This window comes from Paenibacillus sinensis, from assembly GCF_019904155.1.
Taxonomy (GTDB): domain Bacteria; phylum Bacillota; class Bacilli; order Paenibacillales; family Paenibacillaceae; genus Paenibacillus_AQ; species Paenibacillus_AQ sinensis.
On sequence record NZ_JAHCMB010000159.1, the window covers coordinates 1 to 103,103 of the forward strand.

Sequence of the window (103,103 nt, forward strand, 5' to 3'; positions counted from 1 at the left end):
AAAAAAGAGCGAGCCATCTGTACGATGACCTGCTCTTTTTCTTCATTTTTGGGCCTGTGCCTTATCTTAATGACATTGGAGTACAAGGCTGTGCTCCTTTTTGCGCTTAACGGATGAAACCCTTCAGCTTATGAAATCAGTATGCGATATGCGCGCTTCGGGCGCTTCATAAATCGGCGCGCTTTCGCATAAGGTGTACAGTACAGGAAGGGGGAGCGTCTACATATGACCCGGATCGGCCGCAGTCTGAAGGGATGGACGGGCGGACTGCTGGATTTGCCGCAGGATCTGCTGAGCGACATGCCCCGGATCACCCTTATCGGGAATCGGGAAATGATCATTGAGAACCATCGAGGCGTGCTGCACTTTTCCCCCGGGCAGCTCAAGCTTGCGCTGGCGAAGGGCTCGCTTGAGATCGTCGGAGAAGATCTGGTGGTAACGTCCATTTTGGGAAAGGAACTGACGCTTACAGGCATAGTCAGCGAGATCAAATATAAGGAAAGCGGGGAGAGCAGATGAAGGAACCGCCGCTGTCATGGATGCGCGGAACGGTGCGGCTGCATATCCGGGGCGAGCGCCCCGAGCGGTTCATCAATGCCGTGAACGAAGCGGGTATCGCCATATGGAATGTTAAAGCATCCGGTAACGGAGCGGAGCTGCATGTGCTGCTGCATGACTTTTTCGCTCTCCGGCCGCTTCTGAAACAGACAGGCTGCCGGATGCATGTCAAGGGCAGGATTGGACTGCCTTTCGTAGCGTCGCGGCTGCTGAAGCGTAAATTTTTTGCCGGGGGACTGCTGCTGTTCGGCATTGCTCTCGTGCTTCTCTGTTCATTGGTATGGAGTGTAAGGGTGGAAGGGAACAGCCACTTGGCCTCGGAGGATGTGCTGGACGCCGCCCGCCAGGAAGGCATATATCCATTTCAGTGGATATGGCACTTGGATTCGCCGGACAAGCTCTCCAAGAAGCTGGCGGCCCGGCTTCCGGGGGTATCTTGGGTAGGGATTCAGAGAAGCGGGACGGCGATTACAATCCAGATTGTCGAAGCCGCGCTGCCGGAAGCGCAGAAGCTGAACAGCCCGCGTCATCTGATCAGCCGCACCGATGCGGTGATCACCGATATTTACGCAGAGCAGGGCAGGCCGGTCGTAGAGCGGAATGCGAGGGTGAAGAAGGGCGATGTCCTGATATCCGGCATTCTTGGCGATGAAGAGAATTCCCAGACGGTTGTGGCGAAGGGAGAGGTCAGGGGTCTCGTCTGGCATGAGTACAATATCGAGGCTCCGCTGGCACGGACCTATACCGCCTACACCGGGGAAAGGAAGGACCGCAGCTATTTGGTCATCGGAGACTGGGCGGTTCAGCTGTGGGGATACGGGAGAGGACATTTTACAGAATCCCGGACGCTGATCGAGCATGATCCTCTCACCTGGAGAGGATACAGCCTGCCGCTGGGATGGATGACGGAGAAGGAAATGGAGCTCCAAGAAACCGAAACCACCCTTACGCCAGAGGAGGCGAAGCAGGAAGGTCTTGCCCGGGCGGTGGCCGATATCAAGGCCCGTTATGGCAGCGACAGCGTCGTCAAAGCCCAAAAAATTTTGCATGAGAAGAAAGAGAATGGTAAAGTTTATATGAAAGTGTTGTTTGAAGTGGATGAAAGAATTGCGGAAGAGCTTCCGTTAGTATACAACCAAGGAGACTGAGGCTATTTGTCAGATAAGACTGCAAGCATACGCATATCTTTGCAAAACGCGGGAGAAGCGCTGGCGCTTTTCGGCCCGCAGGATGGATTCCTTAAGCTGATTGAGAGAGAAATCCCCGCCGTGATCGATTCGCGGGAAGCAGAGCTCAACGTGAGAGGCGGAGAGCGGGAAGTGGACATGCTGGCTCAGCTGTTCCAATCCCTGCTCTCCCTGGTGAGAAGCGGATATATCCTTAGCGAGCGGGATGTGCAGTATGCCGTCGAGCTGGCCAAGGATTTCCGGGCCGATCAGCTGCTGGACCTGTTCAAGGGCGAAATTACCACCACTTTCCGCGGCAAACCGATCCGAGTCAAGACGATTGGACAGAAGCATTATGTCACAACCATCAAGAAGAGGGATATCGTATTCGGCATCGGTCCTGCAGGGACCGGAAAAACGTATCTTGCCGTTGTGCTCGCCGTAGCTGCCTTGAAGGAAGGGGCGGTCAAACGGATTATCCTGACCCGGCCGGCCGTGGAAGCGGGAGAAAGCCTGGGCTTTCTCCCGGGAGATCTTCAGGAGAAGGTGGACCCCTATCTTCGCCCTCTGTATGACGCACTCTATGATGTCATGGGGCCCGATCAGGTAGCCAAAGCACTTGAGCGCGGCCTGATCGAAATTGCGCCCCTGGCGTATATGCGTGGACGCACGCTTGACGATTCCTTCATCATCCTGGACGAAGCGCAGAATACGACGCCAGAGCAAATGAAGATGTTCCTGACACGACTCGGATTCGGCTCCAAGATGGTTATCACGGGGGACGTTACCCAGATCGACCTGCCAAGGGGCAAAAAATCCGGATTGATCGAGGCCAACACGATCCTGTCCGGAATCGATGAGATCGGGTTCGTCTATTTCGGTGAACAGGATGTAGTGCGGCATTCCCTGGTGCAGAAGATCATTGTGGCCTATGAGCATTCAGCTGAAAACCTTGAATAAAGGGGACTGTCATCATGACTTCAAAGCAACCCTCCAAATTCAGCGGATTCACCTACAACAATTCCGGCTGGAAGTATAGCGCGGGGGCGCGCTATGCTTTGTTTTTGCTGCTGGGTGTTTTGTTTTATTTCAGCCTGTCTACGGATCTGCTGCCCAAAAGGTATGACATTCGCGAGAATACGCTCAGCGCCAAGGAGATTACGGCGCCTATGCAGATTCAGGACAAGAAGGCGACGCTCAAAGCTCAGGAGCAGGCGGCGGAAAATGTTCAGCCCAAGTACCAGATTATTCAGATACGTGCGGAGAATCTCGTGACTTCACTGCTGGACCGGATCGATCGGCTCAATCAGGATGATTCCATCTCTCAGAGCGACAAGACGGCGATCTACCGGGAGGAGATTCCTCAGCGTGCGAATGATTACGTGCTCAGTTTTGTGGCATCGGCCCGCAGCGCCGGGACATATTCGGATAATCTGCTGACCGAGATGCAGGACAAGATCAAGGAGCAGGCATATTCGATTCCCGAGGAGACGTTCATCAAGATTCCGCGCCTGACGTCGCAGGATGTTATTGATATGAAACCGGTGGCGCGCGACATCGTCAGCCGGCTGATGAACGACCAGATTACCGATGCCGACGCGGCCCGCGCCAAGGTGGCCGAGCAGGTCAGTATAAGTTCCCTGAACCAGCGGACGGCACGCGAGGTCGTTCAGGAGCTGGCCCGCCTCGCGATCACAGCCAATAAGTTCTACGATGAGGATGCGACCAAGGATGCGGAAGTGCAGGCGCGGGACAACACGCCGCCCGTATATATCGAACAAGGTGAGGTGCTGGTCAAAAAAGGGCAGCCCATTACGCCCGAGTTATACCAGCTGCTGGACGAGAACGGGCTGCTGCGGACCAACGTCGATTATTGGCCTCAGCTTGGTCTCTTGATCCTGTCTGTCCTGCTGGCGTTTGGTCTCCTGATGTTTATCCGGCAGTCGGGGAACACCGGGTCTTCCGGCTTCAAGTACAATAATTCGCAGCTGCTTATGCTGTTTCTCGTCTTTTTGATTACGGTCCTTTCCCTGCGAATCGCGGCGTTTCTTCAGAGCGATACCCGGCCTTACATGGGTTATCTGGCGCCCGTCGCCATCGGGGCGATGCTTGTGTCGCTGCTGCTAGATATAACGCTGGCCTATTTCTGTTCGATTTTGTTCTCTGCGCTTGCCAGCGTCATTCTGAACCTGCAGCCGAATACGATCTTCGATTTCAATTACGGCTTCTTTGCGCTTATTGTCTCGTTCACCGCCGTGTTCGCGACCTATCGTGCGGGCCAGCGGGCGACGCTGTTCAAGGGGGGCATACTTGTCTGTCTGCTCGGATCGCTCACCGTCTTCATGACCAAGCTGCTTGGCGGCGGCGACTGGCAGCAGGTTCAAACCGTATACGCCATCGGGTTCGCATTCGCCGGCGGCCTTGTTACCGTCGTTCTTGTCATCGGACTTATGCCTTTCTTCGAATCGGCCTTCGGTATTCTTTCCGCCTTGAAGCTTGTGGAGCTGTCCAATCCGAATCACCCGCTGCTGCGCAAGCTGCTGATCGAGACGCCGGGAACGTACCATCACAGCGTCATGGTCGGCAATTTATCGGAGGCCGCAGCCGAGGCAATCGGCGCGGACGGTCTGCTGTGCCGGGTCGGTTCGTATTACCACGATATCGGCAAGACGAAGAGACCGTTTTATTTTATCGAGAACCAGAACAATATGGAGAATCCGCATGATTCGATCGATCCCATGCTGAGCAAATCCATCATCGTTGCCCATGCCCGCGACGGGGTGGAAATGCTGAAGGAGTATAAGCTTCCGAAGCCGATACGGGATATCGCGGAGCAGCATCACGGAACGACGTTCTTGCATTATTTTTACCATAAAGCGCTTCGGCAGGCGGAGGAGAAAGGCGTGGAGCCCGACTTCACCGAGGATGATTTCCGTTATCCCGGCCCGAAGGCGCAGTCGAAGGAATCGGCGGTTATTGGCATTGCCGACAGCGTGGAAGCGGCCGTGCGATCGCTGCGGAGCCCAACTGTGGAACAGGTGGAGACGATGATCGAGAAGATTATCAAGAGCCGTCTGGATGACCATCAGTTCGACGAATGCGACCTGACGCTGAAGGAACTGGATATTATCGCGCGAACGCTGAAAGAGACGGTGATGGGCATTTTCCATTCGCGGATTGAATATCCGGAGGACGCCAAGAAACCGAAAAAAGAGGAAGGGGCCGTGCATGCATGAGCTTGCAGCTGGTATGGAACAATGAACAGCAGGAACTGGAAATCGGCGATTCGCTGATCTCGCTGCTGGAGCAAATTTTAGAAAAAGCGGGCAAGCTGGAAGGAGTCGACGGCGGCGAAGTTGATCTGACCTTTGTCGATAACGAACGGATTCATGAATTGAACCGGGAATACCGGGGCATCGACCGTCCCACCGACGTGCTCTCGTTCGCTCTGAACGAGTCCGGGGAGGACGAGCCTGAAATCGTCTATGAGGTCGAAGATTCGTCGGATGAAATTCCCGATATGCTGGGAGATATCATTATCTCCGTCACCCGGGCCAAGGAGCAGGCGGAAGAATACGGACATTCGCTGGAGCGCGAGCTGGGCTTTCTGTTCGTACACGGGTTTCTCCATCTGCTGGGCTACGACCATCAGGACGAAGCCTCCGAAGCGGAGATGATGGGCAAGCAGGAGCAGGTGCTCTCGCAGGTGGGGCTGACCCGCTGATGCCGAAAAATACGGCGGCGGGTCCCAAGCGTTTCTGGAAGTCGTTTAGGTATGCGGCCCAGGGCATCGCGCTTACCTTCCGGAACGAACTGAATATGCGGGTTCACTCCGGAGTCGCCGTCATCGTGCTGGTTATGGCCGCTTTATTCAAGGTATCTCCGGGTGATTGGATGCTCCTGCTGCTGGCGATTACGCTGGTTCTCAGCGCGGAGCTGATGAATACGGCGGTGGAATCGGTGGTCGATTTCGTGTCTCCGGACATTCATCCTTTGGCCAAGGCGGCCAAGGATGCCGCCGCAGGGGCGGTGTTGTTGACCGCGGTGTTCGCGGTGCTTGCGGGCCTTTATGTTTTTTATCATCCGGTGATGGACTGGATTACGGGGTTTATGTCATAATCTGAATACAGCATTATACCAATTACAGGCGGATAAGCTCCCAGGGCGGTTCCGCCGTCTTTGTCTTTATTTCTGTGAAAGCCCGCCGCAAGGAACGCAGTCCAATCGGGCAACAATAATGATATCAGGGAGAGGGATATAATATGGATTCCAAACTTCTGCTAGAGGAAGCTGTCAATGCACGCGCCAACGCCTATATTCCATACTCCCGTTTCGGTGTGGGAGCTGCGCTGCTCGATCAGGACGGAAAGGTGCACCAGGGCTTCAACATTGAGAACGCCGCATACGGCGCAACCAACTGCGCGGAGCGCACCGCTCTGTTCAGCGCGATGGCCCACGGTCAAAAGCCCGGTACATTCAAGGCGCTGGCCGTTGTCGGCGACACGGATCTGCCGATCACGCCCTGCGGCATCTGTCGCCAGGTGATCGCGGAGCTGTGCGATCCCGATATGAAGGTCATCCTTGGCAATATGAAGGGCGATATCCGTGAGACGACGGTGCGCGAGCTGCTTCCCGGCGCCTTCGGCTCCGAGGAATTGAGACAAGGACAGAAGCCGTAAGAAGCGTAAAGTAAAGGAGCTTTGTGCCCTGCGCAGACGTAAGCGATGCCCCGAAGGGGCCAGCGCGCACACGCACGAAGTAGCAGGCAAACGCAGCACATCGCTCCTCGTCTTTGTGCGCAGACGTAAGCGATGCCCGAAGGGCCAGCGTGCATACGCACAGAGCAGCAGGTAAACGCCGTACATCGCCTCTCGTCTTTGTGCGCAGACGTAAGCGATGCCCCGAAGGGGCCAGCGTGCACACGCACACAGCAGCAGGTAAACGCCACGCATCGCCCTCGTCTTTGTGCGTAGACGTAAGCGATGCTCCGAAGGGGCCAGCGTGCACACGCACGAAGTAGCAGGTAAACGCAGCACATCGCTCCTCGTCTTTGTGCGTAGACGTAAGCGATGCTCCGAAGGGGCCAGCGTGCACACGCACACAGCAGCAGGTAAACGCAGCACATCGCTCCTCGTCTTTGTGCACAGACGTAAGCGATGCTCCGAAGGAGCGAGCGTGCACACGCACACAGCAGCATATAACCCGCCACATTACGCGCACCACCTGCTTTCCAGGCGCCAAAGTGAGCGGGTGACCAAAGGGAACGTAAGCGAGTCCTTCGCCACCGTCCCATCAACGACGCAACCGCAGCAGGCACGCCAATTTCAGGGTGTCCAGAGGGCGGAGCCCTTGGAGTCCCCCTACCAGGGGGATTGAGGGGGTAGAACAGGAGGAACATATGTCATTCCATTCAGGCTTTGTCGCAATAATCGGCAGGCCAAACGTCGGCAAATCGACACTGATGAACCAGGTCATCGGCCAGAAGATCGCCATCATGTCGGACAAGCCGCAGACTACACGCAACAAAATTCACGGGGTATACACAACGAATAAGTCCCAGATCGTCTTTCTCGATACGCCGGGCATTCACAAGCGCCAGTCCAAGCTGGGCGATTACATGAACCAGACCGCCATAAGCACGCTGGGCGAGGTAGAGGCGGTGCTGTTCCTGATCGATGCATCCGAGGGACTCGGAGGCGGAGACCGCTTCATTGCCGAGCAGCTGAAGAACGTAAAGACGCCGGTCATTCTCGTCATGAACAAAATCGACAAGCTGGAGCCGGATGCGCTGCTGCCGATGATTACGGAGTACAGCAAGCTGCATGATTTTGCCGAGATCGTTCCGATTTCCGCCAAAGTGGGCAGCAATGTGAACACGCTTCTGGAACAGCTGGAGAAGTATTTGCCAGAGGGTCCGCAGTATTACCCGGAGGATCAAGTCACCGACCATCCGGAGCAGTTCGTCATCGCTGAGCTAATCCGTGAGAAGATCCTGCATCTGACACGCGAAGAGATCCCGCATTCCATTGCGGTAGCGATTGAGGACATGCGCGCCGAATCGAACGGAGTCGTGCATATTTCGGCCGTTATTTTTGTTGAGCGCGATTCGCAGAAAGGCATTGTCATCGGCAAGCAGGGCGCTATGCTGAAGGAAGTCGGCAGACGGGCCCGCACCGATATCGAGAACCTGCTGGGCTCGAAGACATTTCTTGAGCTGTGGGTCAAAGTGAAAAAAGACTGGCGGAACCAGGAGCGCGTTCTGCGCGATTTGGGCTTCCACAAGGATCAGTAATCTCTTCTACAGGCGTGCCGGACTGCCAGGAATTGCAAGGATAGAACCCATCGCAAAGGCCATCCTACTCTAGGAAGGCATCGTGATTTGCGAAGGGGGATATACGAATGCGAGATTTTTCGTGGAAGTATTTTGCAATGACTGGTGATGTCGACGCCTACTTGCTGTACCGCCAGGCAGCGGATATGCCTGAAAGGGAAGCTGGAGCCGTGGGGGAAGAAGAGCAGGTCTATGATGAAGAAGCGCAATAAGGACTGGTTGCTTGCCCAGTGGTTGGGGGAAGAGGCATGCTACACAGGGTGGAAGGGATCGTCCTCCGCAGTATGGACTACGGCGAAGGGAATGCAATCATTACACTTTGCACCGAAAATACGGGCAAGGTAGGCGTTCTCGTCAGGGGAGCCAAGAAGGTGAAGAGCCGCCATGCTGCTCTGGTCCAGCCTTTTACACAAGGTCTTTACGTATTTTTTCGAAATAACAGCGGCCTGGGCACGCTGAACTCCGGCGAAATTATCGATTCCCATCATGCGATCCGTGAGGATTTGGTCAAAGCGGCCTACGGGGCTTATGCATGCGAACTGCTGGACCGTGTGCTTCACGACGAAGAGACGGGCAGCTTCTGGTTCCGGCAGCTGTCGGCATGTCTGACCGCGCTGGAACAAGGCAAGGAACCGGGCGTCATCACCAACGTGTTCGAGATGAAAATTCTGCAGGCGGCCGGCTATGGGCCGCAGCTTGACGCCTGTGTCGTGTGCGGCGAGGAGAAGCCGGACGAGGAGCTGCGGATCAGTCCGAGGCTGGGCGGCACATTATGCCGCACCTGCCGGCACAATGATCCTCCCGCTCTTGAGGTCTCGCTACGGTCGTTGAAGCTGCTCCGGCTGTTCGCCGCCCTCGACCTGACCAGACTTGGAAATGTCGATGTCAAGGAGAGCACCCGAGAGGAGCTAAAAAAGATCATGCGCGGTTTCATGGACGCCCAACTTGGGCTGCATTTGAAATCGCAGAGCTTCCTGGACCAGCTCGATAAATACGGGATTTGACGAAAGCCCTCTTTTCCGTTAATATAGGAACAGTTTCTTCTTGAAGTCTGCCACTATGAGGCAGCATATCGGAAGGGCCGCCGCCGGGTAATTAACGGCAAGCATGTTGAACGGAAAAGTAGTGGCCGAGGTGCTGATTTTAGCGAGCCGGGGATGGTGAAAGCCCGGTGTAGGCAGCGGTTATGAAAGGGCGTCCGGGAGTGCGCAAAGCGGCAGTGAAAGTGGATTCCGAAATTCGCCGGATGATCCGGAAGATTTGTGGAATCAAGTAGGGTGGAACCGCGGGAGAATGCACAGCTCTCGTCCCTATGTCTGAATTTCAGGCATGGGGGCGGGAGCTTTTTGATATGTCAAAAGCACCGCCTCCATCGCAGATGGAAATTTAAAAGCGAAGGAGTCGGGTAACATGAATTTTCAGCAGATGATCTTGACGCTGAATGAGTTCTGGGCTAAACAGAACTGTATTATTGTTCAGCCATACGACACGGAAAAAGGCGCAGGCACAATGAATCCGATGACGTTCCTGCGTTCGCTCGGACCGGAGCCATGGAAGGTTGCTTATGTCGAGCCTTCCCGCCGTCCGTCCGACGGACGCTACGGGGAGAACCCCAACCGCCTGTACCAGCATCACCAGTACCAGGTCATTATCAAGCCGTCGCCTGACAATATTCAGGAAATTTACCTGGACAGCCTGAAGGCGCTCGGCGTTGATCCGCTTCAGCACGATATCCGGTTCGTCGAAGACAACTGGGAGAATCCGTCGCTGGGCTGTGCCGGTCTTGGCTGGGAAGTGTGGCTGGACGGAATGGAAATCACACAGTTTACGTATTTCCAGCAGGTGGGCGGCATCGAGACAAGCCCGGTATCGGTTGAGATTACGTACGGCATGGAGCGCCTCGCTTCCTACATTCAGGAGAAGGAAAATGTATTCGACCTGGAGTGGGTGGACGGCCTGACGTACGGTGATGTTTTTCACCAGCCGGAAGTGGAGCATTCCACTTATACGTTCGAGGTATCGGATGTAAGCATGCTGTTCGGCCTGTTCAATACGTATGAGGCGGAAGCCAGACGGGCCATGGACCGGCATCTCGTGTTCCCGGCTTACGATTATGTGCTGAAATGCTCGCACACCTTCAATCTGCTGGATGCGCGCGGCGCAATCAGCGTGACAGAACGTACGGGCTTTATTACAAGAGTGCGCAATCTGGCACGCCAGGTAGCGGCGACCTATGTGGAGGAACGCGAGAAACTCGGCTTCCCGCTGCTGAAGAAAGAAGGTGTTCACCTTGGCTAAGGATCTGCTGTTTGAAATCGGCCTGGAGGAAATCCCGGCACGCTTTATCCGTGCGGCGATGGAGCAGCTTAAAGAGAGAACGGAGAAATGGCTGGAGTCTTCCCGTATCGAGCATGGCGAGGTGCAGGCGTTCGCGACGCCGCGCCGTCTGGCGGTTCTCGTGAAGGATGCTTCCGAGCGTCAAGCGGATGTCAGCGAAGAAGTGAAGGGGCCTTCCCGCAAAATCGCACTCGGCGAAGACGGGGCATGGAGCAAGGCAGCGCTCGGATTTGCGCGAAGCCAGGGCGTAAGCCCGGACGATTTCATATTCAAGGAATTGGGCGGCGTTGAATACATCTACGCAACCAAGAACAGCAAGGGTGTCGAATCGGCGTCTTTGCTGGCTGAAGGACTGACGGGCATCGTGCATGCGATGACTTTCCCGAAGAATATGCGCTGGGGCGCCTATGACTTCAAATTTGTCCGTCCGATCCGCTGGCTGGTTGCTCTGTTCGGCAGCGCCGTCATTGATTTTGAAATCGCCGGCGTCAAGACCGGCAATGTCAGCCGCGGCCACCGGTTCCTCGGCCAGGAGACGGTTATTCAGCAGCCATCACAGTATGTGGAGGCGCTTCGGGGACAGTATGTGCTCGCCGACGTCAAGGAACGCGAAAGCCTGATCCTGGAGCAGATCAACCGTCTGGCCGGCGAGAAGGACTGGACGATTGCAATCAAGGAGGATCTCCTTGAAGAAGTACTCTTCCTGGTAGAGACGCCGACCGTGCTGTTCGGAACCTTCGATCCGTCGTTCCTGAATATTCCCCAGGAAGTGCTGATTACGTCCATGCGCGAGCATCAGCGTTACTTCCCGGTACTGGACAAGGACGGCAAGCTGCTGCCATACTTCGTAACGGTGCGCAACGGCAATGCCGAACATCTGGAGACGATCGCCAAAGGCAACGAGAAGGTGCTGCGTGCAAGACTGTCCGACGCCAAATTCTTCTATGAAGAAGATCAGAAGCTGAAGATCGAAGATGCGCTCGCAAAGCTGGAGAATATCGTGTATCATGAAGAGCTTGGCAGCGTCGCAGACAAGGTGCGCCGCATCCGGCAAATTGCCGATGCGCTGGCCGCCAAGCTTGGCGCAGCTGAGCGCGCGAAGGTCAGCCGCGCAGCTGACATCTGCAAGTTCGACCTCGTGACCCAGATGGTCTACGAATTTCCGGAGCTTCAGGGAACGATGGGCGAGGATTACGCCCGTCTCGCCGGTGAAGACGAGCAAGTAGCCAAAGCGGTGTTCGAGCACTATCAGCCGCGGTTTGCAGGCGATGTCATTCCGTCGACCGAAGCCGGGTCCATCGTCAGCATCGCCGATAAGATCGATACGATTGTCGGCTGCTTCTCGATCGGCATTATTCCTACAGGCTCCCAGGACCCCTATGCGCTGCGCCGCCAGACGGCGGGCATCGTGCAGATTGTACTGGAGCGCAAGCTGCCGATCGGATTGAACGATATTTTTGATATCGCCATCCAGGTGCATGAAATTAGCCGGAATTTGAAACTTTCCGAGGGTGATCTGCGTATAACCCTATATGAGTTCTTCGGCCTTCGCGTCAAGCGTCTGCTGGAAGGCAGCGTGAGGTATGACGTGATCGACGCGGTGATGGCTGCGGGCTATAACAATGTCGTGTCCGTTGTCTCGCGAAGCCAGGCGCTGGCGGATACAGTTGCGTCCCAGGAGAACTTCAAGAACACTGTTGATTCGTTCACCCGTGTCGGAAATCTGGCATCCAAAGCCGGAGAAGCCGCACTTGATCCTGCTCTCTTTAGCGAAGCGGCCGAGAGCGCATTGTACGATGCATGGCAGTCGATTCATCTGCCTTATGTCAAGGCGCTGGACAGCGGCGATATGACTCTCGCGCTTTCTCTTCTGTCAGGCATGAGCAACGCCATTACTGTATTCTTCGATTCCGTTATGGTTATGGCGGAAGACGAGGTGGTCCGCGGCAACCGGCTGGCTCTGCTCGCAGGCATCGACGGAGACATGAAGAGCTTTGCGGACTTTGGCAAGCTGGTCTGGTAGCTTCATTCTGGCCCCTGATCTGTCGATATATAGAGAAGAGGCCGCATTTGTTGTATAAATCACGGTTTTAGGGTATTAATATACGGAACGGCGCCGGGCAGCGCATGCTCTCGGCCTCAAAGCGGACAAACGGATAAGCCCCGAGCTTATCCTTTGTCTTCTTCTATGTCTCCGAAACAAGGCAGGCCTCCCGATCTTGCAAGTTATCAATCGCAAAAAAGAGACAAGGCATCTGCTTTAAGTGACTCCAAACGGAGTTTTTTCTTATTTTTTGGTTCGCGGGGATCATGCCGGAAGGATTTTTCCCACCCGGCGCGTATATATATTACACGGGAAACGGTGACAGCCCATGACAAGTCCTGGAGAAACAGTCGTAGTGGTGGACGCGGACGCCTGTCCGGTCAAGAAGGAGACGGCGGAAACCGCGCGCAGCTGCGGCATACCGGTGCTGATGGTTTCCTCCTATGCACATGAATTGCAGAGCGTGGAGGGAGTGGACATCGTCCATGTCGACAACAGCGATCAAAGCGCCGACCTTTATATTGTCAATCATGTCAAGCGCGGAGATGTTGTTCTGACAAGCGATTACGGGCTTGCCGCGATGGCGCTCGCCAAAGGCTGCCATGTCCTTTCGTTCCGGGGACAGACCTATGACGAGGGCAACATGGATATGATGCTGGAAGGGCGTCACGCCAGAGCGAAGGAACGCAGGCGGGGACACTATTCCAAAGGGCCGAAGCCGTTTACCGAAGAGGATCGTCGCTTTTTTCAACATAAACTGACAAAACTTTTGAGAAATTTGCAGGAGAATGTTCAGCCATAGCGAATACTATTTATTTGTCAAGAGATGAAGGTGGTTGTTAGTGGCAAGCGGACACGGCAATATTCCCGAGGAAGTTATCGAAAGCGTGCTGGCGCGTCATGATATTGTCGATACCGTAGGAAAGGTTGTCCATCTCACCAAGCGGGGTAAATATTTATGGGGCCTCTGCCCGTTCCACTCGGAATCCACCCCGTCCTTCACTGTAACTCCGGAACGAGGAGTGTTTCACTGCTTCGGCTGCGGCATGGGCGGAAATGCCATCAAATTCAGGATGGAAATCGAAGGGTTATCCTTCCCCGAAGCCGTAAGAACTATGGCCGAAGAGAGCGACATTCCGGTGCCGGATGGAGCGGGCATGCAGTCCGCGCACAGTCCCGAAGTGGACCGGCTGTATCAGGCGCATGAATGGTCTGCGAAATTGTATCACTATCTGCTGAAGAATACGGAACACGGCAAAGCCGCGATGGAGTATTTGAGATCCCGGAAATTCAGCGATCAGATGATTGACCAGTTCCAGATCGGATTCGCGCCGGACCGTTGGGATACGCTTCTACAGTTTCTGGAGAGAAGGGGATTCGATCTCGCCGAAATGGAAAAAGGCGGTCTGCTCTCATCCAGAAGCGAAGGCAAAGGCTATATCGACCGTTTCCGCGGACGGATTATTTTTCCGATCGCAAACCGTGCGGGCAAGGTGGTGGCATTCGCCGGGAGAATTCTCGGAGAAGGCCAGCCGAAGTATTTGAACTCGCCGGACAGCAAGCTGTTCAACAAAAGCCGAATTCTGTACAATCTGCACCAGTCCAAATCATCCATCCGCAAAACGCGGCAAATCGTCCTGTTCGAGGGATACGGTGATGTTATTTCGGCCTGGGATTCGGAAGTGCATAACGGCGTAGCGACCATGGGTACTTCTCTCACGGAGAACCATGTGTCGATGATGAAGGCTCTGGCTGACGAGATTATCATCTGCTATGACGGAGACCGGGCGGGACAAGCGGCGGCGATGAAGGCGATCCCGATGCTGGAAGGCGTCGGCCTGCGAGCTAAGGTTGCCGTACTGCCGAACGGACTCGACCCCGATGAATTTGTGTCCCGATACGGCGGAGAACGCTTCAGGGAACAGATCGTCGAGTCGGCGGTATCCACTGTAAAATTTAAGCTTATATATCTGAAAAAAAACCATATACTCCTAGAGGAAGACGGCAAGATCGCATATGTCAAGGAGGCGCTACAAATAATTGCTTCCCTCCATTCCTCGACGGAGAGAGAAGTGTACTTGAAGGAAATCGCCTCCGAGCTGGAACTGAGCTATGACAGTCTGAAGCAGGATTGCAATTTGCTGCGGGCTTCTATGCAAAAAAACATGCCCGAAGGGGATAATAACGATAAAAGGTGGAATAATGGTAGGCATAAAAAAGGGCAGGTGCAGGCACGTGCGCTGCTGCCGGCTTACCATGCCGCCGAGCGGAGCCTGCTGTCGCTGATGTTTCAGGACAGCGACGCCGCCGCCTATGTGAACGAACGGCTCGGCGAAGAATTCAACATCGATGATCATGCGGCAATTGCCGCTTATCTATACGCCTATTACGCTCAGGGCAAGCAGCCGGATATCAGCCGGTTTCTGTCCTCGCTGCAGGACGACCGGCTGGAGAAGATCGCGGCTTCCATATCCATGATGGAGACGCCGCCGGCATGGAGTCCTGAGCTTCTGGATGATTATATACGCGAAGTCCGGAAGTATCCCGTGCAGCGAATGATGGAGAAGAAACGGGAAGAGATGATTCAGGCTGAAAAAGCCGGTGATTATTTGCGTGCGGCACAAATAGCAAGTGAGATTATAGCCCTAGAGAGACAGTAACCGGTCTCGGAGGTAACACTAGGGAGGAGGGAGTCGAATAATGGCGAACGATCAGCATACCGAATTGGAGACGGAATTTACGCTCGACCAGGTCAAAGATCAGCTTATTGAGTATGGAAAGAAAAGATCTTCACTGAATATCAAAGACATCATGGAGAAATTGTCGCCATTTGATCAAGACCCCGAGCAGATGGATGAGTTCTATGAGCAACTCAGTGATCTGGGGATTGAAGTGGTTAACGAGAATGATGAAGAAGTGTCTCTCCGCCCGAATGACGAGAACGAGAACAGCGACGGAGACGACTTCGGCTTTGATGACGATCTTTCGCTGCCGCCTGGCATCAAGATCAACGACCCTGTGCGGATGTATCTGAAGGAAATCGGACGGGTGCCGCTGCTCTCCGCCGATGATGAAGTCGAGCTGGCCATGCGGATCAAGAACGGAGACGAAGAGGCGAAGCGCCGTCTGGCCGAGGCGAACCTGCGGCTTGTCGTCAGTATTGCGAAGAGATATGTGGGCCGGGGCATGCTGTTCCTGGATCTGATTCAGGAAGGCAATATGGGTCTTATCAAGGCCGTTGAGAAATTCGACCACAACAAAGGGTTCAAATTCAGTACCTATGCCACCTGGTGGATTCGTCAGGCCATTACCCGGGCCATTGCGGACCAGGCGCGGACGATCCGCATTCCGGTGCATATGGTGGAGACGATCAACAAGCTGATCCGCGTCTCCCGTCAGCTCCTGCAGGAGCTGGGGCGCGAACCCACGCCGGAAGAAATCGCGGCTGAAATGGAGCTGAGCGTCGAGAAGGTACGCGAGATCATGAAGATCGCGCAGGAGCCGGTGTCGCTGGAGACGCCTATCGGCGAAGAGGATGACTCACATCTGGGCGATTTCATCGAAGATCAGGAGGCGCTCGCGCCGGCGGACGCCGCCGCATACGAGCTGTTGAAGGAACAGCTGGAGGACGTGCTCGACACGCTGACCGAGCGTGAAGAGAATGTACTTCGTCTCCGCTTCGGGCTTGATGACGGACGCACTCGTACGCTGGAGGAAGTCGGCAAGGTGTTCGGCGTTACCCGCGAACGGATTCGCCAGATCGAAGCGAAGGCGCTGCGCAAGCTGCGTCATCCAAGCCGCAGCAAACGGCTTAAGGATTTTCTGGAATAAAGGCTCTTTATGGACCTTCTGCTGCATGCGGCAGGGGGTCCTTTTGTTTTACAATATAAGAAAGCTGAAGCTGAGCATACATCATTGGTCTTCTATTTCTCGGTAAACGGCCGGTGCCGTTTATCTTTGAGTTCACCCAGCTACCGTCTGAAATGAGGGATATGCCACTTGAACATGGAAAAAAGAGACATTATTTTAAGGGAAATCCAGTATTGGCGTCGGACCAAGCTGCTCTCGGAGCAGTACTGCGATTTTTTGACCAATCTATATGATGACGAAGGAATGGCCAAGAACCGGAATCCCATTACACTGAAGAATCTGCAGCAGGGAAGCATCAAAATATGGCTGTTTGCTTTTGGAATTATTTCCTTGATTTTGCTAATTGGTTTTTATTTTAGCGTTTTTCCATTGGGTTTGCAACTTGCTACCTCCTTTTCGATGCTGGTTGTGGCTTACGGTTATGCCGGTTTATTAAGGGACCGAATGCCTGCGTTCAGCTTCTCGCTGGCGGGAATCGGCGCATTTCTGACGCTCGGCTTCGGACTGTGGATTATTTCGCTGCACGAGCTTGATCAGGGAATTTGGATTCCCGTTCTTGTCGGACTATGCGGCTTGCTCTGGATTGCGATTGGCTTCTTCTTTCGGATCGGACTGCTTCATTTCAGCGGCTTCGGAGCGCTTTGTCTACTGTATGCAGGATTTGCGGACAGGCTTCGCCCGGATGCCGGCGTTTGGGAGCTGCAACTGCTCTGGCTGCCGCTGTGCGTGCTGATGATCTGGCTCAGCTGGCTGCTGCATCACCGGCTCAAGGGTGTATCCGGCGTTTATTTCGGAGTGGGCGCCCTTCTCTGGCTCATGCCGGAGATTGACATGGTGCTTCTGAGCAAGGATTATCCGGGCTGGATGTCGCTGCTCCTGATCGGTAAAATCGCAGTGGAGCTTGCCGCGCTGTTTCTTTTTAGAAAAAAATGGATCGAATGGGTGACTGCATGAACAACATCAAATTATCGCGAAGACTAACCCTTCTGCTGGAGCAGATTCCGGCCCGTTCCACCGTGGCCGATATTGGTTCCGACCATGCGCTGCTGCCTTTGGCTGCCGTTCAGACCGGACGTGCAGAGCGGGCTATCGCAGGCGAGGTGAATCCGGGGCCATTCCGCGCGGCTCAGAAGGCCGTGCAGGACGCCGGCCTCGGCGGCCTTATCTCCGTCCGCCAAGGAGACGGGCTTGCGGTTCTTCAGCCCGGCGAGGCGGACTGCATCACCATCGCCGGTATGGGTGGCTCGCTGATCGCCGCCATTCTGCAGAGGGGCGCCGAACACGGTAAACTGGCAGGTGTCCGGCGTCTTCTGCTTCAGCCGAACGTCGGCGAAGACATCCTGCGCCGTTGGCTGCTTGCGAACGGCTGGGTGCTGACGGCGGAAGGGCTGCTGGAAGAGGATGGCAAGCGGTACGAGGTGCTGACTGCCGAGCCGGAGGACCCGGCGGCGGGAAGAACCAATGACACGCTCTACTCGGCGGCAGCTGAAGCCAAGGGCAGAGAACCGTACAGCATGGAGACGCTGCTGCTTATGGGACCCTGGCTCATCAGGCAGCGAGGGCCTGTGTTCGCGGATAAGTGGGAGGATGAAATCCGGAAGCTGGAGCGGATTTTTCAATCGCTGACCAGATCGGAGCTGGAATCCGCAGATGAGAAGCGGACGGAAATCGAATCGAGGATACGGGAAATCAGGGAGGTGCTCTCATGACCGTCAAAGGTCAAACGGTAATTCAATATATGGAGCAGCTGGCTCCGAAATCGGTAGCCGAGGAAGGCGACAAAATCGGACTTCAGCTAGGCAGCCTGAACAAGGATATTACCGGTGTGCTGGTAGCGCTTGATGTAACCGACGATGTGGTGGACGAGGCGATCGCGAAGGGCTGCAATCTCATTATCGCCCATCATGCGATTATTTTCCGCCCTATACAACAGCTGCAGACAGACACTCCGATGGGACGTCTTTACGAGAAGCTGATCAAGAACGATATCGCCGTATACATCAGCCATACGAACCTGGATGTGACGGAGGGCGGGATGAATGACTGGATGGCCGAAGCCCTCGGGATCGAGAACACCGCTTCGCTCAAGGATATCCATACCGAGCAGTTGTCCAAGCTGGTCGTCTTCGTGCCTAAGGACCATCACCAGAAGGTGCTGGACGCCATTCTGAATGCGGGAGCGGGATGGATCGGCAATTACAGCCATTGCAGCTTCAACATAGAGGGCGTCGGTACCTTTGTTCCGCGTGAAGGCTCCGATCCTTTCATGGGCAAGCAGGGCGAAATGGAACGGGCCGAGGAGATCCGTATCGAGACGATCGTTCCGCTCGGCATCCGCGGTAAGGTGGTGCAGGCAATGCTGAAGGCCCATCCTTATGAAGAGGTCGCATACGACCTCTATTCGATGGATCTTAAGGGCCGGAGCTTCGGGCTCGGCCGTGTCGGGCGGTTGAAGGAGCCAGTGACCCTGGAGCAGTTCATCGAGACCGTTAAGACAGGACTTAAAGTGGATAAGGTTAGGGTTGTCGGAGACCTGGATAAAAAGATTCAAAAAGCCGCGGTTCTCGGCGGCTCGGGCGGCAAGTTCCTCTCCAGCGCCATTTTCCGGGGGGCTGACGTGCTTGTTACGGGAGACATCGACTACCATACGGCGCAGGATGCCCTGATGGCGGGCGTGGCATTGATCGATCCCGGCCATAATGCGGAGAAGATCATGAAGGAGAAGGTTGCTGAATGGCTCAAGGACAAGCTGAGCCATAGCAAGAGCGATACGCCTGTATACGCTTCGGTCATTGATACGGAGCCTTTTCAATTTCGATAACAGGACTGGAAGCATGCCAGGGATTTCTCACTAAAGGGGAAAGTTAACACTTGTTATAGGTCGTAACAATCTGTATAATATACAATGTTGTTCGGAAAGTTTGACAGACAATCGCCGGCGGCCGCAGGGCCGCGGGAGGAAAGTCCGGGCTCCATAAGGCAGGGTGCTGGATAACGTCCAGTCGGCGCGAGCCGAAGGATAGTGCCACAGAAACGGACCGCCGATGGCCGCAGGTCGTCAAGACTTACGGCACAGGCAAGGGTGGAACCGAGGTGTAAGAGACCCCGAGGAGCGATGGTGACATCGTTCCTGGTAAACCCCACCTGGAGCAAGACCTAATGGAACGCAGCCGATTCCATCACGGAAGAAGCAGCCTTCGCCTGAGGCGCGTTTAGGTTGGTCGCTGGAGCTGTGCAGCAATGTACGGCCTAGATAGATGATTGTCGCTCACAGTGGGAGGGTAGTTCCCGACAGAACCACAACGAGCACAGAACCCGGCTTACGGCAAACTTTCCTAAACTGGCAACACTTGATATGACCTATAACGTCATAAAGCGGCGGCGCATCCGTTAATTCGGAAGCGCCGCCGCTTTTTAGATTGCGTGATTTTGTTTGCATGTTTTAGTCTGCAAGCGGCAAGTGGTTAGAGAGCCGGGGCTTCGGCCAGGCTGTTCCACTCTGCAATCGCCTCACCCAGCCGTTCTATGGCGAGCGGCAGCTGCGCCGGCGGCGTGTGGGTGAAGTTCAGCCGCATTGCATTGAGCTTCGGCTGGCCAGGGAAGAAGACCTCGCCTGGCACAAAGGCAACGCCTCTCTCCAGCGCCAGCGGCAGAAGCCGGGTGGTGTTGACGGACGGGTCCAGCGTCAGCCACAGGAACATACCGCCCTGCGGTTCCTCAAAGGAAGCTCCTGCCCATCCGGCCGAGCGAAGAGAGGCGGACAAGGCCTTCATGCGCGAGGCATATTCGCGTGAGATTACGGCAATGTGGCCTTCCAGATCGAAGAATGACAGCAGCTCGTCCAAAGCCCTCTGATCGATTGTGCTTGAATGCAGATCGGCGGCCTGCTTCGCCCGGGCAATCGTCGCGATGAGCTCGCGGCTCCCTGCGATCCAGCCTGTGCGAAGGGCGGGCGCGACGATTTTGGAGAAGGTGCCGGTATAGACAACCGTGTCCCCGCCGGAGGCGTCGTCAAGCGCCTTCAGAGAGGAGAGCTTGCTCCGATCTCCGCCGGGAAAGGCGATCTCCCCATAAGGGTTGTCTTCCAGAATGAGCGTATCATAGCGGCGGCACAGCTCAAGCACTGCTCTCCGGCGTTCTTCGCTCCAGGTGGCTCCGGTCGGATTTCCGAATGTGGGGACAGCATACAGCAGCTTGGGGCGGTGGGCCGCCAGCTTCTGCTCCAGATCGTCCGGGAGCATGCCGTCATTGTCGCTCTCGACCGCTACGATGTTTGCGCGGTAGGAGCCCAGCACCTGGAGAGCCGCCAGGTACGTGGGGGACTCGACCAGAACGGTGTCGCCGGGATCGATCAGCATGCGGCACAGCAGATCGATCGACTGCTGCGAGCCGGTCGTCAGCAGGAGGTTGTCGGGAGAAGCCAGAATTCCCTGCCGGGCGAGCCGGGAAGAGAGGCTTTCGCGAAGCGGAAGATACCCTTCCGTCAAGCCGTACTGCAGAACCGAAGAGCTTCCCGACAGGACACGGGAATACGCCTCGCGCACCGCTTCGACCGGGAACAGATCTTCGCCGGGCAGCCCGCCTGCCAGCGAGATCACATCGCTGCCCTGGGTCAGCTTCAGAATATCGCGAACTGCGGACGAACCAAGATGATTCGCCATAACGGAATAGGAAGGTTTCATAAATTTTTTGCTCCTCGCCTTTGATTTTGATGGTATCATAGCGGCAGAGCTGTATAACAGTAAAGGATCGAGTATAACAGTCGGAGGCGATGGTCATGCATATCGAGATACACCGAGACAGCGGCAGGCCGCTGCCGCTTCAGATCAGCGACACGCTGAGCCAGCGCATATCGTCGGGACTTCTCCAGCCCGGTGAACGGCTGCCTTCCGTGCGTAAAATGGCGGAGATGCTTGACGTGTGCCAGGTCACCGTCAGCAAGGCTTATGCCGATCTCGAAAGGCGGGGATGGCTGATCCGGCGTCACGGGCTTGGCTGTTTCGCGGCGGCGCCGGGGGGCGGAACCGGTCACAAGCCGCTGGGAGACGGACAGGCTGCCGCCGACAGATCTGGAGCCGGTAAGCGGAGAGCTGACGAGAAGTCGTCATCAGGGCATGCAGGCCATCCGCTATCCCGCTCCGCTTCAGGCCGGACAGAGCCGGAGTGGCAGAAGGAGTATGAGGACTATTTGCCTCGTGCCCAACTGTGGCGCAATTTCAATTTCTCCGAGGCGGAGTATTCATTTCATCTCGCAGCTATTGATTCCGGCATGCTTCCGCTCAAGGAAATCGGCGCCGCCATGACTTCGCTGGTCGCGAAGCGCCCGGAGCTGATGTCGGCCTACGGCAATTTCCAGGGAGATCCGTCGCTCCGGGAGGCGGTGCGCAAGCATCTTCGGACACGGGGGATTGCTCTACCGCCGGAAGGACTGCTGATTACGAGCGGGACTCAGCAGGGCATTGATCTGGTGGCCCGGACATTCGTCGGTCCGGGCGATACGGTCTATTTGGAGGCTCCGAGCTATACCGGAGCGATCGACGTATTCGCCGGCAGGGGAGCGGAAATGATCGGCGTCCCCGTTGATAAGCACGGGATGCGCGTTGACATACTGACCAAGATGTGCGACCGGCGGCCGCCCAAGCTGATCTATACGGTTCCGACGTTTCAGAACCCGAGCGGCGTCACGATGAGCCTGGAGCGGAGACAGCGGCTGCTGGAGCTGGCCCGCAGCTACAGCTGCCTGATTGTGGAGGACGACCCGTTCTCCGACCTGTATTTTGAGTCGCCGCCCCCGCCGCCGATCAAGAGTCTGGACGCGGAAGGTCATGTGGTCTATATGAAGAGCTTCAGCAAGGTGCTGGCTCCCGGAAGCCGGGTAGCCGGGGTCGCCGCGGAAGGCGACATCCTGGAGCGGCTCACCGCTGCCAAGGCCGCAAGCGATCTCGGCAGCCCGCTGCTTATCCAGCTGGCGGTGCTTCCTTTTATCACCGACCGTTATGAGGCATACATGAAGGGACTAAGATCTGCTCTGAAATCGCGAATGGCGCGGGCGGAGGCGATGCTGAAGCGTCATGCGCCGAAGGGAGTCCGCTGGAATACACCGGAAGGCGGACTTAATTTCTGGCTGGAGCTGCCGGATTCCATCGATACCGGGGAGCTCTACGACCGGGCAATCCGGCAGGGCATTTCTTTTCTGCCGGGCAATGTCTGCTATTCGGGCGAGCCGTCGGCCCGTTATATTCGAATCTGCTACGCCCAGATGGAAGAAACGAAGATGGAGCGGGGGCTGCTGCAGCTGTTGGAGCTGCTTGGAGAAGCGGCAGGAGGCGGGGCGGCGCCAGGAGCTAAATCAAACAGGCCAGCCCGGCAGGGCTGACCTGATGTTGCGGGAGGGAACGGCGGCGCCGTTCCCAAATATCCAGCATCACCGGCCAATGGAAGCTGCTCGACCGGCCCGACCGACCCAACGGAAGCTGCTCGACCGACCCGACCGACCCAACGGAAGCTGCTCGACCGACCCAACGAAAGCTGATCGCCTAGCGGCTGCTGCGGCTGTCCGGCTCGGTCCGGCTCGGTCCGGCTCGGTCCGGCTCAGTTGTCTACATCATCCCTTTCAGCCGCTGCTGGAGCTGCTGCAGCCGGTCCTTGACATGCAGCGGCCACTGCTCGACAGGAACTCCTTCCCCGGCTGCGGCCTGAAGGGTCCGGTACACGTCAAGCCGGCCCCAGCCGAAATATTTGTCATGTCCCTTCGCGCCCAGATCCACCGCGTTCTTGGTCATCAGATCCATGACCTCCTTGTTGGTCAGATCGGGATTCAGCGAGCGGACCAGACCCGCAAGGGCGGCTGCATGGGGGCTGGCCATCGAGGTTCCGGACAGCGCGGCGTACTGGCTGCCGATATATGTGCTGGCAATGCTCTCGCCCGGGGCGGAGACATCGACATAATCCCCGTAGTTGGAGAAGTCTGCTCTCTCATCGGAGGCGGTGGTCGCGGCTACAGCCAGAACCTCGGGATAGGCGGCGGGATATCCCGGCCGTTCCGTATTGTCGTTGCCCGAAGCCGACACCAGTACGACATCCTTGTTATAGGCGTATTTAATGGCGTCATGCAGGAACTGGGAATCCGCATAGTTGCCCAGACTGAGGTTGATGACCTTGGCGCCGTGGTCAGCCGCCCAAATAATGCCCTCCGCGACTGAATACGTCGTTCCAGCGCCGGTGTTGTCCAGCACTTTGACCGGCAAAATCTTATTGTACCAGCTTATTCCCGCCACGCCCTCGCCATTGTTGACCAGAGCGCCGATAATGCCTGTCACATGTGTGCCGTGGCCCACATCGTCGTCGGGAAGTCCTGAACCGGATATGGCGTTGTATCCCGTCAGCAGCTGTCCCTTCAGGTCAGGATGGTCAGCCTGCACGCCCGTATCCACCACAGCCACCGGAACGGTGTCGCTTCCGCGCGACAGGTTCCATCCCTTGCCGGTCTCAATTGCAGGGAGATTCCATTGATAGGCGGAGAAGAGCATATCGTTCGGAGCTACATCAAATGTCATATTTTCGCCGACAGTATCGTTGGTTAAATACATATAGTGAGGCTCGGTGTACTGTGGACGCCATCTGCTTTCGAAATAAGCTTTAAGCTCCGGGTACGTCATGTCCGACGAGCGGAAAATATAGGCATACCCCAGCTTGCGGGGCGTACTGCCGTGGATTTCCCGGGCGATGGCCTCGAGCTGCCGGTTATCCGGAGGCCCGTTCCGAAACCGGACAACAACTTCATTCTCGTAGTAATGGCTGGCGTTCTCGTTGTCATGCCCGGTCTTGACGGTAATGTCCCGCAGTGTATCGGTATGGACGGATTCCACCCTGAAACGCCCTTCCTTCGGATAAGGAATAAGCCGGAGATTCTTCTGCTGATGGCTCGTGACCTGCTTAAGAACCGTCCGGTCAATCAGTCCGATGACGCCGTACCGTCCGTCCGAACTGCGCTGTCCCATCAGAAAATAGCTTCGGGACCCGACAGTGAATGCTGGAGATTCGTAAGTGCCCTGCCGTTTAATCGTCGTCTTGGCCGCACTGAGGTACTCCTTCATCACCCGCTCCTGCTCCGGCGTACCCTTGGGATGCACCGATTTGAAGGTGCTGGCCTTCCCTGTGGAGAAGTCGATCCACATCAGCATGGCGATATGCCCGTGGCTGCGCTGCAGCTTCCTGGCGTAGGCAGCGACCTTATCGGCGGACTGTCCTGCGGCTCCCGAGAGCATGGCTTTCAGATCGCGGCCCGCATCGGCATGGGTTAAAGATTCCGTCGTCTTCACGTCCTGCGAAATGTACGTTTTCTTAACCTTATGCTCCTGTAAGGCCTGGCTGCGCCCGCTCTGGGAAACACCGGTCTGAGAAACACCGGTCTGGGGAACACCGGCTTGGCGGACAGTTCCGTGATTCGTAGAACGCACGCCGAGTATGAGCGCTGAAGCGCAGACGGCCGTCAGCAGGCCGGCGATCGCGATGTTTTTTCGGGACATTTTTCCCGCTCCTTCCTGTCTCATCTGCTACCGTTAGCATGGAAGAGGCCCGCCAGATTTATACATGCGTAAAAGGGATACCGCCGAGCCAAAATTTGTGATAGGATAGACATGAAAACGATTAATTTGCAAGTAATTTTGTAACACGACGCCAAGGAATTCTAAGGGGGATGGGCCGCCATGTCAGCCAATGTTCAGAAACTGTGCGAATCCACGAGAGAAAAGTTGAAAATTGCCATTGAAAAACTGGAATTGTTCCTTAACCATAACGCATTGCCGCAGCTTGCCGACGGGCAGGATGAAGAGACGACCCGATACTATGAGGGTTTTCTGTCCGATCTGCGTCATCTGCTGGTCTTCTCCGAAATGTCGTACGAGAAGCTGGGTGTTGCGCTTCGCCGTGCCAATTTTGACGAGGATTTTGCACAAAAAGCGTTATACAACGTTTATCACTATGGCGTGAACAACTTCTTCTATCCGAAGAACGAAAGCTATTCCGAAGACGGCCGCTATGCATACACTGGTCAAGACGCGATCCGCTTCCGCAAAAAGCCCGTTCAATCGGCGCGCAGCATTGTGCTGGATATTACGAAGGTGTATGAAGAACTTCGCGACGAGCTCACCTATTACGAAAATGATTATTTAACGGAAAAACGAATGCAGAATCAAGTGTAGACGACAGGGCTTCCAGCGCACGGATGTGCGCCGGAAGCCCTTTTTTATACCAGATCGCATAAAGGATTCGCAAAATCAGGTTCTATTCCGGTTACCGTTCCGTGGCTTCTTTTGGCTGTCCGGATACCGCATACCAACGCCTCGGCAAGGACATAATGATTCCGAGGTGATCATTAATGAACAATACCGCGAAAACGGTAGTCAACTGCAGCGTAAGCAACTGTAATTATTGGGGAGAAAGCAATATTTGCCGCGCCGAGTCCATCATCATCGAAATCGACAAGCATTCCGGAGGCCGCATCAAGGAAGAGTATGCCGAAGAGATGACCTTCAAGGATCATCATGATATTGCCAAGAGTTCCTCCGCAACCTGTTGCCTGACCTTTAAGCCGAAAGCTTAGGAGGCCGCCATGGACAATGAACAGAGGGGTCCTGAGCCTGTCCGGTCCAGACGCAAAAAAATTATGATCCGGCCCCGGACCGATTATCCCCGCAGATCGCCAGATCATCGCGAGGAATACGCCGCTGAGGTTAGTCCGCTGCCTGTGCGCGACCGTTCGCCGGAAGTGAAGGAGTCGGCAGAAGCCGACGATGCGTACAAGCCGGTTGGCTATGCCTCGGTAGGCCTTGGAATCGCATCTCTCATCATCTGGCCCATTATTCTCGGTCCGCTTGCAGCCGTGCTCGGGTATTATGCCTACAGCAACGGACGCAAGACGGCCGGAGCCTGGGGTCTTGGAATGGGCATTGTGGCCGTACTCAGCTATTTCGTGATGATTCCTTTTGCCCGCTGACTCCGGCGAAGCATGAGAAGACCTTCAGATTCAGCAGCATGAATCTGAAGGTTTTTTAATGGACATCAATCCCGGGGAATCGCTCGCTGCCAAAAGAATGCCGCCAGGCATTTACTCCTGATCCTGATCTTGAAATTAGATCTTGAATGCCTGGCTAGAATTACGAGAACACTCCGTGCAAATGCCGCCGCTTCCTGGTAAAATAACGAAATCCTTAACAATTCCGGCTCTTCTGCCGATAGATTAAGTAACAGAATGAAACCAGGAAAGAGGGTATGCGGCAGCATGAATACCAACCCAGCCGTAACCGGCCGGATCGAACAGCTGAAATGGATCAATTTGAAGAGTTCCTCTAATGCTTCGGGGGCAGCGTCGGTTGACGATAAACAATCAACAGGAGATACGAGGTTCCAGACCATACTTGAAGATGCATCGGCCAGAAGAGCCACGGAGAACGTATCCTCCCAGAGCACGGCATCCTATACCGAAGACGGCCTTCTGTGGCAAAGTCTTGGTGCGGCAGCCGGCGCTATTTCCGGGGAAATAGCAGGGCTTGGTGCAGAGAGCAAGCCGACCGATTACGAGGATCTCATTCAGGCTGCGAGCGCCAAGTACGGTGTGCCGGCAGATTTGATCAAAGCGGTTATCGATACGGAATCATCGTTTAATCCGAATGTTGTTTCTTCGGCCGGAGCAAAGGGACTTATGCAGCTCATGGACGGGACGGCTCAGGGACTTGGAGTTTCAGACCCTTTTGATCCCGCACAGAGCATTGACGGAGGCACCCGTTATTTGTCCTATCAGCTGAAGCGGTTTGACGGACAGGTGAACATGGCGCTTGCCGCCTATAACGCCGGACCGGGCCGCGTGCTGAAGCTCGGTGTTAACTCGGATGCGGAGCTCTTGCAGAGGTTGGACGAGCTTCCGAAAGAGACGCAGGACTATATCGCCAAAATTGAACGCGCGAGAAGCAAATACGCGCTATAATATAAAGGGTCAAACGGTCCGTAACTCTGCCGCATGGGCGGCAGTAGGCATCGTTTGATCCTTTCACTTTATGGTCAGAGAAGGAGTTAGCCCATATGATTTACTGGGATTATGCCGCTGCTGCGCCTCCGTATGAAGAGGTCGTGCGGACGGTGGAGCAGCTGATGCAGCTGCACTACGCCAATCCCTCCTCGCTTCACCGGGCCGGAGCCGATGCCGCGGCGCTGATCAGACGCGCACGAGAAGTATGCGCTTCCGCGCTGGGTGTCCGAGCGGAGGAAATAACATTCACTTCGGGCGCGACGGAGAGCAACAATCTGGCGATCAAAGGTGCCGCGCTTCAGTATACAGGCCGGGGCAGGCATATCGTAACGACGGAGCTGGAGCATCCCTCCGTCTATGAGAGCTGCCTTCAGCTGCGGGACATGGGCTGGGAGATTGACTTCGTGAAGCCGAAGCCGGACGGTGGCATCGATCCTCGTGATATCGCAGCCGCCGTACGTAAAGATACGGTGCTTGTCAGCGTTATGCACGTCAATAACGAAACCGGGTCGGTGCAGCCGCTGCGCGAAATCGCCCATGCCATTAAGGAGGCGAATTCGCGGACGCTCTTCCATGTGGATGGCGTTCAGGGCTTCGGCAAGCTCCCCGGAGGCCCCCGCGACTTTGGAGCGGATCTGTACAGTCTCTCCCCGCATAAAATCCGGGGGCCGCGCGGTGTCGGCCTTCTGTATGCCAGGGAGGGCGTCCGGCTGTTCCCGCTCATCAGCGGAGGCTCACATGAGAATGGCATGCGCGCCGGAACCGAGAATTTGCCTGCCATTATCGCAGGCGCCAAAGCGGTGCGGATCGCTTCGGAGCGGCAGAGAGAGCTGGCGGGCCGGCTGCTGCCGCTGCGGGACCGCCTGCTGTTATTTCTGCGCCGGATTCCGGAGCTTGTGGTGAACAGCAATGAAGCGGGAGCGCCCCATATCGTGCATTTCTCCTACCCGGGCATGAAGGGGGAGGTGCTGGCGCGCCAGCTGGAGCAGCTTGGCATGCTGGTATCCACCCGTTCAGCATGCTCCTCCCGTACGGCGGAGCCAAGCCGCGTGCTGCTTGCCATGGGAAGAGATGAAGCCGCCGCGCTTGGCGGCATCCGGATCAGTCTCGGCGACGGACATACGGAGAGCGATGTCGCCGCTCTGGAGACCGCCATTGTTGAAGCGGTGCAGGCATTGAAGATAGCTGAAGGAGGCATGCGGTAACATGAGACAGACAGATTCCGCCAAAGGCTTGAAGGGCGGTACAGAATATGCGGACATGCTGCTGCTGCGTTTCGGCGAATTCACACTGAAAGGCAAGAACCGCAGCCGCTTCGAGAAGACGATGCTGCGGCAGGTAAGGGAGCGGGTCAAGCTGTATCCGGGCGCGAAGCTTATCACGGAATACGGCCGGATCTATGTCGAACTGGGAGGCGAACCGGCGGTGCCGCTCATCGCGGCGCTGGCGAAGGTGTTCGGCATTGCGTCGATCAGCCCGGTGAAGGTTGCACGGTCCGAGCTTGAAGATATCGTGACGAATAGTCTCCGCTTCATGGAAGCCGTTGCTCCGGCTCCCGGCACCACGTTCAAGGTCAATGCCAGGCGGGTGTGGAAGGACTTCCCTTACGGCTCCCAGGAGATGAATCGTCTCGTGTCGGGGCCGCTGCTGAAAGCCTTTCCCGCGCTGACGGTCGATGTCCGGGAGCCCGAGCTGGAGCTGCGGGTTGAGGTCCGCGAGAACGGTACTTACTTATTCTGTGAGAACATCCAGGCTGCAGGCGGCTTCCCGCTGGGTACGAACGGCAAGGCGATGCTGCTGCTGTCCGGGGGCATCGACAGTCCGGTGGCCGCATGGTCCTCCATGCGGCGGGGACTTGAAGTGGAATGCGTCCACTTCTTCAGTTATCCTTATACGAGCCGGGAAGCGCGGCAGAAGGTTGTCAATCTTGCCAGAGTGCTGTCGGGATACAGCGGCCGGATACGGCTGCATCTCGTTCCCTTTACGGAGGTTCAGACCTCCTTTGCCGGGATCGGACAGGACAACCTGATGATCACGCTGATGCGCAGAGCGATGCTGCGCATTGCGACGATGTTGGCCGAGCGCGAAGGAGCGCTGGCGCTGGTTACGGGCGATAGTCTCGGCCAGGTCGCGAGCCAGACGCTATCCAGCATGAACGTGATCGGCCGGGCGACCGATCTGCCGATTCTTCGTCCGCTTGTCATGATGGACAAGGGAGAAATAACGGAGCTGGCACAGACCATCGGCACATACGAGCTGTCAATTCTTCCGTACGAAGACTGCTGCACGCTGTTCGTGCCGCGGTCGCCTACGACGAATCCGAATTTGCGGATCGTCGAGCGGATTGAAGCGACCCTTCCGGGCTATGCCGAGCGGATTGACGAGGCAGTTGCTGAAACCGTGACAGTTGACCTGACTCCGCACGGTAACGAACGCCCGGCGGATGAAATGGAAGCTGCTGTCCAGCTGGATGACTGGTTTTAAGACAACTGTAAGGACAAGAAGCATAGCTTGCCCGAACTTCGCATACAAGTGGATATATGCAGGTTCGGGAGGGGTGTCAAATGGAATCGATTTGGCTGCTCGGCGAGATTTTGATGGTCAACCTCGTACTGAGCGGAGATAACGCGATGGTCATTGCGATGGCCAGCAAAAATCTGCCGGATCATCATCGCCGGAAGGCAGTCTGGTGGGGCTCGGCCGGAGCCGTCCTTCTGCGTATTATACTGACGCTGGTTGCCGTGCTGCTGCTCAAAATCCCCTATATCCAGGCTGGGGGAGGGCTGCTGCTGCTGTGGATTTCCTTCAAGCTGCTTCTTGAGGAAGAGGATGTGCACAAGGTCAACGAAGCCGCGACGTTGTGGAAGGCCATCTGGACGATTCTGACCGCCGATTTCATCATGAGCCTGGACAATGTGCTCGCAATCGCCGGACTGGCGAAGGGGGATCTGGCGCTTGTGATTATCGGCATCGGGCTCAGCATTCCCATAGTCGTCTGGGGCAGCGGCCTGATCGTCGGCTGGCTGCACCGTTTTCCGGTGCTGATCTATATCGGCTCCTATATTCTGGCTTACACGGCGGGAGACATGCTTCTGCATGATGCCAAGCTCGGCTCCATGCTCACGCTGATTTTGCCGCGGCTTCACACCATGCTTCCGGTTGCACTCGGCATCGCCGTCGTGGCGGCCGGGGGAATCAAGCGTCATACCCCGAAAGCGGAATAGACGAATCGGATATAAGGGCAGATCACCGGCTCAGAGACAGGCTGTATCACTAAGCTTGTCTCTGAGCCGGTTTTGCCTATGCCATGATCTGTGCAGTTATCTTGCAGCTATCTTGCAGCTATCCTGCGGCAAGCATGTCCGGATGACAGCAGAAGGGGCGGAAGATGGCGTTTTTCGTCTTTTTCGGATAGAATAAAGAATATGCTGGCAGAGCTGCAAGCAAGCGAGCCCCAAAGCAAGCTGCCAATCGATATAGTTGAAGGGATGATACTGATGTCTTCCAAAAACGACATGAAGCTGGGTCTGTTCATCATCTGCGCCGGTTTATTTATTTTGCTGGGCAAGCTGGGCGTCTTCGGATTCCTCGGACGCGCGCTCTGGCCGCTGCTCCTCCTGATACCGGGACTGATTCTGCATGTCTTTGTCTTTGGCAGACGACTCTCGCCGGCAGCGCTCATTCCCGCTGGTATTATGACTGTATACGGCCTGCTCTTCGGGCTGTGCAACACCTTCGGATGGTGGATGATGGCCTATCTGTGGCCGGTGCTACTGCTCGGCATTGCGGTCGGTCTCTATGAATACAGTTTGTACGCTTCCCCGCGCAGCGCCGGACTCACCGTCGGGTCGGCCGTTCTGGGCATTGTAAGCCTTCTGCTGATGTTCCTCGGCGTACTTGGCTCGGGGTTCATCTATATCGTCGGAGCAATACTGATCGTGGCGGGTATTTGGCTGATACTCGGGCGAGGCGGGCGACGTGGCGGGTATCGTCGAGGCTGGTAATTGTTTTTTCATGAAAAGACTTGCTTTTCACACTGCTTTCAAGCTACAATTAATCATATTGATGAAGCGTCGGGATGATAGTCCGGCGCTTCTTTTGTGGAACCGATGCCCCTGTTTCAAATTTTCTTTATTCGATAAATGAAAGGATTTGGATACAAATCATGCATTCAAGAGAACAGATTCGCAATATCGCGATTATCGCCCACGTCGACCACGGCAAAACGACGCTTGTCGACCAGTTGCTGCAGCAATCGGGGATTTTCCGCGAGCATGAGACGGTACAGGAACGCGCCATGGACTCCAACGATCTGGAGCGGGAACGCGGCATTACGATTCTGGCCAAGAACACGGCCATTACCTATAAAGACTTTCTGATCAACATCGTGGATACGCCGGGACACGCCGACTTCGGCGGCGAAGTAGAACGGATCATGAAGATGGTAGACGGCGTTCTCCTTGTCGTTGACGCCTACGAAGGCTGCATGCCGCAGACGAAATTCGTGCTTCGCAAAGCGCTGGAGCAGAATTTGACGCCGATCGTTGTCGTCAACAAGATTGACCGTCCGGCTGCTCGTCCGGCCGAAGTAATCGATGAAGTGCTGGACCTGTTCATCGAGCTGGAAGCGAGCGACAACCAACTGGAGTTCCCGGTAGTGTACGCCTCTGCGCTTAACGGCACCTCAAGCCTTGATCCGGACAAGCAGGATGACAACATGCTGGCTCTGTACGAGACGATTGTTGATCATATCCCGGCTCCGACGGAGAGCGTAGAAGAGCCGCTCCAGTTCCTCGTTACCCTGATGGACTATAACGAATATCTGGGCCGTATCGCCATCGGCCGTGTGAATCGTGGCATCATCCGTGCCGGTCAAGCGATTACGGTCATTCAGCGCGACGGCAAGCACAAGAGCGCGCGCATCGAGAAGCTGTTCGGCTTCCAGGGCTTGAAGCGGGTGGAGACAGAGGAAGCCGGCGCCGGCGACATTGTCGCCATCGCAGGCATCAAGGACATCAATATCGGCGAGACGATCGCCGATCCGGCGAATCCGGAGGCACTGCCGGTTCTTAAGATCGACGAGCCGACCATGCAGATGACGTTCCTGGTCAACAACTCGCCTTTTGCCGGCAAGGAAGGTAAATGGGTCACTTCCCGCAAGCTGCGCGAGCGCTTGTTCAAGGAGCTGGAGACCGACGTATCCCTTCGTGTGGCGGAGACGGACAGCCCTGACGCTTTCGTGGTATCCGGACGCGGCGAGCTGCATCTCGGCATTCTGATCGAGAATATGCGCCGTGAAGGCTATGAGCTTCAGGTCTCCAAGCCTGAGGTTATCGTCAAGGAAATCGACGGTGCGAAGATGGAGCCGTTGGAACGGCTGCTTATCGACGTGCCGGAGGATAGCATGGGCGCTGTAATGGAGAGCCTGGGAACACGCAAGGCCGAGATGGTGAATATGATTAATCACGGAACCGGCCAGGTTCGTCTGGAATTCCTGATTCCTGCCCGAGGCCTGATCGGCTACAATACGCATTTCCTGACGCTGACGCGCGGCTACGGCGTCATGAACCACGCATTCGACAGCTATGCACCGCTGATCGGCGGACAGGTTGGCGGACGCCATCAGGGCGTGCTCGTCTCGACCGAGACCGGCGTCTCTACCTTCTACGGCATGATGGGCGTGGAAGACCGTGGCATTCTGTTCCTCGAGCCGGGTACAGAAATCTATGAGGGCATGATTGTCGGCGAGCATACGCGCGACAACGACATCGTCGTCAACATCTGCAAGGAGAAGGCTCTCACCAACGTCCGTTCGGCAACGAAGGACGAGACGGTTAAGATGAAGACGCCGCGCCTCTTCTCGCTGGAAGCGGCTCTGGAGTACCTGAACGATGATGAATACTGCGAAATCACGCCAAAATCCGTTCGTCTCCGGAAGAAGATTCTGAACAAGAGCGAGCGCGAACGTGCCGAGAAGCATCGCAAAATGGCCGAAGCCAACATGTAATTTGCCAGCACGGACCCAGCCGCCGGGATATATTCCATCCGGCGGCTTTTCTTTTGCAGAAACCTTTATGACATCGGCTGTCATACGCATACGGCGGAGAAGGAGCCTGGCGAAGCTGATGAATGATCGCAACTTTTACGCCGGTTATACGTCTGACTATTAACGGCGGTGCCGAATATCCAAAGACGAAGAAAAGGACTTTGATTTATTATGAATCCAAATAAAGGCGCTCTGCCTCCCCGGACGAGAGGACAGGGAAGCGGCGGCAAAAGGCCTGCGGGGCCGGCCTTAAGGTCCAAGCCTCCGGCTAAAAAGAAGAAGAAGCGGGGCTTTATGGCCCGGTTGGGAAGAATGGTGCTGGTCGGTGCGCTGCTCACGGCGCTCGTGGTTGTCGGCTATTTTATATACCTGTACTATAAGCTTGACAGCGGGCTGCTTAATACGGGCGTTGACAAGCCGGTAGCGGCGCAGAATTCAGCCAAGGTCAAGCCGCTGACGGTGCTGCTGCTCGGCACGGACTACCGGGAGAAGCATAAATCGTATTTGACGGATGTAATTATGGTCGTGGCATTGAATCCTTCGACTCAATCGGCGACGGTTGTCTCGCTGCCCCGTGATACGTATGTTGAACTGGATGGGTACAAGCGGACTAAAATCAATGAGTTCTATACCCGGTTCCGGGGCAAGGAAGATACCTCCGGCATTTCAGCCGAGAACGAGATGAAGACGATGATGGGCAAATATCTGGGTGTGCCGATCGACTACGTAACCGTGCTGAATTTCGACGGCTTCCGCAAGGCGGTGGACAAACTGGGCGGTGTCGATGTCAACGTCGGCTACGATATGTGCTATAAAGACAACGCCGACGGAACGAATATTAATCTGAAGCAGGGCGAGCAGACCCTGAATGGCGATAAAGCGCTTGATTATGTCCGCTACCGCAAATCCAACTGCACTCCGAAGACAAAAGCTTCCGACGATTTTGACCGCAACCGCAGACAGAACGAGGTACTGCATGCCCTGATGGATAAAATGCAGTCACTCGGAGGTGCTGTGAGGATCGGAGGCGTCCTGGACGCGTTGGATGACAACATGACCACCGACATTGAGAAAGACCAGATCAAGAACATGATTGCCGCCTACTGGCAAATGTCAAAGAACAATGTGGAGTTTAAACCCGTAACCGGCACCTGGCGAAGCCCTTATGTATATATTAACGATAAGGAGCTCGAGTCGGCCAAGCAGAGTCTGAACGACCGTCTGGCGGGAGCGGCCCCGGCCTCTCCATCCCCTTAAGTCGGTCATTCCAGCCAAATTGAATGCAAGTTTAGGCCTATGCTATAATATAAATAAGATTAGCTTAAAGACATGCGACATAAGGGGGACTGCAGAATGTCCGAGTCTGCCGCTGTACTTACCGATTCCCTGCTGAAGATGCTGCAAAATGAAACCTACGTCCTGCTGAATACCGTCGATGCGGAGAGCGGAGGCCCTACCTCCACCGTCCTATCATGGATATATGCAGTGGACGCAGCTACATTGCGGCTTGCCATCGATCATCGTTCCCGGCTGGTTCGCAACATGAAAGAGAATCCTCTTGTTACGCTTACGGTCTTTGGCGACCGTTCGATTTATGCCATCAATGGCCGGAGCGTCGTGAAGAGCGATCCGCTTCCGGACGTTCCCTTTGAAATGTGCTGTTTCGATGTGGAAATTTCTGCCGTGCGAAACGCACTGTTTTACGGTGCCCAACTGGAGTCCGCCCCTACGTACGCCAAGATCTACGACGTACGCGCGGCGGAGAAGCTGGATGGACAAGTGTTTGCCGCCATGCAAAAAGCCTAGTGAATACTCACTGGGCTTTTTTTGGCTTCGCGCATATTGTTTTCACGGGCTCATCATATAACTGTAAATTTCGATCATCTTCTTTATTCCGGCGGCCCGTCAGCCGATAAACATCTTACTGCCGGCCCCGTGGCGTCGTGTCGTCCGGCAGCTGCGGAATAATCCGCCCGATGATATCGGCCATTTCGGCGGAGAAACCGGAGACCGGGTGTCCCTGTCTCACATGCTTGCCGAGCTCGGCAAGCCGTGCGGAAAGGTCCATATCGGCGGTTACCATCGAATTGACGGCGGCGGGGTCCTTCCGCAAGGCTTCGGCTACGGAATATTTAATCGTTCCGACTCTCGACCGGGTTAAGGAACCGTCGACATCGATCCCGACAACAGCATTTTTGCCAAGTACGACACAATGAGCGCCTTTGACGCCGGGAACCCGCAGGGCGAGCTGCTCCAGATGATCTTTCAGTTCCACATCGCTCCGGGTAACGACCCCTGAACCGTCTGCGGCGTAAGGATGATATTCCACCGTTCCGTCAACGGTCAGCGGCCGTACACCGTTGCCCCCGTAATTCGCGGCATTAACAGCCGGCCGTTTATTCTGAGGAGAGGGTGATGACTCTTTTTTGACCATACCGCAGCTTGTCAGCAGCAGCAAAAGGACCAGCAACAGACATATTGATTTTCTCATGGGTGCTTGCTCCTTTCGTTCAAGATAAGTACTGGCTTTAGCTTTGCCAGGGGCGGAAAGAGTTATGTATCCTATGACAAACCAGGCGCTGTGGAGGGGATACCATGAAAAAGATCTTTGTACTGGATACCAATGTACTGCTTCACGACCCCAATTCGATTTTTTCGTTTAAGGAGAATGAAGTTATTATTCCCGCCGTAGTGCTTGAAGAGATTGATTCCAAGAAGCGCAATGCCGATGAAATCGGCCGCAACGCCCGCACAGTCTCCCGCCTGCTGGACGGTCTCCGGGAACGGGGCCATCTGCACAGCGGCGTGACGCTGGAGCATGGGGGGACGCTGAAGGTCGAGCTGAACCATCGCAGCTTCGTCCGGGTTCAGGAAATGTTCGGCGAGGTATCCACCGACAACCGGATTTTGGCTGTAGCGCTGAATTATCTGCAAGAAGAGAACGAGAAGCCGGAGCCCCGGCCGGTCGTCCTTGTCAGCAAGGACGTGCTTGTCCGGATCAAAGCGGATGTGCTGGGCATTACGCCCGAGGATTATTTATCCGACCGCACGGCTGATCTGAACGAGCTGTATGCCGGTTATCAGACGCTGCCGGTTCATCCCGCCTTGATCGACGAGTACTACAGCAACCGGACACTTGCCGTCAAGCAATTACAGCTGTCCTATCCGCTCTATCCCCATGAATTCATTATTCTGAAGGATGAGATCGGCACAGGCAAATCGGCGCTGCTCAAGGTGAATGCCGACGGCACCCGCCTGGAGCCGCTGTATCTCGGCAATGATCCGGTATGGGGAATCAGCGCACGCAACGCGCAGCAGCGGATGGCGCTTGAACTGTTGCTGAATGATGAAATACCGCTTGTCACCGTTACAGGCAAAGCCGGAACCGGCAAGACGCTGCTGGCGCTGGCCGCAGGACTGTTCAAGGTGGAAGACGAGCATAAATACAAGAAACTGTTGATAGCACGGCCTGTCGTCCCCATGGGCAAAGACATCGGATACCTTCCCGGCGAAAAAGACGAGAAGCTCCGGCCCTGGATGCAGCCGATATATGATAATCTGGAATTTCTGTTCGATACCAAAAAAGCGGGCGACATCGATAAAATACTGATGGGCCTCGGAAGCATTCAGGTCGAGGCGCTGACTTATATACGCGGCCGCTCCATCCCGTCTCAGTTCATCATCATCGATGAGGCGCAGAACCTGTCCCGCCATGAAGTGAAGACCATCGTATCGCGTGCGGGCGAGGGCAGCAAGGTTATCCTGATGGGCGACCCTGAGCAGATTGACCATCCTTATCTCGACGCCGCAAGCAACGGACTCAGCTATATCGTCGAGAAATTCAAACAGCAGAGCATCAGCGGACATATTACTCTCGAAAAAGGCGAGCGTTCCCGCCTGGCCCAATTGGCGGCGGATCTGCTCTAAGGCGTAAGGCGGTTTCCCGCAACGATATCCGAATAATCAGGGAACAAAGTTTAAGCCGGGAGAGAGTTCTCCCGGCTTATTTTACGTCCATCGGCAGCCGAATGGTAAAACCTTTATAATAGAAGAAAGCGTTATCAGAGACGCAGACAAAAAGCCGCAGGGCTGGTAAAATGGGGGAGACGGTTTTGGCTAACGGACAAGGAGGAGATTATGCAGAAACGCAAAAATTACGGTCTGCTGTTCGCGATTTTGCTGCTGGCGCTGACCAGCCTGTCGCCCAATATGGACCTGAGCGAAAGCGATAATCCGCTTCCCCGCAATGACAATCAATCCCCTTCCCGGATCTCCTCCCTCCGGCAGACGGGGGAACCCGCGGCTCTGCGCGTGGCAGTTGCGCTGGATGATGACGGCTTCGCGGAATTGCAGCGGATCAGCGACCGGTATGCGCTCTCCAAGGGTATATCGGTCACGCTGGAAAATCTGGGGCCGGGTACAGATAGCGATGCTCTGATCCACGAGCTCACGGTAGGCTCCATGCCCGATATTGTCATGACGGATGCCGGGCAGATCCGGGAGCTTGCACAGGGTGGCTATCTGCTTCCCGCAGACGCCTATCAGAATTCTCCTGGAGGAACACCGCTGACGCCGCTTCTTCCTCTCTTGCAGTGGAACGGCTATACCTGGGGGGTGCCGCTGGACATCGATCCCTACGTCTTCGTCTATGAGCCACAGGTGTTGAAGAGCCTGGGGATGGAGCATGTGCCGGGTTCGGCGGATGCGTGGGACAGTCTGCTGAAAGCGATGAAGCCGGAAAGCGGCAAATACGTGCTGGCTTTGGACAAAAATAACCCTTATGGCTTATCCGCGCTATTGGAGAGTATGGGGAGTCCGCTGTATCCGGCGGCCCGCAAGGCGCTGGAATGGGTGCAGAAGAACCGATCTGCGATTTATTCCAGCGACGGCCGGGAGAAAACGGTGTGGAGCATGCTCAAGCAAGGGCACGTCGCCATTGCAGCCATGCCTTACTCTGTCTGGAGGGAACATGCGGGAAGCGGGGAGGGGCTTACGGTGGAAACTCCTTGGGGAGCCGATGGCGCGGAGCCTCAGACGCTGCTTAGCCGCAGCTTCGCGCTGTCCGCCCAATCGCGCAGCCCTGAGGCGGCTGCCGATTGGCTCTCCTATTTGACCTCGCCGGAGGCGCAGACCGACTGGCTGAAGAGCACCGGCATGCTGCCGGCCGCTTCCGAGCCTTACCGGGATGAGCCGGATGTTGCTGCGGATCTTCCCTTTGATCCCGAAGCTCTGCTGAAAGAGAAGACGCAGGCAGATGAACCGAGGCCGGCATGGACGACTATCGTATCCGCCGCCAGGGAACTTCTGACCGGCAAGCTGGATGCGCCGGGTTTCCTGGCGGCAGTCAGTTCGGCCGCAGAATAGCTTTTCTAGAACTTGATGGCGAGTTCCACATGCAGCACCCCGTCCCTGCTCTGAACCTCGCTGGTCTTCAGGAAGGAAATGAATTGGGACGGATAGAAACCTAGATCGAATTCCTTCTCCAGCTCCCGGCATGTCGTGTCCGGGAGCTGGAGTCCGTTAAAGATGATGCTGTCAACATGGAACATGATACCGTTAACCGGCTCCTCCTGTACGGAATAATGGCCCGTAAGGGTCATGGAGAGATCGCCGTTTGTTCCGGAGACAATCACCTGGTCGTTCTTGAAGGCGAACCCGAATTGATCGAACATGGCATTCTGGCTGCGAAGGAACGCATTCAGATCCTCCTGCTTCAGATTAAGCTCATACTTCATCCCTTTGCGGGTCAGGATATCGTCCCGGCCTTCCACGAATTCCGGAAGATTATCCATCGCCTTGGACAAGGCCTTGAAGTAGGTCTTGATTTCATGGAGACCGATATTCTGCCAGTATATCGTAAATTCCTCGAGCAGCGAGGCCATGCCGCTTGGGTCTCCGCTCTCATTGATTCCGCCTGCGATTTCCCTGTTCAGGCTATCCACACGGTTCTTCTGCTCCTCCAGTGATTTCTTAAGTTTGTCCAGTTCCTGAAAGGAGCGGTCGGCAGCCGCCAGCGTCCGCTGCAAATCCCGGTATTCCTTCTCATAATCCGCAAGAATCTCTTTGTCGCGCCCCATGATGATCTCGTAATAGTCCAGCAGCACGAACCATGAACTCAGCGTGTCCGCTGACAGCAAGGCCGTAAGCCACGGTTCCCGGTCCCCCGTATAGTAAGCGCGGACGACAGCCCCGGCCCGCTTTCTTTTATCCTCGATATCAGTCTGTTTCTGCTCGGCCTGCTTCTTGAGGTCGGATGATCTCGCCGCCAGCTTGCTCTGCTCGGCAGAGACCCGGTCGATTTCCTTCTGTATCTCCGTCTTGGACAGCGTCTTCTGCATCAGTCTGCGTGTCTCCTCATTGTCCGGAAAAGCGGACAGAGACGAGGGAGAGGAAGGTGCAGGAGATGCTGATGCAGCGGCAGCGGGATCTGCGGAAACGGCCAGGGACTGAGAAGCCGGAGGAATTAGCAGCAGGAAGCATAATGGAAGCAGAAGCAGCGTCTTCAGCTTGGTATAGGTATGCAGCGTTCTTCGCCTCCAATCCGGGCATGCTGTCTGATGAAGCGCCCGATTATTCCATCATATGTATAGCTTCTCAAAAATATAAGGCCAACGATAAGCGGCCCGCTTACCATCAGCCTTCTATGCTTGCCTCTTATTCATTATACCCGCCGCCTAAAATGGAGTAAACGAACTCAACGATAAAACAGGTATTTTCTTCCGGTTTGTGAAAAGCTTGATTGACAATTTGAGGATAGTATTGAAATCGCTTTATTTTACCACCAGGTGTATGTCCTGCAGTCAAATTGGAAATACAAAAGAGTATCAAATAGATTCTATGAACTCTATGAGAGGCATAGAAATGGAGTAAGCAGCTTTTATTCCCAATCAATCCGCCGGCTGACGCGGCCGGTTGCGACAAGGGTTATTTCAAGATGTCACTAGGAGGTTTGGCTTTTATGACAGCCATCAGACAAGACGCCTGGAGCGAAGAAGACGATTTGGTACTGGCGGAGGTAACGCTGCGCCATATCAGGGAAGGCAGCACCCAATTGGCAGCCTTTGAGGAAGTCGGGGAGAAGATCGGCAGAACATCGGCCGCCTGCGGGTTCCGCTGGAACAGCTGTGTACGCAAAAGCTATGAGGAAGCGATTTCGATTGCCAAAGGGCAGCGCCAGAAGCGAAACTATCTTAAGAAGCAGGGCGTGGCGCGCGGTGCGCAGGTAGCGGGCTTCGGCGGGGGCGAAGGAGAAGAGCCTTTTGTCCATGAAGAAGCTCAGAATTCATTGTCCATCGATGCGGTAATCCGCTTTCTGCGACAATGGAAGGGGACCTATCAGGAAGCGGGCCGTCAGCTCAAAATGCTGGAGCGCGATCTTCGGGAGAAGGAAGAAGAGCTGGCCGACCTTCGTGCCGAGAATGAAAGGCTGTCCAAGGAAGTCAATACCGCTCAGAGCGATTACCGGGTCGTGAACGACGACTACAAAGCGCTGATCCAGATCATGGATCGAGCGCGCAGATTGGCCTTTCTGAACGAAGATGAAGAAGAAATCAAGAACCGTTTCAAGATGGATGCCAACGGCAATCTGGAACGGATCGATTGAGCGATCAGGTGTAAGAAGAGAATCCCGTATCCAAGGCATGGGAACATGGCTTGGGTATGGGATTTTTCTTTTGCTCTTACGGCATTTATACTAGAAGCAAAACATCGGATGGTGACAGAAGGTCGTGAAAATCGATATTATGGGCGCCGGTTCGCTGGGCCTGCTGCTGGCGGGAATGCTGATGGATTCCGGCTGCGAGGTCCGGATATGGTGCAGAACCCCAGATCAGGCGGCGAGTCTCTCGGAATACGGCTTGACGGTTAGCTCTGTGAATGGCGAGGTCAGAACGCATCTGGAGGGTGGAGCAATCAGCGCGGCACCCGCGGCTAACTTTGCTGCGGAATGGCTGAAGTTGCCAGGCGACTGGCTGCTGCTTGCCGTCAAACAGACGGCGCTGCACCGGGAACTGCCGGAGCTTCTGATACCGCTGCGGGACACGCGGATGAATATTCTGTGCCTCCAGAATGGATGGGGGCATTTGGAGATGCTGCAGTCGCTGCTGCCTGCGGCTTCCTTGTATGCCGGCGTTACAACTGAAGGAGCGAAGCGGGAATCCGGAGTCCGGGTAACTCATGCGGGAAAGGGACACACCTACATTGGACGATGGGGAGAGGGGGCGGGTGAAAGCTCTGGCCTCGAATCCCTTCTGACTGCCCGGCTTGAAGCGGCAGGATTTTCGGCATCGGTGTCGAATCAAGTGGAAACCATGATCTTTCGGAAGCTGATGATCAACGCCGTCATTAATCCACTGACCGCCATCTGGCGCATACCGAACGGAGAACTGCTGGCATCCGCTGCACGGATAGACCTGATGAGAGCACTTTACGAGGAAGCGACAGCGGTCTGCGATGCGGCCGGGATATCCCGGGAGGACAGCTTGTGGGACGACATTCTGAATGTATGCCGGGCAACCTCCGGCAATCGTTCCTCCATGCTGGCCGATGTGCTGGCTTCAAGGGAGACCGAAATCAAATGGATAAACGGAGCCCTGGCCGAGCTTGCGCGGCAAACCGGCGTTGATGTTCCTCTGCACAGAGGAATAATCCGGATGATAGAGGGCATGATCGTATAAGGAGAGGTGAAGCCGTTTGGAATGGCTCCGCAATTCGCTGATTGTGTTGAGCGTTATGCCTGTGCTGCCTTTTGTGCTTGTCTATACCGTCGCTACCCTGTACAGGATGGACAGGAGGCGGGCGCTGCTGCTCGCCATGGACGTGACCACCGTATTTTTGCTATTCTCGGTGTCGGCGCTGTTTAACAATCTTTTTCACTCGGGGTTCGGGTTCTATCTCTTTCTCCTGTTCGTCCTTTTGGCTGCGGGCTTTATTGGAGGCGCGCAGAACCGGCTGAAAGGCAGGGTAGATGGCAAAAGACTGGTGCGTGCCGTATGGAGACTCGGTTTTGTGGTTATGGCATCGGGCTATTTGCTGTTTATGGTGGCGGGTGTGGTCAAATATATCCTACAGACAATGTAAGCTTGTCTAACGTAGTCAATCGGCTTTTGTCACATAACTTTAAAAATTTTAAAAAAAATTGAATTCATCCGACAATAAGCTAGATTTTTTTGACCACTGGTTGTATAATCATAAACCATATACCACATTCTATTTAGGGGGAACTGCTAGATGAAGAAGAGTAAAAGTCTTTTACTCCTGTTCGCACTCGTTCTTGTCATCGGAACTGTGCTTGCAGGATGCGGCGGTGGCAATAATTCTGCCACGGAGAATACCGCGGCAAACACCGGCAACACTGGCAACACTCCGGCAGCTACTGACGGAGCCGCAGCGGGAGAGAAGCTTGCTGCTGATCAAACGCTTAAAATCAACCTGAGTTCCGAACCTCCGACATTTGACCCGGCTCTTGCACAAGACAGCCAGGCCAACACTGTCCTGAAGACGATGTATGAAGGCTTGACCCGCATGAATGACGAAACCGGCCAAGCAGAACCGGGCATCGCCGAGAAATGGGATGTTTCCGCTGACGGTCTGGTATATACCTTCCACCTGCGCGACGCTAAATGGAGCAACGGCGACGCTGTAACTTCCGCCGACTTCGTACGCGCTTGGAAACGCGTCCTGGATCCTGCCGCTACTGAACCGGCACCTTACGCTTACCAACTGTACTACCTGAAGAACGCTCAAGATTACTATGAAAAGAAAATCACCGACTTTAACCAAGTAGGCGTTAAAGCCGTTGACGACAAGACGCTCGAAGTAACTCTTGCAGCTCCGACTCCTTACTTCCTTGGCCTTCTGTCCTTCTACACTTACTATCCGGTTCACCAATCGGTTGAAAGCAATCCGAAATGGGCAACCAGCAAAGATACTATGATTGTTGACGGACCTTTCACTCTGACCGAGTGGACGACTGGTCAATCTCTGGAAGTATCCAAGAACGACAACTACTGGGATAAAGATTCCATTAAACTTAGCAAAATCGACTTCTCGCTCGTAAACAGCGGCGCAACTGAACTGTCCGCTTACGAAAGCGGCCAGCTGGACCGCGCAGGCGGCCCGAACGGTGAAATTCCGACTGAACAGCTGCCGATCGTACAGCAGAAATATCCGGATGAGTTCAACAGAAAAGGTATTGCAAGTGTATACTACTATGAGTTTAACATCACTGAAAAACCGTTCGACAACGTTAAGATCCGTAAAGCCCTGGCTATGGCGATTGACCGTCAAACTCTGATCGACAAGGTTACGCTTGGCGGACAGCTGCCGGCATTCGGTTATGTACCACCTGGTATCGCTGGCGCTGACGGCGAATACCGTACAGCTGTCAAAGACAACTACTTCACGGAAGATCTGGAACAAGCCAAGACACTGCTGGCTGAAGGTCTGAAAGAAGAAGGCCTGACTAAACTGCCTGCATTCACCCTGTCCTACAACACAAGTGAAGGCCACAAGAAGATCGCCCTGGCTATTGGCGACATGTGGAAGAAGAACCTGGGCATTGATGTGAAGCTTGAAAACCAGGAATGGGCAGTATTTATCGAGAACCGTCAACATCTGCAATATCAAGTTGCCCGCGCTGGCTGGACCGCTGACTACAATGATCCGATGACCTTCCTTGATATGTGGGTAACCAAAGGCGGTAACAACGATACCGGCTATGCTAATCCTGCATACGACAAGCTGATCGCTGAAGCAAAAGCAACCAGCGACAACACGGTTCGCCAAGAGAAATTCGCGGCTGCCGAGAAGATGATCATTCAGGATGACCAAATCCTGATCCCGATCTACTACTACACCAACAACTCGCTGACCAAGCCTTACCTGAAAGGCGTAACGCTTGACTTCAGCGGCGCAATCGACCTGACTCGCGCTTACCTGCTCGAGCACTAAGATTAAGCTTTTATAAAGGAGACTTACAGATATTTAATTGAAGATTTAGTATCTGAAGTAGAATGAACACTTCGGGATATATATGTGGAATTCCATATATATCCCTTTTTTTTGTATGTCTGTCCGCATTCCAAAGTTTGGTTATTTAACAAAATTAGAAAATGGACAAGCGGTCAATAATTGCATAAAATCAATATTAGGTTTGAAAAATTTGTCGAAGGAGGTGTTGACGGGCATGATACGTTATGTTGCAAATAAATTTTTCTATATGCTGGTTTCGCTGTTTGTGCTAATCTCAGCTACGTTTTTTCTGATGAAAGCCATTCCGGGGGACCCGTTCACATCCGAGAAGAAAATTCCGGATGAGATCCGCCAGCGTCTGTATGAACAATACGGCCTGGATAAGCCCGTCTACCAGCAGTATTTCAAATATTTGGGCAATATCGTGCAAGGGGATTTTGGCGTGTCCATGAAGCGGATGAATCAAGACGTTTCGCATATTATCGGACAGACCTTCTCCGCCTCGCTGAAGCTCGGCCTTGTGGCCATCCTGGTATCCGTCATCGTCGGCGTCTTGCTGGGCATGCTGGCGGCTCTGTATCACCGGAAGTTTATCGACTCGGCGGCCATGGTTCTGGCGGTGCTGGGCATAGCGGTTCCAAGCTTCGTGCTGGCGACCATTCTGCAGTATGTCTTTGCTTCAAAGCTGGGCTGGGTTAACGTTATGGGATTTAAAGAAGTACGGGATTACTTCCTTCCCGTATCGGCTCTATCGGCTCAGCCAATCGCGTTTATCGCGAGGTTGACGCGTTCGAGCATGCTTGAGGTGCTGCATGCGGATTACATCAAGACGGCGAAAGCGAAAGGTCTCAGCTGGATCACTATTCTGTTCCGCCACGTACTTCGCAATGGCATTATGCCGGTTGTTACTTACATGGGACCGATGACTGCGAACATCGTAACTGGCTCTGTCGTTATCGAACAGATCTTCGGGATCGGCGGCATCGGCAAGCAGTTCGTAGAAGCAATCAGTACTCGTGATTATCCGATCATTATGGGGATTACCATTTTCTACGGCATCCTGCTCATGGTTGCCCGCTTCATTACGGACGTCGCCTATGTATTCGTCGATCCGCGCATTAAATTAACCGGAGAAAAGGAGGGCTAATCAAGTGGCAGCTAAACAACAAATGGTTCCGCCCGGCGTAGACCTGAAGCCCGAAGACTTCCGGAAGATCGGCGTGGACGAGAAACAGGCTGAAGTCATTCAGCGTGAGAGTCTGTCGGCCTGGCAGGACGCCTGGAAGCGTCTGCGGCAGAATAAACTGGCCATGGTTTCGCTCGGCGTACTGGTAATAATCATTATCGGCGCCATCATCGGCCCGCATATTACCAAGTTTGATTATTATTCCAATGATTATCTGAATACGAATGTACCTCCTAACGGAGAGCATTGGTTCGGTACAGATGATCTGGGCCGCGACATGTTCGTCCGTACCTGGTACGGCGCGCGTATCTCCCTGATCGTAGGCCTGGCGGCCGCTCTGATCGACCTGTGTATCGGCGTTGTGTATGGCGGGATTATGGGCTTCTTCGGCGGCCGTACAGACAGCATCATGAACAAGATTTCCGAAGTTCTGTATTCCATTCCTTACCTGCTGGTGGTAATTCTGCTGCTCGTTGTGCTTGAGCCAAGTCTAGGGACGATCATATTGGCACTGACGATTACGGGCTGGATTACGATGTCATGGATTGTGCGCGGTGAAATTATGCAGCTCAAGAACCGCGAGTTCGTCCTTGCTTCCCGTTCCATGGGCGCAGGTTCCAAGCGGCTGCTGTTCAAGCATTTGCTGCCAAACGCCATTGGCCCGATTATCGTTACCGTTACCCTGTCGGTGCCGAACGCGATCTTTGCGGAGGCATTCCTGAGCTTCCTCGGTCTTGGCGTGCAAGCCCCCAGAGCTTCGCTCGGTTCCATGATAAGCGATGCGCTCACAGGCTGGCTGATTTATCCGTGGCGGATGCTGTGCCCGGCTATTCTGATCAGTGTAACGATGCTCGCCTTTAATATTTTCGGCGACGGTCTTCGCGACGCGCTTGATCCTAAACTCAAGAAATAGGAGGTGACCATAATGGACCCGATTTTACAGGTTAAAGACTTGCAAGTATCATTTTTTGTGTCGGGCGGTGAAGTACAGGCTGTCCGCGGAATGAATTTTGAAATTGGCAAAGGCGAGACAGTGGCGATTGTCGGCGAGTCCGGCAGCGGCAAGAGCGTCACGGCCCAGTCGATCATGCGGCTGATTCCGTCACCTCCTTCCAAGGTGAAGCAGGGCGAGATTATTTTTCAAGGGCAAGACCTTCTGAAGAAGAGCACGAAAGAGATGGAAGCAATTCGCGGCAAAGACATTGGCATGATCTTTCAAGACCCGATGACCTCACTGAACCCCACGATCAGAGTGGGCAAGCAAATCACGGAAGTATTGATCAAACATCAGAAAATGTCAGCGGCCGAAGCGACCAAGCGTGGCATTGAAATGTTGAAGCTTGTCGGTATCAATAATGCCGAGGCCCGCTTTAACCAATATCCCCATGAGTTCTCCGGCGGTATGCGGCAGCGTGTTATGATTGCGATCGCGCTGGCCTGCCGTCCGGCTCTGCTGATTGCGGACGAGCCGACCACAGCGCTTGACGTAACCATACAGGCACAGATCATGGAAGTAATGAAAGATATGCAGAACAAGCTCGGCACATCGATCATTCTGATCACTCACGACCTTGGCGTTGTCGCCGGCATGTGCGACCGTGTCATCGTCATGTACGCGGGTGAAGTGGTCGAGACCGGAACAAGATGGGAAATCTTCAAGAACCCGCAGCACCCTTATACGAAGGGACTGCTTAATTCGATGCCTCGTCTGGACCAGAAGAAAGGCGAGCCGCTGATTCCGATCGTCGGAACGCCGCCGGATCTGATCAAGCCTCCTGTCGGCTGCCCGTTCGCCGCGCGCTGCAGCGAGGCAATGGCAATTTGCGAGAGAATTGATCCGGGCACTACGGAATTCAGCGACACGCATACAGCGCGCTGCTGGAATCTGCATCCGATGGCCAAGGAGGCGCAAAAATCTTGAGCAAACAGCTGATCGAGGTGGAAGGCCTCAAGAAATATTTCAATGTCGGCAAAGGGAAAGTGCTGAAGGCGGTCGACAATCTCAATTTCTCGATCCGTGAAGGCGAAACGCTGGGTATGGTAGGCGAGTCAGGTTGCGGCAAGACGACGGCGGGACGCACGGTGCTCCGTCTGTATGAGCCGACGGCCGGCAGCGTGAAGTTTAACGGAACAGATATTTACAAGCTGTCTCCGGGTAAAATGAAAGCTATGCGCCGCGATATGCAGATGATCTTCCAGGACCCGTATGCGTCGCTTAATCCGCGGTTTACGGTTTCGGATATCATCGGTGAGGCGCTGGACATCCATGGCATGGCAGGAAGCCGCGCCGAGCGCAAGAAGCGGGTCGAAGAGCTGCTGGATATGGTCGGTCTGAACCATGACCATGCAACCCGCTATCCGCATGAATTCTCCGGCGGCCAGCGCCAGCGTATCGGCATTGCCCGCGCGCTTGCGGTCAATCCGAAATTCATCGTCTGCGACGAGCCGATTTCGGCGCTTGACGTATCGATCCAGGCGCAGGTCGTCAACCTGCTCAAAGAGCTACAGACCCGTCTTGGACTGACTTATCTGTTCATCGCTCATGACCTCTCCATGGTTAAGCATATCAGCGACCGTGTAGCCGTTATGTACCTGGGCAAGATGGTCGAGCTTGCTGAGAGCGAAGAATTGTACGCCAATCCGATTCACCCCTATACCAAGGCGCTGCTGTCCGCGATCCCGATTCCCGATCCGGAAATCGAAGTGAACAAGAAGCGTCTGCATATGCATGACGAGCTGGCAAGCCCGATCTATTCAGCCGACCAGCAGACCAACGAGGATGAAACAAAGCTGGTCGAAGTTTCGAAGGGCCACTTTGTTGCCAAGGCATATGCCTGATTGCAAAATGCTGCACTAATCGAGGAATGTAACAGGTTTCCCCCGCTTCTGTCCGGAAGCGGGGGAAACCTTATTTTTTGACAAACGCCGACCATTCTTGGGATATTTCCCGGGAAACAATCGTTGATCAAGATCGTTGTCAGGCAATAATCCTCACTTAACGCTTTGACGGAACGTTCAGGTTTGGATACAATCAAAAAGGAAGTTTTAGAGACGCCTGACAGCTATACATAGGGCGCATCAGCAGAACAGGAGGCAACCTGATGAACGTTGTACCGGAGCCTCTGCCGGGCGGACCGGCGCTCGCCCAAGCTTTCTTGAGGGGCGACGAGAAGGTGTCGCATTTATTCGGCGGAAGCTATCAGCATGCAAGTACCAGACAGGATCGTGCCGCCTGGCTGGACAGCCAAAGTGACAGCCGCGTGGATCGCAGCCGTCTGACGGAAGTACTGCGCAGCTATAACGCCAGATTCAATCATCATGAAGCGGTTCGGCGCTCACTGGATTTGCTGGAACAACCGGAGACGCTGGTGATCTCCGGCGGCCAGCAGGGCGGACTGTTCACCGGACCGCTGCTCGTCATTTATAAAGCCATAACCGCGATCATTGCTGCCAGGGAGGCGGCGGCGGAGCTCGGACGCCCTGTCGTGCCGGTCTTCTGGATCGCGGGCGAGGACCATGATTGGGATGAGGTCAATCATACATATGTGCTGGACCGGTCCGGAGAAGTGGTCAAGGTGAAGGTTGAGAGAGAGGATGCCGGGCGCAGCAGCGTCAGCTGCATCCAGGTGAGCGAGGAGGACTTCGCGAAGCCGCTTGAGCAGCTTGGGGAGCTGCTTCAGGAGAGCGAATTCAAGCAGGAGATCATGGAGCTGGCCACACATGCGGCACGGCATGGGAGCATGACTTCCGCGTTTGCCGGAATGCTCGGTGCTTTGCTCGGCCGATTCGGTCTGATACTGCTGGACTCGGCGGACCCAGCCCTGCGGGCGCTGGAGCAGCCGCAGTTCCGCGCGCTGATTGAGAGGAACGACGATCTGGAAGCGGCATACCATAAGGCGGCGGATGATATCGTCAGCGGCGGACATGAGCTTCAGGCCGATGTGGCGGAGGGTGGCGCGAATCTCTTTTACATTCACGAGGGAATGCGGCTGCTTCTGGTCAAGAAGGATGGTCGTTTTACAGACCGCAAAGGGCGTGTGGCTTTCAGCAAGGAAGAGCTGTTGGACCTGCTGGAGAGACATCCCGAGCGCTTCAGCAACAATGTACTGACCCGTCCGCTGATGCAGGAGTATTTGCTTCCGGTCCTGGCAACGGTGCTCGGGCAGGGGGAGATTTCTTATTGGGGAATTACAGGACGGGCTTTCGCAGAGCTGAGCATGAAGATGCCGCCGATTCTGCCCCGGATGTCCTATACGGTCGTCGAAGGTACGCTGCATAAGCATATGGAGAAATACGGGCTGATCTTTGAAGACGTGCGCGAAGGGCTGGAGGAGAAGAAGCGAAGCTGGCTGGAGGCTCAGGACGAGCTTCAGCTAAGCCGGAAATTTGACGAGATCAAAGTCTCCTTTGCTGCCATGTACGAACCGCTGATCGGGGAGATCGGCACTGTGCAGGCCGGACTGCTCAAGCTGGGCGCCGCCAACAAGGAGAAAATTCTGGACCAGATTGACTTCCTGGAGAGCAAGGTCATGACCGCAATGGCCAAGCAGAGCGAATCGGCGCTCCGGCAGTGGGAGCGGATTGAATGCTCGCTGATGCCGCTTGGCAGGCTGCAGGAAAGAGTCTACAATATCACGTATTATTTGAATAAATACGGTTTGTCCTGGCTGGAGCAGCTGCTGGAGCTGCCGGCAGACTACACCGGGGCTCACCGGGTCCTCTACATGTAACCGGCCGAAACGACGGCTATGCAAGACGCAAGTTCATCCCATCCGAAGCAGGAGGTACGTTCATGAGTTCATTATCCCGGCAAAACAGTATTGTAGCCGATATGTCGCTCGCAGCCGAGGGACATCTCAAAATCGACTGGGTTCGCCAGCATATGCCTGTGCTGAACCGGATTCGCGAGCAGTTCGAGGCGGAGCAGCCGTTCAAGGGGCTGAAGGTCTCCATCACTCTTCATCTGGAAGCCAAAACGGCTTATCTGGCCAAGGTTGTTCAAGCCGGCGGCGCGGAAGTGACGATCACGGGCTCCAATCCGCTCTCGACGCAGGACGATGTCTGTGCGGCGCTTGTGGAGGACGGCATTACGGTATTCGCCAAATACAACCCGTCGCCTGAGGAATTCAAGGCGCTGAATATCAAGGCGCTGGAGAGCAAGCCTGATCTCATTATTGATGACGGCGGCGATTTTGCGACGTTGCTTCATTCGGAACGCCCTGATTTGATGGTGAATATTCGCGGCGGCGCGGAAGAAACCACTACCGGCATAATCCGGCTGAAGGCGCTGCAGAAGCAGGGCATCCTGACATTCCCGATGGTTGCCGTTAACGACGCGTACTGCAAGCATCTGTTCGACAACCGTTACGGCACAGGCCAATCCGCCTGGGACGGTATTATCCGGACTACCAATCTCATGGTGGCGGGCAAGACGGTCGTCGTCGTCGGCTATGGCTGGTGCGGCAAGGGCGTGGCCATGCGGGCCAAAGGACTCGGAGCGGATGTTATTGTAGCGGAAGTGGATGCGATCAAAGCGGTGGAGGCTCATATGGACGGCTTCCATGTGATGCCGATGGTGGAAGCTGCAAAGCTGGGCGATTTCTTCGTCACAGTTACCGGCGACAAATATGTCATCCGCGGCGAGCACTACGATGTGATGAAGGACGGGGCGATCCTCTGCAACGCCGGTCACTTCGATGTCGAAGTATGCAAGCCAGAGCTGGCCGAGCGCTCGGAATCCATCCGCACGGTTCGCAAGAACATTGAGGAGTACCGGATGAAGGATGGCCGCAAGCTGTATCTGCTCGCTGAAGGCCGCCTGGTCAACCTGGGCGCCGCGGACGGCCACCCGGCCGAAATCATGGATATGACGTTCGCCCTTCAGGCGCTGTCGCTGAAATATGTCAATGACAACTACAAAACAATCGGAGTCAAGGTGGAAAATGTACCTTACGACCTGGATGAGCAGGTTGCCCGCTATAAGCTGGAGAGCATGGGTCTCGGCATTGATACATTGACACCTGAGCAGATTGCTTATCTGGACAGCTGGAATCTGAACGATTAATGTATAGACGGCTTCAAGCCAAAACGCAAAAAGTTCCCGCTCCTTGCAGGATGCGGGAACTTTTTGCGTTTTTCGGTAAACATCCGTTGCTTAAAAGTCGACGCCTTCCTCCTTGGACAACAAAAAATTACAAGCTATGCGCATGGGGATACCTTCTGTTTCAGCACTCAAGCTTATCCTAATTATACCCAATTATAATAGAAGAAAAAAATGGGAGTGCGGGATCTTTACCAGGATTCGCCACCATTTGCTTACCGTCGAGACATGTCGGGTCAATAGAGCGGAACCCCACATGGGGAGATAGCCACGGGGAATTTCAGGATGCTGCATGGAGATGGCCATACCCGTGCTCACCGGCATGCGCATAGTGCAGTTATGTCCGTGCTCACCGGCACATGCATCGTGCAGTCCTATCCGTCATTCCGCGCTGTGTACCCGCATCCGAGTGAGCCGGAGTTGAAGCATGTTACCAAGATACCGTTTTTCAGCCGAAACGGGTGGTAATAGTTCCCAGGTTAATCATCGTCCGAACGCAGAAATACCCCTTGGGAAGGGCGTCGGACTGTACGAAACTACGCCAGTAAGGCTGATTTCACAGCGTGTGAAGAGAACGCGGATAAAATCCGTTCAGGAATAAATTTCCTAATTTCGGAAAAAGGTTTTTGATTTTTACCGACGAATCTATTATGCTTAAGTGGTGAAAAGTGGGGTAAAGTGGAGACCAAAGGGAATTAGGGAGTGGGCAGCCTATGTTTATGGGGGAATACCAGCATAGTGTTGACGATAAGGGACGGATTATCATTCCGGCCAAATTTCGTGAACTGCTCGGCATGTCCTTCGTGGCAACCCGGGGTCTTGATTCCTGTCTGTTCGTTTATCCCATGGAAGAATGGGCAATCATGGAACAAAAGCTGAAAAGTCTGCCGCTGATGAAGTCCGACGCCCGCGCGTTCAGCCGCTTTTTTTTCTCGGGAGCGACCGAATGCCAGTGGGACAAGCAGGGCCGGGTTACACTGCCGGCCAATTTGAGAGAGTATGCGAAACTTGATAAGGACTGTGTCATTCTTGGCGTTTCGAACCGGGTGGAAATCTGGAACAAAGAGCTTTGGGAGCAGTACTTCGGGCAGTCGGAGGCGTCTTTTAACGAGATTGCCGAGAAGCTGGTGGATTTCAACTTTGAATTTTAGCCTAATAACGATTACTGCCCTGGAGGGATGAAGCTTGTTTCACCACATCACGGTTCTGAAGGAAGAGGCAACGGAAGGTCTTAACATCAGGGAGGATGGCATTTATGTGGACTGCACGCTTGGCGGAGCGGGCCACAGCTCCCTGATTGCCTCACGCCTTGGGGACAAGGGCCGGCTGATCGCGTTCGATCAGGACGACTGGGCGCTGGATAACGCCAAGGAGAAGCTGGCTGGTTACATGGACAGGGTTACGCTCGTCAGGAGCAATTTCCGCTTCCTGGAGGAAGAGCTTAAGTCCCTGCCTGAAGTCCCACAGAAAGACGGAGTTCCCCAAGTAGACGGCATACTGTTCGACCTTGGCGTGTCCTCCCCGCAGTTCGACGAAGCGGAGCGCGGCTTCAGTTACAATCACGACGCCCCGCTCGATATGCGGATGGACCGGGAAGCATCCCTGACTGCATCGGACATTGTAAACACATGGCCGGAGCAGGAAATCGCACGCGTTCTGTTCCAATACGGCGAGGAGAAGTTCTCCAGACGGATTGCGGGAAGAATTATTGAGCGCAGGGCACAGTGTCCTATTAATAGCACGGGGGAACTAGCCGATATTATCAAAGAGGCAATTCCCGCTGCAACGCGGCGAACCGGCGGTCATCCCGCCAAACGGAGCTTTCAGGGGCTTCGAATCGCCGTGAATGATGAATTGGGCGCTTTTGAAGAGGCTCTGCACGCATCCGTGCGATGTCTGTCCCCGGGAGGCCGCGTGTCCGTCATTACGTTCCATTCGCTGGAGGATCGGATCTGCAAGCAGATTCTGAACAGCTATGTCAGCCGCTGCACCTGCCCGCCGGATTTTCCGGTCTGCGTGTGCGGCGGCGAAGGACAGATGAAGCTGGTCAACCGCAAGCCGATCACGCCAAGCGAAGAAGAGCTGGATGCCAATCCGCGTGCCCGTTCAGCCAAGCTGCGCATTGCTGAAAAATTGTAATAGACGAAAAGGAGAGTCGAAGGATGGCCTATACCCGCGGCAATTTGGCTGTAGAGCAGCAAAGAGAACCGAAACAAAATCCGCGCTACCGCGAAAAGACAAAGGTTGTCACAAGGCGCACTTCACTTCCGCTTCAGGAGAAGCTGCTGTATCTGCTGACTCTTGGGCTGTTTGTCATCGTGGGGACCGTCCTGGTATGGCGTTACGTCCACATTTATGATTTGAACAAGCAGGCGCAGTTGCTCGACTCGAAAATTTCCACCGCCAAGAAGCAGATCGCAGTCTACCAGAAGCAGAAGCAGGATTTGGAACAGCAGGTGCCCGCCAAGGCTCGCTCCTGGGGCTGGGTGTCTCCTACCGACGAGAAGACAATCTTCGTCCCGCGCGACGTGTCCTATACCGATGACAAGTAGCCGATGAGCCGTCAGTTAAGCGAAAAAAAGTTGTGAGGTTTGCGAATGGTGAAAAGAATAAAGCTTCGATCGCTGTTTATAGGGGGATGTATTACCCTCTTTTTTCTTGTTCTGGTCGGAAGGGTATTCTGGATTCAGGTGCTGCAGAGCGACTTCTGGCAGCAGAAAGCCAGTGAGACCTGGGCGCATAAATCGATCATCAAGGCCCAGCGCGGAGAGATTACCGACCGCAATGGCACGGTTCTAGCAAGTGACGTGCCCGCCTATACCATTGTCATCGATCCGGAAGTTATACATACGCAGGGCATCCGGGACGAGGTGGTGCAGGGGCTTCACGAGATTTTGAACAAGCCGGTATCCGAGCTGGAGAAGCTGGTTGACGCCAAAGACGAGAAGGGCAACTTTTGGAAAAGCCGCGAGGTCCGCAATGAAGGCTGGAAGGTAGATCAGACCGTTGTCGACAAGGTGATTGCTCTTCGCGACAAGATCGAGAAGGAGCACGGAATCCGTGAGACGGGGATCGGCTATGTCAGCGACCAGAAGCGTTATTATCCGAAGAATTCATTGGCTGCGCATGTACTGGGCTACACGGACCGGGAGGGCAATGCCGTAGCGGGCCTTGAGGCTTTTTACGACGAGCAGCTCAAAGGCACCGATGGTTCCCTCAACTATCAGAGCGACGGGAACGGTGTGAAGCTTCCCAATGGGGATGAAACGTACAAGCCGGTCGTGAACGGCGATAACCTGAAGCTTTCGCTCGACAGCACAATTCAGTATTATATCGAAAATGCGATGAAGGAAGCGTATGATCAATATCATCCCAAGACCATGACTGTCATCGCTGCCGATCCGAATACAATGGAGATTCTGGGCATGGCTAATCTGCCGACCTTCAATCCCAATGAGTATGGGGCGACGCAGGATCAGGGTGACTTTTACAATCATGCGGTCAAATCGATTTATGAGCCAGGCTCGACCTTCAAAATCGTGACTTTGGCCGGGACCGTTCAGGAGAAGCTGTTCAATCCGAATGCAACGTTCATGTCAGGCTCTATCCGGATCAAAGGTTACAGCAAACCGCTGCATGATATCAACCGCTCCGGCTGGGGAACGATCAGCTATCTGGAAGGCGTTAAGCGTTCCTCCAACGTAGCTTTTGTCAAATTAGGTTACGAGATGCTGGGCAGAGACCGCCTGGTTCAATATATCAGGGACTTCGGCTTTGATACCAAGACCGGTATCGACCTCCCCGGCGAAGCCAAGGGCGTTCTCACTCCTCATTACAATGTGGAATATGCAACCCTGGCATACGGTCACGGCAAGGTACAGGTTACGCCTATCCAGCAGCTCGCCGCCGTCTCGGCGGTAGCCAACGGCGGGAAGTTGATGAAACCGTATCTAGTCAAGGAAATTGACGATCCCAACACCGGCAAGGTGACTGTCACCAAGCCCGAGGTGGTGCGGCAGGTTCTCACCGAAGAGAGCGCCAAGCAGACCGGCCTCTATCTGGAGCAGGTCGTAGCTGACCAGACGATAGGCACTGGTCGTCATGCCTATATCGAGGGCTATCGGGTAGCCGGCAAGACTGGTACGGCTGTCAAGCCGGATGGGAAGGGCGGGTATGATTACACGAAGAATGTGGTATCATTCATCGGCTATGCGCCGGTGAACGATCCAAAGATCGCTGTCATCGTCATTATCGACGACCCGCAAACCGAGCTTGGCGGTGGCGGAGTAGCTGCACCAATCTTCCAGAAGATCGTGTCCCAGTCGCTGGAGTATATGGGAGTGCCCAAGACATACACCGATCAAGAGAAGAAGACCAAGAACCAGACGGAAGCGGCTGTTACGCGCAAGGCCCCGGATCTGACTGGCCAGACGATGAAATCGGCCAGACAACAGCTGCTGAATCAGGGCTTCGATTTCGAGAGCGTAGGCTCCGGCGACAAGGTGATCAGCCAATATCCGGAGGCTGGAACGGCTCTTGTGACGGGTCAGAAGGTGTATCTGCTCAGCGAGCAGACCGATAACCCTTCCATTCCGGACCTGAAGGGCGCATCGCTTCGCGATGCTCTGGAAATTCTGAGCCTGCTTAAGGTCGGAATCCAGGTGAGCGGCGAGGGTTATGTAACCGAACAGTCTGTGACCCAGAAGAATGGTAAGGCGGAAGTAACCCTTACGCTGAAGCCATACGGTCAGGAAGAAGCCAAGGCAGAGGCCACCGGAGACGATACCGGAGCAGGCGGCGGTGATGGTAAAGGAAGCGCAGGCGCTGCGGATAATGGCGCAAATGCTTCAGTGAATGGTGCTGCCGCAGATCCATCTTCCGGAAAAGGCTCTGTCAGCAATGAGGCCGCGAACGCGCCCGCCACGACGACGAACTAGGCTTGTTCTAACCTCGGTTTGTCCCGAATAGCATGGAGACAAGGATAAACGCCTGAAGACGTCTATTCAAGAAGCCATGTCTATTTGCGGAAAGCGGGGTTGACGTATGAAAGTGTCGAAAATCATGTCGCGGCGGCGCATGCTGTGGACGTTGCTCGGGCTTGCCGTGCTGTTCGTGGCTCTGGCTCTGCGCCTGGCTTATGTTCAGCTGGCCGAAGGCGAAGAGTTGACCGCGAAGGCGGAGGATTCATGGCGCCGGAACATCCCGTTCACGGCGAAGCGGGGCGAGATTATGGACCGGAACGGGACGAAGCTCGCTTACAATGTCAGTTCGCCTACCATCTATGCCATCCCGGTCCAGGTCAAGGACAAGGGAGGGACGGCACAGAAGCTGGCTCCCCTGCTTGGAATGACGCAAGAGAAGCTGGTTACCCTTTTATCCAAGAGAGAATCCACGGTGAGACTGCAGCCCGGCGGACGCAAAATTACGATGGAGCTTGCCGGAAGCATTCGTGATTTGCAGCTGCCGGGCATCGTTGTTGCCGAAGACAGCAAGCGGTTCTATCCATACGGGGATCTTGCCGCGCATATTTTGGGGTTCACGGGAATCGACAACCAGGGGATAACCGGGATCGAGACCGTCTATGACAAGCTGCTGAAAGGGATCGGCGGGAACATTTCGTATCTCTCCGACGCCGGCGGCGGGCTGATGCCCGGCTCTTCGGAGAAATACGCGGAGCCGCAGGACGGACTGAATCTGGAGCTGACGATCGACAAGCAGATTCAATCGATTATGGAGCGCGAGCTGGATCAGGCCATGGTGAAGTATCAGGCCAACGCCAGCTGGGCAATCGCGATGAACCCGAAGAACGGGGAGATACTGGCCATGGCCAGCCGTCCGGGCTATGAGCCGGGGCAGTACAAGGAATACGATTCATCGATCTATAACCGGGACTTGCCGATCTGGATGACGTACGAGCCCGGTTCGACCTTCAAGATTATCACGCTGGCCGCCGCGCTCAACGAGCACAAGGTGGATCTGCAGAACGACCGCTTCTTCGATCCGGGCTATATCGAGGTCGGCGGGGCGAAGCTGCGCTGCTGGAAGAAAGGCGGCCACGGCAGCGAGACATTCCTGCAGGTTGTCGAGAATTCCTGTAACCCGGGCTTTGTCGTACTGGGCCAGCGGCTCGGTAAGGATACACTGTTTCAGTACATCCGCAACTTCGGCTTCGGCAGCAAAACAGGGATCGACCTGAACGGCGAGGAGAATGGCATCCTGTTCAAACCGTCCAAGGTTGGTCCTGTAGAGCTGGCGACGACAGCTTTCGGCCAAGGCGTCTCGGTGACGCCGATCCAGCAGATTGCAGCAGTGTCGGCCGCCATTAACGGAGGCAAGCTCTATAAGCCGCATGTCGCCAAGGCATGGATCAACCCGGACACCGGAGCTACGGTGTCGGAGGTCAAGCCGGAGCTTGTGCGGCAGGTCATCTCCGAAGACACCTCCAAGAAGGTGCGCGAAGCGCTGGAGAGCGTCGTTGCCAAAGGTACGGGCCGTCCGGCCTTTATCGACGGCTACCGGGTCGGTGGCAAGACCGGTACCGCACAGAAGGTCGTGAACGGCCGGTACTCCGCGTCGGAGCATATTGTATCCTTCGTCGGCTTCGCGCCGGCAGATGATCCCCAAATCGTTGTGTACACGGCCGTCGATAACCCGAAGGGCATCCAGTTCGGCGGCGTTGTCGCCGCGCCAATCGTGCAGAGCATCCTGGAGGATTCGCTGCATTATATGAAAGTACCGCAGCGGACCGATCAGCTCGCCAAAGTCTACAAGTACGGCGAGACGCCAATCGATACCGTGCCGGATCTCGTAGGGGCGTCGGTTCAGGATATTTACGAGGATATGAACATGAACTTCAACCTGGTCCGCTCCGGAACCGGCGATACGGTGATCAACCAGGCGCCCAAGGCGGGAACGCGGATGGAGCGCGGTTCAACGATCCGGATTTATATGGGCGCATCAAGTCCATAATGTTAGATAGAACGTATGACAGATTGAATGAAGAAGAAACGTGATCTGAATCAGTAGAGCGAGGGATTGAACATGAAATTAGAAGAACTCTCTTCCTGTCTGGCCGCCGCGCGCCTGTACGGCGACGGCGGCACTGAAATAACCGACCTTCAGGCCGACTCCCGGAAGGTGAAGGCTGGCGATCTGTTCATCTGCCTGCCGGGCTTCACCGTCGACGGGCATGATTACGCGCCGCAGGCGGCTGCGGCCGGAGCGGCGGCGCTTGTAGTGGAGCGGCGACTTGATCTTGATCTGCCGCAAATCGTGGTTGGCGACAGCCGCTTCGCGATGGCCCTGCTGTCGAACGTATTCTTCGGTTCGCCAAGCAGCCGGATGAAGATGATCGGTGTCACCGGAACCAACGGCAAGACGACGACCACTTATCTGATTGAGCGTGTTCTGGAAGATCACGGCGTCAAGACGGGATTGATCGGAACGATTCAAATGCGCTACGGAGGGGTCAGTTATCCAATGCCCCGGACAACGCCGGAATCGCTTGAGCTTCAGCGTCATCTGCATGATATGGTTACCCAGGGTGTGGAGAGCTGCGTGATGGAGGTGTCTTCGCACGCACTGGAGCAGGGACGCGTGAAGGGGACCGATTTCCGGACCGCAATTTTTACCAATTTGACCCAGGACCATCTTGATTACCATCATACGATGGAGGAGTACCGCGCCGCGAAGGGGCTGTTCTTCTCAAGACTCGGCAATGCTCTCTCTTCCCGCAAGGAAGAACGCAAATACGCCGTGCTGAACGCTGACGATGAAGCCAGCCTCTATTTCGCGGCACAGACGGCGGCGGAGACGATCACCTACGGCATCGACAGCGAAGCAGACGTCCGTGCCTCACGGATTTCCATAACCGGCAAAGGCACCTTCTTCCACGTGGATACCTTTAAGGGATCGGCGGATATTTCTCTGAAAATGGTCGGCAAATTCAACGTCTACAACGCGCTGGCCGCCATTACGGCGTGTCTGCTTGAAGATGTTTCGCTGGAGGACATCAAGCGGAGCCTGGAATCGGTCCCCGGCGTCAGCGGACGCGTAGAGGCAGTGGAGGAAGGCCAGCCGTATACAGTGGTGGTGGATTACGCCCATACGCCTGACGGACTCGAGAATGTACTGAAGACGGTGAATGAATTCGCTGAAGGCAAGGTGCTGACCGTCTTTGGCTGCGGTGGAGACCGCGACAAGACGAAGCGCCCGCTGATGGGCAAGATCGCCGCCAAGTACAGCGATCATGTGCTGGTTACCTCCGATAATCCGCGCACCGAGAATCCGGACGATATTCTGAAGGATATCGAGGCGGGGCTGATCGAGGACGACGTGGAGCGCAGCCGGTACGAGCTGATTGTGGACCGGCGCGAAGCGATCGGGAAAGCTGTTGATATGGCAAGCCCCGGAGATGTAGTATTGATTGCGGGGAAAGGTCATGAGACCTACCAGCTGATCGGCGGCGCGGTTCTCGATTTCGACGACCGCATTGTCGCCAAAGAAGCCATAAGGGGTAGAAGCCATTGATTACAAGAACACTGGGAGCCGTCGCTGCTATGTGCGGCGGCGAACTTTCGCCGGGCAGCTCTACGGAGACTCGTATCGAGGGAGTCGTCACCGATTCCCGTAAGATCACGCCCGGCTGCCTGTTCGTGCCGTTGTCCGGCGACAATTTCGACGGGCATGATTATGCCGCGGCCGCGCTGGCGGAAGGAGCCGCCGCGACGCTGTGGTCGGCGGGGAAGGGACCTGCGCCGGCGGGGAACGCCGTCGTGGTCGACGACACACTTGCCGCGCTGCAGGCGCTCGCCGCGTCATACTTAAGCGAAGCGGCGCCTCGCGTCGTTGCCGTTACCGGGAGCAACGGCAAGACGACGACCAAGGATATGATCACCGCCCTGCTGGAGACCACGTTCAGGGTTCACAAGACGCAGGGTAATTTCAATAATCATATCGGGCTGCCGCTCACCATTCTGAGCATGCCTGAGGATACCGAGATTGCGGTGCTGGAGATGGGCATGAGCGCGCGCGGCGAAATTTCGCTGCTCTCGTCGATCGGCCAGCCCGATACGGCCGTCATTACCAATATCGGCGAATCCCATCTTCTCCAGCTTGGCTCCCGTAAGGAAATCGCACGGGCGAAGCTGGAGATCGTGGAAGGGCTGCGCCGCGGCGGGCTGCTGATCTATAACGGCGATGAGCCGCTGCTCGCCGAAGTTATGAAGGAGCCGGAGTTCAAAGCGCCGGAAGGCATGCAGACATTCCGCTTCGGCCTGGAGGCGAGCGATGATGATTATCCGACCGGCATTATGAATCATCCGGGAGGCACAACCTTCACCTCCAGCCGTCATGACGGCCAGGTGTTCACGCTGCCGCTTCCGGGGCGCCATAATGTGGTCAACTGCCTGGCCGCCATGGCGGTCGCGGAGCATTACGGCGTCACCGGCGAGAAGATGGCGGAAGGCCTCGCGGGTCTCAAGCTGACCGGCATGCGAATCGAGCTGATCCAGACGAAGGCCGGCCTTACGCTGCTGAATGATGCCTACAACGCCAGTCCGACCTCGATGAAAGCCGCGATCGATGTCCTTCAGTCCATGAAGGGAGCCGGTTCCAAAATCGCGGTGCTGGGGGACATGCTTGAGCTTGGGCCCGAAGAAGCGGGCTTTCACGCCGAAGTCGGATCTTATCTGGATGCCGCCAAGGTCGACCGGGTCTTTACATACGGCCCCCTGTCCCTTCATCTGGCTGACGCGGCCAGAGCCTCTTTTGGCCCGGATCGGGTGCATGCGTACACCGGCAAAACCGAGCTGACAGAGGCGCTCCTGAATACGGTGGGCCCGAAGGACATTGTGCTGTTCAAGGCGTCGCGAGGCATGAAGCTGGAAGAGACGCTTCAGGCTCTGAGAGCCCGTTTTGATTAATGCTGTAATAGCAAGAGATTTGAGAGGGTGAACCCGTGGATTACCAACTGCTGCTACTGACCATATCCGTATCCTTTATCCTTGCGGTGATCGCCGCTCCGCTGCTGATCCCGCTGCTGCGCCGGATGAAATTCGGCCAGCAGGTCCGAGACGACGGGCCGCAGAGCCATCTGAAGAAAGCAGGTACGCCTACGATGGGCGGCATCATCATCATTGTGGCGTTTACGCTGTCGTACCTGAAATTCTCCGTCGTCAACACGGACTTTTACGTGCTGCTGGTGGCGACGCTCGGGTACGGGCTGATCGGCTTTCTGGACGATTACATCAAAATCGTCTTCAAGCGCTCGCTCGGCCTGACGCCGCGCCAGAAGCTGCTCGGCCAGCTCGTTGTCGGCGCGGTCATGTGCGCGCTGCTGATCTCCGCGGGACATAGCACCGCGATCAGCATTCCCGGAACCTCCGTCAGCTTCGACTGGACGGGATGGTTCTACTACCCGTTCATCGTCATCATGATGATGGCGATCACGAACGCCGTCAACTTCACGGACGGTGTCGACGGACTGTTGTCCGGCACGGCCGCCATCGCGCTTGCCGCCTATGCGGTTGTGGCGATGCAGGCGACTTCCATCGCCGCGGGCGTCTGCGCCGCCGCGATGATCGGCGCGGTGCTCGGCTTTCTCGTGTTTAACGCCCATCCGGCGAAAGTCTTCATGGGCGATACCGGCTCGCTGGGCATTGGCGGCGCCATCGGCGCCATCGCCATCGTCACCAAAAGCGAGCTGCTGTTCATTGTTATCGGAGGCATTTTTGTCATTGAAATGCTGTCGGTGGTCCTGCAGGTGACATCCTTCAAGACCCGGGGCAAGCGCATCTTCAAGATGAGCCCGATCCACCACCATTTTGAGCTGAGCGGCTGGTCGGAATGGCGGGTTGTCATTTCGTTCTGGGCGGTCGGCATCGTGCTGGCCGGTCTCGGACTATACATTAGCAAGGGGTTGTAGGCAATGAAACATCCGGATCAATACCGCGGCGAGGAGACGATCGTGCTCGGCCTTGCCAAGAGCGGCGTTCAGGTAGCCAAGGTGCTGCATGAACGCGGCGCCCTGGTTACGGTCAACGATAAAAAAGATAGAGAACAATGTCCCGAAGCTTCTGAACTGGAGTCTTTGGGAATTTCTGTTATATGCGGAGGCCACCCGGACGGCCTGATTCATGAAGGCGTCAAGCTTGTTGTCAAAAACCCGGGCATCCCGTATTCCGCTGCGCCCGTGCAGAAAGCGCTGGAACTCGGCATCGAAGTCGTTACTGAGGTCGAAGTAGCCTATCATCTGTGCAAGGCTCCGATTATCGGCATCACCGGCTCCAACGGCAAGACCACCACGACGACCTGGGTCGGCAAAATGCTGGAGGCCGCCGGGATGAATCCCATCGTCGCGGGCAATATCGGCACGCCGCTCTGTCAGGCGGCGCAGGAAGCCGAAGAAGACAACTGGATGGTGGTCGAGCTGAGCAGCTTTCAGCTGAAGGGCACGCAGGATTTCCGGCCCAAGGTGGGCTGTCTGCTGAATGTGGCCGAGACTCATCTTGACTATCACGGAGACATGCGGGATTATGTCGAATCCAAAGCCAAGCTGTTCGCTAATCAGGGAGCAACCGATACGGCCGTCCTGAACTGGGACGACCCTTATTGCAGGGAACTCGTGCCGTACATGAAGGGAATGATTCTTCCCTTCTCCATGACCGAGGAGCTCGTGCAGGGCGTGTTTGTCCGGCCGACTTATGTGCCGGATGTGGAGGATAACCTGAAGCGGACGATCATCTACCGCGATTACACCGAGAGCGAGACCGTAATCGCGGAGGTGGACTCCATCGGTCTGCCCGGCCGCTTCAATGTGGAGAATGCGCTGGCGGCCTGCGCCATCTCCATCGCAGCTGGAGCTGATCCCGGAGGTCTCGCGGAGATGCTGGCCTCGTTCCGGGGCGTGGAGCACCGTCTGGAATATGTTGCGGACAAGAACGGTGCCGCCTATTACAACAACTCCAAAGCGACCAATGCCAAAGCTACGACCATGGCACTTGTCTCGTTCAGGCAGCCGATCGTCCTGATCGCCGGCGGGCTCGACCGCGGCTCCGACTATATGGAGCTTGTCCCAATTCTTGAAGGCCGCGTCAAAGCGTTGGTCACACTAGGCCAGACCAAGGACAAGCTGGCTGCTGTCGCGAAGCTCGCGGGATTAAAGACGGTGCTCACCGTCGATAATGAAGGCAGCGCCGCCTCGGTGCTGCAGAAGGCCGTTCGGGAAGCCGCCGCATTGGCGGAAGAGGGAGACGTCGTGCTGCTGTCGCCCGCATGCGCAAGCTGGGATATGTTCAAATCCTATGAAGAGCGCGGGCGTATTTTTAAAGAGGCGGTGCATAATCTGTAAGTAGGGGGGCTTGGATAAGCTTCCACTACGAAGCAAGAGGTGTGCTCCTCATGAATAAATCAAAGCCTGCTCCTCCCGATATCTGGCTCGTTATTCCGATCCTGGCGCTGCTTGCCATCGGCATGATAATGGTTTACAGCGCGGGCTCGGTATTGGGCTTTCGCAATTACGGCGACTCCTTTTATTTTGTCAAAAGGCAGCTGCTGTTCGCGGCGCTGGGGCTGGCAGCCATGTTCTTCATGGCCAACCTGGATTACCGTGTGCTGAAACGGCTGGCCAAGCCCGCGCTGATCCTGTGCTTCATCCTCCTCGTCATCGTCCTGATTCCCGGCATTGGGGTCGTGCGCGGCGGCGCGCGCAGCTGGCTTGGCATCAGCTCCTTCGGCATTCAGCCTTCGGAGTTCATGAAAATGGGGATGATCCTGTTCCTGGCGAACTGGCTTAGCCGCGAGGACTACGACATTACGACGTTCACCAAGGGGCTGCTGCCTCCGCTTGCGCTGATCGGCGCCGCTTTCGGCCTCATTATGCTGCAGCCCGACCTCGGAACCGGCACGGTGATGACGGGAGCGGCGCTGATGATGGTGTTCACCGCAGGGGCAAGAATGAAGCATCTGTCGATGCTCGGGGCGGCGGGAGCAGCAGGCTTTGCCGGTCTTGTCGCCGCAGCGCCTTACCGGCTGCAGCGGATTACGGCTTTTCTCGATCCGTGGTCGGACCCGCTTGGCGCGGGCTATCAGATCATCCAGTCGCTGTATGCGATCGGACCGGGCGGCCTCGGTGGGCTGGGGCTTGGCATGAGCCGGCAGAAGTACAGCTATGTCCCGGAGCCGCAGACGGATTTTATTTTCTCCATTCTGGCCGAGGAACTGGGCTTTATCGGCGGCATCGCTGTTCTGATCCTCTTTCTGATTCTGATCTGGAGGGGGATGAGGGTAGCGATGAGCCTTCCGGACCGCTTCGGCAGCTATCTGGCGGTTGGGATCGTCTGTATGGTGGCGGTTCAGGTTGTGATCAACATCGGCGTCGTCATCGGCCTTATGCCGGTCACCGGCATCACGCTGCCCCTGATCAGTTACGGGGGCTCGTCGCTGACGCTGATGCTGACGGCGCTCGGCATTTTACTCAATTTATCCCGTTATGCGAGGTGAAGGGCAACATGCGTATCGTATTAAGCGGTGGCGGAACGGGAGGGCATATTTATCCCGCCGTCGCCGTCGCCAGGCAGCTGGAAGCGGAGGAAGAGCCCTCCGCGTTTTTATATATCGGCGGAACAAGGGGGCTGGAGAGCAAGCTGGTCCCACAGGAGAATCTTCCGTTCCGCGCGATTGACATTACCGGATTCCGCAGGAGCCTGTCCCTGGACAATGTGAAGACCATCATGCGGTTTCTCAAGGGCGTCCGGGAATCCAAGAAGATGCTGAAGGAGTTCAAGCCTGATGTCGTCGTGGGCACGGGCGGCTATGTATGCGGCCCCGTCGTCTATGCGGCATCCAGGCTCGGCATTCCCACGCTTATTCATGAGCAGAATGCGATCCCTGGCCTGACGAACAAGTTCCTGAGCCGGTACGCCAGTACGGTGGCCGTCAGCTTTGAGGGAACGGAGTCGGCCTTTCCGGGAAGCCGGAGAGTCATCTATACCGGCAACCCCCGCGCGACCACCGTCAGCGCGGCCAATCCGAAGCGGGGATACGCTTCACTGGGCATTCCCGAGAACAGCACGGTTGTGCTGGTGGTCGGGGGCAGCCGGGGAGCGAAGGCGATCAATGAGGCGATGATCGGGATGGCCCCCTTGGCCGAGAAGGAGCCGAATGTGCACTACGTGTACGTCACCGGCGAGCCGTACTTCGAGGACACGCGCAAGCGGCTGCGGGAGAAGCTGGGCAGCCTGCCGAACTGGCTGCATGTCGTTCCCTACATCCATAATATGCCGGAGGTGCTCGCCTGCACGTCGCTTATTGTGAACCGCGCGGGGGCGTCGTTTCTGGCGGAGATCACGGCACTGGGCATCCCCTCTGTACTAATTCCTTCTCCCAACGTCACGAACAACCATCAGGAAGCCAATGCGCGCCAGCTGGAGAAGGCGGGAGCAGCCGTCGTTATTCTGGAGAAGGATCTGACCGGGGAGTCGCTTCATAAGGCGGTCACTTCGATTACCGGCAACGGGGAGCTTCGCCGCTCGATGTCGGAGGCCTCGCGGAAACTGGGCAAGCGGGATTCCGCTTCAGTGATCGTGAGCGAGCTTCGCCGGCTGGCGGCTAAGAAGTAAAGCCTCTTCCCAGGGCGATTTATCCGTTTTTTTGGGCTTCCCGCAATATCGGGACCGCATCTGCCTAAGGGGGAGCCCGTCTGTGCGCCGTACTGTCACACACCTGCGAGCTGCTACATACGATATCTTATAAATCGTGACAATCACCCAGAACTGCTTGCCGCGTAAAAGGCAGAAGGCGCGCTCTTTGCGCCGGCCGGCCACTTCAGCGCCGCGCGTCTTCCGGCAGGCGGCCGACCCTGAAGGCCGGAATGTCCTTGATCAGGCATCTGTGCACCATGGAGCAGGGGTGAGCGGTAATCTCGGAGGTGACACATTGGACAAATTGGTGATTGAGGGCGGAATTCCCCTGTCCGGCACCATTCGTATCCATGGAGCAAAGAACGCGGCGCTGCCGATTCTGGCGGCGAGTCTGCTTGCCGAAGGCGTTCACTCGCTGGGGAACGTGCCAAAGCTGCTGGACATTTACACCATGCTGGCAATTCTGGAGCGGCTCGGCTGCAGAGCCAAACATGACGGGGATACGGTGACGGTGGATACGTCAACGGCATGCTCCTCCCATGTACCGGAGGATCTGATGAAGCAGATGCGCTCTTCCATCTTCTTGATGGGACCCCTGCTGGCGAGGTTCGGGGAGGTTACGATCTATCAGCCGGGCGGCTGCGCGATCGGCGAGCGCAAGATCGATCTTCATCTGCGCGGATTGCAGTCGCTGGGTGCGGAAATCGAAGAGTCCGGAGGCAAGATTCGCTGCAAGGCCGAACGGTTGAAGGGCGCCGATGTTCATCTGGATTATCCGAGCGTCGGCGCCACGGAAAATATCATGATGGCGGCCGCGACTGCGGAGGGCACGACGACGATCACGGGGGCGGCGAGAGAGCCGGAAATTCAGGATCTTCAGAATTTCCTGAATGCGATGGGAGCCTCGATAATCGGCGCGGGTACCGACACGATTACGGTTCAGGGCGTTCAGACCCTGCGGGCTTGCCGGTATGATGTAATCCCCGACCGGATCGTCGCGGGCACCGTCATGATTGCCGCCGCGGCGACTCGGGGAGATGTGACGCTTACCCATACGAATGCCGGGCATCTGAACGCGCTGATTCACGTGCTGAAGCGCGCTGGTGTTCAAATCTCGGTCTGCAATGATATAATTAATATCAGTTGTATGGGACGTCCCCGAGCGGTGGAACGGATCGTAACTTCGCCCTATCCTTCGTTTCCAACGGATCTGCAGTCGCAGATCATGGTGCTTCTGGCGCTGGCGGACGGCTTCAGCGTCATCAAGGAGACGGTCTTCGAGGGCAGATTCAAGCATGTGGAAGAAATGGTGCGAATGGGCGCCGATATTACAACGGATCTGAACCGCGCGTTTATCAGGGGCGTCAAGCGCCTGTACGGCGCAACCGTTGAGGCCACCGATTTGCGGGCCGGCGCCGCGCTTGTCATCGCCGGTCTTGCCGCCCAGGGAACGACTGTCGTCGAGCAGGCGCATCACATCGACAGAGGCTATGACGGCATCGAGCATCTGTTCCGGAAGCTGGGCGCCCGAATTATCCGCAAGACGCCCGTGCCAGGGCCGATCGATCTGGCCAATTAATCGTCTCTGCCCTCCTCCGGCACAATTGCAGGCGGAGGGGCAGAGCTTTACTACGGAGAAATGGTTATGACAAATACAAGGATGCCTGTCCTGCAAGAGGACAAGCCCAGGAAGAAGAAGAGCCGAAAACTTACCGTGATTCTGCTGCTGCTCTTCGCCGCGCTGCTGGGTGTTATATTCTTTCGCTCTTCGGTCAGCCGGATCACGGAGATTGATTTCCGCGGCAGCAAGTACTCCACACAGGAGGAGCTGCTGAAGCAGAGCGGGCTCAAGAAGGGCGGACAATTCTTCGCCGTATCGAAGGAGAAGGTGGCAGGGTCGCTTCAGAGCCTGAAGACGGTGCAGAAAGCGGTGGTGGAGAAGTCTTTTCCGGGCGTTATAACCGTTCAGATAACGGAATATCCGGCCGTAGCTTATGAAATCGATGCCTCGGGAAGCCTGAAGGCGATTCTGTCGAGCGGAGCTTCGGTGTCGATCGATGATAGCGGAATTGCCGTAGAGAAGCCGATTCTTACCGGCTGGAAGCCCTCCGACCCTTACCGGTCCAAGCTGTGTGCGGCGCTTGCGGATATCCCGAACGAGCTGACCAGCGATATTTCGGAGATCGTTCCCTCGCCGACGCCGTCTTTTCCGGACCGGATCAAGCTGTATACCCGCTCGCAGTTCGAGGTCATCACGGCCGTTTCACTGCTGAAGGATAAGGTGGGGTACTTGAATCAGGTTATCGAGACGAACAGCCCTGGAACCATTACCATGCTGGAAGCGGATTCCTATGTTCCTTTCATACCGGAAACAAACGATGACACCGAAGAGAATTAGCCCCTACTCATGAGGCACAAAAAATGCTACAATCGGTTTTATGGGCAATAATGATTTATCCCTCTTTTTTCTTCGGATTTTTTAATAGCGCAGAGAGTCCTTGAGATTTTACTTTCTTGGATTATTTTCCAGTTTAAGGTGCTTGATCGGTTAAAAAATTTGTAGAAAAAAGAGGGAAAGGATTAGGCATGGTGGAATTAGTAGAAAGACGTTTACCGTACCTAATCGAAGATATGGAAACCACTACGTCAAACAGGAGGTGCCATAGGGCTTGAGCAACAATGACATCATTGTTAGTTTGGACATCGGTACATCCAAAGTTCGGGCAATAATCGGGGAAGTAACCAACGGAACCTTGAATATTATCGGTGTAGGATCTGCCGACTCGGAAGGCATTCGCAAGGGCGCGATCGTGGATATCGACCAGACGGTCCAATCCATCAAGAACGCGATCCAGCACGCCGAGCAAATGGTAGGCATTCAAATATCCGAAGTGTATGTCGGCATTTCCGGCAATCATATCGGCCTGCAATCCAGCCATGGCGTCGTAGCCGTCCAGAATGAGGATCGCGAAATCGGCGAGGAAGACATTCTCCGCGTTCTGAAAGCGGCCGAGGTGATCGCGCTTCCGCCGGAACGCGAGGTGATCGACGTCGTCGCCAAGCAATATATCGTCGACGGTCTTGAAGGCATTCAGGACCCGCGGGGCATGATTGGCGTCCGCCTTGAGGTGGAAGCCACCATCGTGACCGGCGCCAAGACACCTATACATAACCTGCTGCGCTGTGTAGAGAAATCGGGTCTGAAGATCAAAGACCTGGTGCTGATGTCTCTCGGAGCCGGCGGGTTAGCGTTATCCAAAGACGAGAAGTCGATGGGAGCGGTGCTGGTCGATATCGGGGCTGGCGCAACGACGATAGCCGTATATGAAGAGGGTTCCCTGATCGCAACCTCCACTATACCGATCGGCGGAGAATTTGTAACGAATGACATTGCCTACGGTCTGCGCACGCTGACTGATCAGGCCGAGAAGGTCAAGCTGAAATACGGATGCGCCTGGATTGACGATGCTGCATCCGACGCCGTCTTCAAGGTGCTGCGCATCGGCAGCAACGTGGAGAAGGAGTTCAACCAGGAGGATCTGGCTGCGATTATCGAGCCGCGCGTGCAGGAGATTTTTCAGCTGATCCGCCAGGAAGTGAAGCGTCTTGGGTTTACCGACCTCCCCGGAGGTTATATACTAACGGGTGGTACTGTATCCATGCCGGGAGTGCTTAGGGCGGCGCAGTCGGAGCTTTCGGCTTCCGTCCGGGTCGCGGTTCCCGATTATATCGGAGTCCGTGATCCCGGATATACCGGGGGCGTGGGCATCCTGCATCATGTCGTTCGCAGCTATCGCGGCCGCAGCACAGGCGCCAGCGCGAACAAGAAGACAGTGAACCGCAGCAGCAAGCCAAGCGCGGCTCCCAGCCAGGAGACAGCTCCGAAGCAGGGATTTGTGGAACGTTTAAAAAATATTTTCAGCGATTTCATATAGCGAACGTCCAGAACTACTTGGACCGGCCATCCAAGCACTTTGAGGGGGAGAGGGAACATTATGTTGGAATTTGATTTTGAAATGGAGAGCCTGGCGCAGATCAAGGTCATCGGCGTTGGCGGCGGCGGCAGCAATGCGGTCAACCGGATGATTGAGAACGGCGTTCAGGGCGTGGAATTCATCACGGTTAATACAGACGCCCAGGCGCTGCATATGGCCAAATCGGAACATAAATTGCAAATTGGGGACAAGCTGACACGCGGGCTGGGAGCTGGAGCCAACCCTGAAGTCGGCAAGAAGGCGGCCGAAGAGTCCCGCGATTTGATTTCGAACACGCTCAAGGGAGCGGATATGGTATTTGTAACCGCTGGTATGGGCGGCGGCACCGGTACTGGAGCCGCGCCGGTCATCGCGGAAATAGCCAAGGAATGCGGCGCGCTTACCGTAGGCGTCGTAACCCGTCCCTTCACCTTTGAAGGCCGCAAGCGTTCCAACCAGGCGGAACTCGGCATCGAGGCGCTGAAGGAGAAGGTCGATACGCTGATCGTGATCCCGAATGACCGCCTCCTTGAGATTGTCGACAAGAAGACGCCGATGCTGGAAGCGTTCCGCGAAGCGGACAATGTTCTCCGGCAGGCGGTTCAAGGCATCTCGGATCTCATCGCCGTTCCCGGCTTGATCAACCTTGACTTCGCCGACGTCAAGACAATTATGACCGAGCGGGGTTCGGCCCTGATGGGTATCGGTATCGCGACCGGCGAGAACCGCGCCTCCGAAGCCGCACGCAAAGCAATTATGAGCCCGCTCCTGGAGACTTCGATTGAGGGCGCGCGCGGCGTTATCATGAATATTACCGGCGGCTCCAATCTTTCGCTCTATGAAGTGAACGAAGCGGCCGAAATCGTAACCTCCGCTTCCGATCCTGAAGTCAATATGATCTTCGGTGCCATTATCGAAGAGAGCATGAAGGACGAAATCAAGGTTACCGTCATTGCGACAGGCTTCGAGCACAAGGCAGCTCCCGCTGCGCCGGGACGCCGTCCATCAGCTGCCCAGAGCGAGCCGGCAGTGGACAAGAACAACAATCTCCGGCCGTTCGGCAACCAGACGAGCTCGGATCAGCTTGACATTCCAACCTTCCTCCGCAACCGTTCGCGGGGCAATCACGAATAAGCTTGGAACCTCGCCTTCTTCCAAAACGGCTTTCACTCATTCCCGGGTGAAAGCCGTTTTTTCTATCAAAGAAGACCTATGTCCCCTCTAATCATCTGCTCATGCCAGACAATAAACCTTCCGCTCTCCAGGTTTATTCCACCCGCCCTCATCCCATAAATCTCGACAAAAAAACCTTCACTTCCTCCCCTATGTTTAGACAGACTTTGAACCTTGGACTTTCTATACTATTCCTATCGCAGCTAAAGACCGTGAGCCAAGCCTGTGAGCCCGCAGGGTCATTATGAATGGCAGAGGTGAGGAGATGGTCGTCTATATCGATTTGATTTTTGCCGCCAATCTGCTGATCGACGCTGTGCTGCTGTGGCTGACAGGTTGGATGGTTAAAATGAAGATCCGCTGGTGGAGGCTTTGGCTGTCCGCGCTGGTCGGTGCGCTGTATGTGGTGATGATGTTTGTTCCCGAGCTGTCATTTCTGTACACCTTTCTGGTCAAGTTTGGCCTGTCCCTGATCATGCTGCTGACCGCATTCGGATGGAGGAGCCTGCAAAGCTTCATGAGAAGTCTTGGCGCGTTCTATATCATCAATTTTGCGGCGGCGGGAGGTGTACTGGGCGTTCACTATTTGCTGCAAAGCTCCGGCGACATCTGGAATGGCATTCTCTATACGGCGGCGGGAGGCTATGCTTATCGGTTAAAAATCGGCTTCTGGTTCATCCTGGCCGTAATGCTGGCCGTGCTTGGCTGCTACAAAGCCGTTCTATCCTCACGGGCAAAACGGGAGAAGCTCGAAACCTTTATCGGGTCGGTAAGGGTGGAGATCGGTGGGGTGACCGTATGCTGTCCCGGACTTCTCGATACCGGCAACCGGCTCTATGATCCATTGACCCGCACGCCGGTCATGGTTATGGAAGCTTCGCTCTGGGAGGAATATTTGCCGCCGGAATGGAAAGGCCGGATCTCACAGGAAGGCGCCGAGCAGCTGGTGCTGGAGCTGGACGGGCAGTCTTACGCCTGGCACGACCGGCTGAGGCTTGTACCGTACAGGGGTGTTAACCGGTCAGCCTCGTTCATGCTGGCCCTGAAGCCGGATGCGGTGGAGGTCACGCTGGGGGGGGAAGCCTTCAGCCACCGCAAGGTGCTCATTGGGCTGGATGGAGGAACCCTGTCTTCCGACGGAGCCTACCGGGCGATTATCCATCCCGAGTTGGCGGAGGGGACAGCAGCCGAGGACCCGGGAGGCGCAGCTTGACCGGAGAACTTGGGCGATATGGCTTCCCAAACTGGATGCCGGCTCTGTTCTCCCGGACAGAGTCGAAAAAATTCACAAGTCAGCCTGTTCGTACTTCTGGAAGGAGGAACAATGATGATCAAATGGAGACTGGCCTTTCAGCTCCAGTATTACCGCGTGCTGTTTCTGCTGGGACTGAAAAGCCAGGAAATCTACTATATCGGCGGAAGCGAGGCGCTGCCCCCGCCGCTGACCCGGGAAGAGGAGGATTATTTGCTTCAGCGGCTGCCGAGCGGCGATTCCGCCGTCAGAGCCATGCTGATCGAGCGGAATCTGCGTCTGGTTGTCTATATCGCACGCAAATTCGAGAATACCGGCATCAATATCGAGGACCTGGTCTCCATCGGTGCGATCGGCCTCATCAAGGCGGTCAATACCTTCGATCCCGAGAAGAAGATCAAACTGGCGACATATGCGTCCCGCTGTATCGAGAATGAAATCTTGATGTACCTGAGACGCAACAACAAGACGCGCAGCGAGGTGTCTTTTGACGAGCCGCTGAACATCGACTGGGACGGCAACGAGCTGCTGCTCTCGGATGTGCTGGGGACGGAGAACGACACCATTTACCGGAATATTGAGGAACAGGTGGACCGCAAGCTGCTGCAAAAGGCGCTGGAGAAGCTGAGCGAGCGCGAACGGCTCATTATGGAGCTGCGCTTCGGGCTTCGGGGCGGAGAGGAGAAGACGCAGAAGGATGTTGCGGATCTTCTCGGCATTTCCCAGTCCTATATTTCCCGTCTCGAAAAAAGAATCATCAAGCGCCTCCGCAAGGAGTTCAACAAGATGGTGTAAACCGGTTGGATGATGATCCGGAGCTTTAGATCAAGGGACACGCACCCAGGAATCCGATGGCTCTGCTGAGGGGTACAAGCAAGGAATAAAATGGCCTGCCGGGGAGATAATGTACAGTAATGTTTCTCCTTGGGAGGTTAATCATCATGACCCGAAACAAAGTCGAGATATGCGGGGTGGACACCGCCAAGCTGCCCGTTCTGACGAATGTGGAAATGCGCGAGCTGTTCACTTTGCTGCAGCAGCAGGGCGAGAAATCCGCCCGAGAGAAATTGGTTAACGGCAACCTGAGGCTGGTCCTCAGCGTCATTCAGCGGTTCAATAACCGGGGGGAATATGTGGATGACCTGTTTCAAGTGGGCTGCATCGGGCTCATGAAGGCCATCGATAATTTTGATCTGTCGCAGAACGTTAAATTTTCCACTTACGCCGTTCCGATGATTATCGGCGAGATTCGCAGGTACTTAAGAGACAACAATCCGATTCGCGTCTCGCGTTCCCTCAGGGACATCGCCTACAAGGCGCTGCAGGTTCGGGACAGCCTGACCAATCAGAATTCGCGGGAACCCACCATTTTTGAAATATCGGAAGCGCTTGGTGTTCCCAAAGAGGATGTGGTCTTCGCGCTGGATGCGATTCAAGACCCCGTATCCCTCTTCGAGCCGATCTATCACGACGGGGGCGACCCCATTTATGTGATGGACCAGATCAGCGACGACAAGAACAAGGACGTCTCCTGGATTGAGGAAATCGCCCTGCGGGAAGCAATGCAGCGTCTCGGACAGCGCGAGAAACGTATTTTATCGATGCGCTTCTTTGAGGGCAAGACCCAGATGGAGGTGGCTGAGGAAATCGGCATTTCCCAGGCCCAGGTCTCCCGTCTGGAGAAATCGGCGATCCAGCAGATGCAGAAACATGTGAAATCCTAAGTAAATACTGAGCGCAGTCTATTCAATCCCACCCGGGGCTTTCCCGAAGGTGGGGTTGTTTTTTTAATGAATGCGTCCAAGCCGCCTGAACATATAGTTAAGATATACATTTGCAAGAGGTGGGGGACATGAATCAGGAAACGACGTCTGGGGGTAAAAAAATGAGGATATCCGACTTCCAGGCCAAGGACGTCATTAACGTTGTCGACGGACGGCGGCTGGGCCAGATCAGTGATCTGGAGCTCGATCTTCGGCGGGGCGTTATCGAGGCGATCGTTGTGCCAGGCTATACAAGGTTTCTCGGACTGTTCGGCGGAGGCGCGGATCTCGTAATCCCTTGGCGGAATATCGTCAAAATCGGCTCCGATGTTGTTCTGGTCAAAATGGAGGAGCCGCGTCCTTTACAGGAAACCGAGGACCGGGAGATTCTGGTGCTGCAGCGTGAAGACCGGAATGAGCGAAGCGAACGAAATGAACGGAATGAGCGCCGCGCCTATTAACAATGCCAGAGTCACGAGGAAACCTGGCTCCTTCTTTTTTCGTATGAACAAGGAAGCTGTATGAAGCCGAATCGTGACTTGTGATACACTTAAAGGCGGGGTGAGAGAATGGAACCATTTGTTAGGCTGAAAAAAGAGCCGGCTCTTTATGAGCTTCGGCCGTGGAGCGGGCTTTATCCGGGCATCGTTGCGGGCTTCACCGGCAGGAGCGGCGGTTTCAGCGCTGAACCATACGACAGTTTGAACTGCGCCTTTCATGTCGGAGACATCCCGGAGGATGTCATCTCGAATCGGGAGACGGTCGCCGGGGCTCTCGGCTTTGCGCTGAAAGACTGGACATGTGGCGAGCAGGTACACGGAGCGGACATCGCGGTTGTCAGAGAGGAAGACAGAGGGAAGGGCAGCCTGGATCAGTCTTCGGCCTTTCAGAACACAGACGGACTGTTGACAGATGTACCCGGCGTGCTGCTGACCTCCTTCTATGCGGACTGCGTGCCGCTCTATTTCTGCGATCCCGCAGCGGGCGCCGTCGGCCTTGCCCACGCAGGCTGGAAAGGTACGGTCGCCGAAATCGCGCTGGCCATGGTCCGCCGGATGGAGGAGACCTACGGAAGCAGACCGGAGGATATCCACGCCGCAATCGGTCCAAGCATCGGAGGCTGCTGCTACGAGGTCGACGACTTCGTTATGGACCGCGTCCGTGCGCTGGAGGACAGCTTGCCGCAAGTGGAAAAAGGCGCGGAGCGCCTATACAGCCCTTCGGGAGCGAACACCGGCAAAAAGCTGCTTAACTTGAAAGAATTGAACCGACGCATTATGATAAAAGCAGGAATATTGACGACTCATATCGAAACTACATCTTGGTGTACAAGCTGTAATCGCGATTTGTTCTTCTCCTTCCGCAAGGAAAATGGAGTGACGGGACGAATGGCGAGTTTGATCGGAATAAAGGAGAGTTGACCGTTGTCCTCGACATTGCAGGAAAGAATAGCCGAAGTCAGCCGGCGCGTTAAGCGCGCCTGCGAAAGATGCGGACGCAGCAGCCAGGACGTCAGAGTAATCGCCGTGACCAAATATGTGTCGCTCGAGATGACGTCTGCCGTACTGGATGGCGGGCTTCAGGATATCGGAGAGAGCCGCTGGCAGGATGCGGAGAGCAAGTGGAAGGCGCTCGGGAACCGGGGGACCTGGCATTTTATCGGGCATCTGCAGACTAATAAGGTAAAAGACGTTATCGGCAAGTTTCAATATATTCACTCGCTGGACCGGCTGTCGCTGGCGAAGGAGCTTCAGCGCAAGGCGGAGGCGTCCGGCATTGACGTCAAGGTGTTTATTCAGGTGAACATCTCCGGCGAGGATACCAAGTTCGGGCTGGAGCCGGAGAAAGTGCCTGATTTTTTGCGGGACATCGCGGGTTACGACCGTCTCAAGGTGATCGGACTGATGACCATGGCGCCGCATGAAGAAGATCCGGAGCTGACGCGGCCGGTCTTCCGCGGTCTTCGCGAGCTGAGGGACAGGCTGAACGGTCTTGGACTGACGCCGGAGCCGATTACGGAGCTGTCGATGGGGATGTCGAACGATTTTGAAGTGGCGATTGAAGAAGGAGCCACCTGGGTTCGCCTGGGAACGGTATTGGTAGGCCATGAGGAGGGATCGTAATGGGCGTGATGAACCGGTTTATGAGTTTTTTGGGCCTGCAGGAAGAGGAAGAGGTTGTGGAGCGCGAGGCGCTTGCGCAGCATGAAGAGGAGGAACTGGCGCCGGCTCCGGTAGAGCACCGCAAAAATCAGCGGGCAGGCAATGTCGTCAGCATCCACTCGCAAAAGAATGTGAAGGTTGTGCTGTATGAGCCGCGGTCGTATGACGAGGCCCAGGAAATCGCCGATCATCTTCGCTCGCACCGGACCGTGGTCGTCAATCTCCAACGGGTGCGTAACGATCAAGCGATGCGGATCATCGATTTTCTGAGCGGGACGGTATACGCCCTGGGCGGCGGTATTTCCAAGATCGGCGGCAACATCTTCCTCTGCACGCCGGATACGGTGGAAATTCAGGGCTCCATTTCGGAAATCCTGGCAGACGACCAAGACTATAACAGAATGAGGTGAATGGGCGTTGCCCCAAATCTATTCCATAATCAGTATCCTGTACAATATCTATTTCTACATGATCATTTTCTATGTGCTGATGTCCTGGCTGCCCAACGTCCGCGACAACTTTATCGGAGAGCTGCTGGGCAAGCTGGTTGAACCGTATCTCCGGCCTTTCCGCCGGATCATACCGCCCCTGTTCGGTACAATCGATTTCTCACCCATCGTAGCGCTGTTTGTCCTGGAGCTGGCGATGAGAGGGCTGGTCGCGGTGCTGAACTACTTTATTGCATAGCCTATGAAGAACGATATTTACGGGCATTTTCACCCCGATGAACGGGCGTTTGTGGACCGGGCCTATGAATGGGTAGAGAACGCGGCGCGGTATCATGAAGTCAAGCTGACCGATTTTCTGGACCCGCGGCAGGGCTATATTTTGCAGACTCTGGTTAACCGGCAGCCTGACGTCCATGTTAAATGGGACGGTGGACACGAGGAAGCGGAGCGGAGAAGAGCTTTGATTGCGCCGGATTACCGCAATTTGGACAACGAGGACATGGGACTTCAGATTCTGAGCATTACACCGGAAGAACAGAAGCTATCCGATCTGGAGCATGGGGATTATATGGGTTCCCTGCTGGGACTCGGACTCAAACGCAGCAAAATCGGCGATATTCACGTCCTCCCAGGCGGCTGTCATGCCGTAGTGACGTCGGATATCGCCGATTATTTAGCTCTTCATCTGAGCAGCGTCGGCCGCGCTTCGGCAAGTGTGGATATCCTTCCCGTCTCGGCTCTGAAGAAGGCCGAGGTCAAGCTGGACCCGGTGGAGCTTACCGTCTCCTCGCTTCGCCTCGACGGCATTACCGCCGATGTGGTCCGCCTGAGCCGGAGCAAAATCCTCGCCCCGATCAAAGCGGGACGCGTGCGGGTCAATTGGAAGGTGGAGGAAGACCCTTCCAGTCATTTGAAGGAAGGCGATGTTGTCTCCGTGCAGGGCTTTGGCCGTTTCAAGATGCTTGAGGTCGGAAGCCTGACCAAGAAAGGCCGTTACCGGGTCAAAGTCGGGAAATTTGTATAAATTTCTTGCAGGAATTTCTCACGGCCTGTCGAAATTGATTAACTCTATAAGGGCAGCTAACATTTGCGGAGCTGGACGCCGATAATTGTTGGAGAGCAGATTTTCGTGAATCCGGCAGGTGAAGAGGGCCGCTCGCCCTGTCCCGAACTTGGTTGCTCAAGCTTACTTCTTCATCCTGCGGGATGAGTGGACGGCGGGGCGTAACCGGCCCGAAATTTCTAGGAGGTGCACAGCATGCCATTAACGCCGCTCGATATACACAACAAGGAGTTTGCCCGGCGGCTCCGAGGTTATGATGAAGACGAGGTCAATGAGTTTCTTGACCAGGTTATCAAGGACTACGAGAGTGTCATCCGTGAGAACAAGGAGCTTCATAACCAGCTTCTGGCGCTCCAGGAGCGGCTTGACCATTTCACGAATATCGAAGATACGCTGTCGAAGACGATCATCGTAGCCCAGGAGGCTGCCGATGAAGTGAAGAACAACGCCAAGAAGGAAGCCCAACTGATCATCAAGGAAGCGGAGAAGAACGCCGATCGGATCATCAACGAGGCGTTGTCCAAATCCCGCAAGATCGCCATCGAGACCGAAGAGCTGCGCAAGCAGGCTTCGATCTACCGGACCCGGTTCCGTACGCTTGTGGAAGCGCAGCTGGAGCTGCTGTCCCAGGATGACTGGGACGCGCTGGAGAGCCGCGAGGTCAAAGAAGAGGTATTCTAAGGGGAGTTCCAAGTCGGGACTCGCCATGAACTTATATGCAGCATGCGGCAGCGCAGCCGTATGTTATCGGTCGTACAGCATACGCCGATCGTTCCCGGAAGGGGGAGCGGTCGGCGCTTTTCGCGTTAATTGTGTTCATTAAGCGGACTTCGATCAGAAGGGGGTGAACTTGGAGGGGATGAAACAAGGCGAAGGGAAGCCTGGCTTTTTCGTAAACAGCACTGATCGGGGCAAAGACCGGAGTAATACCGGGAAGACGCAGCATGCTTGGGAATCCGCACAGACGCCCCATGACGAAGCATTCAAAAAGCTGCTGCAAACTTTTTTCGCAGAATTTCTCGAGCTGTTCCTGCCGGAGCTCGCCTGCCAGCTGGATCACGGCCACACCCGCTTTTTGCAGCAGGAACTGCTCGTTGATATTGTAGGCCAGGAAGCGCGCCAATTGGATCTGCTGCTCGAAACCCGGATTCGCGAGGGCGCCGCCTTTGTACTGGTGCACCTGGAGCCTCAATCCTACCGGGACGATGTCTTTCATGAGCGAATGTTCATCTATTTCAGCCGCTTGTTCGAAAGACATCGCAATGAATATAGACTGATCATACCCATTGCAATTTTCACAATGGACGACGAGCGGGAGGAACGGGATTCTCTCGTGATGAAATTACCTGAACACGATATTTTGCGGTTTCAATTTCTGCAGGTTAAGCTGAGGCGGAATAATTGGCGGGATTTTATCAACTCTGATAACCCGGTGGCTGCTGCACTGCTGGGAAAGATGCGATATACTAAGAAGGAAGCCAGGGAACTTCGAACGGCTTACTTGCGTATGCTGCTGCGGCTCCGCAGAGAATTGGACGACGCCAGGCTGGCCCTGATTATGTCGATCGCGGATCTGTACTACGGTCCCTCGCAGGAGGAAGACGAAGCCATTGTCCGCGAGCTGCGTGAGCATGGAGAAGAAGAGGAGGCGAGAGAAATCATGGAATTGATGCCGGCTTGGAAACGCTGGGGGTATGAGGAAGGCATTGAGCAAGGAATCGAGCAAGGCGTTGAGCAGGGGCGATTAATAGAGAAAGAAAAGGTAGCCCGGAACCTGATTTCGCTCGGACTCGATACTCCGACAATCGTCAAGACGACAGGGTTGGATTGTCAGCGGATTGAAGCGATTCGCCAAAAGACTAAATAATGACTATATCGCCTGCCTGTTGACATTTAACGTCAAAGAGGCTATAACTATAACATATCTGAAACGTAACATATGAATTCGATGACGGGACAAGTACGCCATGGCTGTGATCCCCAGAGAGTCGGCATCTTGCTGCAAGCCGATGTTCATCCCATGCCGGAATATCTTCCCCAAGAAGCGAGTCTGAAGCGGACACCAAGTCTGTGCGTAAGGCGAGCCGTTAACCGGACGTTACACCGGACCCGCGTAACTTGCGCGGGAGCTGAGATCGCGATTGTCTCGGGCCGTTCAGGCTGAGTCAGCGCGGAATTAGGGTGGTATCGCGAGCGTCGCCTCGCCCCTTAGGGGGCGGGGCGTTATTTGCGTTTGCGGGGCGACATCCCCCTAAATCCCCCTTTGTAAGGGGGACCCCAAGGGCTGCGCCCTCTGGACACCCGCAATTTTTGGTTGTTCAGCGGGGTGTGGCGCACTTGGGGGAGGGGTGTGGTGCGGGGAGCGGCCTTTCTCGCGCATTCCCCTGGCGGGGAACGCGCTCGTGGCCTTACATGCGCTGTCCGGCAGCGCGCGTCCCCACCCCGCGCGCCTGAGGCCCCTCGCGAAGCTGCCCCTAGCGGGGAGCGCAGCTCGGGTGCCACAGTAGAGCGGCCGCTTGCGGCAAGCGGGCATACCGCCAACGCAACTCAAACCCCGCCTCTGCCCCGGATATCGACAACTTTCCGGGTGTCCAGAGGGCGGGAGCCCTTGGAGTCCCCCTTGGCAAGGGGGATTGAGGGGGATCGACAAGGGATCGAAATTTTTAAGGAGTTGACTTAGGATGCAAAAAGTAGATATCAAAGAAAAAGCGCGAGACCGTGACGTCCGCATCTTGAAGAAATGGAACGAGGAGAATACATTCCGCAGATCGATTGATAACCGCGAAGGCAAGCCGAACTATGTTTTCTACGAAGGCCCGCCGACTGCTAACGGCGCGCCGCATATCGGTCATGTGCTGGGTCGCGTAATCAAGGACTTCATCGGCCGCTATCAGACGATGAAGGGCTATCGCGTCGTCCGCAAAGCAGGCTGGGATACGCACGGCCTGCCGGTCGAGCTGGGCGTGGAGAAACAGCTCGGCATCTCCGGCAAGCAGGAGATCGAAGCTTATGGCGTGGAGAAATTCATCAAGAAGTGTAAAGACAGCGTCTTTAACTACGAGAAGCAGTGGCGCGAATTTACGGAAGCGATCGGGTACTGGACCGATCTCGACAACCCATACGTGACCCTGAACAACACCTACATCGAGAGCGTATGGAACATTCTGGCGACGGTTCATGACAAAGGACTGCTGTACCGCGGGCACCGCGTCAGCCCTTACTGCCCAAGCTGCCAGACGACGCTGAGCTCGCATGAAGTGGCGCAAGGCTATAAGACCGTCAAGGACCTCAGCGCCACAGCCAAATTCAAGCTGGATGACAGCGGTGAATATGTGTTGGCTTGGACGACGACGCCTTGGACGCTGCCGGCGCATATGGCGCTTGCGGTTAATCCGGAAATGGATTATGTGCGCGTCGAGCAGGAAGACGGCGTATACATCATGGCCAAGAATCTGGTCGAAGAAGTTGCCAAAGGCGACCACAAGGTGCTGTCCGAGCTGAAAGGCTCCGAACTGGTCGGCAAAACATACCAGCCGCCGTTCAGCTATATCAAGGCCGAGCGCAGCAATGTCATCGTCGGCGCTTCGTTCGTAACGGATGCCAGCGGTACCGGTATCGTACACATGGCACCGGCACACGGCGAGGATGACTACAAGACCTGCCGCGAGAACGGCATCAGCTTCGTGAACGTAGTTGACGCTTCGGGCAAGTACACGGATATGGTAACGGATTTTGCCGGACGCTTCGTGAAGGACTGCGACCTTGACATCGTCAAGGCGCTTTCGGAGAAAGGATTGCTCTACGGCAAGGAAAAATACGAGCACAGCTATCCGTTCTGCTGGCGCTGCGATACCCCGCTGCTGTATTACGCAACGGACAGTTGGTTTATTGCCACAACGGCCATCAAGGATCAGCTGATCGCCAACAACAATGGCGTAGACTGGTATCCGGGACATGTACGCGAAGGCCGTTTCGGCAAGTTCCTCGACGAGCTTGTGGATTGGAACATCAGCCGCAACCGCTATTGGGGCACTCCGCTGAACGTCTGGGTCTGCCAGGAGACGGGCAAGGAATTCGCGCCGCACAGCATTGCACAGCTGAGAGAAATGGCCATCGGCGATGTGCCGGAGGACATCGAGCTGCATAAGCCGTATGTGGATGAAATCAAGCTGCGCAGCCCGTTCAAGGAAGGCGCGGAAATGGTCCGCACCTCCGAAGTGATCGACGTCTGGTTCGACAGCGGCTCGATGCCGTTCGCGCAGAGCCATTATCCGTTCGAGAACGAGGATAAGCTGGAGGATCAGTATCCGGCGGATATGATCTGCGAAGGCATCGACCAGACGCGCGGCTGGTTCTACAGCCTGCTGGCGGTGTCCACGCTGTTCAAGGGCAAGGCGCCTTACAAAGCGGTTATCGCAACCGGCCACATTCTCGACGAGAACGGCCAGAAGATGTCCAAATCCAAGGGCAATGTCATCAACCCTTGGGATATCATGAATGAATATGGCACCGACGCCTTCCGGTGGGCAATTCTGTCGGACAGCGCGCCGTGGAACAACAAGCGTTTCTCCCGCGGCCTTGTGGGAGAGAGTAAATCCAAGGTCGTCGACACGCTGGTCAACACCCATTCGTTCCTGACCTTGTATGCCGGAATTGACGGCTACGATCCGGCCCAGCATCCTTTTAAGCTCTCGAACCACAAGCTGGATCGCTGGATTCTGTCCCGTCTGAACAGCCTGATCCTGGTCGTGGACAAAGGACTTGCGGTCAATGACTTCGTCAACTCATCCAAAGCGATTGAGAACTTCATCGACGAGCTGAGCAATTGGTATATCCGCCGTTCGCGCGACCGGTTCTGGGGCAGCGGTCTCGGCGAAGAGAAGCTGGACGCTTACCGCACGCTGACTCATGTTCTGCTGACGACTGCGAAGATTGTGGCGCCGTTCATGCCGATGCTGGCCGAGGATATCTTCGTCAACCTGGGCGGAGGCGAAAGCGTGCATCTGGCCGACTATCCGGCTGCGGACGAGAGTCTGATCGATACGGAGCTGGAGCGGAGTATGGAGAGCGCGCGGAACATCGTCGAGCTGGCGCGCAATGTCCGGAACGAGACGGGAATCAAGACCCGGCAGCCGCTGTCCGAGCTCATCGTTTCGATTGACCAGAGCTTCAGCGTTGCGGATTACGAGGAAATCATCAAGGATGAGATCAACGTCAAGAACATCGTGCTGGAGACGAGCGACAGCGGATTTGTCGATTTCACGCTCAAGCTGAACCTGAAGGTCGCCGGTAAAAAATACGGCAAAAACGTCGGCTTCATCCAGGGCTTCCTGAAGTCCATGGACAGCGACGCAACCCGTGAGGCGGTTCAAAGCGGTCAACTGTCGCTCACTTCACCGGAAGGCGAGGAACTGAAGATCACCGCGGATGAGCTGCTGATCGACAAGCAGGCCAAGCCGGGCTTCGCTTCCGCTTCCGGCTACGGAATCACTGTAGCGCTGAATACGGAAATTACGCCGAAGCTTGAGCAGGAAGGCTGGGTTCGCGAAGTGATCCGTGCAGTGCAGGATTACCGCAAACGGCTCGATCTGCCGATCGACAAGCGCATAGCGCTGTCGCTTAATGTGGATGCCGAGCTGAAAGAGGCGGTTGCCGCTTTTGAAAATGTCCTGAGAGAGAATGTCCTCGTGACGACTGTCAGTTTCATTGACGATCTGGTGCCGGAGACGGTAGATATCGGCGGCAAAACAATCGGGATTCTGATCGGGTAAAGACGGCGAATGACCTGTCCCCAAAGCGCATATACTAGGGAAGAAAGGTTCGCAGACGTATAACTTGCGGGGGAGCGGATGGAAGCTCCTGCCCGAAAGTGACGAGTCCCGGGGGAAGGAGTGCCCTCCTTCCCCCGGGCTCGTCTTACGTTGCGGCGCTAAAGGGACGGAGGCAGGAGTCATGAGTAAGCCGAACGGTCGGGAGCCAGGCCGATACCCGAAGTCCGAACAGGACAAAGGATTGAATATGCCACCGGCAAGGCAGCCCGATCTCCCTGACCCGGAGAAGCTGGACGCGGTATACCGGTTCGCGACAGGCTGGGCGCAGCGGATGGAGAAATCGCGAGTCATGGAATATACGGAGCTGCTGTATTCTCCTTGGCGGCTGATCTGGCTAAACTTGCTTTCGGGAACGGCGCGGGGGGTTGGAATCGCAATCGGGTTTACCTTTTTCGCGGCAACCATTATCTATGTACTACAGGTGCTTGGGGCTCTCAATCTGCCGATCATCGGGGATTATATCGCGGATATCGTGCGCATTGTACAGCATCAGCTTCAATTGAATACGTACTGACAGGGAGCAGCCGTACGGCTACTCCCTCTCACTTTTTCCGCCATATGGATCGAGGAGGAAATCTCCCTCTCCACTATCCAAATAGCGTTTATATTGCGGCCCCCCGATCACGGTTACTTCGGTTCCGGTAATGTCGGTGGCGATGAAGTTTTCCCAGGGCTCCACCCAGCCGTCCGGGTCATCTGCTTCGATTTCCATGTTGTTGTACGAATCGACATTGCTGCTCTCCGCCATTGCCGGGGAGTTCGAGCTTCCGTAGCTTTCGACGATCTGCCAGGCATCCTCACCGTCGAAGCCGCTGTATTCATGCTCATCCATGCTGGTTCGTCCAAAGGGCGGCGCTAAGAATTCCTCTTCCACCGGCCGGGTATGCGGCTTCTCCTGCCTTGGACTGTGGTCCTTCAGATACCGGGCGGTGGGAAGGGCGTTAAGCCGCTCATATGGGATGGGCTTGCCGGTCGCGGCGCAGATACCGTAGGTTCCGTCTTCCATAGCCTTAAGCGCTTCTTCGATCGCAATCAGCTCTAGCTCCTCGCGCTCCTGGATGGAGATATCCATGGAACGATGATAGAGATCGGTGGCGGCATCAGCCGGGTGATTATCGATTTCGGTTAAATCGCCGCTCATATCGCGCATGGAATCCTCCAGGCCATGATTGTCAAGGTCCTGCAGTCTGGAACGGATATCCTCCCGCTGCGCGATCAGGCGGCTGCGTAATTCCGCGAGCTGTTCGGGGGTCAGGTGATTCATGAGATCATCTCTCCTTTACGTCTCGGACGAACGCCGCTGAGGTGGCGCATATGCGGCCTTGTCTTCTTTGCTTAGGGTAGCCGTTTAACGCCTCTTTTACTAAATCAACATTTTCATGCCTTTCCCAAAATAACCTGACGAACAGGCCCAATGGACGGGTTCTCAAGGCCTGTGCTACAATATATAAGCCGCAATATGCATTTGAATCGGCTTCAAAAGGGACAATTAGAACGGAGTGACGAACTGAAGTGATCTATTATCTGATCGCGCTGATTATGTTTCTGCTTGACCAGGGAACCAAATATTTGATTTCCACCCGCCTTGCAATCGGTGAACAAATTCCGGTGATCGGGAACTTTTTTGTCATTACCTCGCACCGAAACCTTGGCGCCGCGTTCAGCATTCTGCAGAACCAGCGCTGGTTCCTCGTTGTGGTCACGATTGTCGTATTGGCAGGTATCGTATGGTATATAAACAAGCTGAAAAATACGCGGCGTCTGCTGTCCACAGCGCTTGCACTTGTGCTCGGGGGTGCGTTCGGCAATTTTATCGACCGGCTGCTGACAGGCAAGGTTGTCGATTTTCTGATGTTCAACTTCGGCAGCTATACGTTCCCGATCTTTAATGTCGCGGATTCCTGTATTGTCATCGGGGTTGCCCTGATCATTCTGGACTCTCTGCTGGATATGCGGGGCAGCCAGACGGAAGTGGTCGAAGTGAAGGAAACTAACGATCCGCAGGGAAAGGAATGAAGCGCTTTGGTTAAGGACGACCGCAATGAGCGGATGGAGGACGAGGCCGCAGAAGCTGCGGTGGCCATCTGGACCGTTCAGGAGGAGTACGCCCGCGAACGCATCGACAAATATATAACCGAGTCTTGGGAGGAGGAAATCTCCCGCTCTCAGGTACAGCAATGGATTGAAGGCGGATACGTAACGGTCGGAGGGCGTCCGGTCAAAGCCAATTACAAGCTGGCAGCCGGGGATGAAATTGCCGTTACCGTTCCTGAGCCTGCGGCGTCGGAGCTGACGCCTGAAGCGATCCCGCTGGACGTTGCTTATGAAGATTCGGACGTGATCGTCGTCAACAAGCCGCGCGGCATGGTTGTGCATCCGGCTGCCGGTCATCCCTCGGGAACTCTTGTCAATGCCCTGATGTACCATTGCAAGGATTTATCGGGCATAGGCGGCGAGATTCGGCCGGGCATTGTCCACCGGATCGACAAGGATACGTCGGGCCTTATTATGGCGGCGAAGAATGATGCCAGCCACAATTCGCTGGCGGCGCAGCTGAAGGCCCATAGCGTGACCCGCCAGTACTTGGCAGTTGTTCAGGGCAATATGGCGCATGATCAGGGAACGGTGGACGCGCCGATTGGCCGTGACCCCCATGACCGCAAGCTGTATACCGTAACGGAGAAGAACAGCAAGCATGCGATTACCCATTTTACGGTGCTGGAACGGTTCGGCGATTGTACGCTGCTGCAGCTGCAGCTGGAGACCGGGCGGACACATCAAATCCGCGTGCATATGAAATTCATCGGTCACCCGCTGGTGGGAGACCCGGTATACGGGCGGAGCAAAGGTATCCACATGGAAGGCGGACAGGCTCTGCACGCCGCCGTACTGGGGTTTGTGCATCCGTCCTCGGGAGAGTATCTGGAGTTCTCCGCACCGCTGCCGGGGGATATGGAAGAACTGCTGATCCGGCTGCGGAGCAGATAAGTACAAATCAACAGCCGATTTGTCCATTCAATTGACGCCGGGATTGCGGCATAGTTGAAGTGCAGGATTTGAGCTGGAAGTCAGTCTGCGACATCGTGGACTCATCTATATTAAATAGCCAGGAGTGAGGACGTTCTCATGAGTATCGAACAATATCAGAACACGTATATTCAGAATAACTTTGCTGACCGGATCGGCGGAGCGAACTATGGCAAGGACACCAACATTTACAAATTCGAGAAGATCAAACGTGCCAAAGCTTCGGCGAAGAAGGATTTTCCGGATATCGAACTGATCGATATGGGTGTAGGCGAACCGGATGAAATGGCGGATGCGGGTATTGTCGCCAAGCTTGCGGAAGAAGCGGCCAAGGAAGAGAACCGCGGATATGCCGACAACGGAATTGCCGAATTCAAGGAAGCGGCAGCCAAATATCTGAAGGAAGTCTTTAATGTAGACGGAATCAATCCGGAGACGGAAGTGCTGCACTCCATCGGTTCCAAGCCGGCGTTGGCGATGCTGCCGTCCGCTTTTATCAACCCGGGCGACATTACGATCATGACGATTCCGGGATATCCGGTGCTGGGCACGCATACGAAATATTTGGGTGGCCAGGTGTATACCGTCGAGCTTAAGAAAGAGAATAACTTCCTCCCGGACCTAAGCTCCATTCCGGAAGAGATCGCCTACAAGGCGAAGCTGATCTATCTGAACTACCCGAACAATCCGACGGGCGCAAGCGCGACTCCTGAGTTTTTTGCCGAGGTGGTAGCCTGGGCCAAGAAGTATAACGTCGTCGTTATTCATGATGCTCCTTATGCCGCATTGACCTATGACGGTCTGAAGCCGCTCAGCTTCCTGTCCGTTCCGGGGGCGAAGGACGTGGGCGTCGAGCTGCACTCCCTGTCCAAATCGTACAACATGACCGGCTGGAGAATCGGGTTCGTTGCCGGCAATCCGCTGATCGTGAAGGCGTTCGGCGACGTTAAGGATAACAATGACTCCGGTCAGTTCATCGCGATCCAGAAGGCGGCAGCTTTCGGTCTGGCTCATCCGGAAATTACCGAAGCGATTGCAGCCAAGTATTCCCGCCGTCACAACCTGCTGGTTGACGCGCTGAACAGTCTTGGTTTCAAGGCCGAGAAGCCGAAGGGCTCTTTCTTCCTGTATGTAGAAGCTCCTAAGGGCGTCAAGAACGGCCGCCGCTTCGAATCCGGCGAAGATTTCTCCCAATATCTGATCCGCGAGAAGCTGATCTCCACGGTGCCGTGGGATGACGCCGGCGCATTCGTGCGCTTCTCCGTTACCTTCGTCGCCAAGGGCGAAGAAGAAGAGCTGCGGGTCATTTCCGAAATCAAACGCCGCCTGAGCGATGTTGAGTTTGAATTTTAAGATCAAATAACATAAGGCGCCTCGGTCCTTTGGACTTGGGCGCTTTTCTTTTTCCCCCGCCAAAATAATTCCCTCGAATTTCGAATTAATACCGCGTATGATCCCGGGCTGACGGGTAAATATATTGATATAACCAACTGGGATAACATCATTCTGAGCCATATATGGTCACTTTGATATCGCTTCGTGGATTTATGCAAAATGCTCGAGTAATAGTTGACATGTCCCGTTCGGTCTGTCATAATCGTAACGATAAATGAATAGCGCCTTTAAATCAGTCCCGTGAGGCTGGCAAGGTTACGTGAATCGAGGTTCGCGGTTTTATAGAAGAAATCCGTCTGTCTGTACGGAGTTCTTTTGCTGCGCACCCACCATCACTCTACATTCGCGGATTCCACTCCTTGCCCGGTTCGGGCAAGGAGTTTTTTGATTCCCGGGTGTTTAGGGGACGGGCGCTGAAGTCCTGGAGGCTGGCAAAGCATGATAACCGAGAAGAACGTCATTATGGATGAAACGGCGATCCGCAGAGCGCTGTCGCGCATTGCTCACGAAATCCTGGAGAAGAACAAGGGGATTGAGGACTGTGTGCTGATCGGCATCCGCACCAGGGGCGTATATCTGGCCCGGCGAATTGCGGATCGGATCAAGGAGATCGAAGGAGCGGATGTTCCCTGCGGCGAGCTCGATGTCACGCCTTACCGCGATGACCTTGAGAAGACCACCGGCGGAGGGAGCCGCGAGGAGAACGGCAGTCTGCTGATCCCTGCGGGTGTCTTCGGCACCAGGGACAAGAAGATTATCTTGTTCGACGACGTCCTCTACACGGGGCGGACAATCCGGGCAGCGATGGACGCTCTGATGGACTGCGGGCGGCCGCGGATGATCCAACTGGCGGTTCTGGCTGACCGTGGACATCGGGAAGTGCCGATCCGTCCGGATTACGTGGGCAAGAACGTACCGACCTCAAAGCATGAATCGATTGAAGTGGCGCTTAAGGAAGTTGACGGCATTGACGAAGTGCACATCATTTCGAACTGGGAGGCAAAATAACATGATGACAGCGACCACAGTGAAGGAGCGCAGTCTGCTGGGGCTGAAAGGCCTCGACCGGAGCGAGATTACGGCGATTTTGGACAGGGCTTCCTATTGGGACAAGCAGACGGAGAAATTGAATCCGGTACTGGCCTCGAAATTTGTATCCAACATGTTCTTCGAGAACAGCACGAGAACCCGGTTCTCGTTCGAGATGGCCGAGAAGCGCCTGGGCGCCCAGGTACTGAACTTCGCGGCTGCCGCCTCAAGCGTCGAGAAGGGCGAGTCGATCTACGACACAGTCCGCACACTGGAATCGATGGGCATCGACGCCGGAGTCATCCGCCTCAAGCCGACCGGCGTGCTGCAGCAGCTCTCCGAGAAGGTATCTGTTCCGTTGATCAATGCAGGAGACGGCAACAACGAACATCCTACCCAGGCGCTGCTCGACATGTTCACCATGATCAAGACCTTCGGTGAGATCAAGGGACTGACGGTCTCCATTATCGGAGACATTATGCATAGCCGGGTAGCGAGATCGAATCTGTGGGGGCTGACCGAGATGGGGGCCAAGGTTCAGTTCTGCGCACCCGATAACATGAAGGCGCCGGAGCTTGCGGAGCATGCACCATATGTCACGATTGACGAGGCGCTGAAAGCGGATGTCGTCATGATGCTTCGTGTGCAGCTGGAACGTCACGCGGGCGGCATGATCAAATCGGCTGAAGACTACCGGGAGCACTTCGGCCTGACGGAAGAACGGGCGGCCCGGCTTGGAAGCGGAACGGTGATTATGCATCCGGCGCCGGTTAACCGCAACGTGGAAATCGACGACGCAGTCGTCGAAAGCGCCAAATCGCTGATCTTCCCGCAGATGTCCAACGGCGTCCCGGTGCGGATGGCGGTTATCGAGCGGGCAATTCGGTAGGGATGTGCATAAGGGTTAATAAATATACACATAGATGAATTTTTATTATATAATAATGAAAGAGCCCGGATGAATCCGTCGCGGGCGACAAAGGAGAAGCGTGAACGTGATTATCAAAAATGCCAGCGTGTTGAATGCAGAAGGCGGCCTTGAACGCAAGGCTGTCGTGATTGAGAACGGATCTATCTCCTCCATTGTGGATGACAGCGAAGCGGTACAGGGCGGCGAAGTGATCGACGCAGGCGGCAAGCTGCTCATCCCTGGACTGATCGATATGCACGTCCATCTTCGCGAACCGGGCTTCGAGCATAAAGAGACGATCGAGACAGGCAGCCGGTCAGCAGCGAAGGGCGGCTACACGACGATCGCCTGCATGCCGAACACCAAGCCGGTGACGGACTCTCCGGAAGTCGTGACCTTCATTAAGAATAAGGCCCGCGAGGCCGGACTGGTCAAGGTTCTGCCTTACGCCGCGATCACGCAGGAACAGAAGGGCGGAGAGCTGACGGATTTCGCAGCGTTGAAAGAGGCCGGAGCCATCGGCTTTACCGATGACGGAGTAGGCGTTCAGACTGCGCAGACGATGAAAGACGCCATGGCCCTTGCGGCCGGAATGAATATGCCGGTTATCGCGCACTGCGAGGACAACTCGCTGGTGGTTGGAGCGCCGGTCGCCGAAGGAAGCTTCGCCCGTAAGCACGGACTCAAGGGCATTCCGAACGAATCGGAGGCCATCCACGTCGGACGGGATATTTTGCTGGCCGAGGCGACGGGCGTGCATTACCATGTCTGCCATGTGAGCACCGAGCAGTCGATCCGGTTGATCCGCCAGGCGAAGCAAATCGGCATTAATGTGACTTCAGAGGTATGCCCGCATCATCTTCTCCTGTCGGAGGAGGACATCCCGGGTCTTGACGCCAACTGGAAAATGAACCCTCCGCTGCGTTCCCGCCGCGATGTGGAAGCATGCATTGAGGCGCTTCTGGACGGGACGATCGACATTATCGTCACCGACCATGCGCCGCACAGCGCCGAGGAGAAAGCCAAGAGCATGCAGCTGGCTCCGTTCGGTATCGTAGGCTTCGAGACTGCCTTCCCGCTGATGTATACGAAATTCGTGACCACGGGTCAAATGAGCCTGGCTCTTCTCGTGCAGCGGATGACAGCCGATCCGGCGCGGGTATTCTCGCTGAATGCCGGCGAGCTGAAGCCGGGCGCTCCTGCGGACTTGACACTGATCGATCTGGATACGGAGAAGAAAGTCGATCCGGAGAGCTTCGCCAGCAAAGGCCGCAATACGCCATTTACGGGCTGGAAGCTTAAAGGCTGGCCGGTCATGACCGTGAATGACGGCCGGATCGTATGGAGTGAATAGCCGGAAGCTTGGCTGAAGAATGAAGCCGGACTGAAGGTACAGGGAACGCCCTGGGACAACGTACGGGCGCTCCGATATGAGATACAAGACATTCATGCTGCCTTTCGAGAAGCATCGGATGATGGAATATCGTGGGGAACTCTCAATTTTACATTACAGAATGAAGAGGAGTGGGATGAAGAATGCAGGCAAGATTGCTGCTTCAGGACGGAACGCTGTTTACCGGCACCGCATTCGGCGCTGAGGGCGAGAAGACCGGCGAGGTCGTTTTTAATACAGGGATTACAGGCTACCAGGAGGTGCTGTCCGATCCTTCGTACTGCGGACAGATCGTGACGATGACCTACCCGCTGATCGGGAACTATGGCATTACGCGTGACGACTTCGAATCCGTGCGCCCATTCGTTCACGGCTTCGTCGTGCGCCGTCATGAGAGTGTGCCGAGCAACTGGCGCGCCGAGTACAGCGTCGACGATCTGCTGAAGGAGTACGGCATTCCGGGCATCAGCGACATCGATACCCGGATGCTTACCCGGATCATCCGCCATTACGGCACGATGAAAGCCATCATCACCACTTCGAACAAGCCGGTCCAAGAGCTCATGGAAATGATGAACGATACGACGATTGCCGAGCTTCGCAACCAGGTGGCCCGCACCTCGACGGCCAGCGCCTACAGCAGCCCGGGCACGAAGGAAAAGATCGTGCTGGTCGACTACGGCGCCAAGACGGGGATTCTGCGTGAACTCAATAACCGCGGCTGCGACGTGATCGTCGTTCCGCACAATGTAACGGCTGACGAAATCCGCCGGATCAATCCGGACGGCATTCTGCTGTCGAACGGTCCCGGGGACCCCAAAGATGTGCCGTATGCTGCCAAGACGATCGCCGAGCTGCTAGGCGACTATCCGATCTTCGGCATCTGCCTGGGCCATCAGCTGTTCGCCCTGGCTTGCGGCGCCGATACCGAGAAGCTGAAATTCGGACATCGCGGCGGCAACCATCCCGTGAAGGAGCTGGAGAGCGGACGCTGCTACATCACGTCCCAGAATCATGGGTACACCGTTAATGAAGAGTCCGTCAAGAGCACGGAGCTTGAAATTACACATATCAACAACAACGACAAGACGATCGAAGGTCTGAAGCACAAGCGGTTCCCTGCCTTCTCTGTGCAGTATCATCCGGAAGCAGCGCCTGGACCGCATGACAGCGGCTATCTGTTCGACCGGTTCCTTGAAATGATTGCACAGCACAAAAAGAACACTCCAGCCGTGTCCCGTCAGGCGCAGCTTGCCGCGAATGCCCGGAACTCGGCCTCTACAACGAAACCACAGCTTGAAGCCGTGAAAGGAGCCTATTAATCGAATGCCTAAGAACGATAAGCTTAAGAAAATTCTCGTGATCGGCTCTGGTCCGATCGTTATCGGCCAGGCGGCCGAATTCGACTACGCCGGAACACAAGCCTGCCAGGCGCTGAAGGAAGAAGGCGTAGAGGTAATCCTGATCAACAGCAACCCGGCGACTATCATGACCGACACCAACATGGCGGACAAAGTCTATATCGAGCCGATTACACTCGACTTCGTGACTGGCATCATCCGCCAGGAGCGTCCGGACGGACTGCTGCCGACCCTCGGGGGACAGACGGGCCTTAACATGGCCGTTGAGCTGGCGCGCGCCGGTGTGCTGGAGCAGGAGAACGTCAAGCTGCTGGGCACCCAGCTTCATTCCATCGAGAAAGCCGAGGACCGCGACCTGTTCCGCGAACTGATGCGCGAGCTGGAGCAGCCGGTGCCGGAGAGCACAATCGTGACGACGCTGGAAGAAGCGCTGGACTTCGCCGGAGAAATCGGTTACCCGGTTATAGTTCGTCCGGCTTACACGCTGGGCGGAACAGGCGGCGGCATTTGCGCGGACGAAGATGAGCTGCGCGAGACGGTTAAATCCGGTATCCGCTACAGCCCGATCGGCCAGTGTCTGATCGAGAAGAGCATCGCCGGCATGAAAGAAGTCGAATATGAAGTCATGCGCGATGCGAACGATAACTGCATCGTGGTCTGCAACATGGAGAACTTCGATCCGGTCGGCGTGCATACGGGTGACAGTATCGTTGTGGCTCCGAGCCAGACGCTGTCCGATCGCGAGTATCAGATGCTGCGCAGCGCTTCCCTGAAGATCATCCGCGCTCTGAACATCGAAGGGGGCTGCAATGTGCAGTTCGCGCTCGATCCGCAGAGCTACCAATACTATGTTATCGAAGTAAATCCCCGCGTCAGTCGCTCTTCGGCGCTGGCCTCCAAAGCGACCGGCTATCCGATCGCCAAGATGGCGGCCAAGATCGCGCTCGGCTACACGCTGGATGAAATCGTCAACCCGGTAACGGGTCAGACCTATGCCTGCTTCGAGCCGACGCTGGACTATATCGTCAGTAAAATACCGCGCTGGCCGTTCGACAAGTTCATCTATGCCAACCGCAAGCTCGGCACACAGATGAAAGCGACCGGTGAAGTTATGGCGATCGGCCGTACGTTCGAGGAATCGATCCACAAGGCGATCCGTTCGCTTGAAATCGGCGTTCACCGCTTCAACCTGCCAGGCGCCGAACAATTGGACGACGAGGTGCTGAAGACCCGTCTGGCGAAGCCGGACGATGAGCGTCTGTTCCTGATCGCCGAAGCGTTCCGCCGCGGCTACCAGCTGCAAGAGATTCAGGATATTACTCAGGTTGACTGGTGGTTCCTGGACAAAATCGAAGGCATCATCGGCTTCGAAGACCGCATCCGCGGAGAAGAAATCCTGTCGCCTCAGACGCTGTATCAGGCGAAGCGCCTTGGTTTCACAGACCGCGCGATCGCGGAACTGCGTGCAGAAGGCCAGCCGGGAGGCACTCTGACGAAGGAAGCCGAAGTGCGTGAATTCCGCCTCAGCCAGGGGCTGAAGCCGGTCTACAAAATGGTAGACACCTGCGCCGCCGAATTTGAAGCTACGACGCCTTATTACTACTCGACCTATGAAACCGAGAATGAAGTGCTTGCTTCCGACAAACAGAAGGTGATTGTGCTCGGTTCCGGCCCGATCCGCATCGGCCAGGGTATCGAGTTTGACTACTCCACCGTGCACGCAGTTTGGGCGATCCAGAAAGCGGGCTACGAAGCAGTCATCATCAACAATAACCCGGAGACCGTATCAACGGACTTCAATACCTCTGACCGCCTGTACTTCGAGCCGCTCTTCTTCGAGGATGTCATGAACGTCATCGAGCAGGAGAAGCCGATCGGTGTAATCGTTCAGTTCGGCGGACAGACAGCGATCAATCTCGCGGCTCCGCTTAGCGCTGCCGGTGTGAAGATTCTCGGCACAAGTCTGGAGAGCATCGATGAAGCGGAGGACCGCAAGCGGTTCGAAGCTCTGCTGTCCCGCCTGCATATCGCCCAGCCGAAAGGCAGCACGGTAACGACAGTCGACGAAGCGGTCGGCACGGCCCAATCGCTCGGCTATCCGGTGCTGGTGCGCCCTTCGTACGTGCTCGGCGGCCGGGCGATGGAGATCGTCTACTCCGACACGGAACTGCTGAGCTATATGAAGGAAGCGGTCAAGGTTAATCCGGAGCATCCGGTGCTGATCGACCGCTATATGCTGGGCAAGGAAGTCGAAGTCGACGCAATCTGCGACGGCGAGACCGTAGTCATTCCGGGCATTATGGAGCATGTGGAACGCGCAGGGGTCCACTCGGGCGACTCCATCGCGGTATATCCTCCGCAGCATCTGGAGGTTGGACTTCAACGGAAGATTGTAGACATCACCGTGAAGATCGCGAAGGAGCTCAAGACGATCGGGCTTGTGAATATCCAGTTCGTCATCTACAAAGGCGAAGTGTATGTCATCGAAGTTAATCCGCGCTCCTCGCGAACCGTACCGTTCCTGAGCAAGGTAACAGGCATCCCGATGGCCCACCTGGCGACCCAGGTTATCCTTGGCGGCAAGCTGAAGGACGAGGGCTATTCGGAAGGACTGTGGCCGGAGAGCGACTACGTATCCGTCAAGGTGCCGGTATTCTCCTTCGCGAAGCTGCGGAGAGTAGAACCGACGCTAGGACCGGAGATGAAATCGACCGGTGAGGTTATGGGTCGAGACAGACTGTACGCCAAGGCGCTGTACAAGGGCCTTATCGGGGCAGGCATGAAGATTCCGACGACGGGATCGATCATCGTTACTGTCGCTGACAAAGATAAAGATGTGGCCGTAGATCTCATGAAGGGCTTCCATCGTCTGGGCTACAAAATCATTGCAACCGGCGGTACGGCGCTGGCGCTGGAGCAGGCTGGCCTGAACGTAATGAACGTCAACAAAATCGGCGAAGGCGAGCCGACGATCATTGATCTCATCCGCGGCGGCCAGGCAAACTTTGTCTTCAACACGCTGACCAAGGGCAAGACGCCGGAGCGCGACGGCTTCCGCATCCGCCGCGAAGCGGTGGAGAACGGCATCGTCTGCATGACATCGCTCGATACCGTAACGGCGCTGCTGCGCATGCTGGAGACGATCAACTTCTCCTCGCAGTCGATGCCGGCTTTCGTCGGCCAATAAGCCGCATGTAACGGAAACTTGATAATCATACACCGATCAACAGGAACGGTTTGCGGGCATCGCAGACCGTTCCGCTGTGCCCGGGCCTGTTGCGGGTGCATGAAACGTTATCAGTAAAGGAGCATGAAGATGACCGGAGAGAAGGATACCGCTTCGAGCGCGCCTGTGCGTGAAGGAAGCAGTGCGAAGGACAAGCGGTGGGAGGAGATGGCCGGGCGGCTGATGATTCCGCTGGATTACCCGGATGCGGCGCAGGCGCGAGAGATGATTGGGAAGCTGAGAGGCATTCCATGCTACATGAAGGTTGGCATGCAGCTCTTCTATGCAGCAGGACCGGATTTCGTACGCGAGCTGAAGGAGAACGGCTACTCCGTCTTCCTGGATGTGAAAATGCACGATATCCCGAACACCGTCAAAGGCGGAGCGCAGAGTGTGACGGCGCTCGGCGTCGACATGTTCAATGTTCATGCAGCCGGCGGCTCGGCCATGATGAAGGCGGCCCTGGAGGGCGTCGAGCTCGCCACCGCGCAGAACCCGGCGCTGAAACGGCCGCTGGTCATCGCTGTGACCCAGCTGACGAGCACCAGCCAGGCCGTGATGAACGACGAGATCGGCATCCCTGGCGAAGTGCCGGATACCGTAGTGCGCTACGCGCAGCTGGCCGCCGCAGCCGGGCTGGACGGCGTGGTGGCTTCGCCGCAGGAGGCTGCGGCCATATCCGCTGCGTGCGGCAGCGGCTTCCGCACCGTAACGCCGGGCATTCGCCCTTCCGGATCGTCTCTGGATGACCAGAGCCGGGTTATGACGCCGGGACAGGCCATCCGGCAGGGCAGCCATTTTCTCGTAGTTGGCCGGCCGATAACCGCTGCACCCGATCCGCGCCAGGCTGCGGAGAACATTATTAAGGAGATGATCCTAGCATGAGCCCATTATTGAACCGAAGCGAACAAATTGCATCCTATCTGCTGAAGATTGAAGCGGTGGCGCTGCGTCCACAGCAGCCTTTTACCTGGACTTCCGGCATCAAGTCTCCCATCTACTGTGACAACCGTCTTACGCTCTCCTACCCCGATATCCGGAGCTACATCGCCGACGCATTCGCTGAGCTGATTGCCACGCAGTATCCCGGCACCGAGGTGATCGCCGGTACGGCGACCGCGGGCATTCCGCATGCCGCCTGGGTGGCGGATAAGCTGAACCTGCCGATGGCCTACATTCGCGATAAGGCGAAGGGACACGGCAAGCAGAACCAGATCGAGGGCATCATCTCTCCGGGACAGAAGGTCGTGGTGATCGAGGATCTGATCTCAACGGGCGGCAGCTCGCTTAAGGCAGCGGAAGCCGTTAAAGAAGCCGGCGCCGAACCGGTTGCTGTTCTCGCCATCTTCAGCTACCAGCTGGACCGGGCGGAGAAGGCGTTCCAGGAAGCGGGCATTCCGCTGCAGAGTCTGTCCGACTACGGCACACTGATTGAAGTAGCGCTGGGACAAGGCAAAATCGCCTCTACCGACATGGAGCTGCTTCAGTCGTGGAGAAAAGATCCGTCTTCGTTCGGCGTCTAATCCATAAATCCATCGATCCGGTCTGACCGGCTCAAATGAACAGCCCATCGCCTTTTCGGCGAGGGCTGTTTTTGCTGTACAGCGTGCCCAGAGGCACGCATTATCTAGTTGGTGTAAGTCCAATCAAGGGAGGGGCCAAGCCACCCTTGTAGCTAGGATACCTGCGCATGGCGAAATCTGTGTGCAGAAGCGTATCGACGAAAGTACCGGTCAGAAACCGGGCGAGCAACAATCCAGGCCGCAACATCAAGTGAATCCTGCCGCGTCGTCAAAAAGGCCCTGCGAAGGGAAAAAGAGGGTGCCGAGTCTCGTGTATATAGACGAAGGCCAAGGAAGCTGTGCAGAACTTGGAACAACAGCAAAGAATCCTCCGGCGTAAAGGGAACGGCATGGATTGAAAGATAATGCAGTGAACTGGGGAGACCCTCCCCCACACGGATTTTTTTTAGGAACCCGTAAAAAGGCGCTCTATAAGTCCAGAAGACGAAATGAACCGTCTGTGGGAAGGGAGTCCGAGGGGCTCATAGTACCGAAGAACCTAAGGACAACATAACCCTAGGGAGGGAAGGAGCCCTGCTTTGTTTATGCTTTTGGAGGAGGTACGAGTGAGTGAATGCCAAACGGCTAACGACACCTAAGGAAAAAGTTCAAGAACTCCAAGAAAAGCTAGGTTATGCGGCCAAGGAGAGCAACAAGCGTAAATTCCATGCGTTGTACGACAAAGTTTACCGGTGGGATGTGCTGTGCGAAGCCTGGAAACGGGTGAAAGCGAACAAGGGAGCTGCGGGAGTAGATGCGGTGACGCTCGTAGAAATTGAGGAACAAGGAGAAACACGTTTCCTCAAGGAATGCGAGCGAGAACTGAAAGAAGGCAATTACCATCCGCAGCCCGTCCGGCGGCACGTCATCCCAAAGAAAGACGGGAAGCTAAGGCCGTTAGGCATACCCACCATACGTGACCGAGTGGTACAAATGGCAACCAAACTCGTGATTGAACACACCTTATCTTGAGAAGTTTCTGCTTTCGTTTTTCGGTGGTGCATTCCTAAGAAGTCGAATCCTTCGTCTCCTGTCCACAGGCCTACAATGCGTGTTTTGATCGGGTGTAAGGTTAACTCTAGACGTTCCATTATCCTGCTTATGAGCTCATAGGCATGTTCGGCGTCCTTTTTGGTTTTACAGACCACCACCAGGTCGTCTGCATACCTTGTCAGTTCTCCCAACCTACTTCCGTGTTTCTCCCATAGCCGGTCAAAATAGTTCAGATAGATATTCGCCAAAAGTGGTGAAATCACGCCGCCTTGCGGTGTTCCTAAATCGGAACGCCTTACGTTTCCTTCTTCCATGTCTCCCGCATGAAGCCACTTCCGTATTAACTTTAAGATCCTCCTGTCATTGATACGCATTTGTATCAGTTTCATGAGCTTCTCTTGATTAATGTTGTCGAAGTAACCTTGGATATCGACGTCGACTACCCAGTTCCCTTTGCGGTTGCAGGCTACTGTACCACACAGCAGTGGCTAACGAAGAAGGCAGAAGAACGTATTCGAAACGTGGTTAAAGAAAGATTAGCACCGCCCGGCATGCGTTCTAAATCGTTTGCGGAACACGTGGAATGGCTCAATCCCAAGATTCAGGGATGGAGAAATTATTACTACACGAACTACAGCCAAAAGAGGTTAGCTAAGCTGGACTGGTATATTCTACAGCGATTCACCCGGTGGTATGCGAAGAAGAGACAGCGCAGAAGGTGGATGGGTTCATTATCCGAGGTTAAATATATTGCCAATAAGTATGGATTAAAAATGCTATTGTAATCTGCATGCCCATGAATGACAAACATCGGAAAGCCGTATGAGGGAAAACCTCACGTACGGTTTGATGAGGAGGAGGATGTCCCAAAAGTCATCGTAGATGGCTGAGGGACAGTCCTCTTTTCACTTAGTCAAACAAAAAGAAGCCGTTCCTTGGTAAAATGGAAGTGTCGAGCAACCATTCAAGGAGGGCTTCTTTTGTACATTCAATATACCATGGATCAACTCTGCTTACCAATGGATTTGGAAGAAGACATTCCCGCTAATCATCTCGTTCGCATAGTGAACGCAATGGTCAATCGTTTGGATGACGCCACCTTCGATGCAGCGTACCCCGGAGGAGGGCGAAACAGTTACCATCCCAAGATGCTCACCAAAGTCATCCTCTACGCCTACACGCAACGTATCTACTCCTCCCGTCAGATCGCGAAGGCTGTCCGGGAAAACATCATGTTCATGTGGATCGCCGGCCGTCAGCGTCCAGACTTTCGCACCATCAATCGGTTTCGCTCCGAGCGGATGAGGGAAGTGCTGGAGACCTGTTTACAACCGTCCTGCAGTTTCTGGCAGAGGAGAACTACGTGCAGTTGGAGCATTACTTTGTGGACGGTACCAAAATTGAAGCCAACGCCAATCGGTATACGTTTGTCTGGGGAAAGGCGGTTGTGAAGCACAAAGCCAAGCTTCAGAAGAAGGTTCACAGCCTATTCGCCGCCATTGAAGAAGACGAGAAGCAAGAAGAAAGAGCGCAGATGGACAAGGATCTTCACGAACTAAACGAATCCTCGGCCATCACCAGCGAGAGGCTAGAATATGCTGTCCAGCAATTGGAGGAGCGTCTGCAAGAGAAGCCCAAAGACCGGCTGCTCAAGAAGGGGGTACGCATTTTCCGCAAGGACTTGCTTCCTCGCCTCCAAAAGTACGAGACCCAGGAGGCCCTTTTAGGCAGGCGAAACAGCTATAGTAAAACCGACCCGGACGCTACCTTTATGCGAATGAAAGAAGACCATATGCGAAACGGTCAGCTCAAGCCAGGGTACAATGTCCAGATCGGTACCGGAACCAATTCATCCTCGGGTACAGCGTCCACCAGCGGCCGACCGATACGCGTTGCCTCATCCCACATCTGGAGAAGGTAAAGACACAGTTCGGAAGGCTGCCGAGAACCGTGATTGCCGATGCGGGATATGGCGGGGAAGAGAACTACGACTATCTGGAACAGAAAGAATTGGAGGCCATCGTCAAGTACAACACATTTCATCGGGAAAACAGCAAAGCTTGGAAACAGGACATCAGCAAGATCGACAACTGGACCTATGACGCTGAAACGGACACCTGGATCTGCGTGGCCGGGCAACCGCTTCCTTTCCGCCGAGTGAGCCAGGAGGAGACGGAAAGCGGGTACAAAATCGAATATCGGCATTACCGGGGGACAGACTGTGAGGGCTGTCCACTCAAGCCGCAGTGTACAAAGGCCCAAGGGAATCGTGAGGTCAAAGTCAGCATGAAGTATATGAGGTTTAAGAACCAGGCTAGAGAGAAGCTCCGCAGTGAAGAAGGCTATGCTCTGTCGGTGAGGCGCATGATTGAGCCAGAGCCAGTGTTTGGCGCTATGAAAAATAATCGAGGCTTTAAACGGTTCCTGCTTCGAGGCTTATCCAAAGTAAGCCTCGAGGTCGGGTGGCTTTCCCTTGCCCACAATTTGCTTAAGAAAGCAGCGGTGGACACCAAAAACCAAGGAGCTGAGCGAGAATAGATCGCTTAGCTCCTTGGTTTCTTCTGAGGGTGATCCTATCTTGTTACATAGAGTATTCCAAAGTTACCTTTTGGGACACCCTCTTTATTCTAGTGCTGCGCATTGCATAATCGCGTTCTTCAGGGGCATCCTATATGTGCAGTAGTTGAGACACTTTTTTTAAAAGGAGACATCCTGATGAACTGGATTTACTTCGCCAAGCTATTTCGAACCCGGTTTCAAGCGGGATGCCTGGCCAAACGGCTGGAACAGGACGGCTGGATTTACGGCTATCATGATCCCAGTTATGTGGAGATTTACCGTTCACGCAAAGGCAAGTACGGGGTTCGTTTTTTACCTTAATGTATTTCACTCTTGACTTTAGGTCCTGCTATCCTGTATATTGATTATTGTCGCTGTTTGAATATTGATCACTGACGCGGGGTGGAGCAGTCCGGTAGCTCGTCGGGCTCATAACCCGAAGGCCGCAGGTTCAAATCCTGCCCCCGCAATAACGCTTCACCTAAGCATTACCCGTTCTTATTCATACGGTGATTTTGATCAGGGCCCTTAGCTCAGTTGGTTAGAGCGGTCGGCTCATAACCGATTGGTCACAGGTTCGAGTCCTGTAGGGCCCACTATCCTGAAACCCTTGCGTAGCAAGGGTTTTTTGCTGTTTTAGGATAGGTTGGGAAGGGAAAATAGGGAGGGATAAAGACTGTATTGCGTTTGCTGGTCACATTTTGGTCACGGCGTAATTGTATTGGTTGTTTCGCTTGTCAACCTCACCCTGCTGTCTGTATGATCAGCAGCTTCACGCTGCATATCGGGTAACAGATGTGAATACCGACCTTAGATAAATCTGAGTATTGCTATAGCCAAGCCGTTCTGCTCTAATCCTAGGATTGACCCCATTTGTTTAGAAGCATCAAGGCATGTGAGTGCCTGAAACCTGATTTTAAACAAATCAACATTTTCGGTGGGAGGCAAACGTCTCCGTAATGCGGTGCAAAGCATCTAACAGATTAGATTCATCCAATCAGATGGAATCGTTCAGGAATGGAAGTATATCACTTGAATCTGCTGGAAGCTTGGCACACTTCAGAAGGAGTGAAGGCACAGACGCCAGAGGCTTGGGCGAAAATTGTGAGAGTGGCCACTCAGGCTTTACGATCTGAGGCTTGGATGAATCGCAAGGTAGAAGCTCTACAGCTCCCAAGCGCAAATAATCCCGTGCAGCGCGTTCCTTATGGTCTGGAGATGGCGCTGCGAAGTCTGCTGGCACTTGTTCGTGAATTTCAATTACAACTTGCGGCACTCGATAAAGTGGTCCTGGACTTGTCGGAGACTCTGGCCGAAGTCCAACTTCTGAAGTTCATTCCTGGGGTCGGAACAAAGTTGGACGAGGAATATATTTCTTAAATTGGAAATGTTTATCATTTTCATCTCCCAAGCACCTGGTGGCATATGCCAGAATCGATTCGAGCGTCTTTAGTTCAGGGGAGTTTGTGGCGACACAGAACAAGATCACGAAACGGGGATTTAAACAACTTCGACGAGCGGTGTATTTAGCGTTAACGTGCGGACTGCGAGGAGAACTGAATCCTCGGCTCAGGGAGTATTACGATAGAAAAAAGAGTGAGGGAAAGTCATATCAAGTAGCCGTGGTCGCTTGCCCAACAAGTTCCTCCTTCACGTGTACGCTATGCTTAAGAAAGGGCAACCCTACACTCTTTAATTTATTGCACC

General features: G+C 55.3%; 91 protein-coding genes, 2 tRNA genes, 1 other RNA gene and 3 pseudogenes. 91 read left to right on the top strand and 6 right to left on the bottom strand.

Features of this window, described 5'->3' with window-relative positions:
* Window positions 1–225: 225 nt before the first annotated feature.
* The 19 genes from yqfC (at window position 226) to rnpB (ending at window position 19,644) form a co-directional block, all read left to right on the top strand.
* Window positions 226–519: a sporulation protein YqfC gene (gene yqfC / locus KIH86_RS18445; RefSeq protein ID WP_223080581.1), complete on the top strand. Its 294-nt coding sequence runs from the start codon at window positions 226–228 to the stop codon at window positions 517–519.
* Window positions 516–1,706, top strand: a complete 1,191-nt coding sequence (yqfD, locus tag KIH86_RS18450) for a sporulation protein YqfD (protein ID WP_223080582.1) — start codon at window positions 516–518, stop codon at window positions 1,704–1,706. The genes yqfC and yqfD overlap by 4 nt, the downstream gene beginning before the upstream one ends.
* 6 nt (window positions 1,707–1,712) lie before the next feature.
* Window positions 1,713–2,684: a PhoH family protein gene (locus tag KIH86_RS18455; RefSeq protein ID WP_223080583.1), complete on the top strand. Its 972-nt coding sequence runs from the start codon at window positions 1,713–1,715 to the stop codon at window positions 2,682–2,684.
* Window positions 2,685–2,698: 14 nt separating this feature from the next.
* On the top strand, window positions 2,699–4,960 hold the full coding sequence (locus tag KIH86_RS18460) for an HD family phosphohydrolase (RefSeq protein WP_223080584.1): 2,262 nt from the start codon (window positions 2,699–2,701) through the stop codon (window positions 4,958–4,960).
* Complete coding sequence (gene ybeY, locus KIH86_RS18465) at window positions 4,957–5,448, top strand: rRNA maturation RNase YbeY (protein ID WP_223080585.1); 492 nt, start codon at window positions 4,957–4,959, stop codon at window positions 5,446–5,448. The genes KIH86_RS18460 and ybeY overlap by 4 nt, the downstream gene beginning before the upstream one ends.
* Window positions 5,448–5,843 (top strand): diacylglycerol kinase family protein, encoded by a 396-nt coding sequence (locus KIH86_RS18470; RefSeq protein ID WP_223080586.1) that lies wholly within the window; start codon window positions 5,448–5,450, stop codon window positions 5,841–5,843. Before ybeY ends, KIH86_RS18470 begins: the two co-directional genes overlap by 1 nt.
* A 143-nt stretch (window positions 5,844–5,986) precedes the next feature.
* Window positions 5,987–6,403: a cytidine deaminase gene (locus tag KIH86_RS18475; RefSeq protein ID WP_223080587.1), complete on the top strand. Its 417-nt coding sequence runs from the start codon at window positions 5,987–5,989 to the stop codon at window positions 6,401–6,403.
* A gap of 719 nt (window positions 6,404–7,122) precedes the next feature.
* The gene (gene era / locus KIH86_RS18480; protein ID WP_223080588.1) at window positions 7,123–8,016 is read left to right on the top strand and encodes a GTPase Era; all 894 of its coding nucleotides are present in this window, start codon (window positions 7,123–7,125) and stop codon (window positions 8,014–8,016) included.
* A gap of 107 nt (window positions 8,017–8,123) precedes the next feature.
* Window positions 8,124–8,267 (top strand): YqzL family protein, encoded by a 144-nt coding sequence (locus KIH86_RS18485; RefSeq protein ID WP_223080589.1) that lies wholly within the window; start codon window positions 8,124–8,126, stop codon window positions 8,265–8,267.
* A 36-nt stretch (window positions 8,268–8,303) separates the two neighbouring features.
* A complete protein-coding gene (gene recO / locus KIH86_RS18490) occupies window positions 8,304–9,059 on the top strand; it encodes a DNA repair protein RecO (RefSeq protein ID WP_223080590.1) in 756 nt (251 codons plus the stop codon).
* 406 nt (window positions 9,060–9,465) lie between these two features.
* A complete protein-coding gene (gene glyQ, locus KIH86_RS18495) occupies window positions 9,466–10,353 on the top strand; it encodes a glycine--tRNA ligase subunit alpha (protein WP_223080591.1) in 888 nt (295 codons plus the stop codon).
* On the top strand, window positions 10,346–12,415 hold the full coding sequence (glyS, locus tag KIH86_RS18500) for a glycine--tRNA ligase subunit beta (protein ID WP_223080592.1): 2,070 nt from the start codon (window positions 10,346–10,348) through the stop codon (window positions 12,413–12,415). Before glyQ ends, glyS begins: the two co-directional genes overlap by 8 nt.
* Window positions 12,416–12,764: 349 nt before the next feature.
* Complete coding sequence (locus tag KIH86_RS18505; protein WP_223080593.1) at window positions 12,765–13,238, top strand: YaiI/YqxD family protein; 474 nt, start codon at window positions 12,765–12,767, stop codon at window positions 13,236–13,238.
* A gap of 40 nt (window positions 13,239–13,278) precedes the next feature.
* Window positions 13,279–15,096 carry a DNA primase gene (gene dnaG / locus KIH86_RS18510; protein WP_223080594.1) on the top strand — a complete coding sequence of 606 codons (1,818 nt, stop codon included), beginning with the start codon at window positions 13,279–13,281 and terminating at the stop codon, window positions 15,094–15,096.
* Between the two features lie 40 nt (window positions 15,097–15,136).
* Window positions 15,137–16,267, top strand: a complete 1,131-nt coding sequence (gene rpoD, locus KIH86_RS18515) for an RNA polymerase sigma factor RpoD (RefSeq protein ID WP_223080595.1) — start codon at window positions 15,137–15,139, stop codon at window positions 16,265–16,267.
* A gap of 174 nt (window positions 16,268–16,441) precedes the next feature.
* The gene (locus KIH86_RS18520; RefSeq protein WP_223110600.1) at window positions 16,442–17,260 is read left to right on the top strand and encodes a hypothetical protein; all 819 of its coding nucleotides are present in this window, start codon (window positions 16,442–16,444) and stop codon (window positions 17,258–17,260) included.
* Window positions 17,257–18,015: a tRNA (adenine(22)-N(1))-methyltransferase gene (locus KIH86_RS18525; RefSeq protein ID WP_223080597.1), complete on the top strand. Its 759-nt coding sequence runs from the start codon at window positions 17,257–17,259 to the stop codon at window positions 18,013–18,015. The genes KIH86_RS18520 and KIH86_RS18525 overlap by 4 nt, the downstream gene beginning before the upstream one ends.
* Window positions 18,012–19,127, top strand: coding sequence for a Nif3-like dinuclear metal center hexameric protein (locus KIH86_RS18530; RefSeq protein WP_223080598.1), 1,116 nt, complete (start codon window positions 18,012–18,014; stop codon window positions 19,125–19,127). Before KIH86_RS18525 ends, KIH86_RS18530 begins: the two co-directional genes overlap by 4 nt.
* Window positions 19,128–19,222: 95 nt before the next feature.
* Window positions 19,223–19,644, top strand: an RNA gene (gene rnpB / locus KIH86_RS18535) — RNase P RNA component class A.
* 126 nt (window positions 19,645–19,770) lie between these two features.
* Here rnpB and KIH86_RS18540 read toward each other — a convergent pair.
* A complete protein-coding gene (locus tag KIH86_RS18540; RefSeq protein ID WP_223080599.1) occupies window positions 19,771–20,988 on the bottom strand; it encodes an aminotransferase-like domain-containing protein in 1,218 nt (405 codons plus the stop codon).
* A 95-nt stretch (window positions 20,989–21,083) separates the two neighbouring features.
* Between KIH86_RS18540 and pdxR the strand changes: the two genes are divergently transcribed.
* The gene (gene pdxR, locus KIH86_RS18545) at window positions 21,084–22,682 is read left to right on the top strand and encodes a MocR-like pyridoxine biosynthesis transcription factor PdxR (protein ID WP_235775482.1); all 1,599 of its coding nucleotides are present in this window, start codon (window positions 21,084–21,086) and stop codon (window positions 22,680–22,682) included.
* Window positions 22,683–22,905: 223 nt separating this feature from the next.
* Here pdxR and KIH86_RS18550 read toward each other — a convergent pair whose 3' ends face one another.
* The gene (locus KIH86_RS18550) at window positions 22,906–24,834 is read right to left on the bottom strand and encodes a S8 family peptidase (RefSeq protein WP_223080600.1); all 1,929 of its coding nucleotides are present in this window, start codon (window positions 24,832–24,834) and stop codon (window positions 22,906–22,908) included.
* Window positions 24,835–25,014: 180 nt separating this feature from the next.
* Here KIH86_RS18550 and KIH86_RS18555 point away from each other — a divergent pair, with 180 nt between their 5' ends.
* The 11 genes from KIH86_RS18555 to KIH86_RS18605 all read left to right on the top strand — a co-directional run bounded on the left by KIH86_RS18555 (window position 25,015) and on the right by KIH86_RS18605 (window position 35,184).
* Window positions 25,015–25,509 (top strand): YpuI family protein, encoded by a 495-nt coding sequence (locus tag KIH86_RS18555; RefSeq protein WP_223080601.1) that lies wholly within the window; start codon window positions 25,015–25,017, stop codon window positions 25,507–25,509.
* Window positions 25,510–25,685: 176 nt separating this feature from the next.
* Complete coding sequence (locus tag KIH86_RS18560) at window positions 25,686–25,910, top strand: DUF1540 domain-containing protein (RefSeq protein WP_223080602.1); 225 nt, start codon at window positions 25,686–25,688, stop codon at window positions 25,908–25,910.
* A 9-nt stretch (window positions 25,911–25,919) separates the two neighbouring features.
* Entirely contained in the window at window positions 25,920–26,303 is a 384-nt protein-coding gene (locus KIH86_RS18565) for a UbiA prenyltransferase family protein (protein WP_235775483.1), read from the top strand.
* 255 nt (window positions 26,304–26,558) lie between these two features.
* Complete coding sequence (locus KIH86_RS18570; RefSeq protein ID WP_235775484.1) at window positions 26,559–27,290, top strand: lytic transglycosylase domain-containing protein; 732 nt, start codon at window positions 26,559–26,561, stop codon at window positions 27,288–27,290.
* A 95-nt stretch (window positions 27,291–27,385) separates the two neighbouring features.
* Complete coding sequence (locus KIH86_RS18575) at window positions 27,386–28,537, top strand: cysteine desulfurase family protein (protein WP_223080604.1); 1,152 nt, start codon at window positions 27,386–27,388, stop codon at window positions 28,535–28,537.
* 1 nt (window position 28,538) lies between these two features.
* Window positions 28,539–29,816 carry a tRNA uracil 4-sulfurtransferase ThiI gene (gene thiI, locus KIH86_RS18580; protein ID WP_223080605.1) on the top strand — a complete coding sequence of 426 codons (1,278 nt, stop codon included), beginning with the start codon at window positions 28,539–28,541 and terminating at the stop codon, window positions 29,814–29,816.
* 80 nt (window positions 29,817–29,896) lie between these two features.
* Window positions 29,897–30,556, top strand: a complete 660-nt coding sequence (locus KIH86_RS18585; RefSeq protein ID WP_223080606.1) for a TerC family protein — start codon at window positions 29,897–29,899, stop codon at window positions 30,554–30,556.
* A 273-nt stretch (window positions 30,557–30,829) separates the two neighbouring features.
* Entirely contained in the window at window positions 30,830–31,336 is a 507-nt protein-coding gene (locus tag KIH86_RS18590; protein WP_223080607.1) for a hypothetical protein, read from the top strand.
* A 161-nt stretch (window positions 31,337–31,497) separates the two neighbouring features.
* Window positions 31,498–33,339: a translational GTPase TypA gene (gene typA / locus KIH86_RS18595; RefSeq protein ID WP_223080608.1), complete on the top strand. Its 1,842-nt coding sequence runs from the start codon at window positions 31,498–31,500 to the stop codon at window positions 33,337–33,339.
* 210 nt (window positions 33,340–33,549) lie between these two features.
* Window positions 33,550–34,635: an LCP family protein gene (locus KIH86_RS18600; RefSeq protein ID WP_223080609.1), complete on the top strand. Its 1,086-nt coding sequence runs from the start codon at window positions 33,550–33,552 to the stop codon at window positions 34,633–34,635.
* Window positions 34,636–34,731: 96 nt separating this feature from the next.
* Window positions 34,732–35,184: a pyridoxamine 5'-phosphate oxidase family protein gene (locus tag KIH86_RS18605; protein WP_223080610.1), complete on the top strand. Its 453-nt coding sequence runs from the start codon at window positions 34,732–34,734 to the stop codon at window positions 35,182–35,184.
* 115 nt (window positions 35,185–35,299) lie between these two features.
* On the opposite strand, the gene KIH86_RS18610 is transcribed toward KIH86_RS18605, so the two are convergent.
* Window positions 35,300–35,869 (bottom strand): YhcN/YlaJ family sporulation lipoprotein, encoded by a 570-nt coding sequence (locus KIH86_RS18610; RefSeq protein ID WP_223080611.1) that lies wholly within the window; start codon window positions 35,867–35,869, stop codon window positions 35,300–35,302.
* A 104-nt stretch (window positions 35,870–35,973) separates the two neighbouring features.
* On the opposite strand from KIH86_RS18610, the gene KIH86_RS18615 reads away from it, so the two are divergent.
* Window positions 35,974–37,305 carry a PhoH family protein gene (locus KIH86_RS18615; RefSeq protein WP_223080612.1) on the top strand — a complete coding sequence of 444 codons (1,332 nt, stop codon included), beginning with the start codon at window positions 35,974–35,976 and terminating at the stop codon, window positions 37,303–37,305.
* 210 nt (window positions 37,306–37,515) lie between these two features.
* Window positions 37,516–38,742, top strand: a complete 1,227-nt coding sequence (locus KIH86_RS18620; protein WP_223080613.1) for a sugar ABC transporter substrate-binding protein — start codon at window positions 37,516–37,518, stop codon at window positions 38,740–38,742.
* Between the two features lie 5 nt (window positions 38,743–38,747).
* Here the strand turns inward: KIH86_RS18620 and KIH86_RS18625 are convergent, their stop codons facing one another.
* Window positions 38,748–39,716, bottom strand: a complete 969-nt coding sequence (locus KIH86_RS18625; RefSeq protein ID WP_235775485.1) for a coiled-coil domain-containing protein — start codon at window positions 39,714–39,716, stop codon at window positions 38,748–38,750.
* Window positions 39,717–39,859: 143 nt separating this feature from the next.
* On the opposite strand from KIH86_RS18625, the gene KIH86_RS18630 reads away from it, so the two are divergent.
* The 40 genes from KIH86_RS18630 (at window position 39,860) to KIH86_RS18825 (ending at window position 84,455) form a co-directional block, all read left to right on the top strand.
* Complete coding sequence (locus KIH86_RS18630; RefSeq protein ID WP_223080614.1) at window positions 39,860–40,066, top strand: hypothetical protein; 207 nt, start codon at window positions 39,860–39,862, stop codon at window positions 40,064–40,066.
* Window positions 40,067–40,336: 270 nt separating this feature from the next.
* Window positions 40,337–40,981: an RsfA family transcriptional regulator gene (locus KIH86_RS18635; protein WP_223080615.1), complete on the top strand. Its 645-nt coding sequence runs from the start codon at window positions 40,337–40,339 to the stop codon at window positions 40,979–40,981.
* Between the two features lie 124 nt (window positions 40,982–41,105).
* Window positions 41,106–42,053, top strand: a complete 948-nt coding sequence (locus KIH86_RS18640) for a ketopantoate reductase family protein (RefSeq protein ID WP_223080616.1) — start codon at window positions 41,106–41,108, stop codon at window positions 42,051–42,053.
* Between the two features lie 16 nt (window positions 42,054–42,069).
* Entirely contained in the window at window positions 42,070–42,456 is a 387-nt protein-coding gene (locus KIH86_RS18645) for a DUF3397 domain-containing protein (RefSeq protein WP_223080617.1), read from the top strand.
* A gap of 150 nt (window positions 42,457–42,606) precedes the next feature.
* On the top strand, window positions 42,607–44,328 hold the full coding sequence (locus KIH86_RS18650; RefSeq protein WP_223080618.1) for a peptide ABC transporter substrate-binding protein: 1,722 nt from the start codon (window positions 42,607–42,609) through the stop codon (window positions 44,326–44,328).
* A gap of 235 nt (window positions 44,329–44,563) precedes the next feature.
* Entirely contained in the window at window positions 44,564–45,496 is a 933-nt protein-coding gene (locus tag KIH86_RS18655) for an ABC transporter permease (RefSeq protein ID WP_223080619.1), read from the top strand.
* A gap of 22 nt (window positions 45,497–45,518) precedes the next feature.
* The gene (locus tag KIH86_RS18660) at window positions 45,519–46,448 is read left to right on the top strand and encodes an ABC transporter permease (protein ID WP_223080666.1); all 930 of its coding nucleotides are present in this window, start codon (window positions 45,519–45,521) and stop codon (window positions 46,446–46,448) included.
* 12 nt (window positions 46,449–46,460) lie between these two features.
* Window positions 46,461–47,456, top strand: coding sequence for an ABC transporter ATP-binding protein (locus KIH86_RS18665; protein ID WP_223080620.1), 996 nt, complete (start codon window positions 46,461–46,463; stop codon window positions 47,454–47,456).
* Window positions 47,450–48,373 carry an ABC transporter ATP-binding protein gene (locus tag KIH86_RS18670; protein WP_407672307.1) on the top strand — a complete coding sequence of 308 codons (924 nt, stop codon included), beginning with the start codon at window positions 47,450–47,452 and terminating at the stop codon, window positions 48,371–48,373. Before KIH86_RS18665 ends, KIH86_RS18670 begins: the two co-directional genes overlap by 7 nt.
* A gap of 263 nt (window positions 48,374–48,636) precedes the next feature.
* The gene (gene bshC, locus KIH86_RS18675) at window positions 48,637–50,265 is read left to right on the top strand and encodes a bacillithiol biosynthesis cysteine-adding enzyme BshC (protein WP_223080622.1); all 1,629 of its coding nucleotides are present in this window, start codon (window positions 48,637–48,639) and stop codon (window positions 50,263–50,265) included.
* A gap of 62 nt (window positions 50,266–50,327) precedes the next feature.
* Window positions 50,328–51,599, top strand: coding sequence for an adenosylhomocysteinase (locus KIH86_RS18680; protein ID WP_223080623.1), 1,272 nt, complete (start codon window positions 50,328–50,330; stop codon window positions 51,597–51,599).
* A gap of 749 nt (window positions 51,600–52,348) precedes the next feature.
* Complete coding sequence (gene mraZ / locus KIH86_RS18685) at window positions 52,349–52,786, top strand: division/cell wall cluster transcriptional repressor MraZ (protein ID WP_223080624.1); 438 nt, start codon at window positions 52,349–52,351, stop codon at window positions 52,784–52,786.
* Between the two features lie 34 nt (window positions 52,787–52,820).
* Entirely contained in the window at window positions 52,821–53,774 is a 954-nt protein-coding gene (gene rsmH / locus KIH86_RS18690) for a 16S rRNA (cytosine(1402)-N(4))-methyltransferase RsmH (RefSeq protein WP_223080625.1), read from the top strand.
* 23 nt (window positions 53,775–53,797) lie between these two features.
* Window positions 53,798–54,187: a hypothetical protein gene (locus KIH86_RS18695; protein ID WP_223080626.1), complete on the top strand. Its 390-nt coding sequence runs from the start codon at window positions 53,798–53,800 to the stop codon at window positions 54,185–54,187.
* Between the two features lie 45 nt (window positions 54,188–54,232).
* Entirely contained in the window at window positions 54,233–56,572 is a 2,340-nt protein-coding gene (locus tag KIH86_RS18700; RefSeq protein ID WP_223080627.1) for a penicillin-binding transpeptidase domain-containing protein, read from the top strand.
* 106 nt (window positions 56,573–56,678) lie between these two features.
* Window positions 56,679–58,604: a stage V sporulation protein D gene (locus tag KIH86_RS18705; RefSeq protein ID WP_223080628.1), complete on the top strand. Its 1,926-nt coding sequence runs from the start codon at window positions 56,679–56,681 to the stop codon at window positions 58,602–58,604.
* Window positions 58,605–58,676: 72 nt separating this feature from the next.
* A complete protein-coding gene (locus KIH86_RS18710; protein ID WP_223080629.1) occupies window positions 58,677–60,164 on the top strand; it encodes a UDP-N-acetylmuramoyl-L-alanyl-D-glutamate--2,6-diaminopimelate ligase in 1,488 nt (495 codons plus the stop codon).
* On the top strand, window positions 60,161–61,558 hold the full coding sequence (locus KIH86_RS18715) for a UDP-N-acetylmuramoyl-tripeptide--D-alanyl-D-alanine ligase (RefSeq protein ID WP_223080630.1): 1,398 nt from the start codon (window positions 60,161–60,163) through the stop codon (window positions 61,556–61,558). The genes KIH86_RS18710 and KIH86_RS18715 overlap by 4 nt, the downstream gene beginning before the upstream one ends.
* 35 nt (window positions 61,559–61,593) lie before the next feature.
* Window positions 61,594–62,559: a phospho-N-acetylmuramoyl-pentapeptide-transferase gene (gene mraY / locus KIH86_RS18720; RefSeq protein ID WP_223080631.1), complete on the top strand. Its 966-nt coding sequence runs from the start codon at window positions 61,594–61,596 to the stop codon at window positions 62,557–62,559.
* 3 nt (window positions 62,560–62,562) lie between these two features.
* Window positions 62,563–63,984, top strand: coding sequence for a UDP-N-acetylmuramoyl-L-alanine--D-glutamate ligase (murD, locus tag KIH86_RS18725; RefSeq protein WP_223080632.1), 1,422 nt, complete (start codon window positions 62,563–62,565; stop codon window positions 63,982–63,984).
* A gap of 50 nt (window positions 63,985–64,034) precedes the next feature.
* On the top strand, window positions 64,035–65,135 hold the full coding sequence (spoVE, locus tag KIH86_RS18730; protein WP_223080633.1) for a stage V sporulation protein E: 1,101 nt from the start codon (window positions 64,035–64,037) through the stop codon (window positions 65,133–65,135).
* 8 nt (window positions 65,136–65,143) lie between these two features.
* On the top strand, window positions 65,144–66,253 hold the full coding sequence (gene murG, locus KIH86_RS18735; protein ID WP_223080634.1) for an undecaprenyldiphospho-muramoylpentapeptide beta-N-acetylglucosaminyltransferase: 1,110 nt from the start codon (window positions 65,144–65,146) through the stop codon (window positions 66,251–66,253).
* Between the two features lie 316 nt (window positions 66,254–66,569).
* Window positions 66,570–67,853 (top strand): UDP-N-acetylglucosamine 1-carboxyvinyltransferase, encoded by a 1,284-nt coding sequence (murA, locus tag KIH86_RS18740; RefSeq protein WP_223080635.1) that lies wholly within the window; start codon window positions 66,570–66,572, stop codon window positions 67,851–67,853.
* Window positions 67,854–67,919: 66 nt separating this feature from the next.
* Window positions 67,920–68,672, top strand: coding sequence for a cell division protein FtsQ/DivIB (locus KIH86_RS18745; protein WP_223080636.1), 753 nt, complete (start codon window positions 67,920–67,922; stop codon window positions 68,670–68,672).
* 271 nt (window positions 68,673–68,943) lie between these two features.
* Entirely contained in the window at window positions 68,944–70,209 is a 1,266-nt protein-coding gene (gene ftsA / locus KIH86_RS18750; RefSeq protein WP_223080637.1) for a cell division protein FtsA, read from the top strand.
* A gap of 60 nt (window positions 70,210–70,269) precedes the next feature.
* Complete coding sequence (gene ftsZ, locus KIH86_RS18755; protein WP_223080638.1) at window positions 70,270–71,382, top strand: cell division protein FtsZ; 1,113 nt, start codon at window positions 70,270–70,272, stop codon at window positions 71,380–71,382.
* A gap of 304 nt (window positions 71,383–71,686) precedes the next feature.
* Window positions 71,687–72,634 (top strand): sigma-E processing peptidase SpoIIGA, encoded by a 948-nt coding sequence (spoIIGA, locus tag KIH86_RS18760; RefSeq protein WP_223080667.1) that lies wholly within the window; start codon window positions 71,687–71,689, stop codon window positions 72,632–72,634.
* 111 nt (window positions 72,635–72,745) lie between these two features.
* Entirely contained in the window at window positions 72,746–73,468 is a 723-nt protein-coding gene (gene sigE, locus KIH86_RS18765) for an RNA polymerase sporulation sigma factor SigE (protein WP_223080639.1), read from the top strand.
* Between the two features lie 146 nt (window positions 73,469–73,614).
* The gene (sigG, locus tag KIH86_RS18770; protein ID WP_223080640.1) at window positions 73,615–74,397 is read left to right on the top strand and encodes an RNA polymerase sporulation sigma factor SigG; all 783 of its coding nucleotides are present in this window, start codon (window positions 73,615–73,617) and stop codon (window positions 74,395–74,397) included.
* Between the two features lie 128 nt (window positions 74,398–74,525).
* Window positions 74,526–74,897, top strand: a complete 372-nt coding sequence (locus KIH86_RS18775; protein WP_223080641.1) for a YlmC/YmxH family sporulation protein — start codon at window positions 74,526–74,528, stop codon at window positions 74,895–74,897.
* A gap of 108 nt (window positions 74,898–75,005) precedes the next feature.
* Entirely contained in the window at window positions 75,006–75,857 is an 852-nt protein-coding gene (pgeF, locus tag KIH86_RS18780) for a peptidoglycan editing factor PgeF (protein WP_223080642.1), read from the top strand.
* Between the two features lie 3 nt (window positions 75,858–75,860).
* Window positions 75,861–76,559, top strand: coding sequence for a YggS family pyridoxal phosphate-dependent enzyme (locus tag KIH86_RS18785; protein WP_223080643.1), 699 nt, complete (start codon window positions 75,861–75,863; stop codon window positions 76,557–76,559).
* Window positions 76,559–77,008 (top strand): cell division protein SepF, encoded by a 450-nt coding sequence (locus KIH86_RS18790; RefSeq protein WP_223080644.1) that lies wholly within the window; start codon window positions 76,559–76,561, stop codon window positions 77,006–77,008. Before KIH86_RS18785 ends, KIH86_RS18790 begins: the two co-directional genes overlap by 1 nt.
* 7 nt (window positions 77,009–77,015) lie before the next feature.
* Window positions 77,016–77,285, top strand: a complete 270-nt coding sequence (locus KIH86_RS18795) for a YggT family protein (RefSeq protein ID WP_223080645.1) — start codon at window positions 77,016–77,018, stop codon at window positions 77,283–77,285.
* Between the two features lie 3 nt (window positions 77,286–77,288).
* Window positions 77,289–78,071, top strand: a complete 783-nt coding sequence (locus KIH86_RS18800) for a YlmH family RNA-binding protein (protein WP_223080646.1) — start codon at window positions 77,289–77,291, stop codon at window positions 78,069–78,071.
* A 234-nt stretch (window positions 78,072–78,305) separates the two neighbouring features.
* Window positions 78,306–78,791: a DivIVA domain-containing protein gene (locus KIH86_RS18805; protein WP_223080647.1), complete on the top strand. Its 486-nt coding sequence runs from the start codon at window positions 78,306–78,308 to the stop codon at window positions 78,789–78,791.
* A 178-nt stretch (window positions 78,792–78,969) separates the two neighbouring features.
* Complete coding sequence (locus tag KIH86_RS18810; RefSeq protein WP_223080648.1) at window positions 78,970–79,977, top strand: Rpn family recombination-promoting nuclease/putative transposase; 1,008 nt, start codon at window positions 78,970–78,972, stop codon at window positions 79,975–79,977.
* A gap of 81 nt (window positions 79,978–80,058) precedes the next feature.
* Complete coding sequence (locus tag KIH86_RS18815) at window positions 80,059–80,274, top strand: hypothetical protein (RefSeq protein ID WP_223110603.1); 216 nt, start codon at window positions 80,059–80,061, stop codon at window positions 80,272–80,274.
* A 517-nt stretch (window positions 80,275–80,791) separates the two neighbouring features.
* Window positions 80,792–83,881 (top strand): isoleucine--tRNA ligase, encoded by a 3,090-nt coding sequence (gene ileS, locus KIH86_RS18820; protein ID WP_223080649.1) that lies wholly within the window; start codon window positions 80,792–80,794, stop codon window positions 83,879–83,881.
* A gap of 247 nt (window positions 83,882–84,128) precedes the next feature.
* Window positions 84,129–84,455, top strand: coding sequence for a DUF5665 domain-containing protein (locus tag KIH86_RS18825; protein ID WP_223080668.1), 327 nt, complete (start codon window positions 84,129–84,131; stop codon window positions 84,453–84,455).
* Window positions 84,456–84,473: 18 nt separating this feature from the next.
* Here KIH86_RS18825 and KIH86_RS18830 read toward each other — a convergent pair whose 3' ends face one another.
* Complete coding sequence (locus KIH86_RS18830) at window positions 84,474–85,205, bottom strand: TraR/DksA C4-type zinc finger protein (RefSeq protein WP_223080650.1); 732 nt, start codon at window positions 85,203–85,205, stop codon at window positions 84,474–84,476.
* A 248-nt stretch (window positions 85,206–85,453) separates the two neighbouring features.
* On the opposite strand from KIH86_RS18830, the gene lspA reads away from it, so the two are divergent.
* The 11 genes and pseudogenes from lspA to KIH86_RS18885 all read left to right on the top strand — a co-directional run.
* Window positions 85,454–85,957, top strand: a complete 504-nt coding sequence (gene lspA, locus KIH86_RS18835) for a signal peptidase II (protein ID WP_223080651.1) — start codon at window positions 85,454–85,456, stop codon at window positions 85,955–85,957.
* A 33-nt stretch (window positions 85,958–85,990) separates the two neighbouring features.
* Window positions 85,991–86,929: an RluA family pseudouridine synthase gene (locus KIH86_RS18840; protein WP_223080669.1), complete on the top strand. Its 939-nt coding sequence runs from the start codon at window positions 85,991–85,993 to the stop codon at window positions 86,927–86,929.
* Window positions 86,930–87,067: 138 nt separating this feature from the next.
* Window positions 87,068–88,321 (top strand): LL-diaminopimelate aminotransferase, encoded by a 1,254-nt coding sequence (locus tag KIH86_RS18845; protein WP_223080652.1) that lies wholly within the window; start codon window positions 87,068–87,070, stop codon window positions 88,319–88,321.
* 480 nt (window positions 88,322–88,801) lie between these two features.
* Window positions 88,802–89,371: a bifunctional pyr operon transcriptional regulator/uracil phosphoribosyltransferase PyrR gene (gene pyrR, locus KIH86_RS18850; RefSeq protein WP_262416270.1), complete on the top strand. Its 570-nt coding sequence runs from the start codon at window positions 88,802–88,804 to the stop codon at window positions 89,369–89,371.
* A gap of 1 nt (window position 89,372) precedes the next feature.
* Window positions 89,373–90,281 carry an aspartate carbamoyltransferase catalytic subunit gene (locus KIH86_RS18855; protein ID WP_223080653.1) on the top strand — a complete coding sequence of 303 codons (909 nt, stop codon included), beginning with the start codon at window positions 89,373–89,375 and terminating at the stop codon, window positions 90,279–90,281.
* Between the two features lie 100 nt (window positions 90,282–90,381).
* Window positions 90,382–91,656, top strand: a complete 1,275-nt coding sequence (locus KIH86_RS18860) for a dihydroorotase (protein WP_223080654.1) — start codon at window positions 90,382–90,384, stop codon at window positions 91,654–91,656.
* Window positions 91,657–91,838: 182 nt separating this feature from the next.
* A complete protein-coding gene (gene carA / locus KIH86_RS18865) occupies window positions 91,839–93,017 on the top strand; it encodes a glutamine-hydrolyzing carbamoyl-phosphate synthase small subunit (RefSeq protein WP_223080655.1) in 1,179 nt (392 codons plus the stop codon).
* A 4-nt stretch (window positions 93,018–93,021) separates the two neighbouring features.
* Window positions 93,022–96,243, top strand: a complete 3,222-nt coding sequence (gene carB, locus KIH86_RS18870) for a carbamoyl-phosphate synthase large subunit (protein ID WP_223080656.1) — start codon at window positions 93,022–93,024, stop codon at window positions 96,241–96,243.
* Between the two features lie 207 nt (window positions 96,244–96,450).
* The gene (gene pyrF, locus KIH86_RS18875; protein WP_235775489.1) at window positions 96,451–97,167 is read left to right on the top strand and encodes an orotidine-5'-phosphate decarboxylase; all 717 of its coding nucleotides are present in this window, start codon (window positions 96,451–96,453) and stop codon (window positions 97,165–97,167) included.
* On the top strand, window positions 97,164–97,805 hold the full coding sequence (gene pyrE / locus KIH86_RS18880) for an orotate phosphoribosyltransferase (RefSeq protein WP_223080658.1): 642 nt from the start codon (window positions 97,164–97,166) through the stop codon (window positions 97,803–97,805). Before pyrF ends, pyrE begins: the two co-directional genes overlap by 4 nt.
* A gap of 609 nt (window positions 97,806–98,414) precedes the next feature.
* Window positions 98,415–98,801: pseudogene (locus KIH86_RS18885) on the top strand (group II intron reverse transcriptase/maturase); the annotation flags it as partial.
* Between the two features lie 101 nt (window positions 98,802–98,902).
* Here the strand turns inward: KIH86_RS18885 and KIH86_RS18890 are convergent.
* Window positions 98,903–99,322, bottom strand: a pseudogene (locus KIH86_RS18890) (reverse transcriptase domain-containing protein); the annotation flags it as partial.
* Between KIH86_RS18890 and KIH86_RS29605 the strand changes: the two are divergent.
* From KIH86_RS29605 to KIH86_RS30175, 7 genes and pseudogenes are all read left to right on the top strand, one after another.
* A complete protein-coding gene (locus tag KIH86_RS29605) occupies window positions 99,260–99,622 on the top strand; it encodes a group II intron maturase-specific domain-containing protein (protein WP_235775487.1) in 363 nt (120 codons plus the stop codon). The pseudogene KIH86_RS18890 and the gene KIH86_RS29605 overlap by 63 nt on opposite strands.
* Before the next feature lie 195 nt (window positions 99,623–99,817).
* Window positions 99,818–101,375, top strand: a pseudogene (locus tag KIH86_RS30170) (IS1182 family transposase).
* 177 nt (window positions 101,376–101,552) lie between these two features.
* Entirely contained in the window at window positions 101,553–101,717 is a 165-nt protein-coding gene (locus KIH86_RS18905) for a hypothetical protein (RefSeq protein ID WP_169744605.1), read from the top strand.
* 75 nt (window positions 101,718–101,792) lie between these two features.
* A tRNA-Met gene (locus KIH86_RS18910) sits at window positions 101,793–101,866 on the top strand.
* 52 nt (window positions 101,867–101,918) lie between these two features.
* Window positions 101,919–101,992, top strand: a tRNA-Ile gene (locus tag KIH86_RS18915).
* Window positions 101,993–102,428: 436 nt separating this feature from the next.
* A complete protein-coding gene (locus KIH86_RS18920) occupies window positions 102,429–102,776 on the top strand; it encodes a hypothetical protein (protein WP_223080659.1) in 348 nt (115 codons plus the stop codon).
* Window positions 102,764–103,103 (top strand): transposase (locus tag KIH86_RS30175; RefSeq protein ID WP_407672309.1); only part of this gene is annotated, 340 nt, incomplete at its 3' end. The genes KIH86_RS18920 and KIH86_RS30175, both read left to right, overlap by 13 nt.

Bases quoted from the DNA above. Each gene is read 5' to 3' on its own strand.
- yqfC (WP_223080581.1), top strand. From the start codon at position 226: ATGACCCGGATCGGCCGCAGTCTGAAGGGATGGACGGGCGGACTGCTG.
- yqfD (WP_223080582.1), top strand. From the start codon at position 516: ATGAAGGAACCGCCGCTGTCATGGATGCGCGGAACGGTGCGGCTGCAT.
- KIH86_RS18460 (WP_223080584.1), top strand. From the start codon at position 2,699: ATGACTTCAAAGCAACCCTCCAAATTCAGCGGATTCACCTACAACAAT.
- ybeY (WP_223080585.1), top strand. From the start codon at position 4,957: ATGAGCTTGCAGCTGGTATGGAACAATGAACAGCAGGAACTGGAAATC.
- KIH86_RS18470 (WP_223080586.1), top strand. From the start codon at position 5,448: ATGCCGAAAAATACGGCGGCGGGTCCCAAGCGTTTCTGGAAGTCGTTT.
- KIH86_RS18475 (WP_223080587.1), top strand. From the start codon at position 5,987: ATGGATTCCAAACTTCTGCTAGAGGAAGCTGTCAATGCACGCGCCAAC.
- era (WP_223080588.1), top strand. From the start codon at position 7,123: ATGTCATTCCATTCAGGCTTTGTCGCAATAATCGGCAGGCCAAACGTC.
- KIH86_RS18485 (WP_223080589.1), top strand. From the start codon at position 8,124: ATGCGAGATTTTTCGTGGAAGTATTTTGCAATGACTGGTGATGTCGAC.
- recO (WP_223080590.1), top strand. From the start codon at position 8,304: ATGCTACACAGGGTGGAAGGGATCGTCCTCCGCAGTATGGACTACGGC.
- glyQ (WP_223080591.1), top strand. From the start codon at position 9,466: ATGAATTTTCAGCAGATGATCTTGACGCTGAATGAGTTCTGGGCTAAA.
- KIH86_RS18505 (WP_223080593.1), top strand. From the start codon at position 12,765: ATGACAAGTCCTGGAGAAACAGTCGTAGTGGTGGACGCGGACGCCTGT.
- rpoD (WP_223080595.1), top strand. From the start codon at position 15,137: ATGGCGAACGATCAGCATACCGAATTGGAGACGGAATTTACGCTCGAC.
- KIH86_RS18520 (WP_223110600.1), top strand. From the start codon at position 16,442: ATGGAAAAAAGAGACATTATTTTAAGGGAAATCCAGTATTGGCGTCGG.
- KIH86_RS18525 (WP_223080597.1), top strand. From the start codon at position 17,257: ATGAACAACATCAAATTATCGCGAAGACTAACCCTTCTGCTGGAGCAG.
- KIH86_RS18530 (WP_223080598.1), top strand. From the start codon at position 18,012: ATGACCGTCAAAGGTCAAACGGTAATTCAATATATGGAGCAGCTGGCT.
- KIH86_RS18540 (WP_223080599.1), bottom strand. From the start codon at position 20,988: ATGAAACCTTCCTATTCCGTTATGGCGAATCATCTTGGTTCGTCCGCA.
- pdxR (WP_235775482.1), top strand. From the start codon at position 21,084: ATGCATATCGAGATACACCGAGACAGCGGCAGGCCGCTGCCGCTTCAG.
- KIH86_RS18550 (WP_223080600.1), bottom strand. From the start codon at position 24,834: ATGTCCCGAAAAAACATCGCGATCGCCGGCCTGCTGACGGCCGTCTGC.
- KIH86_RS18555 (WP_223080601.1), top strand. From the start codon at position 25,015: ATGTCAGCCAATGTTCAGAAACTGTGCGAATCCACGAGAGAAAAGTTG.
- KIH86_RS18560 (WP_223080602.1), top strand. From the start codon at position 25,686: ATGAACAATACCGCGAAAACGGTAGTCAACTGCAGCGTAAGCAACTGT.
- KIH86_RS18565 (WP_235775483.1), top strand. From the start codon at position 25,920: ATGGACAATGAACAGAGGGGTCCTGAGCCTGTCCGGTCCAGACGCAAA.
- KIH86_RS18570 (WP_235775484.1), top strand. From the start codon at position 26,559: ATGAAACCAGGAAAGAGGGTATGCGGCAGCATGAATACCAACCCAGCC.
- KIH86_RS18575 (WP_223080604.1), top strand. From the start codon at position 27,386: ATGATTTACTGGGATTATGCCGCTGCTGCGCCTCCGTATGAAGAGGTC.
- thiI (WP_223080605.1), top strand. From the start codon at position 28,539: ATGAGACAGACAGATTCCGCCAAAGGCTTGAAGGGCGGTACAGAATAT.
- KIH86_RS18585 (WP_223080606.1), top strand. From the start codon at position 29,897: ATGGAATCGATTTGGCTGCTCGGCGAGATTTTGATGGTCAACCTCGTA.
- KIH86_RS18590 (WP_223080607.1), top strand. From the start codon at position 30,830: ATGTCTTCCAAAAACGACATGAAGCTGGGTCTGTTCATCATCTGCGCC.
- typA (WP_223080608.1), top strand. From the start codon at position 31,498: ATGCATTCAAGAGAACAGATTCGCAATATCGCGATTATCGCCCACGTC.
- KIH86_RS18600 (WP_223080609.1), top strand. From the start codon at position 33,550: ATGAATCCAAATAAAGGCGCTCTGCCTCCCCGGACGAGAGGACAGGGA.
- KIH86_RS18605 (WP_223080610.1), top strand. From the start codon at position 34,732: ATGTCCGAGTCTGCCGCTGTACTTACCGATTCCCTGCTGAAGATGCTG.
- KIH86_RS18610 (WP_223080611.1), bottom strand. From the start codon at position 35,869: ATGAGAAAATCAATATGTCTGTTGCTGGTCCTTTTGCTGCTGCTGACA.
- KIH86_RS18615 (WP_223080612.1), top strand. From the start codon at position 35,974: ATGAAAAAGATCTTTGTACTGGATACCAATGTACTGCTTCACGACCCC.
- KIH86_RS18620 (WP_223080613.1), top strand. From the start codon at position 37,516: ATGCAGAAACGCAAAAATTACGGTCTGCTGTTCGCGATTTTGCTGCTG.
- KIH86_RS18625 (WP_235775485.1), bottom strand. From the start codon at position 39,716: ATGCAGAAGACGCTGTCCAAGACGGAGATACAGAAGGAAATCGACCGG.
- KIH86_RS18630 (WP_223080614.1), top strand. From the start codon at position 39,860: ATGGAAGCAGAAGCAGCGTCTTCAGCTTGGTATAGGTATGCAGCGTTC.
- KIH86_RS18635 (WP_223080615.1), top strand. From the start codon at position 40,337: ATGACAGCCATCAGACAAGACGCCTGGAGCGAAGAAGACGATTTGGTA.
- KIH86_RS18650 (WP_223080618.1), top strand. From the start codon at position 42,607: ATGAAGAAGAGTAAAAGTCTTTTACTCCTGTTCGCACTCGTTCTTGTC.
- KIH86_RS18655 (WP_223080619.1), top strand. From the start codon at position 44,564: ATGATACGTTATGTTGCAAATAAATTTTTCTATATGCTGGTTTCGCTG.
- KIH86_RS18660 (WP_223080666.1), top strand. From the start codon at position 45,519: ATGGTTCCGCCCGGCGTAGACCTGAAGCCCGAAGACTTCCGGAAGATC.
- KIH86_RS18665 (WP_223080620.1), top strand. From the start codon at position 46,461: ATGGACCCGATTTTACAGGTTAAAGACTTGCAAGTATCATTTTTTGTG.
- bshC (WP_223080622.1), top strand. From the start codon at position 48,637: ATGAACGTTGTACCGGAGCCTCTGCCGGGCGGACCGGCGCTCGCCCAA.
- KIH86_RS18680 (WP_223080623.1), top strand. From the start codon at position 50,328: ATGAGTTCATTATCCCGGCAAAACAGTATTGTAGCCGATATGTCGCTC.
- mraZ (WP_223080624.1), top strand. From the start codon at position 52,349: ATGTTTATGGGGGAATACCAGCATAGTGTTGACGATAAGGGACGGATT.
- KIH86_RS18695 (WP_223080626.1), top strand. From the start codon at position 53,798: ATGGCCTATACCCGCGGCAATTTGGCTGTAGAGCAGCAAAGAGAACCG.
- KIH86_RS18700 (WP_223080627.1), top strand. From the start codon at position 54,233: ATGGTGAAAAGAATAAAGCTTCGATCGCTGTTTATAGGGGGATGTATT.
- KIH86_RS18705 (WP_223080628.1), top strand. From the start codon at position 56,679: ATGAAAGTGTCGAAAATCATGTCGCGGCGGCGCATGCTGTGGACGTTG.
- KIH86_RS18710 (WP_223080629.1), top strand. From the start codon at position 58,677: ATGAAATTAGAAGAACTCTCTTCCTGTCTGGCCGCCGCGCGCCTGTAC.
- murD (WP_223080632.1), top strand. From the start codon at position 62,563: ATGAAACATCCGGATCAATACCGCGGCGAGGAGACGATCGTGCTCGGC.
- spoVE (WP_223080633.1), top strand. From the start codon at position 64,035: ATGAATAAATCAAAGCCTGCTCCTCCCGATATCTGGCTCGTTATTCCG.
- murG (WP_223080634.1), top strand. From the start codon at position 65,144: ATGCGTATCGTATTAAGCGGTGGCGGAACGGGAGGGCATATTTATCCC.
- KIH86_RS18745 (WP_223080636.1), top strand. From the start codon at position 67,920: ATGACAAATACAAGGATGCCTGTCCTGCAAGAGGACAAGCCCAGGAAG.
- ftsZ (WP_223080638.1), top strand. From the start codon at position 70,270: ATGTTGGAATTTGATTTTGAAATGGAGAGCCTGGCGCAGATCAAGGTC.
- spoIIGA (WP_223080667.1), top strand. From the start codon at position 71,687: ATGGTCGTCTATATCGATTTGATTTTTGCCGCCAATCTGCTGATCGAC.
- sigE (WP_223080639.1), top strand. From the start codon at position 72,746: ATGATGATCAAATGGAGACTGGCCTTTCAGCTCCAGTATTACCGCGTG.
- sigG (WP_223080640.1), top strand. From the start codon at position 73,615: ATGACCCGAAACAAAGTCGAGATATGCGGGGTGGACACCGCCAAGCTG.
- KIH86_RS18775 (WP_223080641.1), top strand. From the start codon at position 74,526: ATGAATCAGGAAACGACGTCTGGGGGTAAAAAAATGAGGATATCCGAC.
- pgeF (WP_223080642.1), top strand. From the start codon at position 75,006: ATGGAACCATTTGTTAGGCTGAAAAAAGAGCCGGCTCTTTATGAGCTT.
- KIH86_RS18790 (WP_223080644.1), top strand. From the start codon at position 76,559: ATGGGCGTGATGAACCGGTTTATGAGTTTTTTGGGCCTGCAGGAAGAG.
- KIH86_RS18800 (WP_223080646.1), top strand. From the start codon at position 77,289: ATGAAGAACGATATTTACGGGCATTTTCACCCCGATGAACGGGCGTTT.
- KIH86_RS18805 (WP_223080647.1), top strand. From the start codon at position 78,306: ATGCCATTAACGCCGCTCGATATACACAACAAGGAGTTTGCCCGGCGG.
- KIH86_RS18810 (WP_223080648.1), top strand. From the start codon at position 78,970: ATGAAACAAGGCGAAGGGAAGCCTGGCTTTTTCGTAAACAGCACTGAT.
- KIH86_RS18815 (WP_223110603.1), top strand. From the start codon at position 80,059: ATGACGGGACAAGTACGCCATGGCTGTGATCCCCAGAGAGTCGGCATC.
- ileS (WP_223080649.1), top strand. From the start codon at position 80,792: ATGCAAAAAGTAGATATCAAAGAAAAAGCGCGAGACCGTGACGTCCGC.
- KIH86_RS18825 (WP_223080668.1), top strand. From the start codon at position 84,129: ATGCCACCGGCAAGGCAGCCCGATCTCCCTGACCCGGAGAAGCTGGAC.
- KIH86_RS18830 (WP_223080650.1), bottom strand. From the start codon at position 85,205: ATGAATCACCTGACCCCCGAACAGCTCGCGGAATTACGCAGCCGCCTG.
- KIH86_RS18840 (WP_223080669.1), top strand. From the start codon at position 85,991: ATGGAGGACGAGGCCGCAGAAGCTGCGGTGGCCATCTGGACCGTTCAG.
- KIH86_RS18845 (WP_223080652.1), top strand. From the start codon at position 87,068: ATGAGTATCGAACAATATCAGAACACGTATATTCAGAATAACTTTGCT.
- pyrR (WP_262416270.1), top strand. From the start codon at position 88,802: ATGATAACCGAGAAGAACGTCATTATGGATGAAACGGCGATCCGCAGA.
- KIH86_RS18855 (WP_223080653.1), top strand. From the start codon at position 89,373: ATGATGACAGCGACCACAGTGAAGGAGCGCAGTCTGCTGGGGCTGAAA.
- carA (WP_223080655.1), top strand. From the start codon at position 91,839: ATGCAGGCAAGATTGCTGCTTCAGGACGGAACGCTGTTTACCGGCACC.
- carB (WP_223080656.1), top strand. From the start codon at position 93,022: ATGCCTAAGAACGATAAGCTTAAGAAAATTCTCGTGATCGGCTCTGGT.
- pyrF (WP_235775489.1), top strand. From the start codon at position 96,451: ATGGCCGGGCGGCTGATGATTCCGCTGGATTACCCGGATGCGGCGCAG.
- pyrE (WP_223080658.1), top strand. From the start codon at position 97,164: ATGAGCCCATTATTGAACCGAAGCGAACAAATTGCATCCTATCTGCTG.
- KIH86_RS18905 (WP_169744605.1), top strand. From the start codon at position 101,553: ATGAACTGGATTTACTTCGCCAAGCTATTTCGAACCCGGTTTCAAGCG.